This is a genomic window from Alcaligenes sp. MMA (assembly GCF_020907215.1).
In the GTDB taxonomy this organism is placed as follows: domain Bacteria; phylum Pseudomonadota; class Gammaproteobacteria; order Burkholderiales; family Burkholderiaceae_B; genus Alcaligenes; species Alcaligenes aquatilis.
In genome coordinates, this window is sequence record NZ_JAJJPP010000003.1 from 576,108 (window position 1) to 691,450 (window position 115,343).

Genomic DNA, 115,343 nt, shown 5'->3' on the forward strand with positions numbered 1-115,343 from the left:
GCCAGATCGATCAGAGTGCAGGACAAGGCAGGCAGCTCGTTCATGACGACGCGGCCAAAGCCCCACAAGGCCGACTGGGCAGGATTCACCGCCCAATCCAATTCTTCTGCCAGCGCAGGCAATGCTCCGCCGTGCGTCACCAGGAACAAACGGCTTGCAGCAGCACGGGCGGACAAGCTTTGAGTCAGGTTCAGCAGTTGCGCACTGGTCTGGCTGACAGCAGCAACGGTATCAGCCCAACCCAGCATCGGCACCACATTCAGCGTGTGCTCATCAGCCAAAGCGTCGGCACTGGGTGGCCAGGCTTGGGCGCAAACCGTCTGTCCGACTGCCTCCAAACGAGCTTGCAAAGAATGGGCATGCGTTTGGGAAGCCTCGTCAAACAACAGTAGCCACTGGGCTGTAGCGACGGCCTCCAGATTCTGACCTGTCTGCTTTGTCGCGGCGCTGGCCAAAAGCAAATAAGCACCTTCGCTCAACGCCTGAGCGGCAGGCTCTGGGGCTGTTTGTACCTGCTCAAAACCCGCTTGCTCCAAAGCCCTGTGCCAGCCTTCAGGCGACAGCAAGGAAGAGGATTGCGACTCAGCGGCTGTATGCCACCAGCTTGGGTCCAGACCGGACAGAAAATCCGCATGCCAATCAGGGTGACACTCGGCCAGCAGCAAAACACCACCTGTAGCCAGCCACTGCTTGCTACGCAGCAAAGCAGGTGGAACATGCACGGTACGGTGCAGGCTGTGACGCAAAATCACGACATCAAACTGTGTGTCGTTGGACTGATCCAGTTGCCACTCTTGCAAATCAAAACCGACAACTTGCACATTGGCTAGCGCATGATGTTGCGTCGCCTGACGTGCCTGCAAATCGGCATCCGGCAAGGCCAACACATACTCAAACTGATCTTCAGACAAACAAGCCGCCAGCGTCTTGGGCAAATCGCTAGGGCCAACAGCGACTTCCAGCACACGCAGCCGCTGGGAAACCGGCAAGTTCGCAGCCAGCTCTCGCAACTGGGCTTCCAGTGCCTGACGCACACCCAGATACATGGGGTCATCGTCATACAGCACTTCAACCACCGGGGAACGGCGCAAGGAAGCCAGCAGTTTTTCGCCTGAAAGATCACCACGTAACAAGGCGGGCAGTTGGCGGCCCACCGAACCAATCTGGGTCAACTGCGGCAGGCTGCTCGGGGAGTCCTGCAAAATCGTGCGCCACAAGTCCTGGGCAGAAGGCATATCCGCCTGCTCCGCCACTCGATAGCTTTCCCCATCTTGCAGCAGCGCTTCACTGCGCAACAGCTCACTCATCCAGCAGCCATACGGACTATTCAATACCTCGGCACTGAGCTCGGCTGGTTTAACGTCCTGGAAGGCTTCATAAATAAAGGACAGACTCAAGGCATCCAGCAAAGGCAAAGTCTGCTGGAACCAGGTTTCGCGTTCTTGCTGCTGATCGACCAGTGCATCCCAACCGCTTTGGGCCAGTTGTTCAGGCGAGAGCGTAACGGCGACTCGTTCATCATGAGGATGAGGACGCAGATACGGGGTAATTTGCCAGTTGGAGACCGCGTGTCGGTCCTGACGCAAGAAATGTGCCGCGCGGAAACGACAAGCCTGGGCGCTGGCCAGCAAGCGGCCATCAGCACCATACAGCTCAAAGTCCGCCAGTACCGAACGGGCACTGCTGCGACGCAGATGCGCACGGAAATGCGTCACTTGCCCTTCGGTGGACAAGGTAAAGCGGCCTACTTTCACAGGCAATAAGGCAACGCCTTGGCCTACTTCAATATCTTGTGCGAAGAAATCCACCAGAGACTGGTAACACACGTCCATCAAGGCCGGGTGCAGCAGATAACCGTCTTGCTCCAGGCTGACGGGCATTTCCAGTTCCGCATGCAGGTACGTATCTTGCACCTGTGAGACCTTCAAACCCTGGAAGGCTGGACCGTAGTCCAAGCCCAAGGAATGTGCCAGACGATAGTGGCGATCACGATCAATCTGCCGTTCCGCCGAGCTTAGGGGCGAGAGCTCTGGCTTGGGCATGCGCTCATCCGAAGCCAGAATGCGGCCACTAGCGTGTACCACCCACTCGTCCTGGCTCAGGCGTTGGCGGCTCTTGATATAGAAACTGCCATCGCGCGGACTCAGCACAAAGCGCAGGCTGCGGGCATGCTCACCGTCAAAGACCAGCGGAGCCAGAATATCCAGCTCGTCCACCTGGATCAGTGCTTCGCCCAGCCACTCGCGGGCTGCGGCCAAGGCCATCTCCAAATAAGCAGCGCCGGGGTACACCATGGCCCCACCCACTTTGTGATCAGCCAGCCAAGGCAAAATCACCGGGTCTAGTACGTTTTCCCAGCTGATATCGCTATCGGGCAGGCGCCAACCCAGCAAATCATGTACTCGTCGGCGCTCAATGGAGCGCATCCCTTCTGTGCTGGTCTTGTACCAATGACGCTCGCGCTGCCACGGATACACAGGCAGATCCACCGGATTACCAGCCACGGGGAAACGGGCCTTCAACTGAGAAGGCAGCAGAGCCAGGGTATGCAGGGCCGTATCGACCAGACGCTGTGGTCCATCGTCATGCTTGCGCAGGCTGGACAGCACAACACCCTGAACATCGGCCTGAGTCAGGGTTTCACGGATGTAGCGCTGCAAAATGGCGTGCGGGCCAATTTCCAGAAAAACACGGCAGCCCTGCTTGGCCAGACAAGCAATGGCCTGCTCAAACTGCACGGGCTCGCGAATATTGCGCCACCAGTACTCCACACCCAGCTCGTATGGGGGCAACTCTTGACCGGTAACGGTCGAAACAAAACGCGCCTGTGGTTCCTGCTGGCCGGGCTGCAAGTCGCCCAGGCTCTTTTCCAGATGCGGCAACAAACCATCCATATAGGGGCTGTGAAAGGCGTAATCCAGATCCAGCAAGCGGAAGAAAACACTTTGGTCTTCCAGGGCAGACTGAATGCGTTGTAAGCCTTCCAGGCTACCGGACAAGGTGATATTGGAAGGGCTGTTCACACCCGCCACATTCACGCCCAAGTCCGCACCCTGGCTTTCCAGCAAGGTGTTTACCGCTTCCAGCGATAGACCAATAACGGCCATCCGGCCTTGACCACGAGTCAGGCCTTGGGCCTGGCTACGGGCACAAATCACACGTATGGCTTGTTCCAGATCCAGAGCACCAGCGGCCCAGGCTGCAGCAATTTCACCTACGCTATGTCCCGTGACGGCATCAGGCTGAACGCCATCTTCGCGCAGCATGCGCGTCACAATAACCTGCAGGGCAAACAACAGGGGCTGGGCAACGGTCGTGTCGTCCATACGGGAGGCAGCAGGCTCGGCCTGCAATTGCTCCAGTAACGAGAAACCCGCCAAGGGCTGCATCAAGGTGTCCAGCTCGGACAGCAGTGCGGCGAAACGAGGGGACTCGCGCAACAAGGTCACGCCCATCCCCAACCACTGCGCTCCGTTACCCGCATACACGAAGGCCAGTTGAGCTTCTTTATCCAGGGCATCTACCGTTTGCAGACCCTGCGAGTCTTGCCCTTGCGCGTAAGCACGCAATTGCGCCACGCCTTCTTCAACCGTTTCGGGCTGAATGATCAAAGCACGAGCCAAAGTCTGCCGACCGTGCGCTACCGCGTAGCTGACATCGTAAAACGCTTGTACCGTCTTGCCATCCAGCAAATCCGCATAATTACCTGCATGTTCGCGCAGAGCGGCTTCTGTTTTGGCCGACAAGACTAAAGGCGGCAAAACCGAGTTCGGCGCAACAGTCGATTGACCAGCGGGTGCGACAGGGGCCTGTAGCAAAACGTGTGCGTTGGCACCACCAAAGCCAAAAGAATTAAGGCCCGCCACCAAAGGCTTGCCGTCGGTACGATGCAATTGACGGCCTTGCGGTAACAATTCCAGATTCAAGCCGTCAAAATCAATCGCGGAATTGGGGGTGTTCAAATGCAAAGCAGGTGGCAGGGCTTGATGCTGCAAAGCCAGCACCGTTTTGACCAAACCGGCCATGCCGGAGGCTGACTCCATATGCCCCAAATTCGCTTTGACTGAACTAATAGGCAAACGCTGTTCGCGCGTTTTTCCATATACCGCACTGATTGCGGTAGTTTCAATAGGGTCGCCTACTGCCGTACCGGTACCATGGGCCTCGACAAAGTCCACATCACCCGCAGTCAGGCCGCTGCGCTCTAAAACGGAGCGCATCAACTCAATTTGTCCCTGGCAGCTAGGGATGGTGATGCCGGTCTTGCGAGCACCATCGGCATTCACGCCCGTAGCCAAAATGACAGCCTGTACCTGATCACCATCGGCTAGTGCTTGCTCCAAAGGCTTGAGCATCAGTACCGCACCGCCCTCGGAACGGACATAGCCATTGCCGGCCTCATCAAACGCCTTGCAGCGTCCGTCTGCCGACAACATCGACGCTTTGGTAAAGCCGACAAAGGGATAGGGGTGCAGCAACAGATTGACGCCACCGACCAAAGCGGTGGAGGCCTCGCCATTACGCAGGCTTGAGCATGCTTGATGCAAAGCCACCAAGGAAGACGAGCAGGCGGTATCCACCGCCATGGACGGTCCGTGCAAGTCGTAGATATAAGACAGACGGTTGGCCGCAATACTCATGGTATTGCCGGTCATCATATGGGCAGTCAGGCTGGCCAAATCATCCAGGCCGCGCATGCCGTAATCCAAACCGGAGATACCGACATAAACCGCACAGTCACTACCAGCCATGGCGGACGGCACAACGCCCGCGTTTTCCATGGCTTCCCAGGACAGCTCCAGCAACAGACGCTGTTGCGGGTCTAGCCAGGCGGCTTCGCGTGGGGAGATACCAAAAAAATCCGCATCGAACTGGTCGATACGCGACAGAACGCCAGCCGAAAACGTGATGCTGCGACCCGGCTCGGACCTTTTGTCGTGTTGCAATTCGGCAGTCGCCCAGCGATCAGCGGGAATTTCCGTGACCAGATCGCGCTTTTCAATTAAAGCATTCCAAAACTGGTCGGGCTGCGATAAATCGCCCGGGAAGCGAAACGCCATACCAATAATAGCGATTGCCCCAGACGCAGTATTGCTTTTATTAATATCCGTACGGGATGCTTTTAACTCCTTAGCACCCTTGCCTGTATTTTGAGACACGCACCCTACCCTTTCGATCTTTACTGACTTGCCCTGTCATCGCGGAGCACGGAATAGTCATGTTTGATAAAACGCTATTTCGGACAACGACTCCTGACATAGCCGTGTCGCAGACAGCACACCAGTAAACAATGGCGAAAATTACACCTAGTTACTATGACTTACAAACCCTAATTACATGTAAACTACACAAACTCAATGCAATCAGATAATATTTATTTTCGATTTTTATTTAAGCAATGACGCAAAAATAAAAGATCCAAATTAAATACCCACTATTAATATTGTTCTATTTATTGTTTACAACAAAAAATGTGTGTTTGAAAAATGACAAAACCTTGGTCATATTCACCAAGGAAGTCCAATCAAGCCACTAGGCAAAACATCAACGCTGCTTTCATTTCGCTGCCACCTTGAGAAAAATGAAACTATTAACGTGATATTAAGCAAAGTCTTTTTCTCACCAAAAAACTTTTCCTACTGGTGCTAACCTGCTGCACTGCAAAAAGATTAGCAGCTCGGAATGTTACCATTACGCAGTTGTTCTAATCCATAAAGAATTGAAATGAGACACAGGCGCACTGTAACAATCCGCTGCTGCGCGAATGCCTTTAAACAAGCTTCTTCAAGACTATCAGGCCACTTACAGGTCAGTCATAATTGACAATCAAGTGCGTTACAACAAGAGAAAAAAGACCAGGTAATCGCATCTAAAATCTCATTTTTGATACAAACAAGACAGACGCACGACCAGCGCAAAACCGTTACTGGCGCAGGTATACGACACCCCCCTTCTGGCCTACGCCCCCTGTACTACCAAAGCAGTGTTTTCCCTTAGCCGCATCAAAAACACCCGAATCAGGGCAGTTTTTTTGGGGGTTATCCCTCATCTATAGCTAGGCACACCTAGGCTCTATACGAATTGCCTTATGGCCCGGCTGTCGCACGCCGTTACATTGAAGTGGCTTGATCTAATAATTAATCCACTCTGGAGACATTTCATGGGTACGAACGCGACCACCGCACCCGTCGACGAACGATTACCAAACGGCCGACTGGCGGCGCTGGGCTTGCAGCACGTTTTGGTAATGTACGCCGGTGCTGTCGCGGTTCCACTAATTGTGGGCCGGGCATTGAACCTGACGTCTGAAGAAGTATCTATCTTGATTGCCGCTGACCTGTTTGTCTGCGGCATCGTGTCCATCATTCAGTCGATGGGCTTCACGCAGTACTTTGGCATCAAACTGCCCGTCATGATGGGCGTAACCTTTGCCGCTGTGGGCCCCATGGTGTCCATGGCACAGGCCAACCCAGGTCAGGAAGGGGCCCAATTGCTTTTTGGCACCGTGATTGGGGCGGGGATCATCACCATGATCATCGCCCCTGCCGTTAGCCGCATGCTGCGCTTTTTCCCGCCTGTGGTGACCGGCACCATTATTGCCATGATCGGCATTACGCTGATGCGCGTGGGGATCAACTGGATTTTCGGTAACCCTGTCGGCCCTACCGCCCCCACGGTCATTAACCCCGACCACCTGGCCTGGATTCAACACGCACAATCGGCTGCGGCCATGCCCGGCTCTGCCTTGCCCCCACCCCCAGAAGGTCTGGCCTTGAAAGCAACGGTACCCAACCCGCGCTATGCCAACCTGACCGGTCTGGGCATTGCGGCCATCGTGCTGACCTCGATTCTGCTGATCGCTAAATTTGCAAAAGGCTTTCTGGCTAACGTGGCGGTATTGCTGGGTATTGTCATTGGCGCGGTTGTGGCGTCGGCCATGGGCATCATGACTTACGAAAAAGTGGCCAACGCTGCCTGGGTGGATCTGGTCTTGCCTTTCCACTTCGGGATGCCTCGATTCAACCTCCTGCACATTGCGACCATGACGCTGGTCATGATTGTGGTGCTGATCGAATCGACCGGCATGTTCCTGGCGCTGAGCGATATGACAGGCAAGAAAGTAGATCAGAAAGATCTGGCACGCGGCCTACGTACCGACGGTCTGGGTACCTTGCTGGGCGGTATTTTCAATACCTTCCCCTACTCCAGCTTCTCGCAAAACGTGGGTCTGGTTGCCGTTACTGGCGTACGCAGCCGCTTTGTCTGCGTGGCCGGTGGCGTGATTCTGATTATTCTGGGCCTGCTGCCCAAGATGGCGGCCCTGGTTGAGTCCCTACCCACCGTGGTTCTGGGCGGCGCCGGGATTGTGATGTTCGGTATGGTGACGGCCACTGGTATCCGCATTCTGTCCGGCGTGGATTACAAGACCAACCGCAATAACTCCATGATTGTGGCCATCTCCATTGGCGTGGGCATGATTCCTCTGGTGGCCCCCAACTACATGCAGTGGATGCCTCACGCCATTCACCCGCTGATCGAGTCGGGCATCTTGCTGACCTCGATTGCTGCCGTTCTGCTGAACTTGTTCTTTAATGGTGCTAAAGAAGATACGCATGCAGCGGTAGAAGCCGCCAAGCACGCTGAAGCCTGAAACGCTTGCCAAGCTTGTCGTGAAACCGGCCTGTCGAATCCATGACAGGCCGGTTTTTTATCGTCCGATACACCAAGCGAAAACGCCCCCTTCAGGAACTGCCAACTGAAAACGGCGTACAAGTTACTTGTCGCTGGGCTGTCCAAAGAGAAAGATCGCCTCCTTGCAGGGCATCAAACCAAAGGCGCAGCGCGTGGCTGCTCCCCTTTTCTGACATCACGAAGCAAAACGCCGTGCACCAGCCACACACAAGGCAGCGCCTAAAGTGACCCAGATCATGCTGGCATTGACGGACTCGCCCCATAAAGCGGCAGCCAGTCCCAAGCCCATAAAAGGTTGCAGCAACTGTAATTGCCCCACCGCAGCGATCCCGCCGTGTGCCAACCCTCGATACCAGAACACAAAACCCAGGAACATGCTGAATACTGATACATAGCCGAAACCTAACCAGGCGGCAGTGTTCACATGACTGAAGCTCTGGGGCCAGAACCACAGCATCATGACGAACATGAAAGGCAAGGAAAGCACCAAGGCCCAGCAAATCACTTGCCAGCCGCCCAGACGACGTGACAGGCGTCCGCCTTCGGCATAACCCAGGCCACACACCACAACGGCGGCCAGCATATACAGATCCCCTTGCCAGGCCGCATCCAGACCTTCTCGCGCGGCATAGGCCATCACGAGCAAGCAGCCTAAAACAGAGCACACCCAGAACACGGGTTTATGCCGTTCACCAGCCAAGACCACCCCAAAGAGCGCTGTGCACAAAGGCAACAAGGCGACGTACACAATGGAATGCGCTGAAGTGATGTACTGCAGGGCCAGCGCCGTCAGCAAAGGGAATCCCAGCACAACACCAAAACCAACCACGGCCAGGGGTAAGAGGTCCGATCGTTGTGGCCGTGCCACGCGCCCAATCACTAACCAGGCAGCCGCCAGCAAAGCGGCGACCACCGCTCGCGCTCCGGTCAGGAAAAAAGGATCCATACCCAGCACAGCAACACGCGTCGCCGGTAAAGAACCGGCAAAGATTGCGACGCCCATAAAGCCGTTTAGCCAACTGACTGCCTTGCTATCCATCATTCGCTCCGACAAAGATGCTTGTCAGTACAACACAGCTATGCCAGCATACCTAGGCACAGTCCAGTACAGTTTTAAAAAACTGTACTGCCCACTAGACCCATACACCGTGCCCAAGCCCGCCCCATGTCTGCCGTTACCCGTATAGACCACATCATGCAATCCGTGCGTGAACACATCGCGGCACGGACATATCCGCCCGGCACCCGCCTGCCTTCGATACGTGCCCAAGCCCAGGCAGCGGGGGTTTCCGTGTCCACCATTGTGGAAGCCTATGACAGGTTGGCGGCTGAAGGCCTGATCCAAGCTCGTGCAGGGTCCGGCTTTTACGTGACGGCTCCGTTGGCCCCGCTGAACTTGGCCGCCCTGGATCCGGCTTTGGAGCGGGATATTGACCCGTTATGGATCTCGCGCCAATCCTTGGAAGCAAATGCAGATGTATTAATGCCGGGCTGTGGCTGGTTACCCTCGGACTGGATGTACGACCAGGGAGTGCGTCGGGGCCTGCGCAAGGCAGCGCGTAGCCACAGCTCAGACTTAACGGACTACGGTTCGCCACTCGGTCTGGAGGCGTTGCGTCAACGACTGGCCCGCCGTCTGGTGCTGTCCGAAATTGATGCGGCGCCTCATCAAATCATGCTGACCGACTCGGGCACACAGGCCATTGATCTACTCTGTCGCTTTTTCCTGGAGCCTGGCGATACCGTCTTGGTCGATGACCCGTGCTACTTCAATTTCCACGCCTTATTGCGAGCGCACTGAGCCAAGGTCGTCGGTGTACCCTACACGCATCAAGGCCCCGATCTGGCGGCTTTTGAGGCGGCATTGCAAGAGCACAAACCCCGCCTCTACATCACCAACTCCGGCATACACAACCCAACCGGCGCACGCCTGTCGGCCATGACGGCGCATAGCGTACTGGCCATGGCGCAACGTGCTGACCTCTATATTATTGAAGACGATATTTTCGGAGATCTGGAAACCCGCCCTGCGACCCGGCTAGCTGCACTGGATGGCCTGTCCCGCGTGGTGCAAATAGGCAGTTTCTCCAAAACACTATCGGCCTCGCTGCGTTGCGGATACATTGCGGCCCAGACTGCCTGGATCGAAAGCTTGGTGGATTTGCGCACCGCAACCAGCTTTAGCAGCAACCGCCTATCCGCTCAGATTTTGAATAGCGCACTTAGCGACAGCGGCTATCGCAAGCATCTGGAACGCGTTCGATACCGGCTCTCCAAAGCAATGGATCACAGCCTGACCCAGTTGGAGCAGCTCGGCCTGACACCCTGGCTGCCCCCCCGCGAGGGCATGTTTCTATGGTCACGGCTGCCCGCTGGACATGACGCCTTGAGTCTGGCCCGTGCGTGCCTGCCGCAGGGAGTGGTACTGGCCCCAGGCCCTGTGTTTAGCCAAGCTCCTGATGCCAAGCAGTTCCTGCGTTTCAACGCCGCACAATGCACGGACAAACGCGTCTTTAGCGTACTGAAACGCGCACTGGACAAAGAGCTGTCTGCCTAAAGCGCCCAGAGGTTTCAGGCCTCCTGCCGCCACACCCATATCAGTGTCCCGGTCGCGGCCAGGGGATTACAATCTGCCCTGTTATGCGGCCCATGTGGACCGCCACCACTGCCCCCATTCCCATGTCCCCAAAAGACTTACGCGATTTATTCCTGCTGGCCGCCATCTGGGGCGGCTCGTTTTTATTTACGCTGCAAGCTGTCCCCGACTTTGGTCCCTTCCCGCTGACCGCCGTGCGTGTCGGTTTCAGCGCCTTGGCCTTAATGAGCTACATCACCGTCACCGGACGTTTACCCTCCTTTCTGGCGAACTGGAAACCCATCTTTGCACTGGGTATTCTGAATGCCGCCGTACCCTTTTCCTTATATGCCTTTGCCGCCTTGCGGCTGGAATCGGGGCTGCTGGCCGTCTTGAACGCCATGGCTCCCTTGTTTGGTGCGCTTGTCGCCCGAGTCTGGCTGAAAGAGCGCCTGACACCCAGCCGCATTTTGGGGCTTTGTCTGGGTTTTCTGGGCATTCTGATTCTGGTGTACGACAAACTTAGCTTCAATAAAGGCGCCGAGGGCTGGGCCGTACTGGCTTCTTTGCTGGCTACCGTGTTCTACGGTATTGCCGCCAACTTTACCGCCCGCTACCTGCGTGGTGTACAGCCACAGGCCGTCGCCGCAGGCAGCATGGTCAGCGCAACATTGGTGCTGTTGCCAGCGGCTATTTACTGGTGGCCCGCACAGTTTCCGGGTCTGCATGCCTGGGGCGCTGCGCTGTCCTTATCCTTGCTGTGTACAGCGGTCGCCTACCTGATTTTTTACCGCCTGCTGTCCAATGTCGGCCCCTCCAAAACCATTACGGTGACCTTTCTGGTGCCGCCGTTTGGGGTGCTGTGGGGTGCCTTGCTCTTGGACGAAGCGCTGACCGCGCAGATGCTGATCGGCATGAGCACCGTGCTATTTGGCACCTTGCTGGCCACAGGACTGATCGGCAAACGCAAGGCAGCGTAGGTCAGCTACGCCGCCTTGCGCACCCAGCTCTACATGTGGGCCGCAATGATGGAAACAGATAAGCAAGACTAGCCGTCCAACCCCTGCTCCTGCCGCCAATGCTGGTAACGTTGCTCCAGCACCAGGCGCAAGGTTTCATAGCTGTTCCAATCGTCGGGCACGTGATAAATCGATGGCAAGGCCGCGTCGTCCAGCGTATCCACGTAATCGTCCAGAAACAGCTCGTCGTAATAAAAATCACTGAAAGCCTTACCCAGCTCGGACAAGTACTCGCTGACCAGCACATCATCGCAACACTCTTGCAGCAGTTGCGAGCCTTTGAGCATGTGATCACGGCACTGGCGAACCTCATTAGGGTAGCGATCTACGAAAGCACTCGCCAACAGGTCTTTTTCCACCAACCAGGCCAAATACATACCTATGTGTGTACGGCCGCCTTGCGGACCCAGATCGGCGGGATAATCTCCCCCAACATGCCAGTCTACGGCGTCATATTTAACGGGATCAGTGTGCGTTTTCAATGTCGAACCTCCGTAGGGATGCGTATGTCCTGAATCAGTATATCGATCACACAGCGGGTTTTAAGAAAACAATCTTAATAGTATCAATCCATTAGCCACTCACACAGGGGACAGCCCAATAAAAAGCCGCCCGAAGGCGGCTTTGTCCAGCAACGATAGAAACAGCAGCAGATCGGAAATTATGTTCGCTCGAAAATCCCGGCGGCTCCCATGCCAGTACCGATACACATGGTGAGCATGCCGTATTTCAACTGACGACGCTGCAAGGCATGAACCACGGTCGCGGCACGCATGGCACCCGTTGCACCCAGAGGGTGGCCCATGGCAATAGCACCGCCCAGCGGATTAACGCGCTCGGGGTCCAGGCCCAGATCACGGATCACCGCCAGAGATTGAGCAGCAAAGGCTTCGTTCAGCTCGATCCAGTCCATCTGGTCTTGCTTCAGGCCAGCCAAGGCCAGCGCATGAGGCACAGCTTCTTTAGGGCCGATACCCATAATCTGCGGCGACACACCACGGACCGAGAAGGTCACGAAACGGGCCAGCGGCGTCAGGTTGTGCTCACGCAAGGCACGCTCGGAAACAACCAACAAGGCGCCTGCCCCATCTGAGGTCTGCGAGCTGTTGCCAGCCGTGACCGAGCCACGCGCAGCAAACACGGGACGCAGTTTGCCCAGCACTTCCAGGCTGGTATCAGGACGTGGACCTTCGTCACGATCAACCACTTGGGTCTTGACGGAGATTTCCTGAGTGCTCAGGTTCGGCTGACGGCGTGTGACCGTCACAGGCAGAACTTCGCCCGTGAACTCGCCGGACTCCCACGCCTTGACGGCTTTCTGGTGCGACGCCAAGGCAAATGCGTCCTGATCCTCACGGGACACTTTCCACTGACGCGCCACTTCTTCGGCAGTCAGACCCATGCCGTAGGCAATACCGTAGTTCTCATCCGAGGTAAAAATCTCGGGGCTGAACGAGGTGTTTACACCCATCACCGGCACCTGGCTCATTGACTCCACACCCGACGCCACGATGATGTCCGCCTGGCCCGTACGGATACGGTCGGCAGCAATCGCAATGGCACTCAAACCCGAAGCGCAGAATCGGTTGACGGTCATCCCGGCCACGGTGTGCGGCAGGCCTGCCAGCAGGGCAGAAATACGCGCAACGTTAAAGCCTTGCGGGCCTTCAGGCAGAGCGCAACCGGCTACCACCTCTTCAATGGCCGCAGGGTCCAGTTTGGGAACATCGGCCAGCATGCCGCGAATGGCCTCAGCCAGCAACTCGTCAGGGCGGTAGGACGAAAACACACCACGAGGCGCTTTTCCGATGGGCGTCCGCTTGGCAGCGACGATATAAGCTTGTTGTACAGTCATGTCTACTCCTTGATCCGCTCTAGTTACGCACTGGCTTGCCAGTGCTCAACATCCCAGTGATACGTTCCTGGGTCTTGGGGGAATTGAGCAGCTCCAGGAAAGCCTGCCGCTCTTGCGCCATCATCCAGGCTTCATCCACCAGCGAGCCGGGATCCACATCGCCCCCGCAGATCACGGTTACGACTTTCTCGGCAATATGGAAGTCATATTCCGAGATGAAACCACCTTCTTTCATGTTCACCAACTGTGCTTTCAGCGTGGCGATGCCATCGCGACCGGCAACCGGGAAGCGACGTGGCAATGGCGCACGCCAACCAGCGCTGGCCAGAGCCTGTGCCTGACGTACGGCCACGTAAACCAGTTCCTGGCGGTTCATGACGATGGTGTCAGACTCTTTCAGGAAACCAAGCTGACGGGCGTCCAGAGCGGAGCGCGACACCTGGGCGCTGGCTATAGCCAGAGCAAAACGCTTCAGATAGGCCAGCAGCGGGGCATCGGGTGCACCCATGGCTTGCAGTTCAGCAGAGCGACGAGCCGAGTAAGCCAGACCACCTGCGCCTGGAACCAGACCCACACCCACTTCAACCAGACCAATGTAGGACTCGAAGTGAGCGACGCGGTGCGCACAATGCACAGCCAGTTCGCAACCGCCACCCAGAGCCAGACCGGCCACAGCAGCCACCACCGGCACTTGGGCGTAACGGATACGCAAAACCATGTCCTGCATGGCACGTTCCACAGGCTCAACGCCGGCCACACCTTCTTTCTCGAACACGGGCAAAATGGCTTTCAGGTCCGCGCCTGCGGAGAATGGATCACCCTCCTGGGCCACCACCAGCGCCTGATACGAAGCTTCGGCCAATTCAATGGCCTTGAACATGCCATTGACCACACCGGGGCTTAGCGTGTGCATCTTGGTCTTGAAGGACACGATCAGCACATCTTGTGGGTGCGGCGCGGGCAGTGTCCAGCAACGCACCGACTCATCTTCAAAAACGGTGGTGGTTTCCAGAGATTCGACCTCGCCAACCAGCAAAGGTGTGCCAATGTGACGCTGGTAAACAGGCAGATGGCTACGGCCTTCAAAACGGCTTTGCGAAGGATTCCAGGAGCCAGCGGCGGTGTGTACACCTTGCGCTTCCCACACAGGACCACGAGTCGCCCAGTCTGGCAGCGCCTGGCTGCTCAGCGTCTTGCCCTCTTGAATGTCCTGGTTGATCCACTCCGTCACCTGACGCCATCCGGCAGCCTGCCAGATCTCGAACGGGCCTTGCTTGTGGCCAAAGCCCCATTTCAAGGCCAGATCCAGCTGACGGGCGTTGTCGGCAATGTCTTGCAGATGAATGGCGCTGTAGTGGAAGGTATCACGCAGCACCGCCCACACGAATTGAGCCTGAGGCTTGTCGGACTCGCGCAGCTGACGCAGGCGCTCAGCCGGGTCACGTACGGCCAAAATGGCGGCCACATCGGGATCAATTTTCTGGTCAGCGGCCACGTAATCACGCTGCTGGACATCGAAACGCTGAATCTCGCGACCCTTCTTGCGGAAGAAACCGGCGCCGGTCTTTTGACCCAAGGCGCCCGCATCAATCAGGCCCTGCACTTCTGGCGGCAGGCCAAAGTGTGCTTTGAAGCTGTCATCGGGCAGTTGATCCTGCATGGTGCGGATCACGTGTGCCAGCGTATCCAGACCAACGACGTCGGCGGTACGGTAAGTACCCGATTTGGCGCGGCCCAGGCGTGTGCCCGTCAATTCATCAACCTGCTCGTAGGTCAGGGAGAAACGGCGAGCCTGCTCGAACACGGACAGAATGCCAAAAACACCAATACGGTTACCGATAAAGTTGGGGGTATCTTTGGCGCGAACCACGCCCTTGCCCAACTGCGATACCAGGAAAGTTTCCAGAACATCCAGCAGCTCGGGCTGGGTGTATTTCGTGGGGATCAGCTCCACCAGGCTCATGTAGCGCGGTGGGTTGAAAAAGTGCACGCCGCAAAAACGTGGGCGCAGCGCTTCAGGCAGAACGTCCGCCAAGGACGTGATGGACAAACCGGACGTGTTGCTGGCAATAATGGCATTAGGGTTCAGTGCTGGCCCGATCTTGCGATACAAATCCTGCTTCCAGTCCAGACGCTCGGCAATGGCTTCGATCACCAGATCGCAATCGGCCAAACGATCCAGATTGTCTTCGTAGTTGGCGGGTTCGATCAGGTCGGCCAAGTCTGGCGTACCTAAAGGAGCGGGATTCATTTTGCGCAGATTGGCAATGGCACGAATGGCAATGCCATTTTTTGGACCCTCGCGGGCGGGCAGATCAAACAGAACTACTGGTATGCCTGCATTGACGCAATGAGCGGCAATTTGCGCGCCCATGACGCCGGCACCGCACACGGCGACCCGACGCAAGGTACGGGCACTGCCCGTCACTGCACTGGCTGAACTAGATGTCATAGGTTTGTCTCCAGGAAACTGAAACCCCACGCAGCATAAGGCCCCAAAAGGACGCTCTACGATGCGAGGCAATCGAATAATCGTACACGCACAACCGGCTTTAAGACCATAAAGTCTTTTTTATTTTCAATCAAAGATGAGCATAGATCAAATCCGTCTTCATAAAACGGTCCATGTTCTGATCCTGGCCGGCCTGTCCATTCACTTAGATTTCTTTGCATAAAATTCAAACGGTCGTTTCAATGTCTTTTATTTCAATAGATTGAACCTATAAAAAGCCTATTCCCCCCTTCATTATCAGCAATTGCTTCATACCCTATCAAGCTGGCACCACACGTGGTTTCAAGTTGTTTATTTAATTCTTTTCTTATTTATTTCAATTCATTTTTATTTAATTTTTTGATTTACTTTAATTAATTTTTTTCTTTAAACATTTCAAACAAATAAGGAACACTTGGGGATGGCAAGAGCTTGGAGCCATCCCTGCCCAGCAGCCATGCTCTTACTGATAAAGGCACCGCAGCACCTTTGGCAAGGAGGATCAGCCCCCTACCTGAGCCCACAAGAGGGCAAAAACAGCTTAATTTGTATGCCAGAATGCTCAAACTTCCACTTTTGACGAGCCCTATCCGCCTTCATTGCCCTATGACCCGGTCTCAAGAAGCTCCCCCTTTATCCTTAAGCGCTCTATTTCTGATCTTTGCCCGAATTGGCCTGACCAGCTTTGGCGGGGGCTTGAGTGGCTGGCTAATGCGCGAGTTTGTCGTCCAGCGACGCCTGATGAGCCAGGCAGACTTTCTGAGCGGTCTGGCCCTATCCCAGGCACTACCCGGCATCAATGTGGTGAATCTCTCTATCTGGATTGGTTACCGTCTGCTGGCCGGACCTGGAGCTTTGCTTGCCACGCTGGGCATGGTGCTTCCCCCGCTGCTCCTGGCCATTTTCATGCTGATTGGTCTAGAACAACTGACAGGCTCTACCCTGGTGCCTCAGGCCATGGCCGGGATTGCCGCAGCCGCCATCGGTCTGTCGCTTGAAATGGGCGTACGCTCGGCGCGCAGCGCAGCTACCGGAATTGTGCCAATTGCGATCATGTTGGCGGTTTTTCTCGGCATTTTCGTCATGGAATGGAGCCTGATCCCCGTTATTCTGATCTGTGCGCCGCTGTCCGTCTGGTACGCCTGGCTACAGCTTGGGGATTCATCGGCAGCACAATCATGATCACGGTCCTGTTCCAGCTCATGCGCGTGTTCGCGCCTCTGTCTTTTCTGACTATAGGCGGCGGGCAGAGCATCATCCCGGAAATTCACCGGCAATCGGTAGAAATCCATGGCTGGCTCAACAATCAGGAGTTTCTGGACCTGTTCGCCCTGTCGCGCCTGACACCCGGCCCGAAATCCTTGCTTGTGACTCTGGTGGGTTGGAAGGCAGCAGGCTGGGCCGGTGCCCTGGCCGCATCCGTAGCCATTTTTCTACCATCGGCCTTACTGATCTACTACTTGGCGACCATCTGGAAACGCCATGAAGGCACGCGCATCATCCGCGCTATTGAAATCGGGCTACTACCCATTGCCGCAGGCATGATCCTGGCCGCCAGCGGCACAATCCTACAAGCGGCTCAAGGCGGATTGTGGGCCTGGGGCACAGCTCTGGCCTGTACGGCCATTCTGCTGCTAAGTCGCATCAACCCTTTATGGTTACTGGCAGGTGGCGGATTGCTATTTGCCTTGATGCAACCCGCCACCTAAGATAAATTCGCCCCGTAAACATGAGGACTTCATCGCTAGCCCCGACTTTAAGTAAGTGGCTGTATCAAGCGCCACAAAATAGGTCATAAAAGCGTCACGATCCTGTGTTCAGAAAGCGCAAGACATTGAGCCGCCAGAGCTGCAAGCAGTACAATGGCAGGTCCTTTTACCTCCCTTTTGCCCGCGACATGGCTGTAAATACTGACCAAGCCGTACTAAATCTGGATTCTGCCTCGCTGGGTTATGGTGCTTTTACCGTACTGGCGGACGTGTCCATGACCGTCCAGAAAGGCCAGGTCGTTGCCATGATGGGGGGATCGGGTTCCGGAAAAACAACACTTCTGCGTGCTGCTACTGGGCAAATTCGCGCCCAAAAAGGCACGGTCACGGTTTTTGGCCAGGACCTGGCCAAGCTGGACGGCGAGGCCCTGCGCCAGACGCGTCAACGCATGGGTGTACTGTTTCAGCAGGGTGCCCTGTTTACCGACCTGAACGTATTTGAAAACGTGGCTTTCCCTTTGCGGGAGCTAACAAACGATTCTGAACCCGCCATTGAAGATCGTGTGCTGGACAAGCTGGACGCCGTTGGCCTGCGTGCCGCCGCCCATTTGGGCATCAATGAAATCTCTGGCGGTATGGCCCGCCGGGTTGCCTTGGCTCGCGCCATTGTGCTGGAGCCCGAGCTGATTCTGTACGACGAACCCTTTGCCGGCCTGGATCCTATTTCTATGGGCATTACCGCACAACTGATTCGAGACCTGACGGACCGCCTGAACTGCGCTTCGGTACTGATTACGCACGATGTGGCCGAATCTTTTGCCATTGCTGATCAAGTCTATATGGTTGGCCAGGGACGTTTGCTAACCCAAGGCACGCCCACCGAGCTGCGCGCCTCCAAAGATCCCTACGTGCAACAGTTCCTGCGTGGCGAACCCGATGGCCCCATCGCCTTTAACTATCCCGTCACCCCGGCTTTTGAAGCCTGGCTCCAAAATCGGACAACGCGCTCATGAACTTCATTACCGCCCCGATTAGCGCGCTAGGCACTGCGATACGCAACAGCATTTACGGGCTGGGCGCATTCAGCCGCCTTTTTGCTGCCTTGCTAGCACGTTCATCGCTGCTGTGGCGCCGCCCCCGTCTGGTTTCCCAGCAAATTCACTTTATCGGCAACTATTCGCTGCTGATCATTGCCGTTTCCGGCCTATTCGTCGGTTTTGTGCTGGGCTTGCAAGGCTATTACACACTGAATCGTTATGGTTCCGAAGAGGCGCTGGGTCTGCTGGTCGCCCTGTCTTTGGTACGAGAACTGGGCCCCGTTGTGACCGCTTTGCTGTTCGCTGGTCGGGCCGGTACGTCGCTCACTGCCGAGATCGGTTTGATGAAAGCCGGTGAACAGATTGCTGCCATGGAAGTCATGGCAGTCGACCCCTTGCGACGCCTGCTGGTGCCGCGTTTTTGGGGTGGCATTATTGCCATGCCTATTCTGGCCGCCGTCTTTTCCATGGTCGGTATTTTGGGCGGCTATATCGTCGGCGTACAAATGATCGGCATTGATGCCGGCGCCTTTTGGTCACAGATGCAAAATGGCGTCGATGTTATTGATGACGTACTCAACGGTGTGATCAAGAGCCTGGTATTTGGCCTGATCGTGACCTTGATTGCGCTGTATATGGGCTGGCATGCCAAGGCTACGCCCGAAGGCGTTTCTCGCGCGACCACACGCACCGTTGTCAGCGGCGCTTTGGCGGTATTGGGCACGGACTTCCTGCTCACCGCCCTTATGTTCAGTTAACTATTTAGGAATTGCTCAGCTATGAATCGCGAGAAAACCGATTTCTGGGTTGGCCTGTTTGTTTTGCTGGGGCTGGTCGCACTGGCATTCCTGGCTCTGCGGGCGGGTAACCTCAGTTCTTTTTCCTTTGCCAAAACCTACCAGGTCTCTGCCAAGTTCGATAATCTAGGTGGCCTGAAACCACGTGCGCCCATCAAGGCCAGCGGTGTGGTCGTTGGTCGAGTCAGCTCCATTGGTTTTGACAATCAGGACTTCAAAGCCGTGGTCACACTGGATATGGACGAACACTACAAATTCCCCGTAGACACGTCGGCCTCCATTCTGACCTCGGGCCTGTTGGGTGAACAATACATAGGTCTGACTGCCGGCGGCGACGACAAGAATTTGCAAAGCGGTAGCACCATTACCTATACCCAAAGCGCGGTTGTGCTGGAGGAACTGATCAGCAAGTTCCTTTACAACACGGCCTCCAATGACGGCGCCTCCAAATCGGAGTAGTAAACCGCTGACTCATGCTCATTACAGACGACACAACCATGAATACAACAACTCGCCGCTCTTACTCCCTGCCTCGTGGAGTCCGTTTGAGCCTGGTCGGTGCCAGTGCTGCCCTTGTGGCCGGTTGCGCCAATGTGCCCAACCCCAACCCCCAGGACCCATGGGAGAGCATGAACCGTGGCATCTACGCTTTTAACGAAACCGTGGACGGCGCGCTGATCAAACCCATTGCAGAAGGCTATACCGCCCTGACACCGCAGCCTGCACGCACCTGCATTAGTAACATTTTCAACAACCTGGGCGATGCCTGGTCGGCCGTCAACAGCTTCCTGCAAGGCGAGCATGTTGACTTCTTCAACACCCTGGGCCGTGTCCTGTTCAACTCCACCATGGGCCTGGGTGGTTGTATCGACGTTGCCACCATGAACGGCTCTGAGCGCATCCCCAACGACTTTGGCGTAACGCTGGGCGTATGGGGCATCAAGCCTGGACCTTACGTGGTTCTGCCCTTCTTTGGCCCAAGCACGGTTCGTGACGGTTTGGCACGCGGCACCAGCTTCCTGGAAGGCTTTTCCTCCACGGGCCCGATCATGGCGATCAAGGATGTACCGGTACGCAACAGCATCATGGGTCTGTGGGCGCTGGATGCCCGCGCTGGCGTGCTGGATACAGAAAAACTTGTTAACGACATCGCCCTTGACCGCTACAGCTTCATACGCGACGCTTACCTGCAACGACGCCATGCGATGGTTCAAGACCGTCGCACCGGTGGCGACTCTAGCCAGGACCTGCCTGACTACTCGGACGCAGACGAATAAAAACGCCCTGCCCGCAGAACATTATTCCGGAGTTTTTTTATGATTTCCCGTCCCGCCTTGGGCGGGACTGCTTTGCAGTCCTCTCCCTCTCGCCTGATTTCCTGGGTTCTGACCACCTGTGCCGCGCTGGCCCTGTGTTTGTATGCTGTCGCCGCGCACGCCCAAGCCGCCGACCCTAAAGGCGAGCCCAACAAGTTTGTTGAAACGGTTGGCAATCAGGCATTGCAAGTTGTCAAGGCAAGCGAGGCCATCCGCAAGGGTGATCGTGCTGCCATCACGGCCGCTGTGAACGAAAACATCATGCCGTACGTGAACCTGGAAAAGACCACTCGCCTGTCCGCTGGCCGCTACTGGCGCCAAGCCAGCGCAGATCAACGCCAAAGACTGGTCGAGGCTTTCAAGGGCACCTTGGTTCGCACCTACAGCGGCGCCTTGTCCCGTGTGGATGACAAGACCCAACTGACCATTCTGCCTTTCCGTGGTGATGCCAATGCGGACGACGTGGTTGTGCGCTCCTCGCTGACCCAGTCCAACGGTGGCCCGGTTGGCGTAGATTACCGCCTGGAGAAAACACCTGAAGGCTGGAGAATCTACGACTTGAACGTGGAAGGTATCTGGCTGATCCAAAACTACCGCAACCAGTTTGCCCAGCAAATTGAACAAAGTGGCATTGATGGCCTGATTCAGGCGCTGAACAAGCAAAACAGCTAAGACAGGCCGTGGCAAGCTCGGGCGCTTTGGTCGAGCTTTCTTAAGCAGACCAGAGTCGTACTCTATAATAAAGAGCCTGATCACCCCCAAACAGGTCTACGCCCATGCGTAGGCCTGTTTAGTTAACAAAGACGCTACCGCGACGACTTGTACCGCCACACTCGCGTCAGGCCAACCAAATTGCCATGTCCGCCTTCAAACTCGATAACGTCAGCAAACGCTTCGCCCCCCAAAGCCGGGGACTCAAAAGCCTGTTTTCCCCTCCCCGCTCCGATGCCGGTTTTCTGGCCGTCGATCAGGTCAGCCTGACTATCGAACATGGTGAGTTTTTTGGCTTACTCGGCCCCAACGGCGCCGGCAAAACAACCCTGATTTCCATGTTGGCAGGCCTGACCCGTCCCACCAGCGGCCAGGTCAGTGTCTGTGGTTACGATGTGCGCACCCAGTACCAAAAAGCCCGCCAATCGCTGGGCGTGGTGCCACAGGAAATTGTTTATGATCCCTTTTTCACTGTTCGTGAAACCTTGCGTCTGCAATCGGGCTATTTTGGCCTGAAACACAATGACGACTGGATCGACGAGATCCTGGCCAATCTGGCCTTGAGCGACAAGGCCGACACCAATATGCGTGCCTTGTCCGGTGGCATGAAGCGCCGTGTGCTGGTTGCCCAGGCACTGGTCCATCGCCCCCCTGTCATTATTCTGGATGAACCCACTGCCGGTGTGGACGTGGACCTGCGCCGCACGCTGTGGGAATTCATCATTCGTCTGAATCAACAAGGCCACACCATCTTGCTGACCACCCACTATCTGGAAGAAGCCCAGGCTCTCTGTGGCCGACTGGCCATGCTCAAGAGTGGCAAGATTGTCGCCCTGGATACCACACAAGCCATTATGGAACGCGCGGGTGGCCACGATCTGGAGGATGCATTTGTGCGCATCATGCACAACGAAGGAAAAATGGGAGTCGCACTGTGAACCAGAACCCCTCTCCCAAACACTGGGGTGTGCCACAAAACACGGACGCACCCACAAGCAAGATCGGCACCCTGAGCCTGCCCCCTCAGCCCAAGATGGGCTCGGGTTTCCCGACGCTGCTGCGCAAAGAGCTGATGCGTTTCTGGAAAGTGGGCTTTCAGACCATTGCCGCTCCGGTGCTGACAGCGCTGATGTATTTGCTGATTTTCGCCCACGTACTGGAAGGTCGCGTCACGGTGTACGACTCCGTGCCCTACACCGCCTTCCTGATTCCGGGCCTGATGATGATGAGCATGTTGCAAAACGCCTTTGCCAACCCCTCGTCATCATTGATTCAAAGCCGCATCACAGGCAATCTGGTCTTTATCCTGTTGCCGCCACTGTCGCACCGCGAAATTTTCGCTGCTTATCTGCTGGCGTCCATCGCCCGTGGCATCTGTGTGGGCCTCTGTGTCTGGTTGGTGTCCCTGTTCTTTGTCTCCTTGCCCCTGGCCAAGCCTTTGTGGGTATTGGTCTTTGCCGTCCTGTCTTGCGGCATCATGGGCACCTTAGGCCTGATCGCCGGCCTGTGGTCTGAAAAATTCGACCAGTTGGCCGCGTTCCAGAACTTTCTGATCATGCCCGCCACCTTTTTGTCAGGTGTGTTCTATTCAATTCATAGCCTGCCGCCGTTTTGGCAGACTGTTTCACACTGGAATCCGTTGCTCTATACCATTGACGGATTCCGCTACGGTTTTTTTGCCGCCTCGGATATTTCTCCCTGGTTCAGCCTGACCGTTGTCGCCAGCGTCTTTGTTGCGCTGTGTCTGATTTCGCTACGCCTGCTTGCCTCAGGCTATAAATTACGGAATTGATCTCATGTTGCCGACTCCCGAACAAGTTCACCAATACATTGCCGACAACCTGCCCTGTGAACACTTGCAAGTGCAAGGCGATGGTTCGCACTTTGAGGCCCTGATCGTCAGCACCGCCTTTGAAGGCAAACGCCTGATTGCGCGTCACCAACTGGTCTACAAGGCCCTGGGTGACCGGATGAAAGCTGAAATCCACGCCCTGTCCATGCGCACGCTGACCCCCGACGAATACAAGGCCAATCCGAATGGATAAATTACGCATCACAGGCGGACAACGCCTCAATGGCGAGATCACCGTCTCTGGCGCCAAAAACGCTGCTCTGCCTATTCTGTGCGCCAGTTTGCTGACTGCCGATACGGTGTACCTGGACAATGTCCCGCGTCTGCGCGATATCGACACCACCCTGAAGCTCTTGGGCCAGTTGGGTGTCACCCAGGAGCGCAATGGCACGCTGGAGCTCAATGCAGGCAACATCACCAATCTGGAAGCGCCCTACGAGCTGGTGAAAACCATGCGCGCCTCCATTCTGGTGCTGGGCCCCCTGCTGGCCCGCTTTGGCCAGGCCCGCGTCAGCCTGCCCGGTGGTTGCGCCATTGGCCAACGCCCGGTAGATCAGCACATCAAGGGTCTGGCTGCCATGGGTGCAGAAATCCATGTCGAGCACGGCTTTGTGAATGCCCGCGCCAAACGCTTGCGTGGTGCAGTGGTGCGCACGGACATGGTGACAGTCACCGGCACCGAAAACCTGATGATGGCCGCTGTCCTGGCAGAAGGCCAAACCATTCTGGAGAACGCGGCCCGCGAACCAGAAATTATTGATCTGGCCGAGCTGCTGATCAAGATGGGCGCCAAGATCCAGGGCCACGGCACCGACCGCATCGTCATTGACGGTGTCGAGCGCCTGCACGGTGCCAAGCACACCATCTGCCCCGACCGTATTGAAGCCGGCACCTTCCTGTGTGCTGTTGCCGCTACCGGTGGCGAACTGACCTTGCGCAATACCGATGCTGACGCCATGGGCGCCACGCTGGACAAGCTGCGCGAAGCCGGTCTGCACATTGAAACCGGCCCAGACTGGATCAAGGCCAGCATGAATGGTCGCCCCAAGGCAGTCAGCTTTCGCACCAGCGAATATCCCGGTTTCCCTACCGACATGCAGGCTCAACTGATGGCCTTGAACACCATTGCCGACGGCACCGCCTCGGTTGTGGAAACCATCTTTGAAAATCGCTACATGCACGTGCAGGAATTGAACCGTCTGGGTGCACAGATTGATATCGAAGGCCATATGGCCGTGGTTACCGGCGCCCCCTACCTGACGGGCGCTACCGTCATGGCAACCGACCTGCGTGCTTCGGCCAGTTTGGTCATTGCGGGTCTGGCTGCTCGGGGTGACACCACCGTCGAACGCATCTACCATCTGGACCGTGGCTACGACCGTATGGAAGCCAAGCTTCAAGCCGTAGGCGCCAACATCGAGCGAATCAGCAGCAAGGAAACCTAATGAGCCCCGCCGGTTTAAATCAACCTCTGACGCTGGCCTTGTCCAAAGGCCGGATTTTTGACGAAACCCTGCCTTTGCTGGAAGAGGCGGGCATCAAAGTGCTGGAAAGCCCGGAAACGTCGCGCAAACTGATCCTGCCCACCAACAATCCGGACCTGCGTCTGATTATTGTGCGTGCCACGGACGTGCCGACCTACGTGCAATACGGTGCCGCCCATATCGGGATTGCCGGCAAGGACGTGTTGTACGAGCACATGGAACAGCACCCCGGCGGTCTATACCAGCCCGTGGATCTGAACATTGCCCGTTGCCGTCTGTGCGTGGCCGTGGCGGAGGGCTTTGACTACCATTCGGCTGTCAAACAAGGTTCGCGCTTGCGTATCGCAACCAAATACACGCGCGCGGCTCGCGAACACTTCGCCAGCAAAGGCGTGTACGTGGACCTGATCAAGCTATATGGCTCCATGGAGCTGGCCCCGCTGGTCGGTCTGGCTGACGCCATTGTGGATCTGGTCTCCAGCGGCGGCACCCTGCGTGCCAACAAGCTGGTGGAAGTGGAAGACATCACCCCCATCTCCTCGCGTTTGATCGTCAATCAAGCTGCCATGAAAAACCGTGGTGCCCAGCTACAACCCCTGATCGACGCTTTCTCTCGCGCCTCGGTGGACGAGTAAAATCTCCCCTGCTTCTCGCAGGGGACAAACAGCCGGACAATCCTGCTTGCGCAAAAGACGCAGACCGCCTTTTGCGCAAGCGAAATGTTATACACTGGCCCTTGATCCTTAGCTTTTTCCTATAGCGACATGTCACTGATCCATCGCCTGAACTCTCAATCCGCCCAGTTCGATGCCGAACTGCGCACGCTACTGGCTTACGAAGCGTCTGAAGACGCGTCTATCGAGCACGCTTGTGCCGAGATTCTGCATCGTATCCAGCATGAGGGAGACACGGCCTTGTTGGATTACACCCAGCGCTTTGACCGACTGGCCGTTGAACAGGCTTCGGCACTGGAAATTTCTAAAGAAGAGCTGTTTGCAGCCCTGGACAGCCTGCCCGCCGATCAGCGCAAGGCACTGGAGCAGGCCGCCGAGCGCGTGCGCCGTTATCACGAACATCAACGTGCCCAAACCTGGACCTACACAGAAGCCGACGGCACCGTGCTGGGCCAGCAAGTCACCCCCTTGGACCGTGTGGGACTGTATGTTCCCGGTGGCAAGGCCGCTTACCCCTCCTCGGTTCTGATGAACGCCATTCCCGCCAAAGTGGCGGGTGTTCCTGAACTGATCATGGTCACGCCTACACCCGATGGCGTGCGCAACCCTATCGTGCTGGCCGCCGCCGCCATAGGTGGTGTCGATCGCGTGTTCACCATTGGTGGCGCACAAGCCGTGGGCGCCTTGGCTTACGGCACGGATACCATTCCTGCGGTGGACAAGATTGTCGGCCCCGGCAACGCCTATGTAGCCGCTGCCAAACGCCGCGTCTTTGGTGTGGTGGGTATCGACATGATTGCCGGCCCCTCCGAAATCCTGATCATCAGCGACGGCAGTGCTCCGGCCGACTGGGTGGCCATGGACCTGTTCTCCCAGGCCGAACACGACGAGCTGGCCCAGGCCATCTTGCTGTGCCCCGATGCCGACTTTCTGGATCAGGTTGAAGCCGCTATCGAACGCTTGTTACCCACCATGCCACGCGAGGACATCATCCGTCGCAGCCTGTCTGGCCGGGGAGCCCTGATCCACGTCCGCGATCTGGACGAGGCCTGTCAGATCAGCAACCATATCGCGCCGGAACACCTGGAAGTCTCTACCCGGAACGCCCAGGACTTGTTGGGCAAAATCCGCCATGCTGGCGCCATTTTCCTAGGCCCCTACAGCTCCGAATCGCTGGGCGATTACTGTGCCGGGCCTAACCATGTCCTGCCGACGGCACGCACTGCGCGTTTCTCGTCACCGTTGGGCGTCTACGATTTCCAGAAACGCAGCAGCATTATTCAGGTTTCAGAATCAGGCGCCCAGACACTGGGACCCATAGCCGCTACGCTGGCACAAGGCGAGGGCCTGTACGCCCACGCTGCCAGCGCGCAATTCCGATTGAACCAATCCTGATACCGGCCTTGCCGCCGGCTCTGATATGCGTACCGCCGAGATTACCCGCAATACCAATGAAACCCGCATCCGCGTGGCCGTTAACCTGGACGGCACCGGCCGTCACTCGCTCAACAGCGGTGTGCCTTTTCTGGACCACATGCTGGACCAGATTGCCCGCCACGGTCTGATCGACTTGGATGTGCACTGTGAGGGCGATACCCACATCGACGACCACCATACCGTCGAAGATATCGGCATTGCGCTGGGCCAGGCATTTGCCAAGGCTGTCGGTAGCAAAGCCGGTCTGCGCCGCTATGGCCACTCCTACGTGCCGCTGGACGAAGCCCTGTCGCGCGTCGTCGTGGACTTCTCCGGTCGCCCTGGTCTGTTTTATTTTGTGCCCTTTACCCGCGCACGAATCGGTCAGTTCGATGTAGACTTGGCACGCGAGTTTTTCCAGGGTTTTGTCAACCACGCCCTGGTTTCTATGCACATCGATAACCTGCGCGGCGAAAACGCACATCATCAGTGCGAAACCGTGTTTAAAGCCTTTGGTCGAGCATTGCGTATGGCTCTGGAGCTGGACCCACGTAGCGAAGGCGTGGTGCCTTCGACCAAAGGGGTTCTGTAAACGTCCTTTGGACACACATCGTGACCACTATCGCTATTGTCGATTACGGTTCGGGCAACATCTTCTCGGTTGCCCGGGCACTGCATGCCGCTGCACCTGATGCGCGCATTGTTCTTGCTCAAACTCCTCAAGCCATTCTGGATGCGGACCGGGTTGTATTACCCGGCCAGGGAGCCATGCCCGATTGCATGGCCCACCTGGACCAATCCGGTTTGCGCGATGCCTTGCTGACTGCAGCCCGCAGCAAACCTTTATTAGGTATCTGCGTAGGCGAACAAATGCTGTTCGACTCCAGTCAGGAAGGCAATGTCCCCTGTTTAGGTCTGATTCCCGGCCAAGTGCGCCGTTTTGAGGGCCCAAACTACAAAAGCAGCGACCACGCCTCCGGCACCGGGCTGAAAGTGCCCCATATTGGCTGGAACCGCGTACACCAGACTCAAGACCACCCCTTATGGGCTGGCATTGAAGATGGCGCGTTCTTTTACTTTGTGCATAGCTACTTTGTCGATCCGCTGCATATAGATCAAACTTGTGGTTCGACGCACTATGGCCAACGCTTTACCTCGGCGATCGCAAACGCTAATATTTTTGCGTTGCAATGCCATCCTGAGAAAAGTGCGGACAACGGCCTGCAACTGTTCCGGAATTTCGCCAACTGGAAGCCATGATTTTTCAATAAAGCTTCCTGGCGTCTTTTCGACTTTTTCCGACCCAGTATTTCTTACGTTTTTTACGGCTAAAGACCATGCTTTTGATTCCCGCCATCGACCTTAAAGACGGGCGTTGTGTGCGCCTTCGCCAGGGTGACCTGGACGACGCCACTATTTTCTCGGATGATCCGGCCAAAATAGCAACACAGTGGCTCGAGCAAGGGGCCCGGCGCCTGCATCTGGTGGACTTGAACGGCGCTTTTGCCGGCAAGCCCAAGAACAGCGAAGCCATCAAATCCATTATTGCGGCCATTGACGGTGAGATTCCCGTACAGATCGGGGGCGGTATCCGCGATCTGGACACCATCGAACGCTACCTGGACGCCGGAATGAGCTATGTCATTGTTGGCACAGCCGCCGTCAAAAGCCCAGGTTTCCTGCAGGACGCTTGCAGCGCTTTTCCTGGCAGCATCATTGTTGGCCTGGACGCCCGTGACGGCAAAATCGCCACCGATGGCTGGAGCAAGCTGACACGCCACGACGTACTGGACCTGGCCAAGAAATTTGAAGACTACGGCTGCGAATCCATTATCTATACGGATATTGGCCGCGACGGCATGTTGACAGGCGTCAATATCGAAGCCACCGTCAAACTGTCTCAGCACGTCAAGATTCCTGTGATCGCCTCGGGCGGCGTCACCAACCTGAAAGACATCGAAGACCTGTGTGCTGTCGAGCACGAAGGGATTGAAGGTGTCATTTTGGGGCGCAGCATTTATGAAGGCACCCTGGATTTTGCCGAGGCACAAACATTTGCTGACGAGTACCCGGCATGAGCCAGGTTGCTGCCAACGAATTAGCCTGCCGCATTATCCCCTGTCTGGATGTCACCGCCGGTCGCGTGGTCAAAGGAATCAACTTTGTGGATCTGGTCGATGCCGGAGACCCGGTAGAGATCGCCCGCAAATACAACGACCAGGGTGCCGATGAGCTGACCTTCCTGGACATTACCGCCACCTCGGACAACCGGGATCTGATCTTGCCGATCATCGAACAGGTGGCCAGCCAGATTTTCATTCCGCTGACAGTCGGTGGCGGTGTCCGTGAAGTCACGGACATCCAGCGCCTGCTCAATGCCGGTGCGGACAAGGTGTCCATTAACAGCGCCGCCATCAGCAACCCTGATCTGGTGCGTGCTGCCAGCGATCACCACGGCACGCAGTGCATGGTTGTCGCCATTGATGCTCGCCGTGTCAGTGCCGAAAACGAAGCTCCCCGCTGGGAAGTCTTTACTCACGGCGGCCGTCGTGGAACAGGTCTGGATGTCGTGGAATGGGCAGCCCGCATGGCCGACTATGGCGCAGGCGAGCTACTGCTGACCAGCATGGACCGCGACGGCACCAAATCCGGCTTTGATCTGGAACTGACCCGTGCCGTATCCGATGCGGTCTCCGTGCCCGTTATCGCCTCTGGCGGCGTGGGTGGCCTGCAAGACCTGGCCGACGGCGTGATCAAAGGTGGTGCTAGTGCCGTGCTGGCCGCCAGCATCTTCCACTATGGTCAACACACTATTGCCGAAGCCAAGGATTTCATGGCTGCGCAAGGTATTCAGGTGCGACGCTAATGGCAGACTTACCGGCCTGGCTGGCTGAAATCCGCTTTGATGAACAAGGTCTGATCCCTGCGATTGCACAGGACCAGGCCACGGGCAAAATCCTGATGGTCGCCTGGATGAACCAGGAGTCCCTGCAAGAGACCGTCAGTACTGGCCGCGCCGTGTACTGGTCGCGTTCCCGCCAGCGCCTGTGGCGCAAAGGCGAGGAATCCGGCCATGTGCAGCACGTCAGCGACTTGCGCCTGGACTGCGACGGCGATGTTATTTTGCTCAGCGTGGAACAGCTTGGTCAGATTGCCTGTCATACGGGACGTGAAAGCTGCTTTTATCGCCAGTTGCAAGGCCAGAGCGATCAAGCACAATGGGTGGTGGTTGATCCCGTCCTGAAAGACCCGGAGCATATTTACCGATGAACGAACAACCTACTGTCGAGACTATTCTCGATCATCTTGGCCGCACTCTGAAGTCCCGTTTGCCGGCACAAGGCGGGGACCCTTCCTCGTCCTATGCCGCCAAGCTTCTGGCCAAAGGGCCGGATGCGTTCTTGAAAAAGATCGGCGAGGAGGCAACCGAGCTGGTCATGGCGGCTAAGGATCAGGAACGCGAACGCATTGTCTGCGAAACCGCAGACCTGTGGTTTCATAGCCTGGTGGCCCTGACCTATTATGGTCTGGAGCCTCGTGATGTCCTGACAGAGCTGCTGCGCCGTGAAGGCACATCGGGATTGGAAGAAAAAGCTTCGCGACCTAAGGATCAAGCGTAATCCTGTCATCTAGTCGCGCTACACTGTCCTAATACCTAGATTTTCAGCATTCGCCCAGCGAGTGCTTCGCTACCGAGGTTGCTATGAGCGAGAACTGTCTTTTCTGTAAAATTGCTGCCGGTCAGATCCCGTCCAAAAAGGTATACGAGGACGAGGATTTTCTGGCATTTCACGACATCAACCCAGCGGCTCCTATTCATATTCTGGTCATTCCCAAAAAACACGTCGTCTCCATGCAGGACGTATCGGACCAGGATAGCGAATGGTTGGGTAAAATGATGGCTTTGGCTCCTTCCCTGGCCGCAAAGGCTGGTTGTCGCCCCGGCCCAGAAGGCGGTTTCCGCATTGTCATCAACAACGGTTTGGATGGCGGGCAGGAAATCAACCATTTACACATGCACATCTTGGGCGGTGAGCGCCCATGGCAACAACGCGCAGCCATGGCTGCTTAAGGGAGATACATTATGGGTAGCTTTAGCATTTGGCACTGGTTGATCGTTCTGGTCATCGTCGCCCTGGTTTTCGGCACCAAAAAACTGCGTAACATCGGCTCGGATCTGGGCGGTGCAGTCAAAGGTTTTAAAGAAGGCATGAAAGAAGTTGGCGACGACGAGAAAAATCCCGAGTCTGTCAGCCAGCGTACGGCAGATCCCCAAACAATCGATGTGCAGGCAAAGGAAAAGTCCGATCGCACCTGACTTTTACGTGAGTCTCCATGTTTGATATCAGCTTTACTGAGCTACTCCTGATTGGTGTAGTTGCTTTGATCGTTATCGGTCCGGAGCGCCTTCCCAAAGTGGCTCGCACAGCCGGGCATCTGCTTGGCCGCGCTCAGCGTTACGTCACCGAGGTCAAATCCGATATCCAACGTGAAATCAATCTGGATGAGGTCAATAAGCTCAAAGACCAGATGGAAGACGCTGCGCGTTCGGTACGCAGCTCGGTCCAGGACACAGGCAAAAGCCTGAGCCAGCCTCTGACCGAAGCGCGCGACACGCTACAAAATGCGTCGGAGTCCGCACGTAAGGCCTTTTCAGATACCGCTGACAGCGCGACTACAACGCCCGACGCCGCTTTAACAGAACCGGCTGCCAGCCAGCCAAGCACGGATGCAGCCGCCCCACCAGCGCCTAGCGCGCCTGCCAGTGACGACGCTCCCCGTCCTACGGATGCTCCCGCCCACCCCGCTAAAGGACCTACGGCATGAGCACCGACGCGCCTCAAGAAGACACCTTTATCTCTCACCTGGTAGAGCTGCGCACACGCCTGTTACGCGCCGTTATTGCCGTGGTGGGAATTTTTATCGTGTTGTTTACCTATCCGGGTGCCTCGGCAATTTATGATGTGTTGGCACAGCCCATGATGAGCTCGCTGCCCGAGGGCACACGCATGATCGCCACGGGGGTAATTACCCCTTTCATGGTGCCGGTCAAAGTCACCCTGATGGCAGCCTTCGTGCTGGCCTTGCCGATTGTGCTTTATCAGGCATGGGCCTTTATTGCGCCTGGCTTGTATAACCACGAGAAGAAACTGGCGTTGCCCCTGATCATGACCAGCACCTTGCTGTTCATCGCTGGCATGGCATTTTGTTATTTCGTGGTGTTCCGCACCGTTTTCCATTTCATCGCCACGTTTGCCCCACAATCGATTACGCCAGCTCCGGACATCGAAGCCTACCTGGGTTTTGTCATGACCATGTTCCTGGCATTTGGCATTACATTTGAAGTGCCGATCGCAGTGATCTTGCTGGTAAAAACAGGTGTTGTGACGGTAGCCAAGCTGCGTGAAATCCGTGGCTATGTCATTGTGGGTGCCTTTGTCATCGCTGCTATTGTTACTCCACCGGACGTGGTCAGCCAGCTTCTGTTAGCAACTCCGCTATGCCTGCTCTATGAGTTAGGGATTCTGGCCGCCAGCCTGATCAAAAAACGAGAAACGGAAAGCAGCGAAGGCCGTGAGCTGGACCTGTAAAACGATCAAAGCAACATCGGTCTGTACACGCTAGGTTTTTTGTCAGTGCAGGCCCAAAAATGGCTCTCTTGCCCTGCTCCAAAAAGAGCAGTCCTAGAGAGCCATTCTTTTATAGACGCGTTGCAAAGCCCTTGTGCCGCTACGATCTGTAAAACAGCCAAGAACCGGTACAGCCCTCAAGGCCATGGCCCTTCAACCCTTCTTCGAGGGGCCCCCCACCAGGAAAAAGCAGGGAAGCTGCTGACCTTACTTGCGCACCTGAGGCCGCATACCAACCTTGACAGGAACATCCAGCTCCTTGCCATCGCGCAGCACACGTAACGTCACGGTCTGCCCCGGTTGCACGGGGCCAATCTGGTTGAGCAGGTCAATTGAATCGGTCACTGGCTGACCATTCAACCCCAACACGATATCCCCAACCAGCAAATGGGCCTCGGCAGCCGGGCCATGACGCTGCACGCTGGCAATAATCACACCCGCATCACTTTTCAGCTTGAAGCTCTTGACCAAGTCTGGCGTGATGTCCTGCGGCTCCAGCCCCAGCCAACCCCGCGTCACTTCTCCATTACGAATGATCTCGTCCATAATGGCCAGCGCTGTCGAAGCAGGAATGGCAAAGCCGATTCCCAGCGACCCACCAGTTTCAGAATAAATAGCGGTATTGATCCCCACCAGTCGGCCCGTCACATCCACCAAGGCACCACCAGAATTGCCCGGATTGATTGCCGCATCTGTCTGGATAAAGTTCTCGTAAATATTGATACCCAGGCGATTGCGCCCCAGCCCCGACACAATACCCATTGTGGTGGTTTGCCCCACTCCGAAAGGGTTGCCGATAGCCAGTACGACATCTCCCACCTGCAACTGATCCTGGGACTGTGTCCGGATCACCACCAGTTTGGGCAGATCGATCTTGAGCACAGCCAGATCGCTTTCCGGGTCCGAACCAATCAAGCGAGCCTTGGCCTGACGCCCATCCGACAAGGCCACCTCAATGGCGTCGGCCGCCTCGATCACATGGTAATTGGTCAGGATATAGCCTTGTTCGTGTACGATCACGCCCGAGCCCAGGTTGATTGTGGAGCGACGCCCCATCAGATCAGGCAGTTCACGGAACAGACGTTGCAAATCGGGGTCTTCCAGCAAAGGAGAATTGCCTTCCAAATGCTTGCTGGTGTACACATTAACGACAGCCGGCGCGGCCTGGGTGACCGCCGAGGCATAAGACAAGGGGCTCTCCTGGGCGACAGGGGCCAGTAAAGAAGGAACCGGTGCCGGCATGACCACCGCATCAGTTGTGCGCACGGGTAACTGGGGTGCTCCCAACCACTGAGGCCTGAATGTCACCACAATAAAAAAACCCGCTAAGCAGATCGTCACCGCTTGAGCAAATACTAGCCACAATCGACGCATAGCACTCTTTCAGATAAGGATTTCCATGACTCAGGTTTCAACGGCAGAACTGGCCAACTGGCTCAATAGCACCTTGGATATCACCCGTTTCAAGGACTACTGTCCCAATGGGCTCCAGGTCGAAGGCAAGCCCTATATTGGCAAACTTGTCACCGGCGTAACGGCCTCGCTGGCGCTGATTGATGCCGCTATTGCCCGCCAGGCGGACGCAATTTTGGTACACCACGGCTGGTTCTGGAAAAACGAGAACCCATGTATTGTTGGCACCCGAAAAACTCGTATCGAACGCGTCCTGTCGCATCAGCTTAACCTCTTGGGCTATCACCTGCCCCTGGATGCGCATCCCGAGTTTGGCAACAACGCTCAACTGGCTCGGCAATTAGGCATTGAGGTGCTCCGTGATGCAAACGGCTTGGCACAAACCTGTGGCCCGGACGGACTGGTCTGGCTGGGTGAACTGCCTGCCCCCGTTTCACTGGAAACATTCGGCCTGACAGTTTGCAATAACTTACACCGCAAACCACTAATTGTTGGTGATTTACAACGAAAAGTCCGCCGAATCGCCTGGTGCACGGGAGGCGCACAGGGTTTTATTGATAGTGCCGTTGCCGCCCAAGCCGATCTTTATATCAGCGGTGAGGCCTCAGAACAGACCTTTCACAGCGCACAGGAAAACAATATTGCCTTCATGGCTGCCGGTCACCATGCCACCGAACGCTACGGTGCCAAAGCTCTGGGTGAGGAAATTGCGCGTCAATTTGGTATTGAGGTGGAGTTCATCGACATGGACAACCCGATCTGACTTCACCAAAAACCAGCACATATGACCTTGAACAAGCTTTAAAGCCCCGCATGGCTAGACAAGCCCAGGCCAGGAAAGGCTAAAATCAGGCATCCGGCGCGGGCAAACTTGGCCCTGCCGGTGGGTTTACATAAACAAAAGGTGCCGAAAGGCACCTTAAAGCTTTGATACGTTTGGGCTTTTATTTTTTCAGCGAATCCCTGATCTCACGCAGTAACAGCACGTCTTCAGGGGTTGGCGCGGGAACGACTTCCGCTGCTTCTTCCTTGGCCACCGTGGCGCGCATACGGTTAATCATCTTGACCATGCAAAACACCACGAAGGCCAGCAAGATGAAGTTGATCAAAATGGTCAGGAAGCTACCCCACGAAAGAACAACAGCCCCTGCCGACCTCAAAGCTTCCAGGGTTTCTGGGCCGGTAAAGCCCTCTGGTCTACGCAAGACTGTGAACTGATTGGTAAAATTCACCTCGCCGCCAAGGATGAAACTGATGACGGGCATGATGATGTCTTTTACCAGCGAGTCGATAATCTTGCCGAAAGCAGCGCCAATAATGACACCGACCGCAAGGTCCATCATGTTGCCCTTAACGGCGAACTCCCGGAATTCGTTCAGGAAACCTCGAGCCTTGTTCATATGTTCACCTTTGATCAAGTTATGCTGCGCTGGGTAACGCGTATAATGTGCGGTTGAATAATATACCCAGGCCCAAATCCGTAAATTGTGGTATTGCCCGAGTCGGGCAGGAATAAGGATACTAGAATGAGTCAGAACACGACACAGCCCGATGCCAGAGGCGCGGTTGATTTCAATCTTCCGCCCGATCCTTCGCGCCGCACCTGGGTCGCCACCGCCTGTGCATTAGGTGGTGTTGCTGGTGTGGCAACAGCTGTTCCCTTTGTCAGCTCCTTTGCTCCTTCGGAGAAAGCAAAAGCGGCCGGCGCTCCCGTAGAGGTTGATATTTCCAATATCGCCCCCGGTCAGATGCGCACCGTTGAATGGCGCGGGAAACCGGTCTGGATTCTGCACCGCACCCAAGAGCAACTGGACGCCCTGCCCAAGCTCGATAGCCAACTGGCCGACCCTGACTCGGACCGTCCCGGCTACACCCCCGCGTACGCCAAGAACGAATACCGTTCGCGTCGCCCTGAAATCTTTATCTGTATCGGTATTTGCACCCACCTGGGTTGCTCCCCTACCCCGCATCTGGCCGCTGGCGCTGGCGCCGGTCTGCCCGGTGGTTGGGAAGGCGGCTTTCTGTGCCCCTGCCACGGCTCCACGTTTGACCTGGCCGGCCGGGTCTACAGCAACAAGCCTGCTCCGGACAATCTGGAAATCCCGCCCTACGAGTTCTCGGCCGACGGCACGATGGTTACCATCGGCGTAGACGAAAACAACAAGGCCTAAGGCGGCTGTAACCCAATACGTACTATTTAAAAAGATAAAGGAGCCGTTTCATGGCTGGCGAGAAAACCGTCGAAACGACAGGACTCTTGGGATGGATTGACAGGCGCTTCCCCCTGACATCCATGTACAAAGAGCACATGTCAGAATATTACGCGCCGAAGAACTTCAACTTCTGGTACTTCTTTGGTTCTCTGGCACTGCTGGTGCTGGTCATCCAGATTGTGACTGGTATTTTTCTGGTCATGAACTACAAGCCTGATGCCAAACTGGCCTTTGAGTCGGTTGAGTACATCATGCGCGAAGTGCCCGGTGGCTGGATCATCCGCTACATGCACTCCACAGGCGCTTCCATGTTCTTCGTGGTGGTGTACCTGCACATGCTGCGCGGCTTGTTCTACGGTTCTTACCGCAAGCCTCGTGAACTGGTGTGGATCTTTGGCGTTGCCATTTTCCTCTGTCTGATGGCTGAAGCCTTCATGGGCTACCTGCTGCCATGGGGCCAGATGTCCTACTGGGGCGCCCAGGTGATTGTTAACCTGTTCTCGGCCATTCCTTTCATTGGTCCTGACCTGGCTATTTTCATCCGTGGTGACTACGTGGTGTCCGACGCCACCCTGAACCGCTTCTTTGCGCTGCACGTCATTGCTGTGCCTCTGGTCCTGCTGGGCCTGGTTGTGGCTCACCTGATCGCGCTGCACGAAGTCGGTTCCAACAACCCTGACGGTATCGAAATCAAGAACGGCCCCAAAGACGCACAAGGTCGTCCTTTGGATGGCATTCCCTTCCACCCCTACTACTCGGTACACGACATCCTGGGTGTGGCTGGCTTCCTGATTGTGTTTGCCGCGATTGTGTTCTTTGCCCCTGAAATGGGCGGCTACTTCCTGGAGTTCAACAACTTCAGCCCAGCCGATGCGCTAAAGACTCCTCCACACATTGCGCCTGTCTGGTACTTCACGCCTTTCTACTCCATGCTGCGTGCCACAACCGCTGACTTTACCTGGGTTCTGGCCGGTGCTTCCGTGCTGGGCGCGCTGGTGCTGTTCGTCAAAGGCAAGCTGCCCGGTATCTGGCGTCTGGCTGTTCCAGCCATCCTGATCGCTGTTGCTGTGTTGCTGCGTGTTATCGACGCCAAGTTCTGGGGCGTGGTGGCCATGGGTGGTACGGTCGTGATCCTGTTCTTCCTGCCTTGGCTGGACAAATCGCCTGTGAAGTCGATTCGTTACCGTCCTACCTGGCACAAAGTGCTGTACGCGATTTTCATCATCAACTTCCTGATCTTGGGTTACCTGGGCACGCAGGCCCCGAACGACTTGTTCAACCTGCTGAGCCAGATCGGTACGGTGATCTACCTGGCATTCTTCCTGTTGATGCCAGTATGGAGCCGCATGGGTACATTCAAACCCGAACCTGATCGCGTGACTTTCCGCCCTCACTAGGCCCCCAACACGAAACGGAATGACCATGATTAAAAAACTGCTTGGCGCTCTGGCCTTGTCCCTTACCTGCACGGTGGCTGTGGCCGCCGAAGGTGGCTATGCCCTGGAGCGCGCGCCCGACCGCATGAATGACATGGCGGCTTTGCAAAATGGCGCAAAACTGTTTGTGAACTACTGTCTGAACTGTCATAGCGCCAACTCCATGCGCTACAACAAGCTGACAGATATCGGCCTGACCGAAGAAGACATCAAGAAAAACTTGCTGTTCTCCTCGGACAAGGTGGGTGATCTGATGAAGATCGCCATGACCCCGGAAATGGGCAAGAAATGGTTTGGTGCTGCTCCTCCTGACCTGTCCGTGATTGCACGTGCCAAGTCCACCAACCTGGGCCCTAGCGGCGCAGACTACATCTACACCTACCTGCGCACTTTCTACCGTGACGCATCCCGTCCTACAGGCTGGGATAACCTGGTTTTCCCAAGCGTGGGTATGCCTCACGCCATGTGGGAGCGCCAAGGTGGTGTGACTTTGCACCGTACGACCGTGGCTGAAACCGCCAAAGACGATGGCAGCAAAGAGTGGGTCAAGACAGTCGCCAGCTACGATCCCGCCGGCTTCTCGTCCGTCAAGACAGAAGTATTGGACAATTACACTGGCCATGCCTCCGACTCGGTCAAGCTCGAGCCCGTCAATGCCAAGATGGCTGCCAAGTACGACAGCGATGTCGCCGACCTGGCCAACTTCATGGACTGGATGGCAGAACCTGTGCAACTGGAGCGCAAGAAAATTGGTGTGGGCGTAATCCTGTTCCTGCTCTTGTTCTTTGCCGTTGCATGGCGCCTGAACAGCGTTTTCTGGAAAGACATCAAGTAAAACGCTATGCTAGACGGGCAGGCCTAACTAGCCTGCCCGGCTTTTTATTGTTAAAACCCTCTGCAGGGTTTTAAGTTCTGAGCCGTGAGGCTCTTGTTTTTATTTCTACGACTGGAATCTCCTACCATGATGGTGCTCTACTCTGGAACAACTTGCCCATTCTCACAGCGCTGCCGTTTTGTGTTGTTTGAAAAAGGCATGGATTTCGAGATCCGCGACATCGACTTGTACAACAAGCCTGAAGATATCGCCGTCATGAACCCCTACGGACAGGTGCCCATCCTGGTAGAACGTGACCTGATCTTGTACGAATCGAACATCATCAATGAATACATTGATGAGCGTTTCCCGCATCCTCAGCTGATGCCTGCGGACCCTACCATGCGCGCCCGTACTCGCCTGTTCCTGTACAACTTCGAGAAGGAACTGTTTGTACACGTGGCTGCCCTGGAAGACCGCCGCAACACGGATGCCAAGGCACAAGAACTGGCCCGTCAGCAAATCCGCAACCACTTGTCGCAGTTGGCTCCGATCCTGCTCAAGAACAAATACATGCTGGGTGAAGAATTCTCCATGCTGGACGTGGCGATCGCTCCCCTGCTCTGGCGCCTGGACCACTACGGTATCGAACTGCCCAAGAGCGCTGCTCCTGTGCAAAAGTACGCCGAGCGCGTGTTCTCGCGTCCTGCTTACATTGAAGCGCTGACGCCTTCCGAAAAAGTCATGCGTCGCTAATTCATTATGCAAGAGACCTCTACCAAACCCTACCTGTTGCGCGCTCTACACGAATGGTGTTCCGATCACGGATACACACCACACATTGTGGTCACGGTAGACGCCAACACTGTTGTTCCACGCGGCCATATTCAGGATGGTCAAATCACCCTGAATATTGGGCATCTGGCCACCAATGGCCTGATCCTGGGTAACGATTACATTGAATTCCAGGCCCGCTTCGGCGGTGTCACGGAAGACATTTTCGTGCCCGTAGCGGCCGTATCGGCCATCTACGCACGCGAAACAGGCGCTGGCATGGGTTTTGAGGTCGTCGAATCCGAGCCTTACGCGGAAGGCGAAGCACCAGAGGCAGCCCCTGAAGCGACACCGGAAGCGCCCGTTGCCAAAAAAGACGCTGACAAGGTCTCGCACCTGAAAATCGTCAAATAAGGCGCGTTCGACGCAGACAAAAAAGGCTCCGTAAGGAGCCTTTTTTACCTCTTGGATAACCAGTTCTACTACAGATATCAAATAGTAGAACCGGTCACCCAAGCACTTGCATTGTCACTGAGCGCAGCCAAGAACACTCTCTTTAATTAAGCACGCTAAGTTCTAGCCCTACTGCACCGCCTCAGCCTGATTGCGACGACGCCCAGCCGCCACACGCCACTCCAACAAGCTCTTGAGCATCACGGACACGATGGCGAATAGAGCCAGTAGCGCAGCCGCTGTAAAGGCCGCAGCCGCCTTGTTATCGTTGTTCAACTGATCCACCAGCAGGGACAAGGTCAAGGTCTGATTCATGATGGTGCCAGACACCACGGACACCGCGCCGAACTCGCCAATCGCACGAGCATTGGTCAGCACCACGCCATACAGCAAGGCCCATTTGATATCCGGCAGCGTGACGTGCCAGAAGATCTGCCAACCATTGGCACCCAGACTTAACGCCGCCGCCTGCGCGTCCGAACCTTGCGCCTGCATGATAGGAATCAGGATACGGGCCACATAAGGCGTGGTCACAAAGATCGTGACCATCAGGATTCCCGGCCAGGCGAACATCAACTGGATATCACGTGCGCTTAACCACTGTCCCAGAGACGACTCCACACCGTAGACCACCAGATAACACAGGCCAGCTACCACCGGAGAAACCGCGTAAGGCAAATCCACCAAGGTACTGAGCAAACGGCGGCCACGAAACTCGTAATGCGTCAGACACCAGGCCAGCAGAATGCCAAAGACCATGTTCAGGGGCACCGTCAGCACCGCCACAAACAGGGTAAGCCCAATGGCGTGCAGCATGTAGTCCTCTTGCAGATTGCTCCATAAAGCTGGTAAACCATCGCCCAAGGCTTTGGAGAAGATCAGTATCAGGGGGACCACCAGCAGACCCAGCACCAAGGCAATGCCCAAGGCCAGAATCAGGCGATCAGCCGTGCTTTTAGGTGTTTTTCTCATGACGCCCTCCGCTGCCAGCCCAACAAGCGATTCTGCACTAGTTGCAAGGTGAACAGCAGCAGCAAGGAGGCGATCAAGATCACCGAGGCAATCGCCGCCGCCGCCGGATAGTTGAATTCTTGTAGGCGCACAAAAATCATCAGGGACGACACTTCGGTTTTGTAGGGAATGTTGCCAGCAATCATGATGACTGCGCCGAACTCACCCAAACTGCGGATAAAAGCCTGGGAGGCTCCCGTGACCAGCGCAGGAATCAGCGGAGGAAACACCACTTTGCTGAACGTCTGCCAGCCACTGGCACCCAGTGTGTGGGCAACCTCTTCGTACTCGGCCCCCAGCTCTTCAATCACGGGCTGCACAATACGCACCACAAAGGGCAAACTGGTAAAGGTCATGGCCAGAACAATGCCGGGGTATTGATAGGCGATCTTCCAACCTTCCGGCAGAAACTGACCAAACCAGCCGCCAGGCACAAACAGCGTCGCCAAGGTCAAACCCGCTACCGAAGTCGGTAAGGCAAACGGCAGGTCTACCAAAGCATCGATCAGGCGACGCCCCGGAAACTCAAAGCGCGTGATGATCCAGGCAATAATGAACCCCACCACGCTAGCAGTCAGGGTGGAATAAAGGGCAGCGCTGATCGTAACCTGATAGCTGCTGACGACGCGCTTATCCGTGACCGCACGCCAATAATCGGCCAGACTCATGTCACTGACGTACATGAACAAGGCCGACAAAGGCAGCAGCACAATAATGGACAAGTACAGGACGCTAAAGCCAAAGCTCAGCCCAAAACCCGGCATGACGGGGCGACGCAGAAAAAAGAGTGGCTTTAGCGCAGTCTTCGCCCCGGAATCCTGCGCCCCGCCCACAAAAGTACGACTCATGAATTACTTGGCCAGCAACTGGTCCAACACGCCATTCGCGGCAAAGTGGCGGCTTTGAATATCAGTCCAGGAACCCAGGAGGTCGGTGGGGTTGATCAACTTGACCGGTGCATATTTGGACTCAAACTCCTTGGCAACAGCAGGATCCGTCACACGGTAGTTGAAACCAGCCAACAGACGCTGAATCTCCGGGGTGTACTGGAACTTCAGGTATTCGGTCGCCTCCTTGCGGGTGCCCTTCTGGTCAACCACACGATCCACCACGGCTACGGGGAACTCAGCCAATACGCTGACGGGGGGCACCACCACTTCCAGTTCACTGCCCTTGAATTCATCGCTGGCGGCAATATTAAGCACTTCGGATTCAAAAGTCAGCAACACATCACCCTGACCATTCTGGGCAAAAGCCACAGTCGCGCCACGGCCACCGGTGGGGAAGCTCTCGACATTAGCCAGCACCTTACCGACAAACTCTTTGATCTTGGCTTCATCACCGCCAAAGGCTTCATTGGCATACAGCCAGGACGCCAAATAGGTGTAGCGAGCATTGCCCGAGGTCTTGGGGTTCGGGAACACCAGTTTCACATCGTCACGCACCAGATCATCCCAGGACTTGATGTTCTTGGGATTGCCCTTGCGCACCAGGAAAGCGATAGTGCTGTAGTAAGGCGAGCTGTTGTTCGGGAATTTAGTGGCCCAGTCCTTGGCCACCGCGCCGCGCTCGGCCAGGAACTCAATATCGGTGACCTGGTTGAAGGTCACGGTATCGACTTTCTTACCCTGAATAATGTCCTGGGCCTGACGGGAAGTTCCGGCAAAAGACTGATCAATCTTGATGTCTTCGCCCGTAGTGGCTTTCCAGTGCTCGACAAACTTGGGGTTGATCGCCGCAAATGTCTCGCGCGCCACATCAAACGAGGCATTCAGCAAAGAAACCTGGGCGCTGACGTTACCACCCAGCAAAGACGTCAACAACAAGGCAGAGCCAACAACAGACTTCAATTTCATGGTGTTCCCCAACGTTCCCGGACGCGGCCTTCGGAGCCCGTCACTAATGTTCAATTGCGCGCTTTCTATATAAGCACAGCTTGGATAGATCAGATTATGGGTAGGGAGAAAGGCATTTAAAACGACATTTTCATCATGCGCTTATAACCAGAACCTACTTACTGGCTGAGCCTGTGAGTCTTGGGCCACATCAATATTTTTCTAGTGATTGCTTCTTCTCAAAAATTCCGGCTATAATCGTCAATTCGCCGGCTTAGCTCAGTTGGTAGAGCAGCGCACTTGTAATGCGAAGGTCGAGGGTTCAACTCCTTTAGCCGGCACCACGAATAAAACAAAACGCCAAGCTTTCAAAAGCTTGGCGTTTTGTTTTTCTGCTGTCCGAGTCTTGCTGCTAGCCAGGCGGGAACCCCTCGTACTGAATAAGCCCATCAGCAATCTCATGCCACGCGGCTTTTGAGCCCACGAAAACGTGACAAGTGGGACGCAGACCAGGGTCATCGTCCAACACCCCTAACGCCAAGCCCAGCTCTTCTGGTTTTTGATCGAATTTAGTCAAAATATTTGACCCGCACTTGGAACAAAAACCCCGGTGCTCTCCTGGCGATGACTCATAAAACCGCAGCAGTTCCTGACCGCGACGCCAATGAAATTCCTTGGTCTTGACCTTGCCCCGCGCCCTGAATGCAGAACCATGCGACTTGCGACACATGCTGCAATGGCAATAGAGCAGGTTCGTAATAGCGCCGGTAATCTCAAAGACCACGCCTTGGCAAAGACAGCTTCCTTTCACACGCCATACCTCCAAAGAGTAAGTTTCCCGCCGCAGATTTCAGTGGGCGTCGGACACCTTACTCGATAGAGGATACAAGACATTGGGTCAAATCTGCCGGGCATGAAGCCCCCAATAAAATCATCGTCCGTTCCAGCTCCTGAGCGACCAGGCCCAACACGTCAGAGACGCCCTGCTCGCCGCCTTGAGCCAAACCGTAGGCGACGGCACGTCCCAGGAATGCGCCCGTCGCTCCACAAGCGATGGCCTTGGCGACATCTGCACCACGCCGAAAGCCGCTATCGATAAACACCGGCATCTGCGTTTTGACGATATCCATGATTTGCGGGAGAACGCTGATTGTTGAAGGCGCACAGTCCAGTTGTCGGCCACCGTGATTGGAAACAATCAGTCCATCTACACCGTAATGCAAGGCCTGACGTGCATCTTCAGGATGGAGCACACCTTTGATCAGCAACGGGCCGTCCCACTTGGAACGCAGCCAGGAGACATCATCCCAAATCAAGCGGCGGTCCATGCTTCGCGCCAGCAGTGCTGCCTGTGCCTGAGCAGAAGTGGCTCCTTGCGTGGGCATCAGGTTGACAAACTGGGGTTGGCCGGCCAAAGCCTGACGCCACAGCCAGCGGGGCTGCGAAGCCATATCCAGCAATAAGCGGGGGCCTGGACGAAACGGCAATTTGAAGCCGTGGCGTATGTCCTTTTCTCTATAACCACCTACAGGCACATCGACGGTCAAAACCAAGGCTTCGAACCCGGCTTGGCGGGCGCGATCCAGAATGGAATTGGCCATGCCCCTGTCTTGCATCACATACAACTGCATCCAGCATGGGCCTTCGCAGACTTCACGCACCTGCTCCAAAGGGCTATTGGAGGCAGTGGACAAAATGTACGGCAAGCCCGCCTTGCCTGCGGCACGCGCTGCGTGCAGATCCCCACGTGGACGCACGACATCGATCAAGCCAACGGGAGCGACACCAAAAGGCGCAGCCCATCGGCGTCCAAAGACCTCTATTTCTGTTGATACCGCCGACGTATCACGCAAACTGCGTGGCGACAAAGTCAGCGTCTGCAAATCTGCCTGATTACGAGCCAGACAGAGTTCGTCTTCTGCCCCACCAGCAACATAGTCATAGACAAAGCGTGGCAGGCTGCTTTGGGCCGCTACCTGAAAATCCTGAATATTGAGCCGCATGATGCAAGCTGCCTCCCACCTGATGCCGGGCGTACAAGGCCCGATTCAATTTAATTGTTTAAGCATCAAGTATATAGTTGAAAGCACCGCTCCATGCAAAGAAAACACGTCTGTTTCTGCTCAGCCAAAGGAGAACGTGTTGGCAAGAACAAGCGACCAAGCTGACGACGGGCAGACGGAGGATCGTATAAGGGGCGACCAAGCAGATACGCCGACACCTTGGCTAGCTAACTCCTGCTCGTCACGGACTTCCCACTAATACGACCCATCTCCAGATTCGGTATTTGGTCATTAGTCGAAAGCAGAGCGATTACTCCAACCCTGTAAATAGGGCAACTTCGTGACCTGGTGCTTAACAGGTACTCAAAACTTTGCAAACCAGGCAATACTGGCTAACACTGGCTCAGAAAGAAGCAGCAGTTCAAGCCAGAAGCTTGAAACCGCTGCGTTATTCCTGAGGCAGTCTTTACAATCTAACCGGCGTCACAAGACTGCCTTGCGTAAGGTAACTCTCAACATTCTTTAACACCAGCTCGCACATGGCGGCACGGGTTTCACGGGTTGCGCTCCCTACATGAGGCAGCACGACTACCCGCTCGTTACTTAACAACTCGGCAGGCACATCGGGTTCGTTCTCGAACACATCCAATCCGGCGCCGCCTAATTGGCCATTATCAAGAGCCGCCACCAAGGCTTTTTCATCCACCACAGAGCCGCGAGCGACATTGACCAGGTAGCCGTTGGGCCCCAAGGCTCTCAAGACCTCGGCAGACACCAGATGGTAAGTTTGCGGGCTGCCGGGGCAAGCCACGATAAGGAAATCGCACCATTGCGCCAAAGCCAGCAATGAAGGCTCGTGCTGCCAAGGCAACTCGGGTTTGGCACTACGTGTGTGATAGCGGATCTCCATATCAAAGCCGATAGCGCGACGCGCAATAACCTGCCCGACTCGTCCCATACCCAGCATGCCCAGGCGCTTGCCACTGACCCGAGTGCTGGGCATGGTCGGGCCGACACGAGGCCAGTCACCACGCCGGACATGTCGGTCGGAAGCCGAAATGCCACGCACCACATCGATCAACAAACCAATCGCCAAGTCAGCCACGCAGTCGTTAAGAACGTCAGGAGTATTGCTCAGCATCACCCCACGCGCACGGACTGCATCCAGGTCGATGGCATCGTAGCCCACGCCCAGGCTACAAATAGCCTTCAAATTAGGCAGTGCCTCAATCAGCCCCTTGTCTGCGCCCTGCGTTCCTGTGGTGACCAGCACCGTAAACTCGCCGCCACGCTCACGCAAGAACAGCGCTTGATCGGGCGCATCACTCAGGGTTTCAACCGGACACAAGGCAGGCAGTTTGCCCGCCAGAGGAGGCGGCAAGGGGCAGGCTTGAAGAATCTTCGGGTTCATGGTCATGCTTCGCTTGTAAAGACGTCGAAATCAACTTGTTTAAGCAGGGCATTGCTCTGGCGTATGACATGACCGGCAGCACAGGCCTTGCGACGATAAGCCAACCAGCGCGGGTCAGCCTCCAGTGCGTTACGACGGGCTTCCCGGTCAGCCATATCCTTGTATGCCCACAGATGCACCACCTGATTCAGTTCACCTACTTCCGTGGTGTAGTAGCCGTGACAAGCGCCCAGATGTTCGATTTGTACGGCACGCCCTTGCGTTGCATACAGGGACAGGAAGTCGCGCAGCAGGCCGGTAGGGATGGTATAGGTTCTTTGGTCGATAATCATGTTGCGAATCCGTTTTTATCCAAGGTATTTGGGCAAGAGCAGCGAAATAACTGGAAAAGCCAAGAGCACCGCCAGGCGGAAAATATCCGCTACCACAAAAGGCAAGACTCCCCGATACAGCGTGCCCATCTTCACGTCGGGCAACAGGCTTTTCAGCACCATGACGTTCATGCCCACGGGCGGGGTGATGAAACTGATTTCCGTAACCACCACTACAATGATGCCGAACCAGACCAGGTCAAAGCCCAGGTGCTGCACCAGCGGGTAGAAAATAGGCACGGTCAGCAAGACCATGGACATGCTCTCCAACACACTGCCCAGCACGATATAAATCGCGCAAATCAGCAAAATCACTACGATCGGGCTCATCTCGAACTGCTGCACCCAGTCCTGCAAGTCGCTGGGCATGGAGGTGAAATTGATAAAGCTGGAAAACAGCAAGGCGCCGATCAGCACCAAGAACAACATGCCCGTCGTACGCGCCGACTCAACCAGCACATTGGACAGTGTCTGCCAGGTCAAACGGCCACGCAGCAGCGCGAACAGAAAGGCACCGCAAGCACCAATCCCAGCCGCTTCAGTAGAGCTAAATACCCCGCCATAAATGCCGCCCATCACGATAATGAACAACACCAGCACCCCCCAGACATCGCGCAGCGCACTCAAACGCTCTTTCCAACTCATGCGTTCACCGGGAGGCCCGGCATTAGGGTCGCGCCAGATCGTCCATCTGACCGCCAAGAGGTAGAGACCCACAGCCAACAGGCCGGGCAGAACACCGGCGGCAAACATCTTGCCTATGCTTTGTTCGGTCAAGATGGCGTAGACCACCATCACAATTGAGGGTGGAATCAGAATGCCCAGCGTGCCACCCGCAGCGATCGAACCAGAAGCCAAGGCACGGCTGTAACCGAGCCTACGCATTTGCGGGTAGGCCACTTTGGACATGGTGGCCGCCGTCGCCAGACTGGAGCCACACACCGCGCCAAAACCACCACAGGCCACTACCGTAGACATGGCCAGCCCACCCTTTCTATGCCCCAAAAACGCATAGGCGGCAGCGTAAAGCTCTTTGGACAATTTGGCTTGAGTAATGAAGTTACCCATCAAGATGAACAGCGGCAGCACCGACAGCAAATATTGAAAACCGCTTTCACGCACCACTGCGCCGGTCATGGCGTAGGCCGAGGGCCAGTTGCGCATGATGCCAACACCGATAAAACCCACCAGGGCCATGGAAAACGCTACAGGCACCCGCAGGAAGATCAAAAGGAGCATGGCGGCAAAGCCAATCAGCGCTTCAGTCATTCTGTGCCTCTTGTTCCAGATGGGCCGTCTTTGCGCTCCTGCTTCGGCCAAGCTGCCCCAACTCCACCAGTGTGTTGACGAACAGCATGATGCTCATGAAGTAAACAACCGGAGCCAATGGCAGCCCCAGCAAGGTGGTCTGATCAGCGTACTCGGCCGCCGACTCGGCTTGTGTCCAGCTGACCATCGCCAGCAAGGCACTGATCCCCGCTGCCAGCAAGTGGCTGGAGATATGAACGACTCGCGCCCCCCTGTCCCCACCGGGAACGGGCACCAGGTCGACCACAATGTGTTCACGCGCCATGGTGGCAAAGACAATGCCGCAGAAGATCACCCCCACCATGAGTATTTCCGTCAGTTCTACCGCACCCATCACCGACACGTTGAAAATGTAGCGTCCTAGTACATCGGCCAAAGTCAGCAAGGCCAGCGAGACCATGCATAACTCAGTCAGACGCCGAAGACCCGCTCTTAATAAAGAGAGAATGCAGTTCATGCTTTGTAGCTCCGGGACTGCTGGCGCACGCGGCGTCCAGCAGGTTCAAGACAGTCTGAATACGCTGATCACTGGCCGCTTTCCCGCGCTTTCAGATCGGCACGAAACTCGGCCAGCACGGCAGGCCCGTCTATGCCCTTGGCCTTTGCAGCAGCAAGCCAGGTTTGCTCGAACGAAGCTGTGCGCTCTTTGACGGCGGCAATCAGCTCTTTACTGGCTGGGTGAAACTGCACATGACTTGCCTGCAGGGTTTTCAGGGCGGCCACATCCGCATCACCCCAGGCCTTGCCCCCCATGCGCGCGATATGCTCACCCGAAAGCCCCATCACGATCTCGCGGTCTTTTTCAGACAAGCGATCAAAGGCACCCGGATTCATGATGATGCCGTGCAAATCGGCATAAAGACCGCCGGGAAAAACCGTCGCATGCTTGACGACGCTGTCCAGACGAAACGAAACAACCGATTCAGGCGGGAAAAGAACCCCATCCACCACGCCGGTGCTAAGCAGTTCATACGATTCGGAAGCAGGCTTTACCACCGCATTCACATTCAGCGCCTTGGACAGATCGGCCTGCATGCCACCGCCAATACGCAGCTTCAGGCCATCGAAGTCGGCAATGTTTTGTACCTGTTTTTCTGTGGTGTAAACACTGCCCGGGCCGTGACCATAAATGCCCAGCAACTTGATGCCGCGATGCTCTTTGGCATCTTGCAGATACTTGCTATAGATATCCCACGCTGCCAGCGAGGTGGACTCGGCGCTATTGCCCGAAAACGGCAGCATGGCAAATTTCATCAAATCGAAATTGCCGGGGTAATAGGAGTAGGAAATAAAGGCCAGATCAACCAGGCCATTGCGTACCGCATCCAGATGCCCAACCGGGTTAGTGGCCGCCTTGGTCAGGAAGTTGATCTTGACGCGCCCTTCGGTGGCCTGCTCCACCTCTTTGGCCCAGGGCTTCATGAAATTAGCGACCAAAACATGTGTCTGCGGAATCCAGGCCGAAAAAGTCAGCTCCACCGGTTTGTCCGCTTTTGCGGGACCTGCCGCCACACCCAGGCTCGTTAAGGCAATACCCAACAGGCGAGAAATCCATCGGTTCTTCATGGGGAATCCTTTTTAGTGGTAGATCGTTATAGGTATAGTTAGCCAGGCCCTTCAGGAAACAAGAGCCTGTTCAATCAAGGTTTTGACGTCGCCGTCGTGCTGCATACCCAACTGCGTGGCGATTGCCGTTGTCAACGGTGGCCACTGGGCGAACTGCCGGTCAAACTGGGGGTTGGACTGAAAACGCAAACCCGCATCGGCCCCCCGGCCATAGCGGGATTTCGCAGCCTGTACCAGGTCTGCAACTTGAAGACGCTGGGCGGGCAGATTCCATACTCGCCCCTCCGGCAAGCGAACCGTTTCGATGCTCGCCGTTGTCAAAAGATGTTGTACGCAGATCGGCAAGGAAAGCAGCCATATCCACCCCTGCGGGCCGATGGGACACTCGTAAGTGCTACCAGCGGCAAGGGCATGAATCAAGGAGCTGGCAAATGAAGACAGCGCCGTTTCGGCAGTCATGGGCCTGGCAACCACGGTAGGCAAGCGAACCGAGCGACCATCCAGAAAGCCACGGCGGCTGTAATCGGCCAACAGCAACTCCACCATCCGCTTCTGCGTCCCATAACTTAAGGTGGGTGCCACTGGGGTGTTGTCATCTACCTGCTGGGGCAGCGGCGTACCGAAGACACCAATACTGCTGGCATACACCACAACGGGGCACTGTTCTTGTTGTCGCAAGTGCTCGAACAAGCTCACCGTGCCGGCGATATTGACGCGCAGGCCCAGCGCGAAATTCTCCTCAGCAAGCCGACTGGTCACCGAGGCCAGATGGAAAACCGTATCAGGAGCAGGGGTCAAAGCGGCCTGCAGCACGGTTTCATCGGACAAGTCACCGCTAATGCAGCGCAGGCCAGGCTCGTGGTGATAGCTTTGCTCTTCAAAAGCCAGATCCACCAAGGTCAGGCTTTGAATTTCTTTGGCTGCCAGACGTTTGGCTACCGCACGGGCCAGCGCTTGACCGATGTAGCCGTTGCCGCCGGTAATCAAGACATGCTTCATGGCTTATCTCCCAGCAGCCTGCGGGCAAGCGACAGCATGGCGATGGGGCACAGCCAGCACACTGCGATCACGCAAGGGCTGACACCAGGCCAAACCTTCTGACGGCAGTGCGCGAGGCTGATACTCGCAGCCCAGCCAAGCGTCGTAGCCCAAAGTGGGCAAGGCAGCCACGCCTTCCAGCAAATCATGTTGTGCAAGATCCGGCTCGTAGCGCCCATCGGCACCCGCGATCTGCACATAGCCGATCCAGGGCGCACAGGCCGCAACGCTGGAACGGACGTCCAAACTTTCTTTGACGCAGTGGTAGTAATCAAATTGCAGGCGCAGGCGCGGGGAATTGAAATGCTGGAGCACCTCTATGACCTGTTCGGGCAAATAATAAAAATACCCGGCCATATCACTGCGATTGAGCGCTTCCAGCGTCAGGATCAAATCATCCGCTTCAGCTAAGGCTAAAGCATGTTCCAGATTACTGATCAGTGCGGCCCGACCGTCTTCCTGCGCAAAGGGGCTGACATCGCCCGCCATCACGTGGATACGACGGCACCCGGTCGCCTGTGCAACCGCACGGGCACGATCAAAGGCTTGCCGGAACTGGGTCTGTGCGCCGGGAATCGCCGCCCAGCCCAGCCTGCCCTGCCCCTCGCCTATTGGCGTATTGATGAGCGTCAGCTCCAGCTTTGTGGTTTGCAGTTGCTGGGCGTACCACGCCGGAGCGTAGTCGTAGGGCAGCAAAATCTCAACACCCTTAAAACCATCGGCCGCCGCAGCCTCAAAGCGTTCGCTCCAGTCCAGATGCCGATACAACCAGCTGAGATTAGCGGATAGTTGCATGGGGCTGCCCGCCTTATGCGCTTATCTGGCGAAGGAAGGCGTCACGCTGCTCAGGCAGAACGACACTGACCAAGGCAGACACTTCGGCCTGACCTAAACCCATGGCGCTAGCCACACGCAACATTTGCTGCACGCTGGCCGCCACCGGCATAGGCGCACCACTTTGTTGAGCATTGGCGATCAGGGTGTCGATATCCTTGAGCATGGTGGACAGCGCACCGATGCTTTTTGCCTGTGCTTCTATCATGCGCGGGGCAAAGATCTGCAAGGGCTTGGAGTCCGCCCAGCCGCCCGCCAGTGCGGGTGCCAGTTTGTCCACATTGATGTTATTGCGTCGGGCAAAGCCAATGGCTTCGGCCAGTGCCGCGATCGAGGTCGCCACGATAGCCTGGTTGCACAGTTTGGTCGCCTGCCCGGTCCCAGAAGGCCCCATATGCGTGATATTGCCGGCATAGGCGCGCATGGCAGCCTCGGCCTCGGGCATATGGGTTTCGCTACCACCTGTCATGATGGCCAGCGTACCGGCCTCCACGCCTGGAATACCGCCAGACACTGGGGCATCAATCCAGTCAGCCCCGCAACTTTGCGCCAAACGAGCGGCCAAGTTGCGCGTGGCTTCCGGGTCGATGCTGGAGTGATCCACCAGCCAATTAAGACCTGCTGCCTGAGCAATGCCGTCCGCACCAAACACCACAGCCTCGGCAGCCTTGGCGTCAAACAGGCATAGCAAGACACCGTCGGTGCCTTCAGCCGCTTCGCATGGCGTGCTCACAATCTGCGCACCGAGCGCCGCCAAGGGCTCGGCCTTTTCCCTGGAACGGTTCCAGACTTTGACCTCGTGGCCCGCTTTCAGCAGGCGCTGCACCATAGCAGCACCCATCAATCCTAAACCGCAAAAACCGAGTTTCATCTTATACGTCCTCAAGCTGTTCTTGCGGCCACTGGGCAGCACCCGAATGGGTCACTGCCCCTTCATTGGTCGGCCCAACCAGACGTGCGTACTTCTCCAACGCGCCCGCCAAACGATCTCGTACATAGGGTTTCCATTGCGCCCGGCGTACGGCCAGTTCCTCATCGGACACATGCAACTGCATGCTGCTTTGCGTAGCGTCGATGGTGATACAGTCACCGTCACGCACCAAGCCGATGTTCCCACCGGCTGCCGCTTCAGGGCTGGCATAGCCGATGCACATGCCGCGTGTCGCACCCGAGAAACGGCCATCGGTCAGCAGTGCCACTTTCTCGCCATTGCCATGGCCGTAAATGGCGGCGGTAACGCTTAGCATCTCGCGCATGCCGGGGCCGCCTTTGGGGCCTTCATTGCGAATGATCAGCACATCGCCAGTCTCGTAGGCCTGCCTGGACACCACGGCCATACAATCTTCCTCGGTTTCAAAGACACGGGCGCGACCTTCAAAAACCAGAGACTTCAAACCGGCAATCTTCAGCAAGGCCCCATCCGGACACAGATTGCCCTTGAGCACAACCAGACCGCCTGACGCATGAATAGGCTGATCACTGCTACGCACGATACGACCATCAACATCGGGGAAACTTTCCAAGGCCTCCGCCAAGGTTTCACCGGTAATGGTCAACACATCGCCGTGCAGGTGCCCGCTCTTCAAGAGAGCCTTGAGCACGACGGGCACCCCACCGATCACGTCCAGATCGCGTGCCAGATAACGGCCACCGGGCTGCAAGTCGGCGATAAGAGGTGTGCGGTTAAAGACCTCAGCCAGATCATCCATGGTGAAGCGGATACCCACCTCGTGCGCTATAGCAGGGATATGCAAGGCCACGTTGGTTGAGCCGCCCGTCGCAGCCACAGCCGCAGCGGCATTTTCCAGGCTCTTGCGTGTGATGAGATCACGCGGCAGTGGACCACCATTTTCCAGAATTTCCATCACCCGACGACCGGCACGGCGAGCCAGTGCGTGTCGTTGGCTGTAGACCGCTGGTGTGGTCGAAGACCCCAGGAAGGACATGCCCAAAGCCTCGGCCACCATACCCATGGTATTGGCAGTGAACTGGCCCGGACAGGAGCCGACAGTCATGGCACAGTTGCGCTCGATGCCGTGCAACTGCTCCAGGGAAATCGCCCCGGTCTGGTAGCGGCCCACCCCTTCAATGGCGGTCAGCACGGTATTTTCAGTGCCATCGGGCGAGTAGCCCGGCAACATGGAACCGCCATAAATGAACACCGAGGGAACATTAAGCCGTGCCATGGCCATCAAGGTGCCGGGCAAGGTCTTGTCGCAACCACCCAAACCGACCAAAGCATCATAGGCGTGACCACGCACGGCTATTTCCATACTGTCGGCAATCATCTCGCGCGAGACCAGACTCATGCGCATGCCAGCGTGGTTCATGGAGGTGCCGTCAGACACGGAAATCGTGTTCATCATGACGGGCACGCCACCACCTTGTGCAACCCCCAGGCGCACACTGTCTGCCTGCGGGCCCAACGATTTGGAACAGGGTGTGTTGTCTCCGGCGGTTCCGATGATGGCGACCATCGAGCGGTCCAGGTCATCATCATCCAGGCCCGTTGCACGCAGAAAGGCTCGGTGTGGGGTGCGGGTTACGCCCTCGGTCACTGCTTTTGATCTATGTTTTTTTAGCATGGTCTTTGGTGGGGAATGAGTAGTTGAAAGATCGATTCAATCGGGCAGATCCAAGCGGTCAAATATCCAGGAGACATCTTCCTGAATGTATTGACGTGCCTGGGCGAAATTGCCGTTACGCAGCGCGATTACGGCGGACTCGTGCAATTGGTCCGAGGAGTCCTCGTTGTGGAGTAATTCGCGGGTTTCGCGCAGATAAGCACCTGACTGCAGCCACAGGCTCTCGATCATGGCGAGCATGACCGGAGACTGGGCGGCGGCGTAAATCGTGAAATGAAAGATCCGATTTTTTTCCAAGCTGCTGGCCACGCCTTTGGGCGTACGACGCTCTTGTGTAATTTCTTGCGCCAACTGTTCCAACTGATCCAGCACAGAGGATGTCAGCAAGGGGCCGGCCCACTCGGTGACGGTGCCTTCGATCAGAACGCGTGCACGACGAATATCGCTCAAGCAGGCTTTGGTGATCAGCGGAACACGCGTGGTGCCGTTGGGCAACGGCTCTAGCCCCTGTTGTGCGACCAGGCGGCGTAATGCTTCACGCACGGGCATGGTGCTGGTGCCCAGCGCGTCGGCCAGGTATTGAATACCCAGCACTTGGCCGGCACGGTATTCCCCGTGCATCAGCTTGTTTCGCAGGGCTTGATAGACCGCTTCGTTAACGGATTGCCGAACGATAGGTTGAAAAGCTTCGAGCGGAGCACTGGCGCTTGCAGCATCTGAATGTTTCATTAGATTCCGTCACAAAGTTAGTTCGAGCAATGATTTGTGATTTTTGATCAATTCTAAGGACGGACTTCTTTGACAATAAATCAGAGCTAACCCTTAGCTGCCTAACTCATCATGGGTAACGCGGCAAAACGTAGGATCACGTCGCATATCAAGGTTTACAGCGTAGTGAATCAGGGTGCAGGCTTGACCATTACCGGGATTGGCAGCTCGTTAAGCCCCTTGAACTCCTGCAAGGAAAAGCTGGTTTGCGCTTGCCGGACACCCGGCAAACGGTGCAGTTTCCGTTGCAACAACTCCGAATAGCTGTCCAGGTCCTTGGCCACCACCATGAGCAAAAAGTCGGCCGGGCCTGCAATGCCATGACACATCACTACCTCCGGAATATCGCGTACCGCTTCTACAAACTGCACCGAACGCGCTTCGTTCTGAAAGTCCACACTGATGCTGACGAAGGCCACCACACCGTAGCCCAGGCCGCGACGATCCAGCCGGGCGTGGTAGCCTGAAATAAGCCCGGCTTCTTCCATGCGACGGATCCGGCGCCAGCAAGGCGACTGCGATATACCCACTTTTTGCGCCAGCTCGCTTGTGGTGAGCCTGGCGTTTCGTTGCAGCTCGGCCAGTAAACTGCAATCGACCTCATCCAAATCTATTTGCATAAAAAAACCTGTTTTTAAAGTTTTCTAGAAAAAATTATGCTTCTATAAAAAACAGCTTGGCGCAAGACCCTTAAATCCCTAAGATCAACGCATAAATTTAAGTGGGATTGAATAATGAAACCACAGACAACATTCAGCTTTACCCCTGTGCCCGCCTGCTCGGGTGACTGCACCGCGCCACTGATGGAAACCTTCGGGCACGATGCATGGCACACTCCCCTTGGCGCGCAACGCGACTTTGGTTTTCCAGCGACCCACGCGACCTGCTCTACAGGCCGTACAGGTCATGATTAATGTACCGGGAACAGAACAAATGAATGCTTCCAAGGCATCGGCTGACAAGGGAATCAGCGAGACAGAGCGCATTGTTTCGGAAGAAAAAGCGCAGTTGGATTTCAGCCAATCCATGAGCTATGGCGATTACCTGCACCTGGACGAGGTGCTGGGCGCTCAGCACCCGCTCTCGCCTGCCCACGACGAAATGCTGTTTATCATCCAGCACCAGACCAGTGAACTCTGGATGAAACTGATGCTGCACGAACTGAACGCGGCCACTGAATCGGTCGCTGCTGACCGATACGCCGACAGCTTCAAGATGCTGGCGCGTGTCTCGCGCATCATGGAACAACTGGTCAGCGCCTGGACGGTACTCTCGACCATGACCCCGCCGGAATACACTGCCATGCGGCCTTATCTGGCCAGCTCCAGCGGCTTTCAAAGCGCACAATATCGCTGTATTGAGTTTGCTTTGGGCAACAAGAATGCCGCCATGCTCAAGCCACATGCACACCGCCCTGAGCTACTCCGCCAGGTTGAGGCCGCTTACCGTGCCCCCTCGCTGTACGATGAGTCGCTGCGCCTGTTGGCCCGCCAGGGTTTTGACATTCCCGCAGACTATCTGGAGCGTGACTGGACGCAGCCCTACGTGGCCAGCCCCGAAGTCGAAGCTGCCTGGTTGCAGGTTTACCGTGACCCACATGCACACTGGGACCTGTACCAGTTGGGTGAGAAACTGACCGACATTGAGGACGCCTTCCGTCTTTGGCGTTTCCGCCATGTCACGACGGTTGAACGCGTCATCGGTTTCAAACGCGGCACGGGTGGCACAGGTGGCGTCAGCTACCTGCGCAAGATGCTGGACGTGGTGCTGTTCCCTGAAATCTGGACGGTTCGGACCGCGCTGTAATGCCAGCTTCACACGACTTACTCTCCGCGCAGGAGCGCGAGCGCGAATACTCGCCCAGCTCCTGTATAGGCGGAAACTACGCGCCTTACATCGAGGACTACGCCACGCTTAGCGCAGCGGCCTTGCAAAGCGGATCACGTCATACCGAGCTGGCCTATGGCAGTGCCGCCGCACATAAGCTCGACCTCTTTTTGCCTGCGCCACGCGACTCGGAATCCCTCCCACCACTGCTGCTGTTTATTCACGGCGGCTACTGGCAGGAGCTCTCCAAGGCGTCCTCTTTGTTCTCGGCCCCGGATTGCACCAACGCGGGCATCGCCTTTGCGGCCATCGATTACACCTTGGCACCGCAAGCCTCTGTCCATGACATGGTGCTGGAATGCCGCCAGGCACTACGCTGGCTGTATGAGCACGGTAAAGAACTGGGTTTTGATCCGCAACGTATTGTCGTTTCCGGCAGTTCTGCCGGTGCGCATCTGGCAGCCATGTGCTGCCTGCGCGGATGGAAAGACGACCCTGATTTGCCTGTCGGCGCACCTGCAGCAGCGGTGCTGGTATCGGGCATTTACGATCTACAGCCCCTGATTGGCACCAGCATCAATGAGGCACTGTCTCTGGACGTGGACAGTGCACGAGCGATTAGCCCTCAACTGCTTGATCTGAACGGATTTCCTCCCACCATCATTAGCTGGGGAGAAATCGAAACCTCGGCGTTCAAACGCCAGAGTCAGGCTTTTGCCGACGCGCTGAACGCACTGGGCGCCCAGTATCTGCCCCCCATCGAAATGCCCGCACGCAACCACTTCGATGTCATTGTTGACCAGGCTCGCCCCAACACCCGTTTGGGCGATGCAACGCAGGCGCTCTTTGCGTCTTTGCCGGTCATCTCTACTCGGAGCAAGTGATGAAACAAGTTGTCGACGTCGGGCTTCCTCCCCTCAAGCAAGCGTTCTCCTGGGCTGTCAAAGCCAAAGGGGAAATGCTGTTCATGGTGGCCGGGCCTGTGCGGCCGGACGGCAGCATCGATACGGGAAGCATCGAGCAACAGGCTCGCCTGACCTTTGCCAATATGCAACGGGCCACTCAAGCAGCGGGAGCTAGCCTGGAAAACGTCACCCAAGTGCTGATTTACATGACTGATATCGCCGATATGGACGTCATCGACAAGGTCTACAGGGAGTCTTTCTCCGCGCCCTTTCCCAACCGAGCCAGCGTGGGCGTGGCCGCTTTAGTGGAGCCGGGCATGAAGCTGGAGGTTGTGGCTTACGCCATGATTCCTTGAGGCTGACAAAGGCGGGGCGCCGCAGCAGCCCCCATCTGTTTACAGCGAGTCAAACGGATCCTGCGTGCTGGGCAAGCCCGTATCATCTCCCAGTACAAAGCGCGGGATGAACTGCAGCACATACTGTCGCATGGCCTCGACCAGACGCTGCGCATCGGGACGTAGTTCGCGTGATCGCAGCGACACCACGCCGACCATATAAGGCACGTGGATATCAATGGGGCGCAACACCACATTCGGCAGTGGCAGGCCGTGGGCAGTGAAGGGGTCGATCAAGGACACGCCTACCCCTTGGCTGGCCAGAACCAGCCCTTCCAAAGACGATGCAACCTCGATATGACGAATATCTTCCGGTGCTTCCGGACTGGCGCGCAACAGAGCGGTTGCCAGGGTATGACGCAGGCGATGGCGGTTCTGAATGGAAATCAGGGGCGTGCCTTGAATATCACTCAAACGCACCAGTTCGTGCTCGGACAGGGGATGATCCAATGCCATACCCAACAGACACGGACTTTGTCCTGACCAGTGCAAGGTGCAACCATCAATATCGAGCGGCAAACTGGTAACAGCCAGATCTGCCCGCCCTTCGTCGATGGCTTGCACCACCTCTTCCGGCTTTACCGTATCAATAATCAGCTTTTGCTTGAAGGCGGGATCGTGATGCTCCATGATGCCCAGCGCTTGGGGCAGCAACCCAATAGCCAGCGCATGAGTGGCCACGATACGCAGGGGCCGCAGGCCACCACGGGCGATTTCCAGAGCGCGACTTTGCAGCACCTCCAGATTCATCAGCACCGGCCTGGCTTCCAGATAAAACTCGCGCCCTTGATCGGTCAGGGTGACCTGCGGACGGGTACGAGTAAAAAGCCTGAAGCCCAGTTCCTGCTCCAGCTCCTGAATCTGGCGGCTGACCACAGGCTGAGAGCGGTCCAGCAAACGGCCGGCAGCGGTCACACTGCCTGCGGACATCACAGCTGCAAAAGCTTCTAATTGGCGAATTTCCATGTCGGTCTATGTGAATGCCGCATTTATCAACATGAAATATTCTAATGCGGAATAGTTAGCCGGACTAGCGTTTCACGCCGAAACACTGCTCCAACGTGGGGAAAGAACCATCACGCACCTCCGCCGCGTACTGCGCTGCCGCTTGCGAGATCAAGGCACCCACATCCGCGTAAGGTTTGGCAAATTTGGGAATCTTGCCGTTTGTCAGGCCCAGGATATCTTCAGTTACCAACACCTGGCCATCACACGCAGGCGATGCACCGATACCGATCGTAGGAATGGCGATGGTTTCGGTAATCCGGCGGCCCACACTTTCCGCCACCCCTTCCAACACCACACCCCAGGCACCGGCCTGGGCATGTGCGACGGCATCGTCCAACACGCGCTGGGCGGCAGCATCGGTCATGCCTTGAGCCTTGTAGCCACCCATGGTGTTGACGTACTGAGGCATCAAACCCACGTGGGCCAACACAGGCACGCCGCGCTCGACCAGAAAGCGGGTCGTTTCAGCCATGGCTTGACCGCCTTCCATCTTCACTGCCTGGGCACCACTGGCCGCGAGCATACGCGATGCGTTGGCAAATGCCTGCTGGGGTGATTCCTGATAGCTGCCAAAGGGCATATCCACGACAATACAAGCGTGCTTAGTAGCACGCACCACGGCCGCAGCATGGGCAGCCAACATATCCACCGTAATGCTCAGGGTGTCAGGCATGGCATACCCTACCATCGCGGTCGAATCGCCCACCAGGATCATATCCATGTGCTCGTCCAGCATTCGTGCGATAGGCGCGATATAGGCTGTTAACGACGCAATTTTTTGTTTGCCCTTATAGGCGGTCAGAGCGGGAACGCTAATGCGAACCTGCGTGGTATGTACGCTCATACTTACTCCAGCTGGAACCCCATAGGACAACGCTTATATGGGATTATGAATGATGCAGATTGCAACATCTTAATAAAAAATCCAGTCGACGCCTCTATAATCGCCGCAGGACAAAAAACAATAAGCCAATTTCCTGCCTACGTACAAGCTTCACGTGTCCATCCCGTGTGGATTCAGGTCCCTTTAAGGACTTTTGCCTTGACACCGCCTGTACTCTAGGACCTGTTAACACGATGTAAGGAGATTGCGTTAACAGGCCCTAGGCCCCGATCGTTCCCCATGCGCGGTGGTTTCATCAGCCAGACCCTGGCTGTTTTGCCGTGCACTCTACCGAGGAGAGACTTATGTCGACTACCCCCCCAACAATCACCTTCCACGACGATAACCGCGCGCCACAACTGGGCCTGGGTGTCTGGCAGGTGCCTGCCGAGCAAACGGCCGATGTGGTGTGCAGTGGCATCGAGGTAGGCTACCGCCTGATCGACACTGCTGCCATCTACGGCAACGAGGCCGAAGTCGGTCAAGGGATTCGTCAGTCCAAGGTGCCACGCGAGGAGCTGTTTGTGACCACCAAGCTGTGGAATGACATGCATGGCCACGACAACACCCGTGCAGGCTTTGAAGAAAGCATGGACAAACTGCAGCTCGAATATGTGGATCTGTACCTGATTCACTGGCCTGTGCCCAAGAACCGCCAGTACATCCAGACCTGGGAAACACTGATCAATCTGCGCAATGAAGGCCGCGTCAAATCCATTGGTGTGTGCAACTTCCTGCCCCAGCATTTGCAAACCTTGCTGGACAAGACCGGCGTGTTGCCTGTGCTTAATCAGATTGAGCTGCACCCCGGCTTTCAGCAGGCAGAGTCTCGCCACTACCATGAAGACCACGCTATCCAGACGCAAGCCTGGAGCCCACTGGGACTGGGTACGCTGTGGGACAATCCGGTACTGAACAAGATTGCCAAGGAACATGGCCGCTCTGTGGCGCAAGTCATGCTGCGCTGGCAGATTCAACTGGGCAATATGGTGATTACCAAGTCCACCTCCCCCGAACGCCAGCGTGACAATATGGACATTTTCAGCTTCGAGCTCAGCGAGCAGGACATGGCAGACATTGCCGGTCTGGACCAGGCCGAAGGTCGTCTTGGCCCGGATCCAGAATTGTTCCGCTTGCCCAAAAGCACCGTCTAAGGCTAAGCCTTGGGGCGCACCCGTCTTGCAGGCCCGGACAGGAAGGCGGCAAGAAGAGGCGCCAGAGCAAACAGCCACAGCAGAGCCTGCGCTGACTGGCGCGCGCCCTGCACCCCACCGGGGTCTGCAAAGCCCGAGGCCGTGGTGATGATCCCGGCCAATGCAGCCCCCAGGGCCATCGTAAACAGCTGCAAGGTCGTAATGGCAGCCGAGGCAATATTCTCCTGGCCCTTGGGCGCGGAATGAAAGACCCGTGTCAGCAGGTGCGGCCAGGCCAGACCAATCCCTATTCCAACGCCCAGTAAGGACAGGTACAAGGCCCAGGAATAATCCCTGCCTTCGCTCAAACCCTCCCACGGGATAAACACGCCCAGGGCAGCCAGCGACAAGCCCGAGAGCACAGGCCCGGCAATAATCAATCTGTCCCCGGTTTTCAGCCCACGGCTGGAACTGGCAATCGAACCCAAGGTCCAGCCACCGGACATCAAGGCAGTCAGGTAGCCGGCTTTCAGCGGGCTCATGTGATGGATGATCTGCAGGAAGTAGGGAATGAAGATTTCCGTTGCCACCGCCACACTGACCAAGCCAATACCAGCGTACAAACTACCCAAGGCGGTGTTGATGGAATAGGTGCCCTGCGGAAACAGGCGGCTGGTGGACTTGCTGTCGGCACGCGCCATCAGATACACCAGCATCGCGCCACCCACGACACCGGCCAGATTAATCATCCACGACGTGGACAGGCTACCTGCCGACATGACCAGTACCGAGGCGGTCAGCAACAAGACCTTGCCCAAGGTCGAACCGGATTGACGCGTTTCAGGGGCACGCGCATCACGCAACTGGGTCCAGACCAGAATCGCCAGCAAAGCGGCACACGGCAGGACACTCCAGAAGGCCAGACGCCATTGGCCCATCTGGGCAAACACCCCGCCAATCGCCGGTCCCGACAAGGTCGCCACGCCCCACATGCTGGACACCAGGGCCATCACGCGCGGCCAAAGCCGCTCTTCAAACACCAACCGGATCGAGGAGTAGCTCAGACCCAATAGCAAGCCCCCCCCCAACCCTTGAATCGTGCGGGCAACAAGCAGGAAAGGCATGGAAGGCGCCGCCGCGCACAAGGTCGTGCCAATCGCAAAGAACAGCAGCGACACCAGAAAGCTGTGTCGCAGGCCCCATTTTTCCAGGACTTGGGGTGACAGGGCCGAGCCCAGAATCGATGCCACCACAAAGAGCGTGGTATTCCACGCGTAGTACTCCAACCCGCCTATATCTTCCACCACGGAAGGCAAAATCGTGGTCGCCACGTACACATTGATCGCGTGAACAGCCACGCCTCCGGCCAAGGCCAGCGAGCGCAAGCCATTACGGCCAGACAACAACTCAGACCAAGATGCTTCTTGGGTATTCGCCATTTTTCTTTATCCACACAAAAGGCCGGCAAAAAAGCCGGCCCCTAAACACACAAATGCGCCAGAGGCATGACACCACTGGCGCACCTGCTGGCGTGTCAAATCACGCCGTGGCCTGCTGCCGAGCTTACGCTTTCAACAAGCCCCGCAACACGTACTGCATGATACCGCCATGACGGTAATAATGCGCTTCGCTAGGCGTATCAATTCGGACCAGGGCCTCGAACTCAATATTGCCAGCACGCACTTTGACCTTCTCGGGGATCTTGTCCTGATTCAAGGCGGTAATGCCTTCGATGTCGAAGACTTCATCGCCCGTCAGACCCAGGGTTTGCGCGTTTTGCCCAGCCGGGAACTGCAAAGGCATCACGCCCATGCCCAGCAAATTGCTGCGGTGAATACGCTCGTAAGACTCGGCAATGACTGCCCGTACACCGAGCAGCACCGTGCCTTTGGCCGCCCAGTCACGCGAAGAACCCGAACCGTATTCCTTGCCCGCCAAAATGACCAGCGGGACATCGGCACTCAAGTAATTGCGCGAGGCATCGTAAATCGTTGCCACGGGCGCGCCGTCTTGTGTGAAGTCGCGTGTGTAGCCCCCTTCCGTACCCGGAGCCAGTTGGTTACGCAAGCGCACGTTGGCAAAGGTGCCGCGAATCATGACTTCATGGTTACCGCGACGCGAGCCGTACGAGTTGAAGTCCTGCGGCTGTACGCCGTGATCCATCAAATAGGTGGCCGCTGGCGACATGCGTGCAATCGACCCAGCCGGACTGATGTGGTCGGTCGTCACCGAGTCACCCAGCTTGGCCAGCACGCGTGCGCCACGAATATCCGAGACAGGGCTGGGGTCACGCCTCAGGTCAATGAAATATGGGGGTTTGCGCACGTAGGTAGAGGAATCCTGCCATTCGAAACGATCCCCTTCGGGTGTAGGCAGAGAGCGCCAACGCTCATCACCGGCAAACACATCGGCATAGCCATCGCGGTACATATCCGAGGCAATCGCCTTGCTGATCACGTCCTGCACTTCAGCAGCAGAGGGCCAGATGTCTTTCAGATACACATCCTTGCCATCGCTACCCTGCCCCAAAGGCTCCTTGTACAGGTCGATATCCATCGTGCCCGCCAAAGCGTAGGCCACCACCAGCGGTGGCGACATCAAGTAGTTCATTTTCACTTCGGGGTGAATACGGCCCTCGAAGTTACGGTTACCCGACAAGGTGGACACCACAGCCAGATCGTTTTGATTAATCGCCTGGCTGACTTCTGGAATCAGTGGGCCGGAGTTACCGATACACGTGGTGCAGCCGTAACCCACCAGGTCAAAACCCAGCTTGTCCAGATAGGAGGTCAGGCCGGCACGGTCGTAATAGTCGGTAACCACGCGCGAGCCTGGGGCCAGACTGGTTTTCACCCAAGGCTTGCGGCTCAAGCCTTTTTCCACCGCTTTCTTGGCCAGCAGACCCGCGGCCATCATCACACTTGGGTTGGAGGTATTGGTACACGAGGTAATGGCGGCAATCACCACCGAGCCGTGATCCAGCTCGCACTGGCTACCGTCGGCCAACGTGAACGTCACCGCCGCTTTACGAGGTGCGGGTGGCTTGTGCGAAGGCACGTCCGACGCAGGGAAACTCTCTTCCACGGCCTCGTCATAGGTCGCTACATCGTCGCCCAGCAGATCACGTACCGAGGTACGGAATGCGGATTGGGACGAGGACAGGGCAATGCGGTCTTGCGGGCGCTTGGGGCCGGCAATCGAGGGGACGACCGTGGACAAATCCAGCTCCAGGCGCTCGGAGTAGCGAGGCTCGTGCTGCGGGTCATGCCACAGACCCTGGGCCTGGGCATACTCGCGCACCAGGTCGATCTGCTCTTTGGAGCGACCCGTCAGCTCCATGTAGCGCAGGGTTTCCTCGTCAATCGGGAACATGGAAATGGTGGAGCCGTATTCGGGGCTCATATTGCCGATCGTGGCACGGTTGGCCAAAGGCACAGCGCTGACGCCAGGGCCATAGAACTCCACAAACTTGCCCACGACACCGTGCTTGCGCAGCATATCGGTAATCGTCAGCACCAAGTCTGTCGCCGTAGTGCCTTCAGGCATTTGACCTGTCAGCTTGAAACCCACAACACGGGGAATCAGCATGGAAATGGGCTGGCCCAGCATAGCGGCTTCGGCCTCGATACCGCCTACGCCCCAGGCCACCACGCCCAGACCGTTCACCATAGGCGTGTGCGAGTCCGTACCCACACAGGTATCGGGATAGGCCAGTTGACGGCCTTGTTCGTCGCGCGTAAAGACCACGCGGGCCAAGTGCTCCAGGTTCACCTGGTGAACAATACCCGTGCCCGGTGGCACGACCTTGAAGTTATCGAATGCACTTTGGCCCCAGCGCAGAAACTGGTAACGCTCCATGTTGCGCTCGTACTCGATCTGTACGTTGCGCTCAAAGGAACTGGGTTTGCCAAAATCGTCCACGATCACCGAGTGGTCAATAACCAGCTCTACCGGTGCCAGGGGGTTAATTTTTTGCGGGTCGCCACCCAGCGCCTGCATGGCTTCACGCATGGCGGCCAAGTCCACAACGGCTGGCACACCGGTAAAGTCCTGCAGCACAACACGTGCGGGGGTAAAGGCGATTTCACGATCGGGCTCGGCAGCAGGATCCCAGGCGGCCAGGGCGCGAATATCATCCGCGGTCACATCGGCGCCATCCTCGGTGCGCAGCAAGTTTTCCAGCAGGATCTTCAAACCATACGGCAGGCTGGCAACATCCAGGCCATCTCCACGAACCGCATCCAACCGATAGTAGTCGTAGGACTGCCCGCCGACATCCAACTGGTGCAAAGCCTTAAAACTATCTACGCTTTTCATATCGGGATCTCCATGGAAAGGTGCCGGCCGATACCATTCAATTTACCCAGCCAGCGATACTCATGTGGTAATTGTCTATTGGTCTAGACCATTTCACATCTTACACGTTGCTGTTGCCCCCTGCCGGGCGGACTGTCCTTGCCGTGGTCTCCAGCCGCATTTAAACGACCCTAAAAAAATTCTTTACGTATAATGAATTGGGGCAGTTCTTGCCTTCTCCAGCTCCTTCCAGCCCTTTTTCATCCTAGCACTCGCCCATCCTCATGTTTTTTGTCGATCTGCGCCGGCTGATTTTGCTGCTGGCTACTGCCAGCAGCCTGCTGACCATGGGTTACACCTTATATGGAGCCTACTGGGCAGAACGTACCCTGTTAATGGACCAGGCCCTGGAAAAGAACCGGGCCTATGCGCTGAAACTGGCAAGCAGCACAGATGCCTTTATTGCCAATTTGCAGCAGCAACTTCGTTACAGCGCCAATCTGCTCTCGGGCCCCGCCCCAAAAACTGAGCAGCAGCTCAATGCGGAGGTCAACCGCCTGCACGAGCAAAACAATAGCTTCAACTCGGTGCTGATTCTGGATGCCAAAGGCCAGGTCCTGGCCAATGCCCCGTACAACCTCGGCCTGCTGGGAACCGTATTGCAGGGCGAGGGCACCCGACATGCTCTGAACAGCAAAATCCCCCTGGTCAGTTCCCCGTACATGTCGGCCACTGACCGGCTGCTGATCTTTCTGTCGTACCCCATTCTTGACGTTGATGGTAACTATCAGGGCCTGGTAGGTGGCTCCATCTATCTGCATGAACCCAATAGCCTGAATGCGCTGCTAGGCGAGCACTTTCATCGCGACGGCTCCTACATCTATGTCGTCGACAAAAACAAACGTCTGATTTATCACCAGGATACAAGTCGCATCGGCGAGATTATCAGCGACAACCCTGCCATTGATGCCGTCAACCAAGGCAGGATTGACGCCTTGGCCTTGGAGAACTCTCAAGGCACAGACATGCTGACCGGCTTTGCCCCCAGCAAGGATGTGCAATGGGGCCTGGTCGTACAAAGCCCCACCGACACCGTTTTGAAAGAACTTAGCGGCCTGCTGGGTAAAGTGTTGCGCAACTCCATCCCATTTTTTGTCGCTGTCCAGATCCTTATCTGGATGCTGGCCATGCTTATTGCCAAGCCTTTGCGCCAGTTGGCCCGCCAGGCTCCCCACTTGGACACAGACTTGGCCGGCTCCCGCATCAGCCAGGTTCATGCCTGGTACTTTGAGTCCCGCCAGATCAAACTAGCCATGCTGCTGGGCCTGAAACGCGTCAATCGCAAGATGGGCGTCATGGATATCGAGCGCAATACTGACCCACTCACCAGCCTGACCAATCGTCGTGGCATGAATGCCATGCTCCAGCAGTGGAGAGACACAGACACCCCCTTTTCCGTTCTGGCGGTCGATATCGACCACTTTAAACGTGTCAACGATACCTACGGCCACGACGTGGGCGACCTAGTGCTGTGCTTTTTGGCCAACACCATGCGAGCCTGCACCCGTGACACGGACCTGGTTTGCCGCGTCGGGGGAGAAGAATTCAGCATCTTCCTGCCTGAGCAGGATATCGACCAAGCCGTACAGCTAGCCGAGCGTCTGCGCATATTGATCAGTAAAACCAACAGCCCCACAGGCTCGCCCATTACCATCTCCATCGGAGTGGCAAATTGGCCCATCCATGCTCGTGAACACAGCACTGTCTTGAAATTGGCCGACGAGGCGCTCTACACAGCCAAACGCAATGGCCGCAACCGTGTTGAAATCAGCTCTCAGAACGATCAGGTGAGAGAAATGCCCCCTCCCCTCTGAACAAGAGGAGGGCTGGGCCAACTTAAAGACGACGCAGCACCTTGATCTGCACATCTACCTGCAGGTCAAGGCGCGTCAACTGACGCACTCGCTCCAGACCCGGCATACTGGCACGAAACATATGAGGGGTCATCAACAACAAATCTGCAATTTGTTCCTGCGTATGTAGCGATACCTCAAAACGGATACGCTCGCTGTGCTCCAAGCAAAAGCCGGCTGCCACGGTTTGCTCTTGGCTCTTGTCGACCTTCAGACTGCTGTAAATGATACGGCGCAGCTCCAACAAATGGTCTGCACCTGTCTCCACCTGCACCCAAATGCCGCCGGGTTTCAGCGCCCGTAAAAACTCATCGGGAACGGCAAAACCAAACAGGCACAGCACGGCATCCAAGGCACCGTCAGGCACGGGCAAATGTGCGTTGCTCCCTACCAGCCAACGTATGTCTGGTGAGCTGCGTGCTGCTGCCATGACAGCCCATTTGGAAATATCCAGACCGATCAGGGCCAGTTGCCCCTGTTGATCCTGCTGACGCAAATAACGCGGATAATAGCCTTCCCCACAGCCTGCATCCAGACAAGCGTAGGGCGCCTCCCCTTCCAATCCATCCATCAAAGCACGCCACACACCTGCGGCAATAGGTTCGTATACCCCCGACTCCAGATAACGGCGACGCGCCGCCACCATCTCCTTGCTATCTCCTGGATCACGTGAGCGCTTGTTTTGTACAGGAAGCAGATTGATATAGCCCTGGCTGGCCGTATCGAAACAATGGCCCGAAGGGCAGCGCCAGCTGGGAGCCTCGAACAAGAGCGGCAAGCCGTCCAAGGGACAGCACAGTTGCTCAAATAGGGGTGGGGAAAAGTCAGACATGAATGAATCGCTCTACGGCCACCGTGGCCAAGGCGATAGTGTAGCGCCCCGGCTTGCCTGTACCGGGGGTCACGACAAAGTTACGACTCGGACGCAAAGGCCAGCGCATCGCGCAACAAGGCCTCGATCAAGGGCTGAATGTTGTGGGCAGCCGCTTCGTTGTAATCAAAGGGCCACTGCTCTTGCATATAGCAGCACTGTGCCATCTCCAACTGCACAGCATGAATGTTCTGCTGAGGACGTCCGTAATGGCGGGTAATGTAGCCACCTTTGAAACGACCATTCAGCACACTACTGTAGTCTTTGTTGGCCAAGGCCGTTTTCATCAGGCGATCGCTCAAGGCAGGATCACAGCTCTGACCATTGGCCGTCCCGAAATTCAGATCCGGCAGACGGCCTTCAAAAAAGCGCGGAACCACCGAACGAATCGAGTGCGCATCCCACAGGACTACACGACCGTGCAAGGTCAGAAGACGCATCAGCTCTTCTTCCAGCTTCTGATGATACGGCAGCCAGATGCTCTCGCGGCGCTGGGCAATCTCACGTTCGTCCGGCTCTTGTCCAGGCTGGTAGATAGGCTCATCGTCAAAGGTATCCAAAGGACAGAGACCGGTCACACTTTGCCCTGGGTACAGGCTGGCATTGTCCGGCGGGCGGTTCTGATCGACAACAAAACGCGAGTACGTCGCCACCAGCACAGACGCGCCCAATTGCTGAGCGCACTCGTATAGACGGGGAATATGCCAATCCGTATCCGGCACCTGACGCGCTGACTCCGTAAAACGCGCCAACAAGGCCGATGGCACATAGGTGCCCGAATGGGGCATGGAAATCAACAAGGGGGCAGTGCCCGGATAAAACTCAAAGGCCGCAGGAACGGTCATGGCAGACTCCAGTCTGTTTCAGCACACAATCAAGAAGAAATAGGATACAGATCACCCCGGCGGTGCAGCCAGGCCGGGAGCGACTCTCGCATGCGCTGCACGCGCGCGGGATCCAGATCGGCACAGATATAGCCAGGGTGATCGGGCATGCAGGCCAATACCGTACCCCAAGGGTCAATAATCATGCTGCGGCCCAGACAAGGCATAGCGGGGCCAGGGCCACCGATCTGCGCGGCGGCCAGTACGTAGCACTGATTCTCAATGGCACGGGCACGCAACAGGACCTCCCAGTGATCACGGCCAGTATGCACATTAAAGGCTGCCGGCACCACCAGCACATTCGCGCCACGGGCACGCAAGGTACGGAACAGCTCGGCAAAGCGCATGTCGTAGCAAATGCTCAGGCCCAGATTCAGCTCCCCAACCTGCACATTTTGCAAATGCTGACCATGGCAGAAATCGTCGGACTCACGATATTCCAGACCATTTACCACGGCGTCGTACAAGTGCACCTTGCGGTATTGCGCCACGATTTCACCGTCTGGCGAAAACGTCACGCTGGTATTGCCCAGGCGATGATCATCAGGACGGCGCTCGTGCATGGAACCCAGATGAATCCAGGCACCGGTGCGGCGCGCCAGGTTGGCCATGTGATCGGTCACCAGACCCGGAATGGGTGTGGCGTTTTGCTGCAACCATTGCGTATCACCACGCACATCGCTGTACTCGGGAGTCACAATCAACTGTGCCCCGTCTTTGGCGGCGGCCAGCACCCAATGTTCTAGCTGATCCAAATTGGTTTGGCGGTCGCGGCCGCTATCCAATTGCACCAGGGCAACACGTGTCGTAGACATACTTTTATCCTTTCGGACCGGCTCAGTACTGCAAGGCGCGGGCCGTTTCCAAGGCCAGGCGGGACAAGACACCCGCCCCCTGGCCACCGTATAAAGAGGTGCTGGTGCGGCCATCGGTAAAGCCATCGGCCATCACGGCCAGCACCACACTGCGTTCGCCCATCGTCAAGATACCGGCATCGTGACGCAAACCGGGCAAGGAGCCGGTCTTGTGAGCCAGTTGAGCGATAGAAGGCAGCATTGCCGCAAAGTGACCGCGTTCGCGCTGGTCCGCCAGCATATCCAGCCCCTGCTGACGCAGGTTTTCCGGCAAAGCAGGCGAATGCAACAGGTACAGCAAGGCCGAGCAAGCATCCTGGGCCGTGGTCCAGTTGTCCTTGCCGGCCTCGCGCGCCTTCATGTCCATCATGTGACGCTGCAAGTCCGTATGCTGCAAACCAGCCTGGGCGCTCCAGGCATTGATGTTATCCATGCCCAGCAAATCGATCAGGGCATTGGTGGCGACGTTATCGCTCAGGATAATCATCAGCAAGGCCAGCTCGCGCAGGCTCAGGCTGGGTACGCCGGGCAACTGACTCAAAATGCCGGTGCCGGGTGTGCGGTCGCCCTCGGGCAGAGGGTAAACCGACTCCAGCGACAGCTTGCCCTGGGCCACCTGCTCCAGCAAACACAAGAGCATGGGCGTCTTGATCAGGCTGGCCGACGGCATGACGCGCTGCGCATGCCAGTCAAACAGGGAAGTGCCATCGGTAGCGTAGACCGCCATCGAAATACGGGCGGACTCCTGGGTCAGCAAAGGCTCCAGTCGCTCTTGCAAGCGCTCACGAACCAGCGGCGCATCCAACAACTCGCTTCCCACGGTAAACATACACTCTCTCCTTCAGTACTCAGACCAGAATCATGAACAGGCCAGCGAACATCAACAGATTGATGATCATGACCGCCCAGCCGTTATACAGCATGTACTTAAGTTGAGTGGAGCGTGCCAGGCCCATCTGGCCGAACATATCTGAAGAAGGGAAAGGACCAAACCAATCAATCTGCGAACTGCCCAAAATGACGGCAGCGGTTGCAGCAGGACCCACCCCAGCAGCAGCCAGAACCGGGCCAAAAATCTTGGCGGTAAAGGTCATCTGCGCCACAGCAGCACCCGGGATATGGCCCACCACGTTAAAGGCCACGATCAGCATGCACAGCACCGCGCCACTGATACCGATCAGGTACGGCTGCACCGAATCGAGCAAGGCGTGATAGGCGTTCAGTTGGTCCACCAGTACCAGCACCGGGTTGAACAGCCAGAACAGGAAGAAGATCCAGATCAGCTTACCCGCACCGGCATACATGGCCTGCAGGATTTCGCGTGGGTTCATGCCACCGGCCAGACCTGTCGCTGCCCCCAGGGACACCATCACAATAATGGCGTAAGCAAAGCCAGCTTTAGAGGCGATACCCACAGCAGCCAGACCCACAATGGTGATGCAAAACGCCCAGGCAGCACGCACCGCCTTGGGTGAAGCCTTGGCATTCACGTCAAACGCAGCCGCACCTTGAGCGGCCTCTTCGTACTGAAACTGGTCTTTGGTGATCTTCTGAATGCGACCGGACATGAACCAGCCCGTCAGCAAGGTGGCAGCCGCCATAGGCAGACCGGCCACCAGCAGGTAGTCGGTGTAGCTCAAACCCGTCAGACCCGTTACCGTCACCACGTTAGGGGTGAATGGACCCAGCACCAGACCGGCGGAACCGGCGCTTTGGAACAGGGCCGCCACAGCGGGGGGAGACAGACGCACGGCAGCAGCAATCGGGATCACCACCGCCGCAATAATGGCGTTACCGCCCGCCAAGGTACCCAGAGCGCCACAGATCAGGGTGGACGCCACCATGATGCCCAGACGCACACGCACCGGATTGGACAAGCCAATACGCTTGACAATCGCTCGTACCAATTGCTCGGCAGCACCGGTACGGGCGGCCACTTCACCCACCCCGGCGCCCAGCACAATAATCAAACCCACCACCGCAATGAACGAGCCCAGGGACTCGGCCAGCAGTTTACCCATGGCAATCGGCGTAGTACTGGTCATGATGGCGCCCAATACAATCGCACCAATCGTGGCCAGAACAATATCCACACCCAACAGGGCGATAAGCGCAAACACCACCACCGGCGTCAAGCCCCATAGGGAGCTTTCACCCGGCATGTAAAAGTGGGTGTACAAGGCAATCGCCATGCCAATTAAAAACACCACCATGGCTGCATTGCGCTTGCCCGTTGGCATTTGTTGCTGAATGACACTCATGTCGTCTCCTTAACGATCCTTCCTGACCAGTGTTCAATAACCGGCCTGCATGTGATGCAATCGCACCGCTCTGGTTGACTACCCCAGATCCTGGCGACTGCTTTCTTGTCCAATGCGCCGCTTATAGCGGGATAATCGGCGCATCCAGGCTTTGCGCCTGAGCGGCAAAGGCGCGGTTAAGCACCTGTCCGGGCCGCTGCTCCGGGGCGGCAGGATGAACCTGCACGCCATTCACAAACACGGTCTGCACACCTTGAGACGGTAAGGTGGGCTGCTCCCAGGTGGCGCAATCTTGCACCGTTTCGGGATTAAACACCACCAGATCCGCCCAGGCGCCGACTTGCAACACGCCGCGGTTTTCCAGCCCGAAAACCGAGGCAGGCATGGCCGTCATTTTGGCGACCGCCTGCTCCAGGGACATCAGGCCATCTTCGCGTACGTACCGCCCTAAAATGCGCGTGAAACTGCCCCACAAACGAGGGTGGGGATGCGCATCCGCAGGCAATCCGTCCGAGCCCACCATGCAACATGGGTGGCTGAAAATGCGCTGGACTTCTTTGTCGTCCATCGCAAAGTAAATCGCGCCAGCAGGCAGTAAACGCCGTGCGGCCGTTTCCCCGTCACAGCCCCACTGCTCGGCAATCTCGGCCAGATACAGGCCATTGCACTCGGGGTGAGGCTCGGACCAGGTAATACGAATCTGGTTTATGGTGTGGGCACGCTCAGGGATCAGGATCGTGGAGCTGCCCGAATAGGGATAAATATCCAGGGTGGCCTGCACGCCATCGGCGCGGGCCCGATCAATATTGGCCAAGGTATGGCTGCTGCGGCCCCAATTGGCCGGCATCATGCACTTGTGGTGCGACACCAAGGTGGCACACTGCGTCTGACGGCCTACCGCCAGCACTTCTTCGACGGACTCCTGCACCGTGTCGCCCTCATTGCGAATATGGCTGGTGTGCAGGGAACCTTTGGAAGCGGCAACACGGGCCAAGCCTTCCAGTTCGGCCGGTTCGGCCATGCAGCCGGGCTCGTAAGCCAGGCCGGTACTAAAGCCCACGGCGCCTTCTTCCAAGGCCTGGGCCAACAAGGCTTCCATGGCCTTTTGCTCGTCGGCGTCAGGCTGGGACAAGGGGTCCTGCATCACGGCCATGCGCAAATTCGCGTGCCCGACCAACGCTGCCACGTTGATCATGGGCTTGAGATGGCGCACCGCTTGCACGTACTGCACCATGTCGTCAAACAAGGGCGAATCGCCTAGCAAGGCCAAAGCCGCTGCCGAGTTGCCCGGCAAAGGAGCGGGGAAGGCGCTGACACCACAATTGCCGACCACAACCGTCGTAATGCCCTGGCTGGTTTTCCAGTCCAGAACGGGCCGTTCGATGAACATCAAATCATCATGGCCGTGAGTATCGATAAAACCAGGAGCCACCACATGGCCGCTGGCGTCCACCGATTGCTCGGCGTGCCAGGCACTCAAGTCGCCAACCGCGACAATACGCCCCTCTCGAATACCCACATCACCACGCCAACGCGGGGTGGCCAAGCCATCAATAATCCAGCCATTGCTGATCTTGACGTCCAAGCTGCGGTCGTCTGTCTGCATTTACGTCTCCACTTACCCTCCCACAAAAAGGGGAGTTGACCGCATTATCCAAAGGTATTATTAATATGAAAAATTGTTTAAGTTAATTGATTAATCAGAAAATGAAATGGACAGACTTCCCAAGCACATCACGCTCAAGCACCTGAATGCCTTTGTTGCCGTCGCTCAGGAGGCCAGTTTCACCCATGCCGCGCGTCGTCTTTTTCAAACGCAATCCTCGGTCACGGGCCTGATTCAGCAACTGGAAGTTGCCCTGAATACCACCTTGTTCAACCGCACCAGCCGCCGCGTATCCCTGACGCCTATTGGTCTGGAGTTCCTGCCGCGCATCACCCGCCTGCTGGCGGATTTTGATGGCGCCATCAGCGATGTCATGCGGTATGGGGAATTGAAAAGTGGGCGGGTCAGCGTGGCTGCCGCCCCATCGGCCATTACGGATCTGATAGCACCGGCTGCCGCGAATTTCTCGCAACAGCACCCCGCCGTGCGGCTGTACTTACGGGATGACAACTCAGGCCGCATTCAGCGTCAGATCGTGGCCGGGGAAATCGACTTTGGTCTGACCAGCCCCTGGGCAGATGTCCAAGGACTGGACAGTCAGCCCTTGCTGGAAGACCAGTTTGGCGTGCTCTATCGCAGCGACGACAAGCTAATCAAACCAGACGCCAATAACACGGTCAGTTGGTCTGCCCTGAATGAGCGCAAGCTGGTGGGCGTCGTAGACGAGACAGGCATCATGGCGGTGCTACAATCACGGCCCGATCTGCCTATAGAAGCGTCAGCCCCGTTTTACGAGGCCTCCAGTACCACCTCTCAAGCGGCACTGGTGCAAAGTGGTCTGGCCATTGCCCTGCTGCCAGCCTTGGCCGCACAACGAGTCTTGATGCCCGGCCTGAGCTTTTCCTTGCTGCAGGCACCTACACTGGTCCGTACTCTCTGTTTGATGTTCCACCTGGAACATGATCTGACCCCCGCTGCTGCTGCCCTGGTAGAGGAAGTACGAGCCTACGTGAAAAAAGCTCCTTTACCGCCTGGGTGCCGTGCTCTGTGAGAGACGCACCGCGAAGCCGGACATAGAATCGCCCCACGCCTGGCCTGATCAGAATGCCGTCATACCAGGACTCCGTTCGGTGCCCTTTTTGGTAAGGCCTGTCGGCGCGGCGTGCTCTTTTCGTCCTATCTGGCCGTCGACCTCTGAAATCATGGCCTCTCCCCTGCCCGCCTCCTCTCCTTTAACTCTCCACCTATATACCAGCACATTAAAAACGGGCCTGAGCAAAACGCTCAGACCCGTTTTTTCTTGCTGCCAGTATCCATCACTACTAAATAGAAACCACCAGCGATTCAGTCTTTATCTACACGGCATTAAACCGTCAAACCACCCGACACTTCCAGCGTGGTGCCATTGATGAAACTGGCTTCATCCGAGGCCAAAAATGCATACACATTGGCGATTTCCTCGGGTTTGCCCATGCGACGCAGCCAACAATGGTCACGAAAGCCTTGCAGCACTTTTTCCGGGATGGTTTTCAGAATGTCTGTCTCGATAAAACCGGGACAGACGGCATTGACGCGTATCCCTTTGGGGCCCAATTCCCTGGCCCAGGTTTTGGTAAAGCCAATCACCCCGAACTTGCTGGCTGCGTAATTGGTTTGGCCATAATTGCCGTACAAACCCACCACGCTGGAAGCGTTCAGAATGCAACCGCTTTCCTGCTCCAGCATCACTGCCGCTACCGCCTGGGTGAAGTTGAAAACCGCTTTCAGGTTGACATCAATGACATCGTCAAACTGCTGCTCGGTCATGCGTACCAACTTGGCATCTTTGGTGATCCCGGCATTGTTCACCAACACATCAATGCGGCCAAACTTTTGCTTCACATCCGCCACCATGGCATCAATCTGCGCACGGTCTGTCACGTCCACGGTATAGCCCACAGCAGTAACGCCATTGCCACTTAAAGACTGCGCTGCTTGACTGACGGCATCCGCATTACGATCGCACAACACCACAACCGCTCCTTCCTGGGCAAACTTTCTGGCTGTTGCCAAACCAATACCTGCTGCCGACCCAGTCACAACCGCCACTTTATCTTTCAATCGCATTCCAGCTACCTTTTAAAAATCGCTCCACGCTGTCATGCAAACACAGGTTTTTACAGCACCCAAACAGACCATTGCCTGCAAACTCGTTCACACCAGCACACTGTTTTGTACTCCGATCACTTCCAGATCGCCAGTCAAAGTGAGCAAATTTTGTCCCAAAGGCAATGGCCCCAAAATGAACCACACTGCACGCCGACGCTTACTGGCCGGACGTAAACTTGGTGTGGCTGTTGATCAAATTGCGGTAGTCGGGGATATGGTTGGAGAACAAGGCGCCCAGACCTTCCACGTCGTTACGCCAGTCGCGGTGCAGTTCGCACGCCACGCCGAACCAGGTCATCAACTGAGCACCGGCGGCAGACATGCGATCCCAGGCGGAATGGCGCGTCAGCTCGTTAAAGGTGCCCGACGCATCGGTGACCACAAACACATCAAAGCCTTCCTCCAGAGCCGATAAGGCCGGGAACGCCACGCACACCTCGGTGACCACACCGGCAATAATCAGTTGCTTCTTGCCAGTAGCCTTGATCGCTTTCACGAAATCTGCGTTATCCCAAGCATTGATCTGCCCAGGCCGGGCAATATACGGCGCATCAGGAAAGGCTTCTTTCAGCTCGGGGACCAAAGGACCGTTCGGGCCTTCTTCAAAGCTGGTGGTCAAGATGGTGGGCAAGTTGAAGTACTTGGCCAGATCAGCCAGCGCCAGCACATTGTTCTTGAACTTGTCGGGATCAATATCACGCACCAGAGACAGCAGCCCGGTTTGGTGGTCTACCAGTAGGACAGCGGCTTGATCTTTATCCAGTCGTTTGTAAGGCGTCGTCATCTCAGTTTTCCTTAACGGTGATTGAAAGGGGTGGATGCAAAAACTGCACCCGGTACTGCCACAGCGCTTGGGGTAATCGCGCTGCAAATCAAATCGGTGAAACCGGCCAGCATGGGCGGTGAAGGCGGACCAGGCCGCCCTCACCCACTTGCCTTACGAGGCCGCCGTAGTGGGTGCCATCGCACCGAAGCGACCGCTATTGAAGTCATCCATCGCCTGCAAGATTTCCTGCTTGCTATTCATGACAAAAGGACCATGCCCCACAATGGGCTCATCAATAGGCTGACCACTGATCATCAAGACGACGGCGTCGTTGTTGGCTTCGATGCTGAACTGGCTACCTGCCCGATCCAGCACCACCAGTTGCCCTTCACGTGCCACGCTTTGGCCATTGACCAGCACCGTGCCATGCAGAACCACCAAGGCAGCCGTCCAGCCTTCTGGACTTTCCAGCTCGGCAACTCCACCCTGATTCAGACGCAGATCCCATACATTCATGGGAGTGAAGGTCTTGGCAGGGCCTGCGGCACCGTCCTTTTCTCCAGCAATCACCCGCACTATGCCGGCGGCATCAGGCAATGCGAGCACAGGAATCTGCTGGTCGGTAATGGCCTGATAGCCAGCGGGAGCGCCCTTATCTTTGGCAGGCAGGTTGACCCACAGCTGCACCATTTCCAAGGTGCCACCCGAGCGGGCAAAGGCGTCGGAGTGGTACTCCTCGTGCAAAATGCCCGAGCCAGCCGTCATCCACTGCACATCGCCGGGGCCAATGGTGCCGCCCTGGCCGGTGGAGTCGTGGTGCGACACCTCGCCCTTGTAGACGATGGTGACGGTTTCAAAACCACGGTGTGGGTGCTGGCCAACGCCGCGTTTGTGATTGCTAGGGGCAAACTCGGCAGGGCCGGCATAGTCCAGCAGCAGGAAAGGGCTCAACTGTTTTGCGTGTGTGTGGTACGAAAACAGGGAGCGAACGGGGAAGCCGTCGCCCACCCAGTGAGGACGGGGAGCGCTATAGATACCAAGAATTTTCTTCATGTCCATCTCCTTGTTTCAACATAAGAGACAGCATAAACTCGGGACAACGAAGCCAGTAGCCCCCTAAATCGGCCATCTATGTTCCATTTATGGAACGATAAAACTGCCATGCAAGATTTAAACGACTTGTACTTCTACGTTCAGATTGTGGATCACGGGGGCTTTGCCCCGGCCGGTCGCGCACTAGGTTTGCCCAAATCCACCCTTAGCCGCAGGCTGGCGGCTTTGGAAGAGCGCTTGGGGGTACGGCTGATTCAGCGCTCCACCCGCCGCTTTACCGTGACCGAGATCGGCCAGACCTATTACGAACACTGCAAGGCCATGCTGGTGGAGGCTGAGGCGGCACAGGCAGCCATCGAACTGACACGTGCCGAACCACGTGGTGTGGTGCGCATCAGTTGCCCGATCACCTTGCTGAACGCTCATGTCAGTAATATGTTGGCCGACTTCATGGTCAGCTACCCGCATGTCACCGTCCAATTGGATGCGACCAACCGGCGTGTCGACCTGATCGGGGAAGCGCTGGATATTGCCATTCGCGTCCGCCCCCCTCCATTACAAGACAGCGATCTGGTCATGCGTGCGCTGTCCGACCGTAGCCAATGTTTGGTCGCCAGTCCGGAGCTGATCGCCCGACACGGCTTGCCCGGTTCGCCGGCCGATCTAGCGGACTATCCCAGCCTGGCCTTGGGTCTGCCGCAGCAAAACCATACCTGGACCTTGTTCGGCCCCGACGGGGCACAGGCTGTGCTGCATCACAGCCCTCGCCTGATCACCACCGACATGACAGCCCTGCGCTGTGCCGCCTTGAAAGGCGTCGGTGTAGTTCAACTGCCAACCCTGGTAGTTTGTGATCAATTGGCCGACGGCTCGTTGGTGAAACTGATTTCGGAATGGGCTCCCCGACGCGAGATCATTCATGCGGTGTTCTCATCCCGTCGCGGGCAAATGCCTGCCGTGCGGGCGCTGCTGGATTACCTAGTCGAGCGCTATCAGCAGATGGATGAGGACTGACTGGACTGCACGAACCAGTTGGGAACAAGAGGGGTAAGCATTCCTGAATGCCCCCACCATGGCACCGCCCAGTTCTGCCGCACACACAAAAACGCCCTGCTTATGCAGGGCGTTTTGTATGCCAGGCAATCAAGCCTGAGGATCAGACGCCGCCATTGAAGTCGCGGACTTGCTTTTCAGCTTCTTCACGCGCAATGCCATAGCGTTCCTGAATTTTCCCAACCAGATATTCGGTATTGCCTTCAGCAACATCAATATCGTCATTGGTCAACTTGCCCCATTTTTCCTGAATCTTACCGGACAACTGTTTCCATTTACCTTTAATCGTATCTTCATTCATAGTCGTTCTCCTATTTCAAAAGGAATTCACAATAAGGATTGATGGCGAAATAATTATTCCGGCTTGACTTTCAATCCCGACGAATCGACTTTCACAACGCCTTTTACACTCTCCGTTGCAGCAACGGCTTTCTTGTGCTCAATTTCGCTGGGCACGGTACCGGTCAATGTTGCAACACCATTATTGGTCTCAACAGAGATATCCGTGCTTTTCAAATCCTTGGTGCTGGCCAGGTCAGCCTTGATTTTGGTGGTGATCCAGGTATCGCTGACGGCTTCGCCCGCCGTTGCGGAATGGTCCTGATTAACGGCAGGCTCATTAGCCATTGCGCCGCCTTGCAGGCCAAGACTCAGGGCCGAGGCCATTAAAAAACTGGATAGGATGGCGGATTTTTTCATAGATTTTCTCCAATATCAGAAAGAGTATTTTTAGAATTAAAAATTCCCTTAACCCTGCTATTAAAAGGAGTCCAATGCAATCAAAAAAATTTCCTTGTTTGCAATGGATGGTTCTACCGTAACATTTCCAACTCACCCGCAAACTACGAAATGCTACAAGCATTTTCCTTATAAAAATTTAATCTATTTTTAATTCAACCCTATTCATCCAAGCTATAGCAACCCGTTTTTAGCCATCAGATTCAGATCATCATGCTGACTCGACTCAATCTGCCCTAACACGCTCCACGACTGCTGTTCACACGTTTTCAACCAAGCCACTATGGCCTCTTGAAACAGGGAGGGGCCGGGGCAAGAACAGAGCCCTTAAGCCAGGCTTTGTTGTCTGAAGGAGGCACTCAGACCAGATACATAAGGTAAAAGATTTAGCAGAGCGGCTAACAAAACCACCGCCTTGGCAACCTTGCTTGCGATGCAAACACGGCTACCCCGCCTAAGACACGCAAAAAAAAGAGCCAGATCATCATGTCGATAATCTGGCCGAAATCAGAACAGGGTGCAGACCTACACGCCCCGCCTCGAACAACAAGGCAAATATCAATCAACGCAGATGATGCACCTCCTGCATTCCATACACCTGCACCGGCAGGCCCGCCTGACGCGCTTTAAGCTGCAAGGCCAGATACTGGGAGTAATGACGCGACTGGTGCAAGTTGCCGCCATGGAACCACAGATTTGGCTGCTGCGTCGGCTTCCACATATTGCGCTGCTCGCCTTCCCACGGCCCGGGGTCTTTGGTGGTTTCCGAACCCAGACCCCAGCACTTGCCCACCCGGTCCGCCATTTCCTGGCCTGCCAAATCAGCCACCCAGCCATTCATGGAACCGTAGCCCGTGGCATACACCACCAGGTCCGCTGGTAATTCCGTACCGTCGCTCAACACCACGGCGTTCTCGGTCAAATGACTGATGTCAGTCCGCGACTTCAGCTTGATACTGCCATCGATAATCAGCTCGCAAGCACCCACGTCGATGTAATAGCCGGAAGCACGACGCAGATATTTCATGAATAAGCCGGAACCATCGTCGCCCCAATCCAGCATGAAGCCTGCCGCCTCCAACTTCTGGTAGAACTGTGCATCACGCTCGCGGATCTTGTCGTACACAGGAATCTGGAAGTCCGCCATGATGCGGTACGGCAGGGAGGCAAAGAGCAAGTCTGCCTTGCGCGTGGTGACTCCCGATGCCAGTGCCCGTTCGGAATACAGATCGCCCAAACCGATCTCCATCAGGGAGTCGGATCGCACAATGTGGGTGGACGAACGCTGCACCATGGTGACGTCCGCCCCCGCCTCCCACAATGCCGCGCAAATATCGTGCGCCGAGTTATTGGCCCCGATCACCACTACTTTCTTGCCCGCATACGCTTCCGGCCCGGGGTGCTGCGAGGAATGTTGCTGCTCACCCTTGAACACATCCTGCCCCTGTATGTTGGGCACATTCGCCTTGCCGGACATACCCGTGGCAAAGACCAACTGCTGGGGCCGCAGGGTCATGGGTTTGCCATCACGTTCGATCTCCACTTCCCAGGTCTGGCTAGACTCGTCGTAGCGCACCTTCTTGCACACGGTGCTGCTCCAGTAATTCAGCTCCATCACCTTGACGTACATTTCCAACCAATCGCCAATCTTGTCCTTGGGCGCAAAGACAGGCCAGTTGTCGGGGAAAGGCATGTAAGGCAGGTGGTCGTACCAGACGGGGTCGTGCAGGCACAAGGACTTATAGCGTTTGCGCCAGCTATCGCCGGGGCGAGCATGCTGATCAATGATGAGCGCAGGCACATTCAATTGCCGCAGACGCGCACCTAGCGCAATACCACCCTGCCCGCCGCCGATCACCAGCACATAGGGCTGCTCCGTGGTGCCCAGATCCGCCTGCTCTTGCTGACGGCGCTCCTGCCAGGTCTGGCGACCCCGCCGGATGCCATGCTCGGCCCCCATGGGACGGCGCACACCCAGCGGCTCCTCGTGACCTTTCAGTTCAGACATGGTGGTCAGCAAGGTCCAGATCTTGCCATTCTTGACGCGAATATGGCCGTAGCCACGCGCCACATCGGTTTCCACACGGAACCAGCCTTCCACCAGACCCTGGCCGTCGTCACTGACCGGCTCGGCACTGTCGCGCTCAAACCGGGCTGACATGGCGCCTTGTTGCTGCTGCGTCAGCATGTCGCGGATCTGGTCGCGCCCTTCCATGGTTCGGATATTCCAGGTGAACATGACCAGATCACGCCAAAAACATTCTTGGGCAAACAGGGCTGCCGCATCGTCTGGTGCATTGCTGGCAAGCGCATGGGTCAACTGTTCAAGAACCGTGTCCAACTGTCGCGCAGACGGCTGCAGTTGCTGCTGTGTTTGCATGATTTGTCTCCATATCGTTTTAGTGTTGCGCCGGACTTTTGCTGTCCAGCTATGGAGTTCATAGCAAACGTCGTGCCAAATCGGGAACGGCTTGTTTTAAAGGAGTGTCGCTTGTTTTAAGGCGATGAAACTGTGCCAGTTGTGGCACAAGTGGTGCATCAGGTGTCGCAGCCTGTGTCTCAGGTCGAGTCTTAGTGAGTCAGACCTGCCCGTTTGATATAACGATGCAAGGTGGACCGGCTGATTCCAAGCTGCCGAGCCGCTGCGCTGACGTTGCCACTACAGGCCTGTAAGACCTGCTGCCAGGACGATTCCCCGGTCGAGTGCACCGTTGTCGGGCTGCCTGTAGAGGTGGCAAGGCGCCGCTCTCGCAAAGCCTCTGGCAAATCCTCCACCTCAATGCAGGAGCCTTCTGCCAAGGCCAGTGCCAGCACCAAGGCATTGTCCAGTTCGCGCAAATTACCCGGCCACTCGTAAGCTTGCAGCGCTTGCCAGGCCTCGGGAGACAAACCGGGCACATCGCCCTTATTACGCCGATGCAATATCTGCTGCACCAACCATTCCAGATCACTGCGCTGACGCAAGGCAGGCAAGGTCAGCACGGCCGCATTCAGGCGATACAGCAAATCCGCACGGAAGCGGCCTTGCTCTACCAGGGCACTTAAATCATGGTGGCTGGCTGAAATCACGCGCAGGTCCACGCGCTTGCTTGTGCGTGCGCCCAAAGGCATTACCTCGGACTCGGCCAGTACGCGCAGCAAACGACTTTGCAGGGCCAGCGGCATATCGCCAATCTCGTCCAGGAAGAGAGTGCCGCCATCAGCCGCCTCAATCAAACCCGTGCGACCTCGTGCAGCGCCGCCGGTATACGTGCCGGCCAGATAGCCAAACAATTCGCTTTCAATCAGGCTCTCGGGCAAGGCTGCACAATTGACGGCCACAAAATTCCCGCGACGGCCGCTAGCCGTGTGAATCGCACGCGCCAGATATTCTTTGCCCGAACCCGTCTCGCCCTGCAACAGCACCGGCATCTCCCGCGTTGCCAAACGCGCGGCTTTCAACAGCATGGATTGCATGGCCGCATCCGTGCCCGCCAAGCCGCGCAGAGCCTCTGGCAAAGCGGCATCCACGGCCGCCCCATCCATCCCCACAGACCGATTGCTCAATACACGCCGAGGCTCAATGGCATGGGCAAACAACACGCTGCCATCCCGCGCCATGATGACCCGTTCCTGCGTAGGGCGATAGCGCATCAAGGTCGGTAACTGATCCACTTCCAGATGCACAAAGCGCACTAAGCTCTGCCCCAGCAAGCCCGCAGGATTGCGCCAGTCCACCCCCGCCGCCCGCGCCAGAATCCGGGCACCCGTATGGGTCATGCCCTTGATACGGCCAGAGCCATCAATCGCAATCGCCGCTTCCGGATCAATGTCCAAAAACTCTGGCGACTGCGACAAACATAAAATCCATTCCTGCCGATGGCAGGCCATCAAATTGGCCAGTTCAATACGGCGGGTCGCCGCGTTGGCAAGGTGCAGCGCCAAACCCTGGCTGGCCTTGGCCTGTGGAGACTGCAACAAGGACAAATCCAGCACCGCCGCCAGTTTGCCGTCGTCATGATAGATAGGCGCCGCCGTGCAGGACAGGGGCGCATGCATATGATCGAAATGATCGTTTTGATGAATGGTCAGCGCCTCGCCCGTATGTAAGCAAGTGCCCACCGCGCACGTCCCTGCGCGCTCTTCGGACCATTCCGAGCCCATATACAGACCGGCATGCCGCAAGGCATCGCGCTGGCCTTCCGACCCCAGAAAATCCACTGTGACGCCCTTGTTATCGGACAGCAGCAACACGTAATTCAGCCCGGAAACCTGCTGATAAAGACGCTCCAGCCCGGAGCGCGCAATATTGATCAGGGCTTCGGACTGCTGACGGTGCTCGCGCAACTGGGAGTCCGGCACGATATAGGCCTCGCAGGCCTGGGCCGGGTCCAGCCTGTGATGCTCGATGCACCGTCGCCAGCTATGGACCACGGCCTGATCGCGCCGGGACAGGCTGCCCTGCCAAACAGCCGTGATCTCTTGGACGTGTGCCACATGTGAAGACTGCATATCTGCGCTCATCCCGAAAACAGGCCACCCCCGGGCGGGCGCGGCCTATCTTCCAGTGTGCCGCCATGCTTAGCTGCCGTACATGGAGGTTTTCCTTGAGATGCGGTGCAGCATCAAGCACCCGGACTATCTGATCAGGTCGAAATACGATAACTACGCATGCGCCGCAGTCCTTCAGACAACCGCTCCTGCAAGAGCGATTCCAGACGAGGTCCAAGCAGGAGGCGCACCTGATCAAATTGCCCTTCTATCCTGGCCAGCAGCCCGTCAAGCAGCTCCGCCGCTTCTTCATCGCCTGACAAGCCAAAGGCTTTGGCATCGTGTAAAGCATTGGCTCGGCTGATCTGGCGGCTTCCATGACTCAACTCCATCGCTAGATACTGAGGGATGAAATCTGGATTAGGAACGACATCAAAAGCGGGCGTCAAACGCCATCGGCCCTGATCATGAAGATAATGGATTGCATGGTTACGGGGATGATCATCGTCATTGCCAATAACCGCATTGAAAATCATGCGACAGAACAATTCAATGGCGTCCTCCTGAGGAGCGCCTATCATCGTCAACGTTCTGGCCAAGTTGGGATAACTCCAGGCCGATGAGCCTGAATGACCGGGATATTCCGTCTGCAGCAAGGATGCCGCACTCAATGTCATGACCCTAAGGCCATGTTGGCGATCAAACCTCAATGAGCGCATCACACTCAGTGCGGAGTCCTCACCAAAACCTGTGTACGCGGTTTGGGCAAAGTTCAAGCCCACTGCCCGGCCCCACTCTTGAGTTGCATGTTCAAGACGCGGAATATCCTCGGTATCAGATGACAGGATCGGCTTCACAAGCCAGAACTGATCACCATCACGAACGGTTGCTTTCGGTCTTGCTCCACCCATACTGGGTGTGGCCATCAGCCGGCGACGCAAATGCGGATCCACCGGAGGGCGGCGCAGTTGCATGGCTTGCAGCTCTGCGCTCAGCTTTTCAATTTCTGCGATGGGCGGGGCGGACAATTCTGCGATCGAGGGCTTAGGCGAAGAGCCGACCGCCAGTGCTCCCCAACGCTCGGCATTACCAGCCTTCAGAAGATAAGCATGGTTTGGAGAGCTATCACTTAATCCGTGTTGCCTTTGAATGAGTAACCGGCCCCATGCGTCGGGACAAGCATCACGTAGCGCATCATGCAGGCCACCATAGCGACTCGCCTGAATTGGAACAGAGCCGCTCAGCGGTAAGTTAACCGGATCAATTGACCATGGTAGACCCGCATCCTGATAACTAGGCGCATACATAAACTGGCCAAGCTTGGCTGACGAGTCGTGGATATACCGGCCAACGGTCACCCATTGACCCGTGTCAGGCCGCTGCAAATAAACGTATAAGGGCTTAGAAATACTCATCGTCATCTCTGCCCAGTCTTGCACGCCCCTTCGTATCGCCGCTACTCCAATGAGCATCGGGCATTGGCACGATGGATTCGAGCAGACCGAGTGCTGCCAGAGCAGTCAAATAGCTCCCCATCGTCACAGCCGGATCGCCTCGCTCCATTCGGCGTAATGTACTTTCCGAGACCTCGACTCTTGAACTAAAGACTCGAGCTGTAATTTTCTGAGCAACACGTTGAGTACGAATGCAGCGCCCCCAAACCAGGGCCCGTGACTCGACGGCTGGCAAGTAAAAAGGGGTAGGGGCAAGTTTTTTGGGCATGGCACAGACAACAAATATCGTTCATAGATAACCGTTTATATCACATAAACTATAATCTATGAACGCTTTTTGACGGATCCTCCTGGCTTTCTGACCCTCACACAAGCTGAGAATCCTTAGCCAGCTCCGCCAAGTGTTGAGCAAAACCCCCTTCTGCACCCGCTGCATTCACATGGTCGAAATACTCGTACCAGCCGCTGGCTTTGATACCGGCCAGCAATGCTTGGCATGCCTGTTGATTTGGAAAACGCCAAATGCCCATAAAGCGGTGGTCGCTGGCGTGATCAATATCGTGTTCAGTCGCAGCCAGAGACAATACCTCAATACCCAGGCTGGAAAGTCCGCCCATTGCTTCCTGCAGACTGGCCAGAAAGTGCTGTCGCTGCTCGGCAGGCAGTGCATTCCACTTGGCATTGGGTGAATAAAGCTCGATCAGATAGTGAGACATAGGCGGGTTTCCTTTCGCTAAAGATACGCACAACGTGCTGAAAATCTCAATTTAGTTAGATATCTAATCTTATAGTTTCGCACTAAATACCGCAAGCAATCCAAACACATAGAAAAGCCCGAGCTCAGCATGACGCCGAACTCGGGCTTAGATCCACCTTGTCAATCAATCATGCAGCATGGCTGCTGGTGAAACCAGCTTAGAACTGGATACGCACCATCCGTTCTTTGGTCCCTTTTTCCTTGCTGTTACCATCGTTCTTCACCGACACGTACAAGGCTTTTTCAGCGGGGATGTATTCCAGGCTGTTAGGGTGTGGGGCCAGCTCAATGGTTTGCAGCGGCTTGTAGTTCACCGTGTCAAATACGCTGACCGAGCCCTTGCCTTCTTTCTCGCGCACACCACCTCGGTTGGCTACAAACAGACGCTGGGATGCGGCATCAAAACGCAAACCAATCGGCACTTCGCCGGTGGGCATGACCGCCAGGGTTTTGCCGTTAGAAGCGTCCAGCACAAACACTTGGTGGCCTGGGCTGCGACGCTTGTACTCACGCTCCAGGTGCAGGTTACGGGCGTCATCACGGTCAATCCCCTGGTCTACCCCGAAGAGGCGGTTGTGCTCGGGGTCATAGCTCAGGTTCAACAGTTGGTCCGCCTGTGTTTCCCACACTTGGTCAATGTTCAGCGTCTGGCTGTTCACCACCATGATCTGGCCTTGCATATTGGAGACAAACAAGCGGTTATTGGCCTCATCCAGGGTGATGCCCACGACGTTATAGCCAAAGCCGGGCAGCACTTTTTCCAGTTCCATGGTCTGGGTATTCACCACGAACAGCACGCTGTCAAAACCCAGGCCCAGACCAGGTGCAAACACACGGTGGTTTTTCTTGTCCACCACCAATTCACGCATTTTGTATGGGTAGTCCTCGGTGACGTTAAAACGCTCCAGCATCTTTAACAAACCCTCTTTGCGTGCCTGACCAAAATCCGCAGCCGCAATGGCTTCCTGGAAATTGATTTTTTCTTGTACGGCAATACGCTTGATCAGTTCCTTGCGAGCGGTATCAACCACGGCAATACCGCCATTAAAGCCCTGTGTCAGATAAAGTCGGTCGGCCGCATCGTCCAAAGCCACGCCAAAGCTTTTAACGTCCATCGGGATTTCTTGCTGGATCGCCAAGGTCGTGGGATCCAGCACCAAGGTGCGCGACAAGGTTTCATCCTCCCAGTTTGGCGAGGACACGAACAAACTGGATTGCTTGGGGCTGTAGACAATTTCCAGCACCTCAGCGGCCGTGGGTTTTTGCATGATCTGTTCTTGAGTGACGGCTTGATAGGCAACGGGAGCGGGTGTCTTGGCATGAACATAGCTCGTGGATACTCCCATTGCCAAGGCAAGGTAAACCGCAGAAACAAGAGAGCGAGAAGTAAACAAGGTCATAGAATCGGCTCGAAAGAAGATAGGAAAAAGGCTTACCACTGGTAATCAATGGACAGATGCACATTGCGCGGCGCGCCGTAACGTGCCCGGAAGATCACGAAGTTGTCGTAATACCGTTTGTCAAAGAGGTTGTTGACGGTGAGCTTGGCATTCCAGTGCTGGTTCACGCGGTAATTGGCGTGCAGACCCACCAGGGCGTAGCTGCTATGGGTGTCTTCCAGCGCCTTGCCATTGCTGGCGGTATAAGGGCGGCCGGCCGTCCACAGATCCCGCTTGCCAAACCAGTTCACGGTGGCACCGGCGCTCAGGCCCTGCAATGCACCAGAGAACTGGTACATGGTGCCCAGACGGAAGGTTTGGCTGGGAATGTAGGTGTGGATACGCTCGCCCTCGCCGTCTTTAGTGCTGGCGTAGCTATAAGAAGCAAATACGTTCCAGTTCTTGCTCAGTGCGCCGTTCAGTTCCACTTCAAAACCCTTGGTTTTGTTGCCTGCGCCCGAAGATACATAGGGGCGGCTGCCATCAGGCAAGAGGAAATCATCCGGCACCGAAGGGTCCAGCACGGCCAGATTGTTTTGACGGGTCTCGAAAGCAGCCAGGGAGAACTGCAGAGCCTCGTCCATCACGCTGCCTTTCAGACCGATTTCCCGGTTAACCCCGGTGATAGGATCAAGGAAGTTCTCGTTGATATCTTTGTAGCTTTGCGGTTGGAACAGGCGGGTATAGCTGGCGTAGGCAGTCAGGTTCGGGTTGATGTCATACGTCACTCCAAAGTACGGCGTAATTTCATTGCGGTTGCGCAATTCATTGGACACGCCGGTGAACTGGCCGTCTTTACCGTAGTTGTCGCGGTAGGTTTTGTAGTCCGACAAGCGCATGCCCATGATCACATTCAGCGGATCAATAATGTTCAGACGCGTGCCGGCAAAGAAGCCGTATTCGCGTGTGTGGACCCGGTTCCATTCCCCTGTACGGCTGACACTGGGCTCGGGCATATAGCCGTCCCAATCGTAAATATTGGGAATGAACCAGTTGCGGGTATCGCTGACCTGCATGGTGTACGTGGTGTCACGCTTGCGAGTGCCGTTAAAACCAAACATCAACTGGTGCTCACGGCCAAACATCTTGAAAGGACCATTGGCCGACAACTCCAGGTTGTCCTGATGGCGATAGCCATTGGCGGCCAGGTTAGCGCGGATACCCATACCGGATCCGTCCGGACGCACCACGGGGTTCACGCCCTGCCCCAGACCGGTAATCAAGGCATCGCCATCGTCACGTTGATGGCTGTAGCTAAGCTTGGCATTCCACTTGTTTTCAAACTCGTGCTCGACCGAGAAGAAGGCGTTTTGATGCTTTTTATCCCAGTAGGTCCAGTCCGGCACCAGCGACATGGAACGCGAAACGTCAATACGGTCACCCTCGCTGGTAAACAAAGGCACGCCCATATTGCCTTCACCACGCAGCTTGGCGGTTTGATAGTCGTAGCCTGCGGTCAGCAAGGTTCGATCAGTCAGGTCAAACTCCAGCATGCCGGACAGCAAGTCGTTCTTGTGATCCTGGTGATCCATGAAGGAGTCCGCTTGCTTGCGCGAACCAATAACGCGCATCCGTAAACGGCCATCCTCGGTCAGCGGGCCAGTCACATCGGCTGTCACACGCTTATCGTTCCAGGAACCATAGTGGGCGCTTAATTTGCCGCCAAACTCAGCCTGAGGGCGTTTGCGAATCAGGTTGATCAAAGCGGAAGGCTCGCCGGTAGGAGACAACAAACCTGTCGCACCGCGCACGACTTCCACGCGGTCGTATAAATCCATATCCAGAGAAATAGGATTGAATGCGCCACGTCCAGCCGCCCGGTAGCTGCTTTGCACGCCATCCACCTGCACATTGCTGATGTCAAAGCCACGAGCCTGAAACTGAAAGCCGCCACCGACTGCCGCCGTATTGGCCGTCACGCCGGTGGTGAAGTTCATCACATCATCAAAGCTGCTCAGGCCAAAGTCATCCATTTGCTGACGCGTCATCACACTGACCGATTGCGGGGTGTGCTGGGTGTCCATGTTCAGACGAGTGGCGGTACTACTGGTGCCATTGAGCGTGTACAGGCCGGTGTCTTCAGTCGCGCGGGTCAGGCTGCCCTTAACACGCACGGGTTCCAACTGAGTGGTTTCCGTAACAGGCCACAAGTTCACCGTATTGGCATCACGCGAGTAGCGAATGCCCGTGCCAGCCAGCAAGGTATCCAAGGCCTGCGCGACGCTGTAATTGCCTTTCAGACCCGCACTTTGCTTGCCTTCGGCCACACTGCCCGCGCCAACCAGATACACCCCGCTCTCTTGCGAGAAACGCATCAGCACACGGCTCAAGGGGCCGGCTGGAATGTCATAACGCTGGATCTTGTCGGCCGTCGGGCTGTTTTGCGTAGCCGCCTGGACAGGCTGGATACTCACAACAAAGGCGCTGCCGGCCATCAACACAGACAGGGCCAGGGCCAGTGGACGCAAAGAGGCGCAATGCGATCCTGCATCCTTGGACAGGGAAAGGGGATCGGGGCGACGATGCATAAGGAGACATCCTTCAAAAACACGGGTCAGTCACAATAAAAACGATGAACCTGAACGATGTTTTTGCGTTGATGTTCAGTACTGAGCGGGCACTGCGGCCCGCCTCCTGCTTCATTGGCCTCACGCCAATCAGGTCCTCTTACTGTCTAAAACCACTCAGTCTCCATAACCCGGAACCTACTTTTGCATGTTTTTGAGGGTTTTTTACCTAGAACCGGGCAAGCCTTTGAATTTAATTGGTTTTTATTTTTGTAATTTTTATGATGATTGCTGCTGCAATGCCCTGAGCAATCAATCCAGAGCTTGCACACTGGTCCACCAGGGCATGGGCTGGTCGATACGAATCGGCAATGCCGAAGCCAGCATTTTCAGCACACGGTCCGTATCATGAATGGGGAAACTGCCATAGACCTTCAGGTCAGCCACGGCATCATCCACACCCAGATAGCCTTTGCGGTAACGACCTAATTCCTTGATCACGCTACGCAAGGCGATGTTGTCAGCCACCAGAACGCCTTTGGTCCAGGCCTCACGTGCCTGCTCGGCGTCCATGCTGTGCCGGATGCGCTGCGCACTAAAGTGCACCTGCTTGCCCGCCTGTACCGTGGCGGTGTTTTGACCTTTTGCCGTAGACACCTGCACGGCCCCTTCATAGACCGCCAACTGCGTACAGTCCTGGTCCATACGCACATTGAATTGCGTACCCAAAGCGCGCATATAGCCCTGCGGGGTTTGAACGGTGAACGGCCTGTCCATGTCGTCCTTGGCCGTCTGGATAAAGATCTCGCCCGACATCAACACAATATGGCGAGCCTGCGCGGTGAACTTCACATCAATTGCCGAGGAGGTGTTCAACCAAAGCCGAGAGCCGTCTGCCAGCACAATCTGGTTCTGCTCGCCGGTTTGTGTAGAGTGGTCAGCCGCCAAGGCCAGAACACTGGATGGCAGCCAGGACTGACGCCAGCTCAACCAGCTAGCAACTCCCGTTCCTGCCAGCGCAACCACACCGGCCAGAACGCGACGACGTTGATGCAAACGCTCGTTGGCCGTGTGCAATTTCTCCACCACACAGCGCGAATCCGGCACGCTACGTACAGGCTCAAAACTGCGACTGACTTCCTCCACATAACGCCAGGCGGTACTGTGCATCTCGTCCTGCTTAAGCCAGCTCTGCCAGGCAGAACGTTGCTCGGCACTGGCCTTGCCATCGCGCAGACAGGCATACCATTCGGCGGCTTGCATCAAAACGGCGTGGGGAGGAGTGGACGAGGAAGAAAAACTGGAACCGTGCTTCATGAAACTTAGTACTGAGGTTCCTGACGCAATTCTGCGACGGTCTGGCAAGCCTGCAAGCTGATGCAGCCCAACATGGCTTGCGCCACATACTTGCGCACCATGCGACCGGAAATACCCATTTCTGCGCCGACCTCATCGTCTGTCATCTCGCAAATGACGGCCAGGGTAAACGCCTTGGCCGCTTTGGGAGACAGGCTGCTGAGCATGGCGCTGATCTCTTCCAGCGCCTGCAAAATCATGGCCTGACGTTCTGCCGAGGGGTAAACATTCTCGGGCGTCGCGGCCAGAATATCCAACCAGGCCTGTTCAATTTCCTGACGTCGCCATAGGTTGATGCACAAGTTCTGTGCGGTCTTGCGTAAATAGGCACGGGCTTCGCCGGGACTGGCAAATTGCCAGCGGGAACGGCTGCTTAGCAAGCGTACAAACGTATCCTGCGCCAAGTCAGCCGCCTGGTCTGCCCCACCCAATCGATGATGCAGCCAGCGCTGCAACCAACTGTGGTGGTCGCAGTAAAGTGACTCGACCGACTCGGCCGAAGACACACCTGACACGGGAAGAACAGAAGAAGGCACGAGGGTACTCCGCACTGACAGATAATGAGAATCGTTATCAATTATTATATGGTGCTGTCTGTACAGTTCGCTAGCGGTGTGTGTTTGGGGCGACAAATGGGGCTATTTTGAGGGACTCCGCTCGCTTCTTCAGATCTTCAAATACAAAGCTCCCTCTACTGGGCACAAACCTCACTATCGGGTATATCGCTATCAATAAAACTCCGATTTTCTTCTTATTTATGAATAGAATTTTGTAACGGTTAACTTTTTCTGAATACTTCATGGCCCACCAAATTACGGGCTCCAACCGCTTAAAAATCAAAACCCACCGAAATCAATGTCAATTCGGTGGGTTTTGATGAAACTCGGACAGTGTCAATTGACAACAGACCGGACAGATTTTACTTCCGGTCTTTGCCGCTTAAATCTCGCTCACTCCACCGTCACACTCTTGGCCAAATTCCGTGGTTTATCCACGTCTGTACCGCGCGAGCAAGCGGTGTGATACGCCAGCAATTGCAGTGTCACGGTGTGCAAGATGGGGGACAACTTGCCGTAGTGCTCTGGCATGCGGATCACGTGCACACGCTCGCTGCTGCCGATACGGGTATCGGCATCAGCAAACACGTACAGTTCGCCACCGCGTGCGTGGACTTCTTCGATATTGGATTTCAGCTTTTCCAGCAGCTCATCGCGTGGGGCGATGGTGACTACAGGCATGGCTTCGGTGACCAGGGCCAGAGGGCCGTGTTTCAGTTCACCGGCGGGGTAGCCTTCGGCGTGGATGTAGCTGATTTCTTTCAGCTTCAGCGCGCCTTCCATGGCGATGGGGTAATGCATGCCACGGCCCAGGAACAAGGCGTTTTCCTTGCTGGCAAAACGATCAGCCCAGGCCATGATTTGCGGCTCCAGGGCCAACACGGCTGCGATAGCGGTAGGCAAATGGCGCAGGGCTTTCAGGTAATCGCCTTCCTGCTCCTGATTCAGATGTCCTTTGACTTGAGCCAGTGCGATGGTCAGCAGGAACAAGGCGGTCAACTGGGTGGTGAAGGCTTTGGTCGAAGCCACGCCAATTTCTACACCAGCACGGGTGATGTAGGACAGTTTGCACTCGCGCACCATGGCGCTGGTGGCCACGTTGCAGATGGTCAGAGTCTGTTCCATGCCTAGGCTGCGGGCATGTTTCAAGGCGGCCAGAGTATCGGCGGTTTCGCCGGACTGGGAAATCGTCACCACCAAAGTGCGGGGGTTGGGCACGCTGTCGCGGTAGCGGTATTCGCTGGCGATTTCCACGTTAACGGGGATTTTGGCCAGGGACTCGATCCAGTAACGGGCGGTCAAACCGGCGTAATAGCTGGTGCCACAAGCCAGAATCAGCACATTGTCGATATCCTGAAAAACCTTGTAGGCCTGGTCGCCAAACAGCTCGGGCGTAACGCTTTCAATGTCTTGCAAGGTATCGCCCACCGCACGGGGCTGCTCGAAGATTTCCTTTTGCATAAAGTGGCGGTATGGGCCCAATTCAGCCGCAGCGGTGTGCAAATGCACGGTATGTACGGGACGATCAACGGTGCGGCCGTCCTTGTCCATGATCCACACTTTATTGATCTGCAGATCGATCACATCACCGTCTTCCAGGTAGATGATTTGATCGGTGGTTCCGGCCAATGCCAGGGCATCCGATGCCAGGAAGTTTTCGTTCTGGCCCACGCCGACGACCAGGGGCGAACCATGGCGAGCACCAACCACACGATGCGGCTCATCCTGGCAGAACACGGCAATGGCATAGGCACCGGTCAAACGGCGAATAACCTGCTGCACGGCCTCGAACAGGTCACCGTTGTACAGGTGGTCGATCAGGTGAGCGATCACTTCAGTATCGGTTTGGCTCTCGAACACGTAGCCTATGTTTTGCAGCTCGGTGCGCAGTTCGTCATGGTTTTCGATAATGCCGTTATGCACCAGCGCAATACGCGCTTTGCCCTTGCCGGAGAAATGCGGGTGGGCGTTATGAGTCGCCGGTGCGCCATGGGTTGCCCAGCGTGTGTGAGCAATGCCGGTAAAGCCTTGCAGTTGATCCGCCTTGACCTGCTCTTGCAGCTCGGCCACACGCTGTGTACTGCGTGCCCGCAACAACTGACCCTGCGCATGAACAGCAACCCCGCAAGAATCGTAGCCCCGGTACTCCAGGCGCTGCAGCCCCTCCAGCAGCACGGGAACAATATCGCGTTGCGCCACCGCGCCAACAATTCCACACATAGCCAACTCCTGTTCATGGCCCCTTTTGGTGGGCCAGCTAATCAATTCAATCCGCCTATTCTGATCTGAAACACAAAAAATTTTATGTCTATTTTTTTTCTAAAATGAATTAAAATTTCATTTAATAATCAATATGAAAGAAAAACAAATTTCGTTTTATTTAACGGAATTTTATTTCATCATAGATAGATAAACATTGTCATGATTGAACTGGACGAGCTGGACTTACGCATTCTGGAGCAGCTGCAAAATGATGCTTCCATCAGCAATCAGGCGCTGGCTTTGCGCGTGCATGCCTCTGCCCCAACTTGCTTGCGGCGAGTACGTCGTTTAAGTGAACAAGGGGTGATTCGCAGGCAGGTCGCCTTGCTGGATCCGGAACAACTGGGCCCCAGTTTGACGGCGATTGTAGAGATTACGCTGGACCGTCAGGGTGAAGAATATCTGCAGCAATTCGAGCGCCTGATGGCACCGGAAACTGCGGTGACGCAATGCTATCGGGTGTCTACTGGCGTGGATTTCATTGTGATCCTGCAGGTCAGCGATATGACGGCATATCACAAGCTGGCTCATGCCCTGTTCACCAACCAGGCAAATATCCGCAATATTCGCAGCTTCTTCTCGATTCATCAGGCCAAGTTCGAGACACGAGTCCCTTTACCTGCGGCGAAGATCTAAACCAGGCCAAGTTTTTACGCCGAAACGCTATCGGCAAAGAACATGGCTGTGGCTGTGGCTGTGGCTGTGGCTGTGGCTGTGGCTGTGGCTGTGGCTGTGGCTGTGGCTGTGGCTGTGGCTGTGGCAGGAATTAAAACACATGTGAAGGTCAGCACAAGAGCAAAGAGTAGAACGCGCAGAAGCAGATTAAAACAGCCGCGTTCAGGTTCGTACGCGCTGCTGTACCAGTTGCTGATACAGCCGCAAGTACCGCTGCACCATGACGGCAGGATCATGTTCCTGTTGCACCCAGCGATGTGCCAGTGCGGCCTGTTGCCGCGCGGCCGTCGGATTGCTCAAAGTGTCATCCAAAGCCTGGGCGATGGCTTGCGCATCCCCTACCGCGCATAAGGTACCGCGCCCATTGTCCAACAGCTCGCTCAAGCCCCCCGCCATCGTCGCCGTCACGGGAACGTCGTACACGAACGCATCCAGGACACTGGAACCCAGAGCCTCATGCCGAGAACTCAAGACAAAGCCATCCATCAGGCGATACGCTTGTTCAGGGCGAGCTTCAAAACCCGCCAGCTTGTAGCAGGACTCCAGGCCCAATTGCACAATCAGTTCCTGTGCCGCTAAGGACTCGGAACCAGGCGCACCAAAATGCAAAAACACAAAGTCCTGACGACGCTGATACAGGGCATGAACGGCACGAATCAGGGTCAAGGGATCTTTCTCTGCCGTCAATGCTGCCATCGTCCCCAGAACGTGCAAGCCTTGCGGATTCCAACGCTGCCGCAAGTGGTTCACATAGGCTTCATCCTGCTCCACATAGTCAATGGCGCTGGGAATCACGTCTACAGAAAAACCCAGGCGACGCGGCTCGGCTGCCGCTGCCTGACTGATGGCCACCAGGCGATCCGCCTTGCGCCATTTCCAGCGCGTGCGGCGCTCTTTGAAACTTAAGGGGATGCTTGCGTGCCGCCCACTACGCTGCTCGATACGTTTACGATCAACCGGAAAAGCCGTGCGACGTGTAAAGACGACCCGCTTGGGCAGCCAGAAATGCAGCAGGGCCAACCAGCTCATGCAGGACGCGGTTTGAGAGTGGACGATATCAAAGCCACGGCCATGTACCAGCAAGTAGCGCAGTGCGGCACCCACAGAGGCACACTCCACCACGCTCAAGCCCTGCTCTTTAGCACGCTTGGCCAATTCCTCATCGCCTCTAGCCAGCAAGCTGACCTGATGGCCAGCCTGCTGCATATGCAGCAGACTCAACAAGGTCTGCCGCTCACCACCGCGCCAGCCGCGCTCGAAATTAAGCTGCAGAATGCGCATGGCGACCACCCAAAATCCGCCCATCCGGGCTTGCTACGCCACCAAAGCAGGCAGCACGACTCCCCTTGCAACGCAAAGGGAGCCATACCAAAGAGGGGCTAACACACATCAAGATTTACGAACCGGGCGCTTCCAGCCGGACACGCTGCGCTGTTCCGAACGCGACAGGGTCAACTGATCATCCGGTGCATTGCGCACCAGGGTCGTACCCGCACCAATCGTTGCGCCACGGCCTACGGTCACCGGGGCTACCAACTGCGTATCGGAGCCGATGAACGCATCGTCACCAATCACGGTGCGGAACTTGTTCACGCCGTCGTAATTGCAGGTGATGGTGCCCGCGCCAATGTTCACACGCTGCCCCACATCGGCATCACCGATATAGGCCAGATGATTGGCTTTGGAGCCTTCGCCCAGTTGGGTGTTCTTGATTTCCACGAAGTTGCCTACGTGGGTGTGATTGGCCAGCACAGCACCTGGACGCAGGCGGGCGTAAGGGCCGATACGGGCTTGTTCGCCAACCTGGGCTTGTTGCAGATGGCTGAAGGCTTCGATCTGTGTACCAGCACCGATGGTCACGTCACGCAGCACGCTATGCGGGCCAACACGCACGCCGTCTTGCAGCACGACCTTGCCTTCAAACACGCAGCCCACATCAATAAACACATCGCGGCCACATTCCAGTGTGCCGCGCAGATCAAAGCGGGCTGGGTCAGCCAGTGTCACGCCTTTTTCCAGCAAGCGACGGGCCTGCTCGGCTTGCCACAAACGCTCCAGCTCAGCCTGTTGAATGCGGCTATTCACACCCAGGGTTTCCCAGCCAGCAGCGGGTTGAGCAGCTTGCACCGACACGCCATCGGCAACCGCCAAGGCGATGATGTCGGTCAGGTAATACTCGCCTTGTGCATTGTCATTGGTAATACGGGTCAACCAGTCTTTCAGGCGGGCCGTGGGCGCCACCAAAATGCCGGTATTGACCTCTTTCACGGCACGCTCGGCGTCGTTGGCATCTTTGTGCTCAACAATGCGTTGCACGGAACCGTCAGCACCGCGAATGATGCGGCCATAGCCGGTGGAGTCTGCCAGCGTTTCAGTCAATACAGCCACGCCTTGGCCACGCGCGGCCAACAAGCGTCGCAAGGTGTCAGCCTGGACCAGAGGGACGTCGCCATACAGAACCAGCGTGGCGTCATCTTGCTGGTCGCCACCGACCAGTTCAGGCACAGCCTGTTGTACAGCGTGGCCCGTGCCATGTTGAGGTTGCTGCAAGGCAAAGGCCAGCTCGGCCTGAGCGAAGGTTTGCTGAACGCGCTCGGCGCCATGCCCCACCACGACCACAACTTTTTCCGGCTCCAATTCACGTGCGCTGTCGAGCACGTGGGCCAGCATGGATTTGCCGGCGATAGGGTGCAGTACTTTGGGCAGGTCAGACTGCATACGCTTGCCCATGCCTGCTGCCAGAATCACGATATTAAGCATAAAAATTTACCTACTAGGTTGGTCGATCCGTTTTTTTGGTACTACTTTTGGTGCTGCGCGTGGCGGTTTTTTTAGCCGCCGTTTTGGTGGCCGCCTTGGCCGCCGTTTTAGTCGCTGCTTTTGCGGCCGTTTTTACCGGTTTGGCTGTTGCCGGAGCACTGGTCTTGGCAGAAGTCTGGGCATCGGCGGCGGCCGGTTTAGGGGGCTTGGCCGACCCGGCCGCTTTGGCCTTGGTCGCCTGCTGGCGATAGTTTTCCACCTGCTGCATCGATGCGGCTGTAGCGGTCGCCATGGCATCGAATTGCTGTTGCAGCATGTTCCACCACGCTTGCGCAGCGGGATTACCTGCACCTGCGTCCTGCTGAGCGCCGGGCTGTTTATCTTTGGAGCTGTCCTGATTGGCAGCCGCGTCGGGCTGTGGCGACGCTTGTTGTGGCTGTGCCGATGCTTGCTGGAAGGCCGTTTGCGCTGCGGTTTCAGGCTGACTGACTCCAGGCTGGGTGCTCGAGACACCAGCGGCACTCTCGGCCGCTGCAGCACCGGCCGCCATGGGATTGAAAGCCATAAAGGCTTCAAAAGGATTTTTCCCACCGGCAGCCTGGGTGCCTTGCTGCGCCATGGTCTTGATCGCCGCCAGGGTGGAGCGCTGAATCTCCAGCCCCTGGATGGTGGTGCTCAGCATGGACAGGTTCAACTGCAACCAGCTCTCCACTGCACGCAAGTCACGGATACGGCGATCCAGATCATCAGGGGACAAGCTGGGCATCATGCCCGAGCTGACATCGCCCGCTCCCCCGCTGGCCATGTTTTTCCAGGCCTGCGCCATCATATCCATGCTGCGCAGCAATGGATTGTTGCCGCTACCCAGGGCATTGAAATCAGGTATACCAAAAGGATTCGGGTTCATGCGTCGCTCCCATCAGGTTGGTGCCTGCCCGGTAATGCCCAGGTTCAGGCCAGCTTGTCCAGATGCTGCTTGATGCTGTCGATCAGCACCACTTGCGCTTCCAAGGTGAACAAATCTGCTTCTATCATTTGCCAGGCTTCATCCAGCGTCAATAAGCGAAACTCACTAACCTCGCCGTCCATATTGCGGGGCCGCACATCGTCAGCCAGCACGCAATCGCTAACCAGGGCGTTCTCCACCTGATAGCCTTCCGGCAGGCGACGATGCATGCGCAAGGACACGCGCAAAGGGGTGCAATTGACCAGCACGGACTCGGCCAAACCTGCTTCTTCATAACTTTCGCGTATGAGGGAGGTCTGCAACGATTCACCGCTGACCGCCAATCCCCCGACCAGCGTGTCCCACATATTCGGGTCTGTCGATTTGGTAGGCGAACGACGCGCAGCCCAGATTCGGCCGTCTGTGGACCAACCATTCAAATGCACCGCTTGCGTCAGAAAACCCAAGGGCCGCACTGCACCACGTTCAATGCGGGACAAACATTGCCCCTCTCCGACCACGTCCAACAACTCGTCACGCCAGGCCCGGATGCAACCGCCTTCCTGCAAACGCAAGGCGACCTGATCCAGGACCTGAGCCAAGCTCAGTTCCTGGCTGGGGCAATCGCTCAGACGCAAGACATCTTCTTCAATCGAGACCCCGGGCAAGGGCTCAATACAACGAGCGGCCTTGGGGGTGATCCATCCGGCCACGCGCCCATCAACAGTGACAGGACGGCTGCCCGGCGGGGGCAATTGTTGCAGCTGACTGGTCAGGCTGGCCATGCGCTGACGCAAGGCCTGAGTAAGTGATCGGTTCTGGAACAAAGTCATAGTCGGCGATTGTAATTCAAGCCTTGCTCCGTTACGGCTTTTGTAGCGTTTAGTCCAACCTTGTCGTCTAGGGACATACCCTGCCCTTGAAGGCTAAAGCAAGTTCTATATAATTTCCGTGAACAAATAAGCAATTAAAAACTTCGAGCGGACCAGCACTTAGCTGCCACAAGCCCGCCACTGCAACACAGCAGTTTCTTCCAGCGTTGGATTTTTCGGAGCGTTGACGCAGCCGAACCCCGGTTTGGCATGGCAACACCAAAAGAGGGACAACAATGAAGATGTGGAGAAGTTTATTTGCTCTGACCGCCTGTTCGACGGCAGGGCCTAGCTTGGCTCAGGTCACCAATATGGAAGGTGGCCCCCGTGTCAATCAGCTCAATTTGCATAACGGGGTTACCCCCATCGCCCAGGACATTGCCTGGCTGCATTGGATGATGCTGATCATCTGTACCATCATCTTTATTGGCGTGTTCGGTGTGATGTTCTATTCCATCATCCGGCATCGCAAGTCCAAGGGTGCGATTGCCGCGCGCTTTCACGAGCACCTGGGGGTGGAAGTAGCCTGGACCATCATCCCTTTTCTGATCGTGATCGGCATGGCGCTGCCTGCCACCAAAACGGTAGTGGCCATGAAGGACACCAGCAGCGCCGATCTGACCGTCAAGGTCACGGGTTATCAGTGGAAATGGGGCTACGAGTATCTGGACGGCCCAGCCACGGGCGTGAAATACCTGTCCAACCTGTCCACCCCCCGCGCCCAGATTGAAGGTCGCGAACCCATTGGCCCCAACTATCTGATGGAAGTGGACAAGCCACTGGTCGTGCCGGTCAACAAGAAAGTGCGCGTCATGCTCACAGCCGAGGATGTCATCCACTCCTGGATGGTGCCCGAGTTTGGCGTCAAGCAAGATGCCATCCCTGGTTTTTTGCGCGATACCTGGTTCCGTGCGGATAAGGTCGGCACCTACCGTGGCCAATGTGCCGAGCTGTGCGGCAAGGACCATGCCTACATGCCCATTGTGGTGCAAGTGATGGAGCAAGACGACTACGACACGTGGGCCAAAGAGCAGAACGACTTGATGACTGCCCAGGCCGACGATCCCAATAAAGAGTGGACAAAAGACGAGTTGATCGAGCGCGGCCAACAGATCTTTGCGCAAAACTGCGTGGCTTGCCACCAGGCCAACGGTAAAGGCATGCCCGGCACCTTCCCCGCTCTGGATGGCGATACGAAGTTTGTCCTTGCCCCCAAAAAAGGCCAGATTGACACGGTGTTAAACGGTCACCCTGGCACCGCGATGGCCGCCTTCCGCAATCAACTTAACGACGTTCAGATTGCAGCGGTCATTACCTACACACGCAATGCCTGGGGCAACGCGGGCAAAGGGCCTGATCCTGTCGTGATGCCCGCCGATGTCCAGCAACAGCGCTAATTCTGCGCGCACCGCCTATCACACTATCAATCCATCCCTGACTACGGCCAGGGGGAGTGCAGCAAGGAGTCAAGCATGAGTAGCGTCACCGTCGACCATGTAGCGAACCCGAGCGGACATGATGATCACCATCATGCCCATGCCACCCCTAGCGGCTGGCGTCGCTGGCTGTTCGCCACCAATCACAAAGACATCGGGACCATGTACCTGATCTTCTCCTTTGTGATGTTGCTGGAGGGCGGCGTGCTGGCCTTGCTGCTGCGTACTGAACTGTTCCAGCCGGGCTTGCAATTTTTCCGGCCCGAGCTGTTTAACCAGTTCACCACCATGCATGGCCTGATCATGATTTTCGGCGCGATCATGCCGGCCTTTGTGGGCTTTGCCAACTGGATGATTCCGTTGCAAATCGGTGCCTCGGACATGGCCTTTGCCCGCATGAACAACTTCAGCTTCTGGCTGCTGCCCGTAGGCGCGATTCTGTTTACCGCATCTTTCTTTGTGCCGGGCGGCGCACCTGCCGGTGGCTGGACCATGTATGCACCGCTGTCCTTGCAGATGGGCCCCGGCATGGACTTCACGATTTTTGCGGTTCACATTCTGGGCGCGTCCTCCATCATGGGAGCCATCAATATTGTGGTGACGGTATTGAACATGCGCGCCCCTGGCATGACGCTGATGAAAATGCCGCTGTTTTGCTGGACCTGGCTGATTACCGCGTACCTGTTGATTGCGGTCATGCCTGTGCTGGCCGCTGCCGTGACCATGCTGCTGACCGACCGCCACTTTGGCACCCACTTCTTTAACGCAGCCGGTGGTGGCGATCCGGTTCTGTACCAGCACATTTTCTGGTTCTTTGGTCACCCCGAGGTCTACATCATGATCTTGCCGGCCTTCGGGATTGTGTCGGCCATCGTGCCGGCCTTCTCGCGCAAGGCCCTGTTTGGCTATGCCTCCATGGTGTATGCAACCGCCGCCATTGCAATTCTGTCCTTCCTGGTGTGGGCGCACCACATGTTCACCACCGGCATGCCAGTAACCGGGCAGTTGTATTTCATGTACGCCACCATGCTGATTTCCATTCCGACCGGGGTGAAAATCTTTAACTGGGTGGCCACCATGTGGCGCGGTTCGCTGTCTTTTGAAACGCCCATGCTGTTTTCCATCGGCTTTATCTTCGTGTTCACGATTGGCGGCTTTACCGGCCTGATCCTGGCCGTAGCCCCCATTGATATTGCGGTTCACGACACCTATTACGTGGTGGCTCATTTCCACTATGTGCTGGTAGCCGGATCGCTCTTTGCCCTGTTTGGCGGTGCCTACTACTGGCTGCCCAAGTGGACAGGCCGCATGTACAACGAACGTCTGGGCAAGATCCACTTCTGGTCCACCATGATCTCGTTCAACGTGACCTTCTTCCCCATGCACTTTCTGGGTCTGGCAGGCATGCCACGCCGCTATGTGGACTACGCCGGTCAGTTCACGGATTTCCACCAGATTGCCACCATTGGCGCCTTCTGGTTTGGCCTATCGCAACTGCTATTGATCTACATCGTGATCCAGGCCGCTCGCGGTAAAGGGGAAGTGGCCAGTGCCAAGCCCTGGGAAGGCGCAGAAGGTCTGGAATGGACGGTGCCCTCGCCCGCCCCGCATCACACCTTTGAAGTCCCCCCTGTCGTCAAGTAACACTGGAGGAACGCCCATGACCCCCGAACAACGCCGTCGCAACCGCCGTCTGGGATTGCTCCTGGCCGTGTTCGTCATTGCCATCATGGCCTGGACCTTTCTAAAAGGCAGTCAATTTCTAGGACAGTGATATGGATGACGATTTTCGGGACCTCACACGGCGCAAGCTCAGTTTTTTCCAGACATTGAAAGCCATTGCCTGGGGTTTTTTTGGAGTCCGTCGTGGCAGCGACCATGAACAGGACATTGCCAAGATCAATCCGGTCTATCTGATTATTGCCGCCTTGATCGCCACGGTTGTTTTCGTTGTGGGCCTGATTATGGTGGCCCGCTGGTTCATTGGTCAGGCCGGCTGAACCCTGGCCGGATACTGTGCCCCAGGGCACATGACCCGAAGGAGAACACTATGCATGTCGAGACTACGGCTCACCCATCCAAGGCGCCGTATTACTACGTCCCCGGCTTGTCGGGACACCCGGTACGCGCCAGCCTTTCCCTATGTCTGACGCTGCTGGGTGCGGCAACCTGGATCAATAACTGGCCGGGCGGTTTCTGGGTGTTCCTGGTCGGGATTCTCAGCTTCCTGCTGGTCCTGTTCTTCTGGTTCAGCGACGCCGTGCGTGAATCCGAAACGGGCCTGAACAGCACACGCGTAGACATCTCCTATCGCTGGAGCATGTCCTGGTTCATCTTTTCCGAAGTCATGTTTTTTGCCGCCTTTTTCGGGGCGCTCTGGTATACCCGCGAAATTTCCACACCGCTGTTAAGCGATCTGGATCACCGCGCCCTGCTCTGGCCGGACTTTACCGGGACATGGCCCAATCAGGGGCCAGCGGGCACGATCGCTCCGTTCCAGACAGTTGGCCCGCTATGGCTGCCAACGATCAACACGGCTTTGCTGCTGACCTCGGGCGTTACCCTGACCATCGCTCACCATGCACTGCGCGCCAGCAAGCGTAGCAGCGCAATCTTCTGGCTGTTCATGACGGTCGCACTGGGCTTTGCCTTTGTGGCCTGCCAGGCCTACGAGTACCTGCACGCCTACGCCGAACTGAACCTGAAGTTCACCTCCGGCGCCTATGGGGCCTTGTTCTATATGCTGACGGGTTTTCACGGCTTTCACGTGATTATCGGTGCCACCATGCTAACGGTGATGCTGATACGGTTGATGCGCGGTCACTTTACCGCCGAGCACCACTTTGGTTTTGAAGGTGCCGCCTGGTATTGGCACTTTGTAGATGTGGTGTGGTTGGGCTTGTATCTGTACGTCTACTGGTTCTAGTGATTCATGCCCCAGGCCCATTTCTTCGGGCCTGGGTTTTTACCTCAGGCCAAGGGCACGCCGGTGCTTTCAATCCAACCCAGATAATGGGCCAGCAACACAAACAGGAACAGGGCCACGGACAAGCCCACTCGCCAGGTCAAGGCATAGGCCATGCGATTGGAGTTACCCCGGTCCCGCATCAAATACACCAGGGCCGAACCCAGCGACACAATAATCCCCAGAAACACGATCAGAACTAGCACACGCATTACGTCTCCCCCGCTTCAGGTTGAATGGATGTCCAGCAACAATTCTCGTTCTTCTTCGACTCGACCCCTGCTTGCCCTGGTTTGTCTGGGTTTGCTGATGCTGCTGTTCATTAGCCTGGGGCGTTGGCAACTGAGCCGCGCACAGGAACGTCAAAGCCTGGCACAACAAATTGAACAAGGCCGCCAACAAGCTCCCCTTCATATTGATTCCCAGGCCAGCCTGGATAAAGGTGCCTTGTGGCAGTCTGTCGCCGTGCACGGCTCCTGGCGCAGTGAGTTAACTGTACTCCTGGATAATCGCAATTTCAAAGGTAAGCCGGGCTACTGGATTGCGACTCCTTTTGTGCTAGACGAAGGTGATCTGGCAGGCTCCAGCCTGCTCGTACTCCGAGGTTGGCTGGCTCGCGTACCGGGACAGGCGCCTAGCGTACCGGACGCACCGTCCGGCTCCGAGACCATCTCCGGTGAATTGCTGGAACGCGTGCCGCGTCTGTTTGAACTAGGCAGCAGTCCCTTGCCCGAGCACTTGCCCAGCCCTTCTGGTACGCCCCCTGTGGTGCAGAACCTGGCCCTGGAAGATCTGCGCAGCCGCATTGATCTGCCTGTACTGCCCCGTGTGCTGGCCCAGACCGCCCCCGCCTCGCAGTTGCAAACCAACTGGCCCGACCCGAATATCGACTTTGAAAAGAACCGGGGCTATGCCCTGCAATGGTTCGGTTTTGCCCTGATTGCCCTGTGTGCCTGGATCGGTGTAGCGTGGAAATGGCTACGACGCTCCAGACCCAACTTTGCCCCTACAAGGAAAACCTGACGTGGACACGACTCAAACCCCTGCCCGCCCGCGTTCCATGACTCCGCTGTATCTGCTGCTGGCGATCAGTCTGGCACCCGTGCTGTTTGCACTGGCTGCCTACTACATGCCATCACTGGGACTGCGGCCAGACGAGAGCAATGCCTACGGCCAGTTGATTCAGCCTCAACGCAGCGTACCGACACCTGCCACCCTACCCTTGCAAACCCTGCAAGGCGAGGCCTTTGATCTGCAGTCCCTGCGGGGCCGCTGGGTACTGGTCAGTGCCGACGAGAGCGCCTGCCCCGAAAGCTGCGTACGCAAGCTGTTTATCCTGCGCAACTCCCATGCCAGCCAGGGTAAGAATGTAGACCGACTCGCCCGCGTCTGGTTTGTGACGGACCAAGGCCAGCCTTCGGAACAAATTCTGGAAGCCTATCTAGGCACTCATATGCTGCGCGCCGATCCGGGCCAGTTGGCCGAGTTTCTAGCCCCTGGAACCGACAGCAGTGCTGCCGAACAAGCTGTCAAAAATGGCATGTGGATCATCGACCCCAATGGCAATTTAATGATGGTTTTCCCCGGTGATGCCGACCCTATCAAAGTTCGCACCGACATACGCAAACTGCTGAACAACTCACGCATCGGATAAGTTTATGGCCGATATCCGCCAACGCTACCGCAAACTGGTCTACCTGACCTGGTTCCTGACCTTGGACCTGATCATGTTCGGCGCTTTTGTCCGTCTGACAGATTCGGGCCTGGGCTGCCCAGACTGGCCCGGTTGCTATGGCAAACTCTCGCCGCTAGGCGCGAGCGCACATATCGAGCAAGCCTATCAAGCCATGCCTTATGGCCCAGTCAGTTGGGGCAAGGCCTGGATTGAAATGATTCACCGCTATGTGGGCGCGGCCTTGGGCATGTTGATTATTGCCATCGTCTGGATGGCCTGGCGGCATCGTCACACCTTGGGCCATTCGGCTCGGCTGGCCCTGTTCACCTTGCTGGCCGTCTGCGTGCAAGGAGCCTTTGGTGCCTGGACCGTTACCCACAAATTGATGCCTATTATCGTCACCACCCACTTGCTGGGCGGCATGAGCGTACTGGCCTTGATGACCTGGCTGGCCGTACGCGAGAACCCTGGCCCGCCGGTCTCTCCTGTCACCCGCCGCTGGCGACCTTGGCTGATTGGCGCCTTTATTCTGCTAACGATTCAGATCGGCCTGGGTGGATGGGTCAGCACCAACTATGCGGCGCTGGCCTGCATGGACTTTCCGCAATGCCACGGCCAATGGATACCCGAGATGGATTTGCATGGCGGGTTTTCGCTGTTTCGCGCGCTGGGCGAGCTGCCTTCTGGCGAGATGATTTCCCAGGCTGCACTGACCGCCATTCACTGGGTTCATAGAAATATGGCCTTTCTGGTGTTTCTGATTTTGGGTTCAGTCGCGTGGAAACTGCGCGCCGATCCCGTACTGCGTCGCCCGGCAACATTAGTCCTTTTGTTGCTGTTGGCCCAGCTCATCACGGGGTTAACCACGATCTTTTTCCAGTGGCCTCTTTTGATTGCCGTCCTGCATAATGGGGGAGCTGCCGGTCTCGTTTTATGCTGCGTCACCCTGTTGGTACGGCTTTCCCGCAAGTCGACTGTCCCCCAAGGAATACAGTATGACAAACACCGCTACCCTGGCTCCCGCCTCGCTCCTGCGCCAGTATCTGGTACTGACTAAACCACGAGTCACCCAACTGGCTGTTTTCTGTGCCGTAATCGGCATGTTTCTGGCTGCTCCCGGCCTGCCCGATCCGGGTACGGTGGTCGCAGGCACGCTAGGCATATGGATGCTGGCGGCTGCCGCCTTTGCCATCAATTGCCTGATCGAAAGCCAGATTGATGCCCGCATGCTGCGCACCGCCCGACGCGGTACGGCACGCGGCACCATTACCCCACCCCAAGTGCTGGCCATGTCCGGTTTGCTGGGCGGCATAGGCATGCTGGTGCTGTACTACTGGGTCAATCCGCTGACCATGTGGCTGACCCTGGCCACCTTCATTGGTTACGCGGTGATCTATACCGTGATCCTCAAACCCCTGACCCCACAAAACATCGTGATCGGTGGTTTGTCCGGTGCCATGCCGCCTGCTTTGGGCTGGGCCGCCATCGCCAACGCTGTACCGGCAGAAGCCTGGCTGCTGGTGCTGATTATCTTTATCTGGACGCCCCCGCACTTCTGGGCCTTGGCGCTCTACCGTCAACACGACTACCAGCGCGCCGGCCTGCCCATGCTGCCCGTCACCCATGGCAAAACATTTACGACGCTGCATGTGCTGCTCTACAGCTACATCCTGATGGCCTCCAGCCTGCTGCCCTTTATCATCCGCATGAGCGGCCCTCTGTACCTGGTTACCGCCCTTTTGCTGGGCGCCCGTTTCATTCAATACGCCCATCAACTACACCGCCACTACAGCGATGAACTGTCCCGTAAGCTGTTCCGCTTCTCCATTATTTATCTGGCGGTTCTGTTTGGGGCGCTGCTAGTGGATCACTGGGTGCGCTTGATCTGAGTTCTATCGACAGAGTGAGAAAATAGCGGCCACCTTCCCTGCTGAGTACCTTTAAGGCACACTCAGCAACTCAGGCGGTTCGCTGCTCACTATTCCATGCTTTAAGAAGCACGCACGCTCATCAAAATACCGATAGCTGCGTACCAACAAAACAATCGGTGTGGTTACATGAATCGAGGGAGTTTATGAGACAAAAGAGCTCATACCACACTGACTACCAAGACATTCCCCGCTTTATTGGTGCGATGGGCAAAGAATATCCTGACGGATATATAAGCACTGCACATAGTCATCCACGTGCACAGTTTCTGTATGCCTCTGCTGGTGTCATGGAAGTGCAGACGCACGACACACTCTGGGTTGTTCCGTCTCAGCAAGCGCTCTGGATTCCGGCTGAAACGACTCATGAAACACGCATGCGAGGGAATGTCTCGCTCCAGACCCTTTATATCGACACGACACGTTGTGCTTTAGGGTCCCCGAAGCAGCCGACAATCATTCGAGTCTCTGCACTACTACGAGAACTAATCAGCCGTGCAATTGAGATGCCGCTAGAGTACGAATTGGGAGGACGCGACGAGCGGATAATTCAGCTCATCTTGCTAGAAATAGACTGGAAGGAACGTCGGCCATTATCAGTGTCACGTCCTCGAGACCCGAGACTCAAACGAATCTTTGATAGCGTGCATAAAACTCCAGCTGACGACAGGAGCCTTCAAGATTGGGCACACATTGTGGGAGCGTCCAGTCGGACACTTACCAGACTTTTCCAGGCAGAGTTTGGCTTGTCTTTCCGAGATTGGCGTCAACAAATGCGTTTACTGGCGGCGATTCCTCTTTTAACCGCAGGAATGCCTATTACCAAAGTGGCAGGGGATGTCGGATACGACACACCCAGCGCCTTTTCCCTGATGTTTCGCAAGGTCACCGGCATCACGCCAAGCCAATATCTTGCGCGCTATTGATAACGCCCTGAGACCGTCATGCTTACGACGACTCCAGACATCGTATGACATCACCCAGATCATCAAGGACAGTGGCTCCTTGAGTACGCAAGGCACGACCTGATGCTGAATCAGGACTGCCAATACCAACGAACCCCAAACCAAGCGCACTCGCGACCCGCATGTCCCACAAACCATCTCCTACAGACACGACGGCCCGAGGCTTGTCCATATCATAGAGATGCATTGCACGGACTCGCGCAGCCTTGACGAGATCATCACGTGCAGCATGCTCGGACGAGGTAAGCAACGCTTCCTCCACAAAATCAATCGCAACAGCATGAAGTTTTTGTCGGCTCACTGACCGGATACCTCCCGTGGCGAACACTACGCCCCAGCGTGTCGTCTCCATAGCCTTTACGAATGTTCGGGCACCAGTAATTTCACGCAAACCGCGCTCAGCAAGCAGGACCGAAAACCTGGAACCCAAATCCCTCTCAAAACTCGCCATCTGATCTGGCGAGATCCCTGTTCGCCCATGCTCTTTCATTGCATGGGCAAAAATCCCGGTATCAGTGTGATGGGGATAGCTGCCCCAGTCGGTATTCAAATGTTCCAACATCAGTGTTTGCATGGCTCCGAGCAAGGCTTCCTGATGCATGGCAATCGAATCGGTCAACGTACCGTCGATATCAAGTATCAAAATACTGTCTTTCTTCACGGGTTGAGTGTTGGCAGTCATAGTCAATGGAAAGCATCATGCACACTCTGTAAACACGGGCACGTAGCCAAGAAAGTGCGCAAAGTAACAAGCTCTTTACTCTGACGATTCAACGTCAACACGAGTCTACGGTGACTAAGTGACTGTTGCCTATCTCGTAGTAGCCACGGAATACGCCTGATACGACAAAGTTGGTCGAGCACCAGCCAGCCCCACTTTGATCGCCAATCCTTGGCCTCACTCCACCATCAAGATCTTATTCACGTGGATTGCTACCGGACTTCGTCGCTTCGGTTACAACAGGGATATCCCCACTAGGCTGCAAAGGCCCCACGAAACTCTCCGCCTCACTCAAAGCATGCGCCAAACCGAATAGCGGTGGCAGTGCTTCGTGCTGGCGTTGGCCGGACTCGAACTCTTGCCAGACTTGGTAGGCTCGCTGGCGTTGACGCACGACTGCCTCGATCTTTTCACTGAAGATAGGATCTTTGCCACGCAAGGAGTCGAAGTCGCGCTCGGTTAGCATCAGCAGGCGGCTATAGCCCAGAGAGCGGACTTCGCCCGCATGGTCGCTATGCTCGACGACATTCACCTCGCCAATCGTCTGCCCTGTTCCCAATTCGACCAGACTGCCATCGGGCAAGGTCAGCTCCAGTGCTCCGGAAGCCACAAAGAACATGACGCGCATGCCGCCGTAGCGCAGATGAATCTTCTGGTCCGGCAGAGCCAGACGCGGGCGCAAACGTCGCGCCAGTTCTTTTTTGGCCTGCTCGGAAATGCCATCGAACATGGGCACCTGGGCAATCAACTCCATGGCACTCATGGTCATGTCCAGAGTGGGACGCTCCTCCAGATAGCGCCAGCGTTGCGTGATCTGTTTGACCAGATCCGCGTACATCTCGCTGGTAATCAGAGAGTGCGACAGCATGGTGCGATAGTGGGCTCGCTCTTGTGCCGCCGCCACTCGTGCCAGATAGGATTCCTGCAACCATTGTGCAAACACAGGGTATTGCAGCGTCAAGGAATGCAAGGCATCTTCCAGTTGCGACAGACGCAATTTATGGGCCTGCACAATCGTACCGGTGGCCTGCTGCCCCAATAAGGGAGCCAGCTCCGTTTGGGCAAACTGTATCAAACGCTGGGCCACTGACCGCTTGGCGATCAGGTTCGAGAAACGCTTGTCCAGTTCCCGGACCAGCCAGCCTTGCCGGCCAAATAGATAATGCAAGCGCAACGCATAACGAAACCCTCGGGAGTAACGCAGGTCTGATGCAATGGCGGCCTCAAAACCAGCCAAACCCGCCTGACGCACCGTATCGTTCATGCGCTCGGCCCGGCTTAACAAGGACTCGGCTGTTTTCCAGTCCACAATCTGCGATTTCAACTGCTCGTAAAACAGCTCCACTTCACGGGCCGATAGAATCGCCATGCCCATTTTCACTTTCTGCGCCTCGGTCAGGCTTTGGATCTGACCCGACGCCACACCGGCCTGACTGACCTCAAAAACGGTACACAGGCGCTCAATAACTTGTGGCTTGATTTGCTCTTGCCGACCCAGTTCCTCGGTCTTGTCGCGCAGCTCTTCCAGGGCCAGACTCACCGCCTGATCGCGCAAATGGCGCTCCAGAGGAGTCAGTTGGTTCAGACCCAAACGACGAATCAAAGGCCGCAGACTGATCCCGTTCACAAACAAAGTCAGCAACACAAAGCCCGTCGTGGCCACGCCGATGAACTGGCGCACATCATGCGGGATAGCGTGTTGCTCGGTGACGGCCAAGGCCAACGCCAAGGAGACAGCACCACGCAGCCCACCCCACAGAATCACCACCCGATAGGGACGACTGACTCGGGTCCCAAAGCGGGTGCGCCCCAGCAAGGGCAACACGGCAAACACCATGACAGCCCGTGCCAGCAAGGTCACCACAAACAGCAAGGCGACCAGGCCGATCTGCATCCAGGTGATTTCAGCCATCAGGCGCGGAATCAACATGGCAGCAAACAAGAAGATCAAGGAATTGGCCAGAAAGCCCATCTGGGACCAGGAGCTGCTCAAGAGTTCGAAGGTCGCGGGCGACATGCGGGTGCGGCCTGTGGAGCCCACCACCAAACCGGAGATGACCGTGGCAACCACACCAGATACACCCAGATAGTGCTCGGACACAAAAAAGGCCAGATATGCCAAGGCAATGGTCAGCGTCACTTCCGCTGCGGGCCAGCCTCGTAACAGCACGAACAGGCCACTGGCCAGACGCCCCATCAGGAAACCCGCAACACCACCGCCCAAGAAGCTGAACAGGAAACTGCCCAGCACGGTGCTGCCACTTAATTCGCCACCGCCGGTCAACACCGCCAGCAGCACCGAGTACAAGGCAATCGAGGCTGCGTCATTGAACAGGGCCTCGCCCTCGACCAGCGTGGACAGACGTTTAGGCGCACCCACTTCACGGAAGATACCCACCACAGCGACTGGGTCTGTGGTGGCCACAATGGCGCCCAGCATCAAACAGACCACCAGCCCATAGGAAGAGGCCACGTTCAGGGCATAACCCACGGCAAAGGTACAGACCACCACGGCCACAATGGCCATCATCAAGATGGCGCCTATATCATCGAGCAACCTACGCAGGTTCATGGCCAGCGAAGTCTCGAACAGCAAGATAGGCAGGAAGGCGTAGAGGAATGTCTCGGAGGAGATGTCGAAGGCTTGCAGGGTGCTCAGAAAGTCCGACACCATCTTGGGTGCCCAGGCATGCAGATGCAACAGGATGCCCAGCGCAAAGCCGATCAGAGCCAAGAGTACGGAGTACGGCAGTCGCAAGCGTCCCGCCAAAGGCGGCATAAAGGCAACCAGCCCCAACAGGCCTGCCAACCCAAACACAAACTGCCCAATCTGCATCGCGACATCCTTTGTCATCGGCATTGAGTCTACCGGCATGTACCTACGCATTCAGGCGTGGACAGGCCAGATCGACACGGAAAATCCCCCCGCTTTCCGCATAAGGCAGAATAGCGCCTTTTCCCCGCATCACAGCCACCGAACTATCTTTTTCTCGCAAAATTTACGTTTTTTGGCCTCTGGCCCCGCACCCAGAGCCACATCTACACAAAGATACGACAGCGAGCCGGAATCTGCGCCAACGCAAATTCGCCTTTGACATAACTGGTTATACTTTCGCATCATGAATTTTCCGCGTCCCTTTCCTGCTGCGACTCGCTGGCCCCATCGTCTGGGCCTGTGCTTGTTGTTGCTGGCTGTGGTGCTGCGCGGAATCGTGCCTGCGGGCTACATGCCCACGCAAAACGATCAGGGCTATGCCCTGGCCTTCTGTTTGCCTTCAGGACAAAGCCTGCCCCCTGAAATGGTGCAGCACTGGGCAGCCTTGTTGGGCGAGGACACCGCTGACCACTCGGACGAGGCTACTACCAGCGCCACCTGTCCGTTCTGCGTCATGCTGCAAGCCGCGTTGACGCCCGCGCCTGTGGCTGTCGCCACACCCTTGAGCCTGGGCCACTTCCGGCCCTTCCTGCTTCCCCCGCTTGATCCCGCCCTGGCACAGGCCTTTATTCGTGGCCCGCCGGTGGGACAACGAGCCCCACCCTTTCTTCTTCCTGCCTGATTTCCCGCGTTCGGCTCTGCCGCTGCGCCTTTTCTCCTTTGCTGCTATTGCCCAAGCGGATTTGCCGCTGGGCGACGGCTGCTCTTCGGAATTTAGTCATGAAGAAATTAGTAAACCCCGGCCTGATCAGCGCCGGTGTTCTGGCCTGTGTGCCCTCTATTGCCCTGGCCCAATCCACCGTTATCGAACAACTCAGCCCCATTGTGGTGACAGGGGTGGCTCCTGAATCTCCTTTGCAGTTCAGCACCAATCCCAAACTGCCGCGCCTGCCCCTGCCCGCCAGCGACGGCACAGACTACTTGAAAACCATCCCTGGCTTTGCCGCCATCCGTAATGGCGGCAGCAACGGCGACCCGGTGCTGCGTGGCATGTTTGGCTCGCGCCTGAACGTGCTGACCAATGGCAGCTCCATGCCTGGTGCCTGCCCGTCGCGCATGGATGCGCCCACCTCCTACATTTCGCCCCAATCCTTTGATGAGCTGACCATCATCAAAGGCCCACAAAGCGTGCGCTGGGGGCCAGGCGCGTCTGCCGGGACGGTACGTTTCGAGCGCAAAGCGCCTGGCTTTACCGAAAGCGATGCCACGCTGGACGCCAGCATCCTGGGCGGCTCGGCTGGTCGTCACGCAGGCAATGTGGACTTTGCCGCTGGCAATGCCTCTTACTATGCCCGCCTGACCGCCAATCAGGATCGCGCGCAAGACTACAAGGACGGGGATGGTGAGCGTGTGCCTTCGCGCTGGAAAAAATGGAATACAGACGTCGCCATTGGCCTGACACCGGATGCCGATACCTTGCTGGAGTTAAGCGCAGGCACGGGTGACGGCTATGCCCGCTATGCCGGTCGTGGCATGGACGGCACCAAATTCAAGCGCGAAACCTTGGGTCTGCGCTTCCAGAAAGACATGCATGAAGGCGTGCTGCGCAATGTGCAGGCCCAGTTGTATTACAACTACGCCGATCACGTGATGGATAACTACGAACTGCGCCCCTTCAAGCCCAGCGGCGGTATGTCCATGCCTATGGCTTCCAATGTGGACCGCCTGACCTGGGGCGGCCGCTTCAGCATGGACTGGGCCTTGAGCGACGACCTGACGCTCACCACCGGCGCGGATGCCATGCGCAGCCGCCATCGCAAACGCAGCGCAATGGGGATGCAGGACTACCGTGATCAGGATTGGGTAAAAGATGCCGAGTTCGACAATATCGGCATCTTCACCGAGGCCCGTTGGGATCTGAATGACGCCAGCCGTTTGATTGGTGGTGCGCGTCTGGATTGGGCCAGCGCCCGCGATCTGCGCCCCAGCCTGGGCAGTGGCATGATGAGCAAACCCAACCCCGGAGCCAACGAGCGCCGTCGGGAAACCCTGCCCAGTGCCTTCTTGCGTATCGAGCATGATCTGGATTCCCTGCCTTTGAGCCTGTACGCCGGTATTGGTCATGTGCAGCGCATGCCGGATTATTGGGAACTGATTTCCCCGGCCAGCGGTCCGCAAGGCAGCCCCAGTGCCTTCCTGGGGATTCAACCTGAAAAGACCACGCAGCTGGATTTTGGCGCGCAGTACAAGGATGAAACGGTCTCGGCCTGGGCTTCTGCCTATATCGGCCAGATTCAAGACTACATCTTGTTCGACTACCTGCCCGGCGGCATGATGGGCAAGAAAACCCAGGCCCGCAACGTCAAGGCCCGCATCATGGGCGGCGAATTGGGTGCGGACTGGAAAGCGACGCCCAACTGGACCTTGGGCGGCAGCCTGGCCTATGCCTGGGGTCGAAATAGCACTGATGGCCGCGCTCTGCCGCAAATGCCCCCGCTGGATCTGCGTCTGACAGCGGATTATGTGCAAGGTCCTTGGTCCGCAGGCGGTGTCTGGCGCATTGTGGCCAAGCAAAATCGCTATTCGCAGGGACAAGGGAATGTGGTGGGTTACGACTTTGGGCCTACCGGCGGTTTCAGCACCTTGTCGCTGTACGGCGGCTACAAAATCAACCGCAATCTGTCTGTGACAGCCGGTGTGGATAATGTGTTCGACAAGACCTATGGCGAACACCTGAATCTGGCCGGGAACAGTGGGTTTGGTTTTGGGGCAGCAAGCCGCTTTAATGACCCTGGTCGCACCGTCTGGCTACGCGCTGCTTTGACCTTCTGATCGTTTTTGCCTGCTAGGTCAGATGGACTCAGCAGGCAAAAAGGCTGAAAAATCAGGGCAAAAAAAAGGGACACCTAGCTGGTGTCCCGTAAACATCCGCTTCAAAAGGGAGGGGAAGAGGAGAAGCCGAAGCGGATGTGCAAATGCCGAATTGCATAGGTGGCAAAAATCAGCAAATGTATTGTTTAGTCCGCGAAGATCAGCTTAAGTTCTGCCGGTTTCCCTGGAAATTTGTAACTCTTTAAAACGACTTAAACTGCTGCCGCCAAAGCGACACGCAGCTTCTTGAATGCCGCCACTTCGATCTGACGGATACGCTCTGCCGACACGCCGAATTCGGCAGCCAGATCGTGCAAGGTCGCGCCACCATCGTCCTGCAACCAGCGGGCGCGCACAATGCGCTGCGAACGCTCGTCCAGCGTGTCGATCGCTTCTTCCAGGCCGCTGCCTTCCAGCATGTCCTGAGCACGACGTTCCAGCACACGCGAGGGTTCCTCCTGCCCTTCGTCGGACAGGTAAGAAATAGGCGCGAAATGGTCATCGTCGTCATTAGTCGGGGCTTCCAGAGCCATATCGTGACCGGACAGACGCACTTCCATCTCGCTGACGTCCTGTGGACGTACATCGAGTTCACGCGCAATCGCGTCTACCTGCGCCGTATCCAGCGTTTGTCCGTCCGGACGCATGCGGCGCAGATTGAAAAACAGTTTGCGTTGGGCCTTGGTGGTAGCCACTTTCACCATGCGCCAGTTGCGCACGACGTATTCATGAATCTCGGCCTTGATCCAATGCACGGCAAACGACACCAGACGCACACCGCGTTCTGGGTCAAAGCGTTTGACGGCCTTCATCAGGCCCACGTTCCCTTCCTGAATCAGGTCGGCATGCGGCAAGCCGTAACCCAGGTACTGGCGGGCAATGGACACCACCAGACGCAGGTGCGACAAAATCAGTTCGCGCGCAGCATCCAGGTCATCCTGGTCGCGCAGGCGCTGACCCAGCTCGGTTTCGCGTTCGGCGCTGAGCATGGGCAGACGGTTAACAGCAGAAATATACGCTTCGATCGTCCCCAGTGCGCCTGGATTAGACACGGCGGCGACGAGTTCATTACCAGACGCCAGGGCCAAAGCGTTCGCTTGTTGTGTCATGGAAAATCCTTCAAAGGTCAGCCGGCGAGAGCACTCAACAAGGCCCTCAAACCGCCAA

106 protein-coding genes, 1 tRNA gene and 1 pseudogene (1 of these 108 only partly in view) are annotated in these 115,343 nt (G+C 56.5%); 53 read left to right on the top strand and 55 right to left on the bottom strand.

From position 1 onward, the window contains the following. A protein-coding gene (locus tag LNA76_RS15150; protein ID WP_230019387.1) for a type I polyketide synthase crosses the window boundary here: on the bottom strand, positions 1-5,159 show its 5' portion. Its footprint begins 2,416 nt before the window's first position; the window shows 5,159 of its 7,575 coding nt (coding positions 1-5,159); the start codon lies at positions 5,157-5,159; its stop codon lies off the left edge, out of view. A gap of 1,001 nt (positions 5,160-6,160) precedes the next feature. On the opposite strand from LNA76_RS15150, the gene LNA76_RS15155 reads away from it, so the two are divergent. Beyond that, the gene (locus tag LNA76_RS15155) at positions 6,161-7,651 is read left to right on the top strand and encodes a nucleobase:cation symporter-2 family protein (RefSeq protein ID WP_094197974.1); all 1,491 of its coding nucleotides are present in this window, start codon (positions 6,161-6,163) and stop codon (positions 7,649-7,651) included. 216 nt (positions 7,652-7,867) lie between these two features. Here LNA76_RS15155 and LNA76_RS15160 read toward each other — a convergent pair whose 3' ends face one another. Beyond that, complete coding sequence (locus LNA76_RS15160) at positions 7,868-8,731, bottom strand: DMT family transporter (protein ID WP_230019388.1); 864 nt, start codon at positions 8,729-8,731, stop codon at positions 7,868-7,870. A 126-nt stretch (positions 8,732-8,857) separates the two neighbouring features. On the opposite strand from LNA76_RS15160, the pseudogene LNA76_RS15165 reads away from it, so the two are divergent. Both LNA76_RS15165 and LNA76_RS15170 read left to right on the top strand, forming a co-directional pair. Then, a pseudogene (locus tag LNA76_RS15165) lies at positions 8,858-10,249 on the top strand (aminotransferase-like domain-containing protein). 122 nt (positions 10,250-10,371) lie between these two features. After that, positions 10,372-11,247, top strand: coding sequence for a DMT family transporter (locus LNA76_RS15170; protein ID WP_108728402.1), 876 nt, complete (start codon positions 10,372-10,374; stop codon positions 11,245-11,247). Between the two features lie 68 nt (positions 11,248-11,315). On the opposite strand, the gene LNA76_RS15175 is transcribed toward LNA76_RS15170, so the two are convergent. The 3 genes from LNA76_RS15175 to LNA76_RS15185 form a co-directional block, all read right to left on the bottom strand. Beyond that, a complete protein-coding gene (locus tag LNA76_RS15175; protein ID WP_094197978.1) occupies positions 11,316-11,768 on the bottom strand; it encodes a DUF7832 domain-containing protein in 453 nt (150 codons plus the stop codon). A 179-nt stretch (positions 11,769-11,947) separates the two neighbouring features. Continuing rightward, a complete protein-coding gene (locus LNA76_RS15180; RefSeq protein WP_230019389.1) occupies positions 11,948-13,141 on the bottom strand; it encodes an acetyl-CoA C-acyltransferase in 1,194 nt (397 codons plus the stop codon). Positions 13,142-13,160: 19 nt separating this feature from the next. Beyond that, the gene (locus LNA76_RS15185) at positions 13,161-15,593 is read right to left on the bottom strand and encodes a 3-hydroxyacyl-CoA dehydrogenase/enoyl-CoA hydratase family protein (protein ID WP_442778986.1); all 2,433 of its coding nucleotides are present in this window, start codon (positions 15,591-15,593) and stop codon (positions 13,161-13,163) included. Between the two features lie 645 nt (positions 15,594-16,238). Between LNA76_RS15185 and LNA76_RS15190 the strand changes: the two genes are divergently transcribed. The 23 genes from LNA76_RS15190 to tatC all read left to right on the top strand — a co-directional run bounded on the left by LNA76_RS15190 (position 16,239) and on the right by tatC (position 32,219). After that, positions 16,239-16,814, top strand: a complete 576-nt coding sequence (locus LNA76_RS15190) for a chromate transporter (protein ID WP_094197981.1) — start codon at positions 16,239-16,241, stop codon at positions 16,812-16,814. Next, entirely contained in the window at positions 16,811-17,341 is a 531-nt protein-coding gene (locus LNA76_RS15195; protein ID WP_230019390.1) for a chromate transporter, read from the top strand. Before LNA76_RS15190 ends, LNA76_RS15195 begins: the two co-directional genes overlap by 4 nt. A 188-nt stretch (positions 17,342-17,529) precedes the next feature. After that, positions 17,530-18,354, top strand: a complete 825-nt coding sequence (locus LNA76_RS15200) for an ABC transporter ATP-binding protein (protein ID WP_094197983.1) — start codon at positions 17,530-17,532, stop codon at positions 18,352-18,354. Further along, positions 18,351-19,136, top strand: coding sequence for a lipid asymmetry maintenance ABC transporter permease subunit MlaE (gene mlaE / locus LNA76_RS15205; RefSeq protein ID WP_162496915.1), 786 nt, complete (start codon positions 18,351-18,353; stop codon positions 19,134-19,136). The genes LNA76_RS15200 and mlaE overlap by 4 nt, the downstream gene beginning before the upstream one ends. A 21-nt stretch (positions 19,137-19,157) precedes the next feature. After that, positions 19,158-19,634, top strand: a complete 477-nt coding sequence (mlaD, locus tag LNA76_RS15210; RefSeq protein WP_230019391.1) for an outer membrane lipid asymmetry maintenance protein MlaD — start codon at positions 19,158-19,160, stop codon at positions 19,632-19,634. Between the two features lie 38 nt (positions 19,635-19,672). Further along, entirely contained in the window at positions 19,673-20,452 is a 780-nt protein-coding gene (locus LNA76_RS15215; RefSeq protein ID WP_108728782.1) for an MlaA family lipoprotein, read from the top strand. A gap of 39 nt (positions 20,453-20,491) precedes the next feature. After that, positions 20,492-21,163 carry an MlaC/ttg2D family ABC transporter substrate-binding protein gene (locus LNA76_RS15220; RefSeq protein WP_094197985.1) on the top strand — a complete coding sequence of 224 codons (672 nt, stop codon included), beginning with the start codon at positions 20,492-20,494 and terminating at the stop codon, positions 21,161-21,163. 185 nt (positions 21,164-21,348) lie between these two features. Further along, the gene (locus tag LNA76_RS15225) at positions 21,349-22,140 is read left to right on the top strand and encodes an ABC transporter ATP-binding protein (RefSeq protein WP_108728398.1); all 792 of its coding nucleotides are present in this window, start codon (positions 21,349-21,351) and stop codon (positions 22,138-22,140) included. 95 nt (positions 22,141-22,235) lie between these two features. Next, positions 22,236-22,994, top strand: coding sequence for an ABC transporter permease (locus LNA76_RS15230; RefSeq protein ID WP_094198456.1), 759 nt, complete (start codon positions 22,236-22,238; stop codon positions 22,992-22,994). A gap of 4 nt (positions 22,995-22,998) precedes the next feature. After that, complete coding sequence (locus tag LNA76_RS15235; protein ID WP_009455487.1) at positions 22,999-23,247, top strand: BolA family protein; 249 nt, start codon at positions 22,999-23,001, stop codon at positions 23,245-23,247. Next, positions 23,240-24,499 (top strand): UDP-N-acetylglucosamine 1-carboxyvinyltransferase, encoded by a 1,260-nt coding sequence (gene murA / locus LNA76_RS15240; RefSeq protein ID WP_094197987.1) that lies wholly within the window; start codon positions 23,240-23,242, stop codon positions 24,497-24,499. The genes LNA76_RS15235 and murA overlap by 8 nt, the downstream gene beginning before the upstream one ends. Next, on the top strand, positions 24,499-25,173 hold the full coding sequence (hisG, locus tag LNA76_RS15245) for an ATP phosphoribosyltransferase (protein ID WP_009455485.1): 675 nt from the start codon (positions 24,499-24,501) through the stop codon (positions 25,171-25,173). The genes murA and hisG overlap by 1 nt, the downstream gene beginning before the upstream one ends. A 129-nt stretch (positions 25,174-25,302) precedes the next feature. Beyond that, on the top strand, positions 25,303-26,607 hold the full coding sequence (gene hisD / locus LNA76_RS15250; protein WP_094197989.1) for a histidinol dehydrogenase: 1,305 nt from the start codon (positions 25,303-25,305) through the stop codon (positions 26,605-26,607). Between the two features lie 25 nt (positions 26,608-26,632). Beyond that, the gene (hisB, locus tag LNA76_RS15255) at positions 26,633-27,220 is read left to right on the top strand and encodes an imidazoleglycerol-phosphate dehydratase HisB (protein WP_094197990.1); all 588 of its coding nucleotides are present in this window, start codon (positions 26,633-26,635) and stop codon (positions 27,218-27,220) included. A 20-nt stretch (positions 27,221-27,240) separates the two neighbouring features. After that, on the top strand, positions 27,241-27,888 hold the full coding sequence (gene hisH, locus LNA76_RS15260) for an imidazole glycerol phosphate synthase subunit HisH (protein ID WP_094197991.1): 648 nt from the start codon (positions 27,241-27,243) through the stop codon (positions 27,886-27,888). Positions 27,889-27,965: 77 nt separating this feature from the next. Next, on the top strand, positions 27,966-28,706 hold the full coding sequence (gene hisA, locus LNA76_RS15265; protein WP_094197992.1) for a 1-(5-phosphoribosyl)-5-[(5-phosphoribosylamino)methylideneamino]imidazole-4-carboxamide isomerase: 741 nt from the start codon (positions 27,966-27,968) through the stop codon (positions 28,704-28,706). After that, positions 28,703-29,494 (top strand): imidazole glycerol phosphate synthase subunit HisF, encoded by a 792-nt coding sequence (hisF, locus tag LNA76_RS15270; protein WP_094197993.1) that lies wholly within the window; start codon positions 28,703-28,705, stop codon positions 29,492-29,494. Before hisA ends, hisF begins: the two co-directional genes overlap by 4 nt. Further along, a complete protein-coding gene (gene hisI / locus LNA76_RS15275) occupies positions 29,494-29,898 on the top strand; it encodes a phosphoribosyl-AMP cyclohydrolase (protein ID WP_108728395.1) in 405 nt (134 codons plus the stop codon). Before hisF ends, hisI begins: the two co-directional genes overlap by 1 nt. After that, on the top strand, positions 29,895-30,248 hold the full coding sequence (locus LNA76_RS15280) for a phosphoribosyl-ATP diphosphatase (RefSeq protein WP_094197995.1): 354 nt from the start codon (positions 29,895-29,897) through the stop codon (positions 30,246-30,248). The genes hisI and LNA76_RS15280 overlap by 4 nt, the downstream gene beginning before the upstream one ends. Before the next feature lie 83 nt (positions 30,249-30,331). After that, positions 30,332-30,700, top strand: a complete 369-nt coding sequence (locus LNA76_RS15285) for a histidine triad nucleotide-binding protein (RefSeq protein WP_094197996.1) — start codon at positions 30,332-30,334, stop codon at positions 30,698-30,700. Positions 30,701-30,712: 12 nt separating this feature from the next. Beyond that, a complete protein-coding gene (gene tatA / locus LNA76_RS15290) occupies positions 30,713-30,946 on the top strand; it encodes a Sec-independent protein translocase subunit TatA (protein ID WP_094197997.1) in 234 nt (77 codons plus the stop codon). A 17-nt stretch (positions 30,947-30,963) separates the two neighbouring features. Further along, positions 30,964-31,455 (top strand): Sec-independent protein translocase protein TatB, encoded by a 492-nt coding sequence (gene tatB / locus LNA76_RS15295; protein WP_125277144.1) that lies wholly within the window; start codon positions 30,964-30,966, stop codon positions 31,453-31,455. Further along, positions 31,452-32,219 (top strand): twin-arginine translocase subunit TatC, encoded by a 768-nt coding sequence (gene tatC / locus LNA76_RS15300; protein ID WP_094197999.1) that lies wholly within the window; start codon positions 31,452-31,454, stop codon positions 32,217-32,219. Before tatB ends, tatC begins: the two co-directional genes overlap by 4 nt. A 246-nt stretch (positions 32,220-32,465) precedes the next feature. Here tatC and LNA76_RS15305 read toward each other — a convergent pair whose 3' ends face one another. Further along, positions 32,466-33,632 carry a S1C family serine protease gene (locus LNA76_RS15305; RefSeq protein ID WP_094198000.1) on the bottom strand — a complete coding sequence of 389 codons (1,167 nt, stop codon included), beginning with the start codon at positions 33,630-33,632 and terminating at the stop codon, positions 32,466-32,468. Between the two features lie 25 nt (positions 33,633-33,657). On the opposite strand from LNA76_RS15305, the gene LNA76_RS15310 reads away from it, so the two are divergent. Then, positions 33,658-34,434 carry a Nif3-like dinuclear metal center hexameric protein gene (locus LNA76_RS15310; RefSeq protein ID WP_094198001.1) on the top strand — a complete coding sequence of 259 codons (777 nt, stop codon included), beginning with the start codon at positions 33,658-33,660 and terminating at the stop codon, positions 34,432-34,434. 181 nt (positions 34,435-34,615) lie between these two features. Here the strand turns inward: LNA76_RS15310 and mscL are convergent, their stop codons facing one another. Beyond that, entirely contained in the window at positions 34,616-35,071 is a 456-nt protein-coding gene (gene mscL / locus LNA76_RS15315; RefSeq protein ID WP_094198457.1) for a large conductance mechanosensitive channel protein MscL, read from the bottom strand. Between the two features lie 126 nt (positions 35,072-35,197). On the opposite strand from mscL, the gene petA reads away from it, so the two are divergent. The 5 genes from petA (at position 35,198) to LNA76_RS15340 (ending at position 39,322) form a co-directional block, all read left to right on the top strand. Continuing rightward, the gene (petA, locus tag LNA76_RS15320; protein WP_094198002.1) at positions 35,198-35,842 is read left to right on the top strand and encodes a ubiquinol-cytochrome c reductase iron-sulfur subunit; all 645 of its coding nucleotides are present in this window, start codon (positions 35,198-35,200) and stop codon (positions 35,840-35,842) included. Between the two features lie 50 nt (positions 35,843-35,892). Next, positions 35,893-37,281 carry a cytochrome b gene (locus tag LNA76_RS15325; protein WP_094198003.1) on the top strand — a complete coding sequence of 463 codons (1,389 nt, stop codon included), beginning with the start codon at positions 35,893-35,895 and terminating at the stop codon, positions 37,279-37,281. 19 nt (positions 37,282-37,300) lie between these two features. Further along, positions 37,301-38,155 carry a cytochrome c1 gene (locus LNA76_RS15330; protein ID WP_094198004.1) on the top strand — a complete coding sequence of 285 codons (855 nt, stop codon included), beginning with the start codon at positions 37,301-37,303 and terminating at the stop codon, positions 38,153-38,155. Between the two features lie 126 nt (positions 38,156-38,281). Further along, positions 38,282-38,890, top strand: a complete 609-nt coding sequence (locus tag LNA76_RS15335; protein ID WP_094198005.1) for a glutathione S-transferase N-terminal domain-containing protein — start codon at positions 38,282-38,284, stop codon at positions 38,888-38,890. Positions 38,891-38,896: 6 nt separating this feature from the next. Beyond that, positions 38,897-39,322, top strand: a complete 426-nt coding sequence (locus LNA76_RS15340) for a ClpXP protease specificity-enhancing factor (protein WP_094198006.1) — start codon at positions 38,897-38,899, stop codon at positions 39,320-39,322. A 168-nt stretch (positions 39,323-39,490) separates the two neighbouring features. Here LNA76_RS15340 and cysW read toward each other — a convergent pair whose 3' ends face one another. The 3 genes from cysW to cysP are packed head-to-tail and all read right to left on the bottom strand — an operon-like array spanning position 39,491 to position 42,228. Then, entirely contained in the window at positions 39,491-40,333 is an 843-nt protein-coding gene (gene cysW, locus LNA76_RS15345; protein WP_094198007.1) for a sulfate ABC transporter permease subunit CysW, read from the bottom strand. Next, positions 40,330-41,220 (bottom strand): sulfate ABC transporter permease subunit CysT, encoded by an 891-nt coding sequence (gene cysT / locus LNA76_RS15350; RefSeq protein ID WP_094198008.1) that lies wholly within the window; start codon positions 41,218-41,220, stop codon positions 40,330-40,332. The genes cysW and cysT overlap by 4 nt, the downstream gene beginning before the upstream one ends. Before the next feature lie 3 nt (positions 41,221-41,223). Continuing rightward, positions 41,224-42,228 (bottom strand): thiosulfate ABC transporter substrate-binding protein CysP, encoded by a 1,005-nt coding sequence (gene cysP / locus LNA76_RS15355; RefSeq protein ID WP_094198009.1) that lies wholly within the window; start codon positions 42,226-42,228, stop codon positions 41,224-41,226. 247 nt (positions 42,229-42,475) lie between these two features. Between cysP and LNA76_RS15360 the strand changes: the two genes are divergently transcribed. Continuing rightward, positions 42,476-42,551, top strand: a tRNA-Thr gene (locus LNA76_RS15360). Positions 42,552-42,619: 68 nt separating this feature from the next. Here LNA76_RS15360 and LNA76_RS15365 read toward each other — a convergent pair. From LNA76_RS15365 to LNA76_RS15425, 13 genes are all read right to left on the bottom strand, one after another. Then, positions 42,620-43,018, bottom strand: coding sequence for a GFA family protein (locus tag LNA76_RS15365; RefSeq protein WP_230019392.1), 399 nt, complete (start codon positions 43,016-43,018; stop codon positions 42,620-42,622). 58 nt (positions 43,019-43,076) lie between these two features. After that, positions 43,077-44,210, bottom strand: a complete 1,134-nt coding sequence (locus tag LNA76_RS15370; RefSeq protein WP_230019393.1) for an alpha-hydroxy acid oxidase — start codon at positions 44,208-44,210, stop codon at positions 43,077-43,079. Positions 44,211-44,676: 466 nt separating this feature from the next. Further along, the gene (locus LNA76_RS15375; protein ID WP_125277158.1) at positions 44,677-45,627 is read right to left on the bottom strand and encodes a 2-hydroxyacid dehydrogenase; all 951 of its coding nucleotides are present in this window, start codon (positions 45,625-45,627) and stop codon (positions 44,677-44,679) included. Next, positions 45,624-45,953, bottom strand: a complete 330-nt coding sequence (locus tag LNA76_RS15380; RefSeq protein ID WP_094198015.1) for an NIPSNAP family protein — start codon at positions 45,951-45,953, stop codon at positions 45,624-45,626. The genes LNA76_RS15375 and LNA76_RS15380 overlap by 4 nt, the downstream gene beginning before the upstream one ends. A gap of 15 nt (positions 45,954-45,968) precedes the next feature. Further along, complete coding sequence (locus LNA76_RS15385; protein ID WP_094198016.1) at positions 45,969-47,261, bottom strand: TRAP transporter large permease; 1,293 nt, start codon at positions 47,259-47,261, stop codon at positions 45,969-45,971. Further along, positions 47,254-47,757 carry a TRAP transporter small permease gene (locus tag LNA76_RS15390; protein WP_230019394.1) on the bottom strand — a complete coding sequence of 168 codons (504 nt, stop codon included), beginning with the start codon at positions 47,755-47,757 and terminating at the stop codon, positions 47,254-47,256. Before LNA76_RS15390 ends, LNA76_RS15385 begins: the two co-directional genes overlap by 8 nt. A gap of 68 nt (positions 47,758-47,825) precedes the next feature. Next, positions 47,826-48,866 carry a TRAP transporter substrate-binding protein gene (locus tag LNA76_RS15395; protein ID WP_094198018.1) on the bottom strand — a complete coding sequence of 347 codons (1,041 nt, stop codon included), beginning with the start codon at positions 48,864-48,866 and terminating at the stop codon, positions 47,826-47,828. 51 nt (positions 48,867-48,917) lie between these two features. After that, positions 48,918-49,865: an NAD-dependent epimerase/dehydratase family protein gene (locus tag LNA76_RS15400; protein WP_230019395.1), complete on the bottom strand. Its 948-nt coding sequence runs from the start codon at positions 49,863-49,865 to the stop codon at positions 48,918-48,920. Between the two features lie 3 nt (positions 49,866-49,868). Next, the gene (locus LNA76_RS15405; protein WP_108728386.1) at positions 49,869-50,699 is read right to left on the bottom strand and encodes a hydroxypyruvate isomerase family protein; all 831 of its coding nucleotides are present in this window, start codon (positions 50,697-50,699) and stop codon (positions 49,869-49,871) included. 13 nt (positions 50,700-50,712) lie between these two features. After that, a complete protein-coding gene (locus LNA76_RS15410; protein ID WP_125277160.1) occupies positions 50,713-51,609 on the bottom strand; it encodes an NAD(P)-dependent oxidoreductase in 897 nt (298 codons plus the stop codon). A 1-nt stretch (position 51,610) separates the two neighbouring features. Continuing rightward, the gene (ilvD, locus tag LNA76_RS15415; RefSeq protein ID WP_230019396.1) at positions 51,611-53,323 is read right to left on the bottom strand and encodes a dihydroxy-acid dehydratase; all 1,713 of its coding nucleotides are present in this window, start codon (positions 53,321-53,323) and stop codon (positions 51,611-51,613) included. A gap of 36 nt (positions 53,324-53,359) precedes the next feature. Beyond that, positions 53,360-54,052 (bottom strand): GntR family transcriptional regulator, encoded by a 693-nt coding sequence (locus tag LNA76_RS15420; RefSeq protein ID WP_094198023.1) that lies wholly within the window; start codon positions 54,050-54,052, stop codon positions 53,360-53,362. 170 nt (positions 54,053-54,222) lie between these two features. Next, entirely contained in the window at positions 54,223-54,711 is a 489-nt protein-coding gene (locus tag LNA76_RS15425) for an Lrp/AsnC family transcriptional regulator (protein ID WP_094198024.1), read from the bottom strand. Between the two features lie 313 nt (positions 54,712-55,024). Here LNA76_RS15425 and kynA point away from each other — a divergent pair, with 313 nt between their 5' ends. Genes kynA through LNA76_RS15440 form a run of 3 tightly spaced genes read left to right on the top strand, consistent with a single transcriptional unit; the run spans position 55,025 to position 57,179 of the window. Then, a complete protein-coding gene (gene kynA, locus LNA76_RS15430; protein WP_094198458.1) occupies positions 55,025-55,897 on the top strand; it encodes a tryptophan 2,3-dioxygenase in 873 nt (290 codons plus the stop codon). Beyond that, on the top strand, positions 55,897-56,802 hold the full coding sequence (locus LNA76_RS15435) for an alpha/beta hydrolase (RefSeq protein WP_094198025.1): 906 nt from the start codon (positions 55,897-55,899) through the stop codon (positions 56,800-56,802). The genes kynA and LNA76_RS15435 overlap by 1 nt, the downstream gene beginning before the upstream one ends. After that, positions 56,802-57,179 (top strand): RidA family protein, encoded by a 378-nt coding sequence (locus LNA76_RS15440; RefSeq protein WP_094198026.1) that lies wholly within the window; start codon positions 56,802-56,804, stop codon positions 57,177-57,179. The genes LNA76_RS15435 and LNA76_RS15440 overlap by 1 nt, the downstream gene beginning before the upstream one ends. Before the next feature lie 39 nt (positions 57,180-57,218). On the opposite strand, the gene LNA76_RS15445 is transcribed toward LNA76_RS15440, so the two are convergent. Together LNA76_RS15445 and panB are read right to left on the bottom strand one after the other, a co-directional pair. Beyond that, positions 57,219-58,184 carry a LysR family transcriptional regulator gene (locus tag LNA76_RS15445; RefSeq protein WP_094198027.1) on the bottom strand — a complete coding sequence of 322 codons (966 nt, stop codon included), beginning with the start codon at positions 58,182-58,184 and terminating at the stop codon, positions 57,219-57,221. 64 nt (positions 58,185-58,248) lie between these two features. After that, a complete protein-coding gene (panB, locus tag LNA76_RS15450; protein WP_094198028.1) occupies positions 58,249-59,070 on the bottom strand; it encodes a 3-methyl-2-oxobutanoate hydroxymethyltransferase in 822 nt (273 codons plus the stop codon). A gap of 344 nt (positions 59,071-59,414) precedes the next feature. On the opposite strand from panB, the gene LNA76_RS15455 reads away from it, so the two are divergent. Further along, on the top strand, positions 59,415-60,263 hold the full coding sequence (locus tag LNA76_RS15455; protein WP_094198029.1) for an aldo/keto reductase: 849 nt from the start codon (positions 59,415-59,417) through the stop codon (positions 60,261-60,263). A gap of 2 nt (positions 60,264-60,265) precedes the next feature. On the opposite strand, the gene LNA76_RS15460 is transcribed toward LNA76_RS15455, so the two are convergent. Both LNA76_RS15460 and acnA read right to left on the bottom strand, forming a co-directional pair. Then, entirely contained in the window at positions 60,266-61,681 is a 1,416-nt protein-coding gene (locus tag LNA76_RS15460; protein WP_108728382.1) for an MFS transporter, read from the bottom strand. A gap of 124 nt (positions 61,682-61,805) precedes the next feature. Then, the gene (acnA, locus tag LNA76_RS15465; RefSeq protein WP_230019398.1) at positions 61,806-64,559 is read right to left on the bottom strand and encodes an aconitate hydratase AcnA; all 2,754 of its coding nucleotides are present in this window, start codon (positions 64,557-64,559) and stop codon (positions 61,806-61,808) included. A gap of 263 nt (positions 64,560-64,822) precedes the next feature. Here acnA and LNA76_RS15470 point away from each other — a divergent pair, with 263 nt between their 5' ends. Then, positions 64,823-66,412 (top strand): sensor domain-containing diguanylate cyclase, encoded by a 1,590-nt coding sequence (locus LNA76_RS15470; RefSeq protein WP_230019399.1) that lies wholly within the window; start codon positions 64,823-64,825, stop codon positions 66,410-66,412. A 22-nt stretch (positions 66,413-66,434) separates the two neighbouring features. On the opposite strand, the gene LNA76_RS15475 is transcribed toward LNA76_RS15470, so the two are convergent. The 6 genes from LNA76_RS15475 to LNA76_RS15500 all read right to left on the bottom strand — a co-directional run bounded on the left by LNA76_RS15475 (position 66,435) and on the right by LNA76_RS15500 (position 72,927). Next, on the bottom strand, positions 66,435-67,283 hold the full coding sequence (locus tag LNA76_RS15475) for a putative RNA methyltransferase (protein ID WP_230019400.1): 849 nt from the start codon (positions 67,281-67,283) through the stop codon (positions 66,435-66,437). 80 nt (positions 67,284-67,363) lie between these two features. Next, the gene (gene hutG / locus LNA76_RS15480) at positions 67,364-68,167 is read right to left on the bottom strand and encodes an N-formylglutamate deformylase (protein WP_108728380.1); all 804 of its coding nucleotides are present in this window, start codon (positions 68,165-68,167) and stop codon (positions 67,364-67,366) included. Between the two features lie 29 nt (positions 68,168-68,196). Continuing rightward, complete coding sequence (locus LNA76_RS15485; protein WP_125277164.1) at positions 68,197-69,021, bottom strand: carbon-nitrogen hydrolase family protein; 825 nt, start codon at positions 69,019-69,021, stop codon at positions 68,197-68,199. 22 nt (positions 69,022-69,043) lie between these two features. Beyond that, a complete protein-coding gene (locus LNA76_RS15490; RefSeq protein WP_094198036.1) occupies positions 69,044-69,889 on the bottom strand; it encodes a serine hydrolase in 846 nt (281 codons plus the stop codon). Between the two features lie 19 nt (positions 69,890-69,908). Then, a complete protein-coding gene (locus tag LNA76_RS15495) occupies positions 69,909-71,321 on the bottom strand; it encodes a gluconate:proton symporter (protein WP_094198037.1) in 1,413 nt (470 codons plus the stop codon). A gap of 121 nt (positions 71,322-71,442) precedes the next feature. Beyond that, positions 71,443-72,927 carry an N-acyl-D-amino-acid deacylase family protein gene (locus LNA76_RS15500; protein WP_230019401.1) on the bottom strand — a complete coding sequence of 495 codons (1,485 nt, stop codon included), beginning with the start codon at positions 72,925-72,927 and terminating at the stop codon, positions 71,443-71,445. Between the two features lie 106 nt (positions 72,928-73,033). Between LNA76_RS15500 and LNA76_RS15505 the strand changes: the two genes are divergently transcribed. After that, on the top strand, positions 73,034-73,978 hold the full coding sequence (locus LNA76_RS15505; protein WP_094198039.1) for a LysR family transcriptional regulator: 945 nt from the start codon (positions 73,034-73,036) through the stop codon (positions 73,976-73,978). A 314-nt stretch (positions 73,979-74,292) separates the two neighbouring features. On the opposite strand, the gene fabG is transcribed toward LNA76_RS15505, so the two are convergent. The 3 genes from fabG to LNA76_RS15520 form a co-directional block, all read right to left on the bottom strand. Then, positions 74,293-75,033: a 3-oxoacyl-ACP reductase FabG gene (gene fabG, locus LNA76_RS15510; RefSeq protein WP_094198040.1), complete on the bottom strand. Its 741-nt coding sequence runs from the start codon at positions 75,031-75,033 to the stop codon at positions 74,293-74,295. Between the two features lie 199 nt (positions 75,034-75,232). Next, entirely contained in the window at positions 75,233-75,859 is a 627-nt protein-coding gene (gene ycaC, locus LNA76_RS15515; protein WP_121739868.1) for an isochorismate family cysteine hydrolase YcaC, read from the bottom strand. Between the two features lie 153 nt (positions 75,860-76,012). Then, on the bottom strand, positions 76,013-76,894 hold the full coding sequence (locus LNA76_RS15520; protein ID WP_230019402.1) for a pirin family protein: 882 nt from the start codon (positions 76,892-76,894) through the stop codon (positions 76,013-76,015). A gap of 108 nt (positions 76,895-77,002) precedes the next feature. Here LNA76_RS15520 and LNA76_RS15525 point away from each other — a divergent pair, with 108 nt between their 5' ends. Continuing rightward, positions 77,003-77,908 (top strand): LysR family transcriptional regulator, encoded by a 906-nt coding sequence (locus LNA76_RS15525; RefSeq protein ID WP_094198043.1) that lies wholly within the window; start codon positions 77,003-77,005, stop codon positions 77,906-77,908. 142 nt (positions 77,909-78,050) lie between these two features. On the opposite strand, the gene LNA76_RS15530 is transcribed toward LNA76_RS15525, so the two are convergent. From LNA76_RS15530 to glmS, 11 genes are all read right to left on the bottom strand, one after another. Beyond that, on the bottom strand, positions 78,051-78,248 hold the full coding sequence (locus LNA76_RS15530; RefSeq protein WP_230019403.1) for a CsbD family protein: 198 nt from the start codon (positions 78,246-78,248) through the stop codon (positions 78,051-78,053). A gap of 53 nt (positions 78,249-78,301) precedes the next feature. After that, positions 78,302-78,646 (bottom strand): BON domain-containing protein, encoded by a 345-nt coding sequence (locus LNA76_RS15535; RefSeq protein WP_094198045.1) that lies wholly within the window; start codon positions 78,644-78,646, stop codon positions 78,302-78,304. Between the two features lie 601 nt (positions 78,647-79,247). Next, complete coding sequence (locus LNA76_RS15540; RefSeq protein ID WP_230019404.1) at positions 79,248-81,065, bottom strand: NAD(P)/FAD-dependent oxidoreductase; 1,818 nt, start codon at positions 81,063-81,065, stop codon at positions 79,248-79,250. 191 nt (positions 81,066-81,256) lie between these two features. Further along, positions 81,257-83,176 (bottom strand): sigma-54-dependent Fis family transcriptional regulator, encoded by a 1,920-nt coding sequence (locus LNA76_RS15545; RefSeq protein WP_230019405.1) that lies wholly within the window; start codon positions 83,174-83,176, stop codon positions 81,257-81,259. 134 nt (positions 83,177-83,310) lie between these two features. After that, positions 83,311-84,570, bottom strand: coding sequence for a type II toxin-antitoxin system HipA family toxin (locus LNA76_RS15550; protein WP_230019406.1), 1,260 nt, complete (start codon positions 84,568-84,570; stop codon positions 83,311-83,313). 404 nt (positions 84,571-84,974) lie between these two features. Further along, a complete protein-coding gene (locus tag LNA76_RS15555; RefSeq protein ID WP_094198048.1) occupies positions 84,975-85,325 on the bottom strand; it encodes a DUF6616 family protein in 351 nt (116 codons plus the stop codon). A 199-nt stretch (positions 85,326-85,524) separates the two neighbouring features. Continuing rightward, entirely contained in the window at positions 85,525-86,766 is a 1,242-nt protein-coding gene (locus LNA76_RS15560) for a YncE family protein (protein ID WP_230019407.1), read from the bottom strand. A gap of 32 nt (positions 86,767-86,798) precedes the next feature. Further along, positions 86,799-89,333, bottom strand: a complete 2,535-nt coding sequence (locus tag LNA76_RS15565) for a TonB-dependent siderophore receptor (protein ID WP_108728373.1) — start codon at positions 89,331-89,333, stop codon at positions 86,799-86,801. A gap of 291 nt (positions 89,334-89,624) precedes the next feature. Beyond that, complete coding sequence (locus LNA76_RS15570) at positions 89,625-90,629, bottom strand: FecR domain-containing protein (protein WP_230019408.1); 1,005 nt, start codon at positions 90,627-90,629, stop codon at positions 89,625-89,627. A gap of 5 nt (positions 90,630-90,634) precedes the next feature. Next, positions 90,635-91,204 (bottom strand): sigma-70 family RNA polymerase sigma factor, encoded by a 570-nt coding sequence (locus tag LNA76_RS15575; RefSeq protein WP_230019409.1) that lies wholly within the window; start codon positions 91,202-91,204, stop codon positions 90,635-90,637. A gap of 414 nt (positions 91,205-91,618) precedes the next feature. Beyond that, entirely contained in the window at positions 91,619-93,445 is a 1,827-nt protein-coding gene (glmS, locus tag LNA76_RS15580; RefSeq protein ID WP_094198052.1) for a glutamine--fructose-6-phosphate transaminase (isomerizing), read from the bottom strand. 201 nt (positions 93,446-93,646) lie between these two features. Here glmS and LNA76_RS15585 point away from each other — a divergent pair, with 201 nt between their 5' ends. Beyond that, positions 93,647-94,123 carry an Lrp/AsnC family transcriptional regulator gene (locus tag LNA76_RS15585; RefSeq protein ID WP_094198053.1) on the top strand — a complete coding sequence of 159 codons (477 nt, stop codon included), beginning with the start codon at positions 93,647-93,649 and terminating at the stop codon, positions 94,121-94,123. A 201-nt stretch (positions 94,124-94,324) separates the two neighbouring features. Here LNA76_RS15585 and LNA76_RS15590 read toward each other — a convergent pair whose 3' ends face one another. The 4 genes from LNA76_RS15590 to LNA76_RS15605 all read right to left on the bottom strand — a co-directional run bounded on the left by LNA76_RS15590 (position 94,325) and on the right by LNA76_RS15605 (position 98,701). Then, positions 94,325-95,467 (bottom strand): glycosyltransferase family 4 protein, encoded by a 1,143-nt coding sequence (locus tag LNA76_RS15590; RefSeq protein WP_230019410.1) that lies wholly within the window; start codon positions 95,465-95,467, stop codon positions 94,325-94,327. An 84-nt stretch (positions 95,468-95,551) separates the two neighbouring features. Beyond that, positions 95,552-96,922, bottom strand: coding sequence for a bifunctional UDP-N-acetylglucosamine diphosphorylase/glucosamine-1-phosphate N-acetyltransferase GlmU (gene glmU, locus LNA76_RS15595; protein WP_094198055.1), 1,371 nt, complete (start codon positions 96,920-96,922; stop codon positions 95,552-95,554). Between the two features lie 13 nt (positions 96,923-96,935). After that, positions 96,936-97,829, bottom strand: coding sequence for a PhaM family polyhydroxyalkanoate granule multifunctional regulatory protein (locus LNA76_RS15600; protein ID WP_230019411.1), 894 nt, complete (start codon positions 97,827-97,829; stop codon positions 96,936-96,938). Between the two features lie 44 nt (positions 97,830-97,873). Beyond that, positions 97,874-98,701 (bottom strand): NUDIX hydrolase, encoded by an 828-nt coding sequence (locus LNA76_RS15605; RefSeq protein WP_094198057.1) that lies wholly within the window; start codon positions 98,699-98,701, stop codon positions 97,874-97,876. Between the two features lie 275 nt (positions 98,702-98,976). Between LNA76_RS15605 and coxB the strand changes: the two genes are divergently transcribed. The 5 genes from coxB (at position 98,977) to LNA76_RS15630 (ending at position 103,102) form a co-directional block, all read left to right on the top strand. Further along, positions 98,977-100,137, top strand: coding sequence for a cytochrome c oxidase subunit II (gene coxB / locus LNA76_RS15610; RefSeq protein WP_094198058.1), 1,161 nt, complete (start codon positions 98,977-98,979; stop codon positions 100,135-100,137). 75 nt (positions 100,138-100,212) lie between these two features. Beyond that, on the top strand, positions 100,213-101,820 hold the full coding sequence (ctaD, locus tag LNA76_RS15615; RefSeq protein WP_094198059.1) for a cytochrome c oxidase subunit I: 1,608 nt from the start codon (positions 100,213-100,215) through the stop codon (positions 101,818-101,820). A 16-nt stretch (positions 101,821-101,836) separates the two neighbouring features. Continuing rightward, positions 101,837-101,950 (top strand): cytochrome oxidase small assembly protein, encoded by a 114-nt coding sequence (locus tag LNA76_RS15620; protein ID WP_219003578.1) that lies wholly within the window; start codon positions 101,837-101,839, stop codon positions 101,948-101,950. 1 nt (position 101,951) lies between these two features. Beyond that, positions 101,952-102,176: a DUF2970 domain-containing protein gene (locus LNA76_RS15625; protein ID WP_094198060.1), complete on the top strand. Its 225-nt coding sequence runs from the start codon at positions 101,952-101,954 to the stop codon at positions 102,174-102,176. Positions 102,177-102,226: 50 nt separating this feature from the next. Next, on the top strand, positions 102,227-103,102 hold the full coding sequence (locus tag LNA76_RS15630) for a cytochrome c oxidase subunit 3 (RefSeq protein WP_094198061.1): 876 nt from the start codon (positions 102,227-102,229) through the stop codon (positions 103,100-103,102). Positions 103,103-103,146: 44 nt separating this feature from the next. Here the strand turns inward: LNA76_RS15630 and LNA76_RS15635 are convergent, their stop codons facing one another. Continuing rightward, positions 103,147-103,353: a twin transmembrane helix small protein gene (locus tag LNA76_RS15635; protein ID WP_042485541.1), complete on the bottom strand. Its 207-nt coding sequence runs from the start codon at positions 103,351-103,353 to the stop codon at positions 103,147-103,149. Positions 103,354-103,381: 28 nt separating this feature from the next. Between LNA76_RS15635 and LNA76_RS15640 the strand changes: the two genes are divergently transcribed. From LNA76_RS15640 to LNA76_RS15660, 5 genes are all read left to right on the top strand, one after another. Further along, positions 103,382-104,164 (top strand): SURF1 family protein, encoded by a 783-nt coding sequence (locus tag LNA76_RS15640; protein ID WP_108728370.1) that lies wholly within the window; start codon positions 103,382-103,384, stop codon positions 104,162-104,164. A 37-nt stretch (positions 104,165-104,201) separates the two neighbouring features. Further along, positions 104,202-104,795: an SCO family protein gene (locus LNA76_RS15645; RefSeq protein ID WP_230019468.1), complete on the top strand. Its 594-nt coding sequence runs from the start codon at positions 104,202-104,204 to the stop codon at positions 104,793-104,795. A gap of 4 nt (positions 104,796-104,799) precedes the next feature. Continuing rightward, positions 104,800-105,873 carry a COX15/CtaA family protein gene (locus tag LNA76_RS15650; protein WP_094198064.1) on the top strand — a complete coding sequence of 358 codons (1,074 nt, stop codon included), beginning with the start codon at positions 104,800-104,802 and terminating at the stop codon, positions 105,871-105,873. Then, complete coding sequence (gene cyoE, locus LNA76_RS15655) at positions 105,812-106,705, top strand: heme o synthase (protein ID WP_230019412.1); 894 nt, start codon at positions 105,812-105,814, stop codon at positions 106,703-106,705. Before LNA76_RS15650 ends, cyoE begins: the two co-directional genes overlap by 62 nt. Before the next feature lie 185 nt (positions 106,706-106,890). Further along, positions 106,891-107,670, top strand: coding sequence for an AraC family transcriptional regulator (locus LNA76_RS15660; RefSeq protein WP_121739896.1), 780 nt, complete (start codon positions 106,891-106,893; stop codon positions 107,668-107,670). 22 nt (positions 107,671-107,692) lie between these two features. Here LNA76_RS15660 and LNA76_RS15665 read toward each other — a convergent pair whose 3' ends face one another. Beyond that, complete coding sequence (locus tag LNA76_RS15665) at positions 107,693-108,391, bottom strand: HAD family hydrolase (protein WP_199827847.1); 699 nt, start codon at positions 108,389-108,391, stop codon at positions 107,693-107,695. 235 nt (positions 108,392-108,626) lie between these two features. Continuing rightward, entirely contained in the window at positions 108,627-111,266 is a 2,640-nt protein-coding gene (locus LNA76_RS15670; protein ID WP_230019469.1) for a cation:proton antiporter, read from the bottom strand. Positions 111,267-111,549: 283 nt separating this feature from the next. On the opposite strand from LNA76_RS15670, the gene LNA76_RS15675 reads away from it, so the two are divergent. Together LNA76_RS15675 and LNA76_RS15680 are read left to right on the top strand one after the other, a co-directional pair. Further along, positions 111,550-111,987 (top strand): DUF2946 family protein, encoded by a 438-nt coding sequence (locus LNA76_RS15675; protein WP_230019413.1) that lies wholly within the window; start codon positions 111,550-111,552, stop codon positions 111,985-111,987. Positions 111,988-112,085: 98 nt separating this feature from the next. Then, positions 112,086-114,137 (top strand): TonB-dependent copper receptor, encoded by a 2,052-nt coding sequence (locus LNA76_RS15680; RefSeq protein ID WP_108728366.1) that lies wholly within the window; start codon positions 112,086-112,088, stop codon positions 114,135-114,137. A 251-nt stretch (positions 114,138-114,388) separates the two neighbouring features. Here LNA76_RS15680 and rpoH read toward each other — a convergent pair whose 3' ends face one another. After that, positions 114,389-115,285, bottom strand: coding sequence for an RNA polymerase sigma factor RpoH (gene rpoH, locus LNA76_RS15685; RefSeq protein ID WP_094198069.1), 897 nt, complete (start codon positions 115,283-115,285; stop codon positions 114,389-114,391). Positions 115,286-115,343: the final 58 nt, after the last annotated feature.

Bases quoted from the DNA above. Each gene is read 5' to 3' on its own strand.
- LNA76_RS15155 (WP_094197974.1), top strand. From the start codon at position 6,161: ATGGGTACGAACGCGACCACCGCACCCGTCGACGAACGATTACCAAAC.
- LNA76_RS15160 (WP_230019388.1), bottom strand. From the start codon at position 8,731: ATGGATAGCAAGGCAGTCAGTTGGCTAAACGGCTTTATGGGCGTCGCA.
- LNA76_RS15170 (WP_108728402.1), top strand. From the start codon at position 10,372: ATGTCCCCAAAAGACTTACGCGATTTATTCCTGCTGGCCGCCATCTGG.
- LNA76_RS15180 (WP_230019389.1), bottom strand. From the start codon at position 13,141: ATGACTGTACAACAAGCTTATATCGTCGCTGCCAAGCGGACGCCCATC.
- LNA76_RS15185 (WP_442778986.1), bottom strand. From the start codon at position 15,593: ATGACATCTAGTTCAGCCAGTGCAGTGACGGGCAGTGCCCGTACCTTG.
- LNA76_RS15190 (WP_094197981.1), top strand. From the start codon at position 16,239: ATGACCCGGTCTCAAGAAGCTCCCCCTTTATCCTTAAGCGCTCTATTT.
- LNA76_RS15195 (WP_230019390.1), top strand. From the start codon at position 16,811: ATGATCACGGTCCTGTTCCAGCTCATGCGCGTGTTCGCGCCTCTGTCT.
- LNA76_RS15200 (WP_094197983.1), top strand. From the start codon at position 17,530: ATGGCTGTAAATACTGACCAAGCCGTACTAAATCTGGATTCTGCCTCG.
- mlaE (WP_162496915.1), top strand. From the start codon at position 18,351: ATGAACTTCATTACCGCCCCGATTAGCGCGCTAGGCACTGCGATACGC.
- mlaD (WP_230019391.1), top strand. From the start codon at position 19,158: ATGAATCGCGAGAAAACCGATTTCTGGGTTGGCCTGTTTGTTTTGCTG.
- LNA76_RS15215 (WP_108728782.1), top strand. From the start codon at position 19,673: ATGAATACAACAACTCGCCGCTCTTACTCCCTGCCTCGTGGAGTCCGT.
- LNA76_RS15220 (WP_094197985.1), top strand. From the start codon at position 20,492: ATGATTTCCCGTCCCGCCTTGGGCGGGACTGCTTTGCAGTCCTCTCCC.
- LNA76_RS15225 (WP_108728398.1), top strand. From the start codon at position 21,349: ATGTCCGCCTTCAAACTCGATAACGTCAGCAAACGCTTCGCCCCCCAA.
- LNA76_RS15230 (WP_094198456.1), top strand. From the start codon at position 22,236: ATGGGCTCGGGTTTCCCGACGCTGCTGCGCAAAGAGCTGATGCGTTTC.
- LNA76_RS15235 (WP_009455487.1), top strand. From the start codon at position 22,999: ATGTTGCCGACTCCCGAACAAGTTCACCAATACATTGCCGACAACCTG.
- murA (WP_094197987.1), top strand. From the start codon at position 23,240: ATGGATAAATTACGCATCACAGGCGGACAACGCCTCAATGGCGAGATC.
- hisG (WP_009455485.1), top strand. From the start codon at position 24,499: ATGAGCCCCGCCGGTTTAAATCAACCTCTGACGCTGGCCTTGTCCAAA.
- hisD (WP_094197989.1), top strand. From the start codon at position 25,303: ATGTCACTGATCCATCGCCTGAACTCTCAATCCGCCCAGTTCGATGCC.
- hisB (WP_094197990.1), top strand. From the start codon at position 26,633: ATGCGTACCGCCGAGATTACCCGCAATACCAATGAAACCCGCATCCGC.
- hisA (WP_094197992.1), top strand. From the start codon at position 27,966: ATGCTTTTGATTCCCGCCATCGACCTTAAAGACGGGCGTTGTGTGCGC.
- hisF (WP_094197993.1), top strand. From the start codon at position 28,703: ATGAGCCAGGTTGCTGCCAACGAATTAGCCTGCCGCATTATCCCCTGT.
- hisI (WP_108728395.1), top strand. From the start codon at position 29,494: ATGGCAGACTTACCGGCCTGGCTGGCTGAAATCCGCTTTGATGAACAA.
- LNA76_RS15280 (WP_094197995.1), top strand. From the start codon at position 29,895: ATGAACGAACAACCTACTGTCGAGACTATTCTCGATCATCTTGGCCGC.
- LNA76_RS15285 (WP_094197996.1), top strand. From the start codon at position 30,332: ATGAGCGAGAACTGTCTTTTCTGTAAAATTGCTGCCGGTCAGATCCCG.
- tatA (WP_094197997.1), top strand. From the start codon at position 30,713: ATGGGTAGCTTTAGCATTTGGCACTGGTTGATCGTTCTGGTCATCGTC.
- tatB (WP_125277144.1), top strand. From the start codon at position 30,964: ATGTTTGATATCAGCTTTACTGAGCTACTCCTGATTGGTGTAGTTGCT.
- tatC (WP_094197999.1), top strand. From the start codon at position 31,452: ATGAGCACCGACGCGCCTCAAGAAGACACCTTTATCTCTCACCTGGTA.
- LNA76_RS15305 (WP_094198000.1), bottom strand. From the start codon at position 33,632: ATGCGTCGATTGTGGCTAGTATTTGCTCAAGCGGTGACGATCTGCTTA.
- LNA76_RS15310 (WP_094198001.1), top strand. From the start codon at position 33,658: ATGACTCAGGTTTCAACGGCAGAACTGGCCAACTGGCTCAATAGCACC.
- mscL (WP_094198457.1), bottom strand. From the start codon at position 35,071: ATGAACAAGGCTCGAGGTTTCCTGAACGAATTCCGGGAGTTCGCCGTT.
- petA (WP_094198002.1), top strand. From the start codon at position 35,198: ATGAGTCAGAACACGACACAGCCCGATGCCAGAGGCGCGGTTGATTTC.
- LNA76_RS15325 (WP_094198003.1), top strand. From the start codon at position 35,893: ATGGCTGGCGAGAAAACCGTCGAAACGACAGGACTCTTGGGATGGATT.
- LNA76_RS15330 (WP_094198004.1), top strand. From the start codon at position 37,301: ATGACCATGATTAAAAAACTGCTTGGCGCTCTGGCCTTGTCCCTTACC.
- LNA76_RS15335 (WP_094198005.1), top strand. From the start codon at position 38,282: ATGATGGTGCTCTACTCTGGAACAACTTGCCCATTCTCACAGCGCTGC.
- LNA76_RS15340 (WP_094198006.1), top strand. From the start codon at position 38,897: ATGCAAGAGACCTCTACCAAACCCTACCTGTTGCGCGCTCTACACGAA.
- cysW (WP_094198007.1), bottom strand. From the start codon at position 40,333: ATGAGAAAAACACCTAAAAGCACGGCTGATCGCCTGATTCTGGCCTTG.
- cysT (WP_094198008.1), bottom strand. From the start codon at position 41,220: ATGAGTCGTACTTTTGTGGGCGGGGCGCAGGATTCCGGGGCGAAGACT.
- cysP (WP_094198009.1), bottom strand. From the start codon at position 42,228: ATGAAATTGAAGTCTGTTGTTGGCTCTGCCTTGTTGTTGACGTCTTTG.
- LNA76_RS15370 (WP_230019393.1), bottom strand. From the start codon at position 44,210: ATGCGGCTCAATATTCAGGATTTTCAGGTAGCGGCCCAAAGCAGCCTG.
- LNA76_RS15375 (WP_125277158.1), bottom strand. From the start codon at position 45,627: ATGACCATGAACCCGAAGATTCTTCAAGCCTGCCCCTTGCCGCCTCCT.
- LNA76_RS15380 (WP_094198015.1), bottom strand. From the start codon at position 45,953: ATGATTATCGACCAAAGAACCTATACCATCCCTACCGGCCTGCTGCGC.
- LNA76_RS15385 (WP_094198016.1), bottom strand. From the start codon at position 47,261: ATGACTGAAGCGCTGATTGGCTTTGCCGCCATGCTCCTTTTGATCTTC.
- LNA76_RS15390 (WP_230019394.1), bottom strand. From the start codon at position 47,757: ATGAACTGCATTCTCTCTTTATTAAGAGCGGGTCTTCGGCGTCTGACT.
- LNA76_RS15395 (WP_094198018.1), bottom strand. From the start codon at position 48,866: ATGAAGAACCGATGGATTTCTCGCCTGTTGGGTATTGCCTTAACGAGC.
- LNA76_RS15400 (WP_230019395.1), bottom strand. From the start codon at position 49,865: ATGAAGCATGTCTTGATTACCGGCGGCAACGGCTACATCGGTCAAGCG.
- LNA76_RS15405 (WP_108728386.1), bottom strand. From the start codon at position 50,699: ATGCAACTATCCGCTAATCTCAGCTGGTTGTATCGGCATCTGGACTGG.
- LNA76_RS15410 (WP_125277160.1), bottom strand. From the start codon at position 51,609: ATGAAACTCGGTTTTTGCGGTTTAGGATTGATGGGTGCTGCTATGGTG.
- ilvD (WP_230019396.1), bottom strand. From the start codon at position 53,323: ATGCTAAAAAAACATAGATCAAAAGCAGTGACCGAGGGCGTAACCCGC.
- LNA76_RS15420 (WP_094198023.1), bottom strand. From the start codon at position 54,052: ATGAAACATTCAGATGCTGCAAGCGCCAGTGCTCCGCTCGAAGCTTTT.
- LNA76_RS15425 (WP_094198024.1), bottom strand. From the start codon at position 54,711: ATGCAAATAGATTTGGATGAGGTCGATTGCAGTTTACTGGCCGAGCTG.
- kynA (WP_094198458.1), top strand. From the start codon at position 55,025: ATGAATGCTTCCAAGGCATCGGCTGACAAGGGAATCAGCGAGACAGAG.
- LNA76_RS15435 (WP_094198025.1), top strand. From the start codon at position 55,897: ATGCCAGCTTCACACGACTTACTCTCCGCGCAGGAGCGCGAGCGCGAA.
- LNA76_RS15440 (WP_094198026.1), top strand. From the start codon at position 56,802: ATGAAACAAGTTGTCGACGTCGGGCTTCCTCCCCTCAAGCAAGCGTTC.
- LNA76_RS15445 (WP_094198027.1), bottom strand. From the start codon at position 58,184: ATGGAAATTCGCCAATTAGAAGCTTTTGCAGCTGTGATGTCCGCAGGC.
- panB (WP_094198028.1), bottom strand. From the start codon at position 59,070: ATGAGCGTACATACCACGCAGGTTCGCATTAGCGTTCCCGCTCTGACC.
- LNA76_RS15455 (WP_094198029.1), top strand. From the start codon at position 59,415: ATGTCGACTACCCCCCCAACAATCACCTTCCACGACGATAACCGCGCG.
- LNA76_RS15460 (WP_108728382.1), bottom strand. From the start codon at position 61,681: ATGGCGAATACCCAAGAAGCATCTTGGTCTGAGTTGTTGTCTGGCCGT.
- acnA (WP_230019398.1), bottom strand. From the start codon at position 64,559: ATGAAAAGCGTAGATAGTTTTAAGGCTTTGCACCAGTTGGATGTCGGC.
- LNA76_RS15470 (WP_230019399.1), top strand. From the start codon at position 64,823: ATGTTTTTTGTCGATCTGCGCCGGCTGATTTTGCTGCTGGCTACTGCC.
- LNA76_RS15475 (WP_230019400.1), bottom strand. From the start codon at position 67,283: ATGTCTGACTTTTCCCCACCCCTATTTGAGCAACTGTGCTGTCCCTTG.
- hutG (WP_108728380.1), bottom strand. From the start codon at position 68,167: ATGACCGTTCCTGCGGCCTTTGAGTTTTATCCGGGCACTGCCCCCTTG.
- LNA76_RS15485 (WP_125277164.1), bottom strand. From the start codon at position 69,021: ATGTCTACGACACGTGTTGCCCTGGTGCAATTGGATAGCGGCCGCGAC.
- LNA76_RS15490 (WP_094198036.1), bottom strand. From the start codon at position 69,889: ATGTTTACCGTGGGAAGCGAGTTGTTGGATGCGCCGCTGGTTCGTGAG.
- LNA76_RS15495 (WP_094198037.1), bottom strand. From the start codon at position 71,321: ATGAGTGTCATTCAGCAACAAATGCCAACGGGCAAGCGCAATGCAGCC.
- LNA76_RS15500 (WP_230019401.1), bottom strand. From the start codon at position 72,927: ATGCAGACAGACGACCGCAGCTTGGACGTCAAGATCAGCAATGGCTGG.
- LNA76_RS15505 (WP_094198039.1), top strand. From the start codon at position 73,034: ATGGACAGACTTCCCAAGCACATCACGCTCAAGCACCTGAATGCCTTT.
- fabG (WP_094198040.1), bottom strand. From the start codon at position 75,033: ATGCGATTGAAAGATAAAGTGGCGGTTGTGACTGGGTCGGCAGCAGGT.
- ycaC (WP_121739868.1), bottom strand. From the start codon at position 75,859: ATGACGACGCCTTACAAACGACTGGATAAAGATCAAGCCGCTGTCCTA.
- LNA76_RS15520 (WP_230019402.1), bottom strand. From the start codon at position 76,894: ATGAAGAAAATTCTTGGTATCTATAGCGCTCCCCGTCCTCACTGGGTG.
- LNA76_RS15525 (WP_094198043.1), top strand. From the start codon at position 77,003: ATGCAAGATTTAAACGACTTGTACTTCTACGTTCAGATTGTGGATCAC.
- LNA76_RS15530 (WP_230019403.1), bottom strand. From the start codon at position 78,248: ATGAATGAAGATACGATTAAAGGTAAATGGAAACAGTTGTCCGGTAAG.
- LNA76_RS15535 (WP_094198045.1), bottom strand. From the start codon at position 78,646: ATGAAAAAATCCGCCATCCTATCCAGTTTTTTAATGGCCTCGGCCCTG.
- LNA76_RS15540 (WP_230019404.1), bottom strand. From the start codon at position 81,065: ATGCAAACACAGCAGCAACTGCAGCCGTCTGCGCGACAGTTGGACACG.
- LNA76_RS15545 (WP_230019405.1), bottom strand. From the start codon at position 83,176: ATGCAGTCTTCACATGTGGCACACGTCCAAGAGATCACGGCTGTTTGG.
- LNA76_RS15550 (WP_230019406.1), bottom strand. From the start codon at position 84,570: ATGAGTATTTCTAAGCCCTTATACGTTTATTTGCAGCGGCCTGACACG.
- LNA76_RS15555 (WP_094198048.1), bottom strand. From the start codon at position 85,325: ATGTCTCACTATCTGATCGAGCTTTATTCACCCAATGCCAAGTGGAAT.
- LNA76_RS15560 (WP_230019407.1), bottom strand. From the start codon at position 86,766: ATGACCTTGTTTACTTCTCGCTCTCTTGTTTCTGCGGTTTACCTTGCC.
- LNA76_RS15565 (WP_108728373.1), bottom strand. From the start codon at position 89,333: ATGCATCGTCGCCCCGATCCCCTTTCCCTGTCCAAGGATGCAGGATCG.
- LNA76_RS15570 (WP_230019408.1), bottom strand. From the start codon at position 90,629: ATGAAGCACGGTTCCAGTTTTTCTTCCTCGTCCACTCCTCCCCACGCC.
- glmS (WP_094198052.1), bottom strand. From the start codon at position 93,445: ATGTGTGGAATTGTTGGCGCGGTGGCGCAACGCGATATTGTTCCCGTG.
- LNA76_RS15585 (WP_094198053.1), top strand. From the start codon at position 93,647: ATGATTGAACTGGACGAGCTGGACTTACGCATTCTGGAGCAGCTGCAA.
- LNA76_RS15590 (WP_230019410.1), bottom strand. From the start codon at position 95,467: ATGGGCGGATTTTGGGTGGTCGCCATGCGCATTCTGCAGCTTAATTTC.
- glmU (WP_094198055.1), bottom strand. From the start codon at position 96,922: ATGCTTAATATCGTGATTCTGGCAGCAGGCATGGGCAAGCGTATGCAG.
- LNA76_RS15600 (WP_230019411.1), bottom strand. From the start codon at position 97,829: ATGAACCCGAATCCTTTTGGTATACCTGATTTCAATGCCCTGGGTAGC.
- LNA76_RS15605 (WP_094198057.1), bottom strand. From the start codon at position 98,701: ATGACTTTGTTCCAGAACCGATCACTTACTCAGGCCTTGCGTCAGCGC.
- coxB (WP_094198058.1), top strand. From the start codon at position 98,977: ATGAAGATGTGGAGAAGTTTATTTGCTCTGACCGCCTGTTCGACGGCA.
- ctaD (WP_094198059.1), top strand. From the start codon at position 100,213: ATGAGTAGCGTCACCGTCGACCATGTAGCGAACCCGAGCGGACATGAT.
- LNA76_RS15620 (WP_219003578.1), top strand. From the start codon at position 101,837: ATGACCCCCGAACAACGCCGTCGCAACCGCCGTCTGGGATTGCTCCTG.
- LNA76_RS15625 (WP_094198060.1), top strand. From the start codon at position 101,952: ATGGATGACGATTTTCGGGACCTCACACGGCGCAAGCTCAGTTTTTTC.
- LNA76_RS15630 (WP_094198061.1), top strand. From the start codon at position 102,227: ATGCATGTCGAGACTACGGCTCACCCATCCAAGGCGCCGTATTACTAC.
- LNA76_RS15635 (WP_042485541.1), bottom strand. From the start codon at position 103,353: ATGCGTGTGCTAGTTCTGATCGTGTTTCTGGGGATTATTGTGTCGCTG.
- LNA76_RS15640 (WP_108728370.1), top strand. From the start codon at position 103,382: ATGTCCAGCAACAATTCTCGTTCTTCTTCGACTCGACCCCTGCTTGCC.
- LNA76_RS15645 (WP_230019468.1), top strand. From the start codon at position 104,202: ATGACTCCGCTGTATCTGCTGCTGGCGATCAGTCTGGCACCCGTGCTG.
- LNA76_RS15650 (WP_094198064.1), top strand. From the start codon at position 104,800: ATGGCCGATATCCGCCAACGCTACCGCAAACTGGTCTACCTGACCTGG.
- cyoE (WP_230019412.1), top strand. From the start codon at position 105,812: ATGACAAACACCGCTACCCTGGCTCCCGCCTCGCTCCTGCGCCAGTAT.
- LNA76_RS15660 (WP_121739896.1), top strand. From the start codon at position 106,891: ATGAGACAAAAGAGCTCATACCACACTGACTACCAAGACATTCCCCGC.
- LNA76_RS15665 (WP_199827847.1), bottom strand. From the start codon at position 108,391: ATGACTGCCAACACTCAACCCGTGAAGAAAGACAGTATTTTGATACTT.
- LNA76_RS15670 (WP_230019469.1), bottom strand. From the start codon at position 111,266: ATGCAGATTGGGCAGTTTGTGTTTGGGTTGGCAGGCCTGTTGGGGCTG.
- LNA76_RS15675 (WP_230019413.1), top strand. From the start codon at position 111,550: ATGAATTTTCCGCGTCCCTTTCCTGCTGCGACTCGCTGGCCCCATCGT.
- LNA76_RS15680 (WP_108728366.1), top strand. From the start codon at position 112,086: ATGAAGAAATTAGTAAACCCCGGCCTGATCAGCGCCGGTGTTCTGGCC.
- rpoH (WP_094198069.1), bottom strand. From the start codon at position 115,285: ATGACACAACAAGCGAACGCTTTGGCCCTGGCGTCTGGTAATGAACTC.